The 114,398-nt window shown below is 67.8% G+C and carries 103 protein-coding genes, 1 tRNA gene and 1 other RNA gene (2 of these 105 cut by a window edge); 35 read left to right on the top strand and 70 right to left on the bottom strand.

The window, feature by feature from the left end:
• Nucleotides 1-440, top strand: the 3' portion of a protein-coding gene (locus tag D3226_RS04550) for an inositol monophosphatase family protein (protein WP_202381172.1). Its footprint begins 385 nt before the window's first position; only the last 440 of its 825 coding nucleotides appear in the window; its start codon lies off the left edge, out of view; the stop codon is at nt 438-440.
• Nucleotides 437-853 (top strand): DUF3054 domain-containing protein, encoded by a 417-nt coding sequence (locus D3226_RS04545; protein ID WP_337248895.1) that lies wholly within the window; start codon nt 437-439, stop codon nt 851-853. The genes D3226_RS04550 and D3226_RS04545 overlap by 4 nt, the downstream gene beginning before the upstream one ends.
• Before the next feature lie 43 nt (nt 854-896).
• Here the strand turns inward: D3226_RS04545 and gap are convergent, their stop codons facing one another.
• Both gap and D3226_RS04535 read right to left on the bottom strand, forming a co-directional pair.
• Entirely contained in the window at nt 897-1,901 is a 1,005-nt protein-coding gene (gap, locus tag D3226_RS04540) for a type I glyceraldehyde-3-phosphate dehydrogenase (RefSeq protein ID WP_202381171.1), read from the bottom strand.
• Between the two features lie 115 nt (nt 1,902-2,016).
• On the bottom strand, nt 2,017-2,964 hold the full coding sequence (locus tag D3226_RS04535) for a GlxA family transcriptional regulator (protein WP_202381170.1): 948 nt from the start codon (nt 2,962-2,964) through the stop codon (nt 2,017-2,019).
• 126 nt (nt 2,965-3,090) lie between these two features.
• Here D3226_RS04535 and aqpZ point away from each other — a divergent pair, with 126 nt between their 5' ends.
• On the top strand, nt 3,091-3,828 hold the full coding sequence (gene aqpZ / locus D3226_RS04530; protein WP_202381169.1) for an aquaporin Z: 738 nt from the start codon (nt 3,091-3,093) through the stop codon (nt 3,826-3,828).
• An 82-nt stretch (nt 3,829-3,910) separates the two neighbouring features.
• Here aqpZ and D3226_RS04525 read toward each other — a convergent pair whose 3' ends face one another.
• Nucleotides 3,911-5,203, bottom strand: a complete 1,293-nt coding sequence (locus D3226_RS04525; RefSeq protein ID WP_202381168.1) for an MFS transporter — start codon at nt 5,201-5,203, stop codon at nt 3,911-3,913.
• Nucleotides 5,204-5,288: 85 nt separating this feature from the next.
• On the opposite strand from D3226_RS04525, the gene D3226_RS04520 reads away from it, so the two are divergent.
• The 3 genes from D3226_RS04520 (at nt 5,289) to hutI (ending at nt 8,950) form a co-directional block, all read left to right on the top strand.
• Nucleotides 5,289-5,885, top strand: a complete 597-nt coding sequence (locus tag D3226_RS04520) for a TetR/AcrR family transcriptional regulator (RefSeq protein ID WP_202381167.1) — start codon at nt 5,289-5,291, stop codon at nt 5,883-5,885.
• A 121-nt stretch (nt 5,886-6,006) separates the two neighbouring features.
• Nucleotides 6,007-7,704 (top strand): urocanate hydratase, encoded by a 1,698-nt coding sequence (hutU, locus tag D3226_RS04515; protein WP_202381166.1) that lies wholly within the window; start codon nt 6,007-6,009, stop codon nt 7,702-7,704.
• A 22-nt stretch (nt 7,705-7,726) separates the two neighbouring features.
• Nucleotides 7,727-8,950: an imidazolonepropionase gene (gene hutI / locus D3226_RS04510; protein WP_202381165.1), complete on the top strand. Its 1,224-nt coding sequence runs from the start codon at nt 7,727-7,729 to the stop codon at nt 8,948-8,950.
• Here hutI and D3226_RS04505 read toward each other — a convergent pair.
• The 8 genes from D3226_RS04505 to hutH all read right to left on the bottom strand — a co-directional run bounded on the left by D3226_RS04505 (nt 8,947) and on the right by hutH (nt 17,330).
• Complete coding sequence (locus D3226_RS04505) at nt 8,947-9,732, bottom strand: ABC transporter ATP-binding protein (RefSeq protein WP_202381164.1); 786 nt, start codon at nt 9,730-9,732, stop codon at nt 8,947-8,949. The two genes, hutI and D3226_RS04505, sit on opposite strands and share 4 nt — an antisense overlap.
• On the bottom strand, nt 9,729-10,583 hold the full coding sequence (locus tag D3226_RS04500) for an ATP-binding cassette domain-containing protein (RefSeq protein ID WP_202381163.1): 855 nt from the start codon (nt 10,581-10,583) through the stop codon (nt 9,729-9,731). The genes D3226_RS04505 and D3226_RS04500 overlap by 4 nt, the downstream gene beginning before the upstream one ends.
• On the bottom strand, nt 10,580-11,437 hold the full coding sequence (locus D3226_RS04495; RefSeq protein WP_202381162.1) for an ABC transporter permease: 858 nt from the start codon (nt 11,435-11,437) through the stop codon (nt 10,580-10,582). The genes D3226_RS04500 and D3226_RS04495 overlap by 4 nt, the downstream gene beginning before the upstream one ends.
• On the bottom strand, nt 11,434-12,396 hold the full coding sequence (locus D3226_RS04490) for an ABC transporter permease (RefSeq protein WP_202381161.1): 963 nt from the start codon (nt 12,394-12,396) through the stop codon (nt 11,434-11,436). Before D3226_RS04490 ends, D3226_RS04495 begins: the two co-directional genes overlap by 4 nt.
• Before the next feature lie 101 nt (nt 12,397-12,497).
• Nucleotides 12,498-14,009, bottom strand: a complete 1,512-nt coding sequence (locus D3226_RS04485; protein WP_202381160.1) for an ABC transporter substrate-binding protein — start codon at nt 14,007-14,009, stop codon at nt 12,498-12,500.
• A gap of 51 nt (nt 14,010-14,060) precedes the next feature.
• Nucleotides 14,061-14,819, bottom strand: coding sequence for a DUF1684 domain-containing protein (locus D3226_RS04480; RefSeq protein WP_202381540.1), 759 nt, complete (start codon nt 14,817-14,819; stop codon nt 14,061-14,063).
• A 78-nt stretch (nt 14,820-14,897) separates the two neighbouring features.
• On the bottom strand, nt 14,898-15,680 hold the full coding sequence (locus tag D3226_RS04475; RefSeq protein WP_202381159.1) for an IclR family transcriptional regulator: 783 nt from the start codon (nt 15,678-15,680) through the stop codon (nt 14,898-14,900).
• A gap of 48 nt (nt 15,681-15,728) precedes the next feature.
• The gene (gene hutH, locus D3226_RS04470; RefSeq protein WP_202381158.1) at nt 15,729-17,330 is read right to left on the bottom strand and encodes a histidine ammonia-lyase; all 1,602 of its coding nucleotides are present in this window, start codon (nt 17,328-17,330) and stop codon (nt 15,729-15,731) included.
• Between the two features lie 124 nt (nt 17,331-17,454).
• On the opposite strand from hutH, the gene D3226_RS04465 reads away from it, so the two are divergent.
• Nucleotides 17,455-18,408, top strand: coding sequence for an arginase family protein (locus D3226_RS04465; RefSeq protein WP_202381157.1), 954 nt, complete (start codon nt 17,455-17,457; stop codon nt 18,406-18,408).
• A gap of 99 nt (nt 18,409-18,507) precedes the next feature.
• On the top strand, nt 18,508-19,986 hold the full coding sequence (locus D3226_RS04460; protein ID WP_202381156.1) for an amino acid permease: 1,479 nt from the start codon (nt 18,508-18,510) through the stop codon (nt 19,984-19,986).
• A gap of 40 nt (nt 19,987-20,026) precedes the next feature.
• Here D3226_RS04460 and hemL read toward each other — a convergent pair whose 3' ends face one another.
• The 6 genes from hemL to hemE form a co-directional block, all read right to left on the bottom strand.
• Complete coding sequence (gene hemL, locus D3226_RS04455) at nt 20,027-21,364, bottom strand: glutamate-1-semialdehyde 2,1-aminomutase (protein WP_202381155.1); 1,338 nt, start codon at nt 21,362-21,364, stop codon at nt 20,027-20,029.
• Nucleotides 21,361-22,338, bottom strand: coding sequence for a porphobilinogen synthase (gene hemB, locus D3226_RS04450; RefSeq protein WP_202381154.1), 978 nt, complete (start codon nt 22,336-22,338; stop codon nt 21,361-21,363). The genes hemL and hemB overlap by 4 nt, the downstream gene beginning before the upstream one ends.
• A complete protein-coding gene (locus D3226_RS04445; protein WP_202381153.1) occupies nt 22,335-23,225 on the bottom strand; it encodes a uroporphyrinogen-III synthase in 891 nt (296 codons plus the stop codon). The genes hemB and D3226_RS04445 overlap by 4 nt, the downstream gene beginning before the upstream one ends.
• Nucleotides 23,222-24,193, bottom strand: coding sequence for a hydroxymethylbilane synthase (hemC, locus tag D3226_RS04440; protein WP_202381539.1), 972 nt, complete (start codon nt 24,191-24,193; stop codon nt 23,222-23,224). The genes D3226_RS04445 and hemC overlap by 4 nt, the downstream gene beginning before the upstream one ends.
• Before the next feature lie 68 nt (nt 24,194-24,261).
• A complete protein-coding gene (locus D3226_RS04435) occupies nt 24,262-25,776 on the bottom strand; it encodes a protoporphyrinogen/coproporphyrinogen oxidase (protein ID WP_202381152.1) in 1,515 nt (504 codons plus the stop codon).
• Complete coding sequence (gene hemE / locus D3226_RS04430; protein ID WP_202381151.1) at nt 25,766-26,926, bottom strand: uroporphyrinogen decarboxylase; 1,161 nt, start codon at nt 26,924-26,926, stop codon at nt 25,766-25,768. The genes D3226_RS04435 and hemE overlap by 11 nt, the downstream gene beginning before the upstream one ends.
• Nucleotides 26,927-27,030: 104 nt before the next feature.
• On the opposite strand from hemE, the gene D3226_RS04425 reads away from it, so the two are divergent.
• Nucleotides 27,031-28,290, top strand: coding sequence for a glutamyl-tRNA reductase (locus D3226_RS04425; RefSeq protein WP_202381150.1), 1,260 nt, complete (start codon nt 27,031-27,033; stop codon nt 28,288-28,290).
• Nucleotides 28,291-28,318: 28 nt separating this feature from the next.
• Here D3226_RS04425 and D3226_RS04420 read toward each other — a convergent pair whose 3' ends face one another.
• From D3226_RS04420 to D3226_RS04410, 3 genes are all read right to left on the bottom strand, one after another.
• The gene (locus D3226_RS04420; protein ID WP_202381149.1) at nt 28,319-29,983 is read right to left on the bottom strand and encodes an amidohydrolase; all 1,665 of its coding nucleotides are present in this window, start codon (nt 29,981-29,983) and stop codon (nt 28,319-28,321) included.
• Nucleotides 29,980-31,323: an MFS transporter gene (locus tag D3226_RS04415; RefSeq protein ID WP_202381148.1), complete on the bottom strand. Its 1,344-nt coding sequence runs from the start codon at nt 31,321-31,323 to the stop codon at nt 29,980-29,982. The genes D3226_RS04420 and D3226_RS04415 overlap by 4 nt, the downstream gene beginning before the upstream one ends.
• Nucleotides 31,324-31,395: 72 nt before the next feature.
• Nucleotides 31,396-32,016: a TetR/AcrR family transcriptional regulator gene (locus tag D3226_RS04410; RefSeq protein WP_202381147.1), complete on the bottom strand. Its 621-nt coding sequence runs from the start codon at nt 32,014-32,016 to the stop codon at nt 31,396-31,398.
• 277 nt (nt 32,017-32,293) lie between these two features.
• On the opposite strand from D3226_RS04410, the gene D3226_RS04405 reads away from it, so the two are divergent.
• Nucleotides 32,294-32,746: an SRPBCC family protein gene (locus tag D3226_RS04405; protein WP_202381146.1), complete on the top strand. Its 453-nt coding sequence runs from the start codon at nt 32,294-32,296 to the stop codon at nt 32,744-32,746.
• 113 nt (nt 32,747-32,859) lie between these two features.
• Here D3226_RS04405 and ssrA read toward each other — a convergent pair.
• From ssrA to yczR, 7 genes are all read right to left on the bottom strand, one after another.
• Nucleotides 32,860-33,231: a transfer-messenger RNA gene (gene ssrA / locus D3226_RS04400) on the bottom strand.
• A gap of 152 nt (nt 33,232-33,383) precedes the next feature.
• The gene (locus D3226_RS04395) at nt 33,384-34,031 is read right to left on the bottom strand and encodes a TetR-type transcription factor C-terminal domain-containing protein (protein ID WP_337248894.1); all 648 of its coding nucleotides are present in this window, start codon (nt 34,029-34,031) and stop codon (nt 33,384-33,386) included.
• A 16-nt stretch (nt 34,032-34,047) separates the two neighbouring features.
• A complete protein-coding gene (gene smpB, locus D3226_RS04390) occupies nt 34,048-34,524 on the bottom strand; it encodes an SsrA-binding protein SmpB (protein ID WP_125099511.1) in 477 nt (158 codons plus the stop codon).
• Between the two features lie 120 nt (nt 34,525-34,644).
• On the bottom strand, nt 34,645-35,559 hold the full coding sequence (ftsX, locus tag D3226_RS04385) for a permease-like cell division protein FtsX (protein WP_202381145.1): 915 nt from the start codon (nt 35,557-35,559) through the stop codon (nt 34,645-34,647).
• Nucleotides 35,556-36,884, bottom strand: coding sequence for a cell division ATP-binding protein FtsE (gene ftsE, locus D3226_RS04380; RefSeq protein ID WP_202381144.1), 1,329 nt, complete (start codon nt 36,882-36,884; stop codon nt 35,556-35,558). The genes ftsX and ftsE overlap by 4 nt, the downstream gene beginning before the upstream one ends.
• 127 nt (nt 36,885-37,011) lie before the next feature.
• Nucleotides 37,012-38,118, bottom strand: a complete 1,107-nt coding sequence (gene prfB / locus D3226_RS04375) for a peptide chain release factor 2 (protein ID WP_202381143.1) — start codon at nt 38,116-38,118, stop codon at nt 37,012-37,014.
• A gap of 96 nt (nt 38,119-38,214) precedes the next feature.
• Nucleotides 38,215-39,654: a MocR-like transcription factor YczR gene (gene yczR / locus D3226_RS04370; RefSeq protein WP_202381142.1), complete on the bottom strand. Its 1,440-nt coding sequence runs from the start codon at nt 39,652-39,654 to the stop codon at nt 38,215-38,217.
• Between the two features lie 62 nt (nt 39,655-39,716).
• On the opposite strand from yczR, the gene yczE reads away from it, so the two are divergent.
• Nucleotides 39,717-40,376: a membrane protein YczE gene (yczE, locus tag D3226_RS04365; RefSeq protein ID WP_202381141.1), complete on the top strand. Its 660-nt coding sequence runs from the start codon at nt 39,717-39,719 to the stop codon at nt 40,374-40,376.
• Nucleotides 40,377-40,446: 70 nt separating this feature from the next.
• Here the strand turns inward: yczE and D3226_RS04360 are convergent, their stop codons facing one another.
• From D3226_RS04360 to D3226_RS04340, 5 genes are all read right to left on the bottom strand, one after another.
• Entirely contained in the window at nt 40,447-41,868 is a 1,422-nt protein-coding gene (locus D3226_RS04360; RefSeq protein ID WP_202381140.1) for an APC family permease, read from the bottom strand.
• A gap of 183 nt (nt 41,869-42,051) precedes the next feature.
• Entirely contained in the window at nt 42,052-42,852 is an 801-nt protein-coding gene (locus D3226_RS04355) for an ABC transporter permease (RefSeq protein ID WP_125099505.1), read from the bottom strand.
• Entirely contained in the window at nt 42,849-43,709 is an 861-nt protein-coding gene (locus tag D3226_RS04350) for an ABC transporter permease (protein WP_202381139.1), read from the bottom strand. Before D3226_RS04350 ends, D3226_RS04355 begins: the two co-directional genes overlap by 4 nt.
• A gap of 16 nt (nt 43,710-43,725) precedes the next feature.
• The gene (locus D3226_RS04345; RefSeq protein WP_202381138.1) at nt 43,726-44,904 is read right to left on the bottom strand and encodes an ABC transporter ATP-binding protein; all 1,179 of its coding nucleotides are present in this window, start codon (nt 44,902-44,904) and stop codon (nt 43,726-43,728) included.
• Between the two features lie 2 nt (nt 44,905-44,906).
• Nucleotides 44,907-46,118 carry an ABC transporter substrate-binding protein gene (locus tag D3226_RS04340; protein WP_202381137.1) on the bottom strand — a complete coding sequence of 404 codons (1,212 nt, stop codon included), beginning with the start codon at nt 46,116-46,118 and terminating at the stop codon, nt 44,907-44,909.
• Nucleotides 46,119-46,544: 426 nt separating this feature from the next.
• Between D3226_RS04340 and D3226_RS04335 the strand changes: the two genes are divergently transcribed.
• Together D3226_RS04335 and D3226_RS04330 are read left to right on the top strand one after the other, a co-directional pair.
• Entirely contained in the window at nt 46,545-47,012 is a 468-nt protein-coding gene (locus D3226_RS04335; protein WP_202381136.1) for an AsnC family transcriptional regulator, read from the top strand.
• A gap of 2 nt (nt 47,013-47,014) precedes the next feature.
• Nucleotides 47,015-48,409 carry an aspartate aminotransferase family protein gene (locus D3226_RS04330; protein WP_202381135.1) on the top strand — a complete coding sequence of 465 codons (1,395 nt, stop codon included), beginning with the start codon at nt 47,015-47,017 and terminating at the stop codon, nt 48,407-48,409.
• A gap of 560 nt (nt 48,410-48,969) precedes the next feature.
• Here the strand turns inward: D3226_RS04330 and rpsO are convergent.
• On the bottom strand, nt 48,970-49,239 hold the full coding sequence (rpsO, locus tag D3226_RS04325) for a 30S ribosomal protein S15 (protein WP_202381134.1): 270 nt from the start codon (nt 49,237-49,239) through the stop codon (nt 48,970-48,972).
• A 235-nt stretch (nt 49,240-49,474) separates the two neighbouring features.
• On the opposite strand from rpsO, the gene D3226_RS04320 reads away from it, so the two are divergent.
• The 3 genes from D3226_RS04320 to D3226_RS04310 all read left to right on the top strand — a co-directional run bounded on the left by D3226_RS04320 (nt 49,475) and on the right by D3226_RS04310 (nt 52,896).
• Nucleotides 49,475-50,716 carry an ammonium transporter gene (locus D3226_RS04320; protein WP_202381133.1) on the top strand — a complete coding sequence of 414 codons (1,242 nt, stop codon included), beginning with the start codon at nt 49,475-49,477 and terminating at the stop codon, nt 50,714-50,716.
• Nucleotides 50,717-50,725: 9 nt separating this feature from the next.
• Entirely contained in the window at nt 50,726-51,562 is an 837-nt protein-coding gene (locus D3226_RS04315; RefSeq protein ID WP_202381132.1) for an inositol monophosphatase family protein, read from the top strand.
• A gap of 134 nt (nt 51,563-51,696) precedes the next feature.
• On the top strand, nt 51,697-52,896 hold the full coding sequence (locus D3226_RS04310) for an ABC transporter substrate-binding protein (RefSeq protein ID WP_202381131.1): 1,200 nt from the start codon (nt 51,697-51,699) through the stop codon (nt 52,894-52,896).
• Between the two features lie 72 nt (nt 52,897-52,968).
• Here D3226_RS04310 and D3226_RS04305 read toward each other — a convergent pair whose 3' ends face one another.
• Nucleotides 52,969-54,456, bottom strand: a complete 1,488-nt coding sequence (locus D3226_RS04305) for an NCS2 family permease (protein WP_202381130.1) — start codon at nt 54,454-54,456, stop codon at nt 52,969-52,971.
• A gap of 151 nt (nt 54,457-54,607) precedes the next feature.
• The gene (locus tag D3226_RS04300; RefSeq protein ID WP_202381129.1) at nt 54,608-54,979 is read right to left on the bottom strand and encodes an FKBP-type peptidyl-prolyl cis-trans isomerase; all 372 of its coding nucleotides are present in this window, start codon (nt 54,977-54,979) and stop codon (nt 54,608-54,610) included.
• Nucleotides 54,980-55,099: 120 nt separating this feature from the next.
• Here D3226_RS04300 and D3226_RS04295 point away from each other — a divergent pair, with 120 nt between their 5' ends.
• Nucleotides 55,100-55,966 (top strand): fumarylacetoacetate hydrolase family protein, encoded by an 867-nt coding sequence (locus D3226_RS04295; protein WP_202381128.1) that lies wholly within the window; start codon nt 55,100-55,102, stop codon nt 55,964-55,966.
• 100 nt (nt 55,967-56,066) lie between these two features.
• Here the strand turns inward: D3226_RS04295 and D3226_RS04290 are convergent, their stop codons facing one another.
• The 7 genes from D3226_RS04290 to D3226_RS04260 form a co-directional block, all read right to left on the bottom strand.
• Nucleotides 56,067-57,542, bottom strand: a complete 1,476-nt coding sequence (locus tag D3226_RS04290; RefSeq protein WP_202381127.1) for an aspartate ammonia-lyase — start codon at nt 57,540-57,542, stop codon at nt 56,067-56,069.
• Between the two features lie 123 nt (nt 57,543-57,665).
• Nucleotides 57,666-59,141: an MFS transporter gene (locus tag D3226_RS04285; protein WP_202381126.1), complete on the bottom strand. Its 1,476-nt coding sequence runs from the start codon at nt 59,139-59,141 to the stop codon at nt 57,666-57,668.
• 96 nt (nt 59,142-59,237) lie between these two features.
• Nucleotides 59,238-60,110 (bottom strand): M48 family metalloprotease, encoded by an 873-nt coding sequence (locus D3226_RS04280; RefSeq protein ID WP_202381125.1) that lies wholly within the window; start codon nt 60,108-60,110, stop codon nt 59,238-59,240.
• A 12-nt stretch (nt 60,111-60,122) separates the two neighbouring features.
• Nucleotides 60,123-60,692: a LemA family protein gene (locus D3226_RS04275; protein ID WP_025134166.1), complete on the bottom strand. Its 570-nt coding sequence runs from the start codon at nt 60,690-60,692 to the stop codon at nt 60,123-60,125.
• A 53-nt stretch (nt 60,693-60,745) separates the two neighbouring features.
• Nucleotides 60,746-62,062: a D-arabinono-1,4-lactone oxidase gene (locus D3226_RS04270; protein WP_202381124.1), complete on the bottom strand. Its 1,317-nt coding sequence runs from the start codon at nt 62,060-62,062 to the stop codon at nt 60,746-60,748.
• The gene (locus D3226_RS04265; protein ID WP_202381123.1) at nt 62,059-63,309 is read right to left on the bottom strand and encodes an alanine racemase; all 1,251 of its coding nucleotides are present in this window, start codon (nt 63,307-63,309) and stop codon (nt 62,059-62,061) included. The genes D3226_RS04270 and D3226_RS04265 overlap by 4 nt, the downstream gene beginning before the upstream one ends.
• 42 nt (nt 63,310-63,351) lie before the next feature.
• Nucleotides 63,352-63,501, bottom strand: a complete 150-nt coding sequence (locus D3226_RS04260; protein WP_202381122.1) for a hypothetical protein — start codon at nt 63,499-63,501, stop codon at nt 63,352-63,354.
• A gap of 69 nt (nt 63,502-63,570) precedes the next feature.
• Here D3226_RS04260 and D3226_RS04255 point away from each other — a divergent pair.
• Both D3226_RS04255 and D3226_RS04250 read left to right on the top strand, forming a co-directional pair.
• Nucleotides 63,571-63,647 (top strand) — tRNA-Leu (locus D3226_RS04255).
• Between the two features lie 89 nt (nt 63,648-63,736).
• Nucleotides 63,737-63,994 carry a hypothetical protein gene (locus D3226_RS04250; RefSeq protein ID WP_202381121.1) on the top strand — a complete coding sequence of 86 codons (258 nt, stop codon included), beginning with the start codon at nt 63,737-63,739 and terminating at the stop codon, nt 63,992-63,994.
• Nucleotides 63,995-64,106: 112 nt separating this feature from the next.
• Here the strand turns inward: D3226_RS04250 and D3226_RS04245 are convergent, their stop codons facing one another.
• Together D3226_RS04245 and D3226_RS04240 are read right to left on the bottom strand one after the other, a co-directional pair.
• Nucleotides 64,107-64,418 (bottom strand): hypothetical protein, encoded by a 312-nt coding sequence (locus D3226_RS04245; protein ID WP_202381120.1) that lies wholly within the window; start codon nt 64,416-64,418, stop codon nt 64,107-64,109.
• A 207-nt stretch (nt 64,419-64,625) separates the two neighbouring features.
• Nucleotides 64,626-66,473, bottom strand: coding sequence for a phosphoenolpyruvate carboxykinase (GTP) (locus tag D3226_RS04240; protein ID WP_202381119.1), 1,848 nt, complete (start codon nt 66,471-66,473; stop codon nt 64,626-64,628).
• Nucleotides 66,474-66,600: 127 nt separating this feature from the next.
• Here D3226_RS04240 and D3226_RS04235 point away from each other — a divergent pair, with 127 nt between their 5' ends.
• Nucleotides 66,601-68,070, top strand: coding sequence for a helix-turn-helix domain-containing protein (locus D3226_RS04235; RefSeq protein WP_202381118.1), 1,470 nt, complete (start codon nt 66,601-66,603; stop codon nt 68,068-68,070).
• A gap of 225 nt (nt 68,071-68,295) precedes the next feature.
• Here the strand turns inward: D3226_RS04235 and D3226_RS04230 are convergent, their stop codons facing one another.
• The 6 genes from D3226_RS04230 to hisS form a co-directional block, all read right to left on the bottom strand.
• Nucleotides 68,296-69,636, bottom strand: a complete 1,341-nt coding sequence (locus D3226_RS04230; protein ID WP_202381117.1) for an FAD-dependent oxidoreductase — start codon at nt 69,634-69,636, stop codon at nt 68,296-68,298.
• A gap of 197 nt (nt 69,637-69,833) precedes the next feature.
• Nucleotides 69,834-70,316 (bottom strand): DUF501 domain-containing protein, encoded by a 483-nt coding sequence (locus tag D3226_RS04225; RefSeq protein ID WP_202381116.1) that lies wholly within the window; start codon nt 70,314-70,316, stop codon nt 69,834-69,836.
• 148 nt (nt 70,317-70,464) lie between these two features.
• Nucleotides 70,465-70,959 (bottom strand): septum formation initiator family protein, encoded by a 495-nt coding sequence (locus tag D3226_RS04220; protein ID WP_202381115.1) that lies wholly within the window; start codon nt 70,957-70,959, stop codon nt 70,465-70,467.
• A gap of 25 nt (nt 70,960-70,984) precedes the next feature.
• Nucleotides 70,985-72,265: a phosphopyruvate hydratase gene (eno, locus tag D3226_RS04215; protein WP_202381114.1), complete on the bottom strand. Its 1,281-nt coding sequence runs from the start codon at nt 72,263-72,265 to the stop codon at nt 70,985-70,987.
• Between the two features lie 145 nt (nt 72,266-72,410).
• Nucleotides 72,411-72,845: a VOC family protein gene (locus D3226_RS04210; protein WP_202381113.1), complete on the bottom strand. Its 435-nt coding sequence runs from the start codon at nt 72,843-72,845 to the stop codon at nt 72,411-72,413.
• A gap of 109 nt (nt 72,846-72,954) precedes the next feature.
• Complete coding sequence (hisS, locus tag D3226_RS04205; RefSeq protein ID WP_202381112.1) at nt 72,955-74,253, bottom strand: histidine--tRNA ligase; 1,299 nt, start codon at nt 74,251-74,253, stop codon at nt 72,955-72,957.
• A gap of 99 nt (nt 74,254-74,352) precedes the next feature.
• On the opposite strand from hisS, the gene D3226_RS04200 reads away from it, so the two are divergent.
• Nucleotides 74,353-75,195 carry a LuxR C-terminal-related transcriptional regulator gene (locus tag D3226_RS04200; RefSeq protein WP_237462226.1) on the top strand — a complete coding sequence of 281 codons (843 nt, stop codon included), beginning with the start codon at nt 74,353-74,355 and terminating at the stop codon, nt 75,193-75,195.
• On the opposite strand, the gene D3226_RS04195 is transcribed toward D3226_RS04200, so the two are convergent.
• Nucleotides 75,192-75,998, bottom strand: a complete 807-nt coding sequence (locus D3226_RS04195; protein ID WP_202381110.1) for a MazG nucleotide pyrophosphohydrolase domain-containing protein — start codon at nt 75,996-75,998, stop codon at nt 75,192-75,194. The two genes, D3226_RS04200 and D3226_RS04195, sit on opposite strands and share 4 nt — an antisense overlap.
• A 164-nt stretch (nt 75,999-76,162) precedes the next feature.
• On the opposite strand from D3226_RS04195, the gene D3226_RS04190 reads away from it, so the two are divergent.
• A complete protein-coding gene (locus tag D3226_RS04190) occupies nt 76,163-76,714 on the top strand; it encodes a hypothetical protein (RefSeq protein ID WP_202381109.1) in 552 nt (183 codons plus the stop codon).
• A 64-nt stretch (nt 76,715-76,778) separates the two neighbouring features.
• On the opposite strand, the gene mfd is transcribed toward D3226_RS04190, so the two are convergent.
• The 5 genes from mfd to D3226_RS04165 all read right to left on the bottom strand — a co-directional run bounded on the left by mfd (nt 76,779) and on the right by D3226_RS04165 (nt 83,644).
• Nucleotides 76,779-80,567 carry a transcription-repair coupling factor gene (gene mfd / locus D3226_RS04185; protein ID WP_202381108.1) on the bottom strand — a complete coding sequence of 1,263 codons (3,789 nt, stop codon included), beginning with the start codon at nt 80,565-80,567 and terminating at the stop codon, nt 76,779-76,781.
• Entirely contained in the window at nt 80,564-81,151 is a 588-nt protein-coding gene (gene pth, locus D3226_RS04180; RefSeq protein ID WP_202381107.1) for an aminoacyl-tRNA hydrolase, read from the bottom strand. The genes mfd and pth overlap by 4 nt, the downstream gene beginning before the upstream one ends.
• Before the next feature lie 183 nt (nt 81,152-81,334).
• Complete coding sequence (locus D3226_RS04175) at nt 81,335-81,919, bottom strand: 50S ribosomal protein L25/general stress protein Ctc (RefSeq protein ID WP_202381106.1); 585 nt, start codon at nt 81,917-81,919, stop codon at nt 81,335-81,337.
• A gap of 183 nt (nt 81,920-82,102) precedes the next feature.
• Nucleotides 82,103-82,864, bottom strand: coding sequence for a uracil-DNA glycosylase (locus tag D3226_RS04170; protein WP_202381105.1), 762 nt, complete (start codon nt 82,862-82,864; stop codon nt 82,103-82,105).
• 9 nt (nt 82,865-82,873) lie between these two features.
• Nucleotides 82,874-83,644 carry an SDR family oxidoreductase gene (locus tag D3226_RS04165; protein ID WP_202381104.1) on the bottom strand — a complete coding sequence of 257 codons (771 nt, stop codon included), beginning with the start codon at nt 83,642-83,644 and terminating at the stop codon, nt 82,874-82,876.
• Between the two features lie 259 nt (nt 83,645-83,903).
• Here D3226_RS04165 and D3226_RS04160 point away from each other — a divergent pair, with 259 nt between their 5' ends.
• Both D3226_RS04160 and metX read left to right on the top strand, forming a co-directional pair.
• Nucleotides 83,904-85,226, top strand: coding sequence for a bifunctional o-acetylhomoserine/o-acetylserine sulfhydrylase (locus D3226_RS04160; protein WP_202381103.1), 1,323 nt, complete (start codon nt 83,904-83,906; stop codon nt 85,224-85,226).
• Nucleotides 85,227-85,352: 126 nt separating this feature from the next.
• A complete protein-coding gene (metX, locus tag D3226_RS04155) occupies nt 85,353-86,567 on the top strand; it encodes a homoserine O-acetyltransferase MetX (protein ID WP_202381102.1) in 1,215 nt (404 codons plus the stop codon).
• A 24-nt stretch (nt 86,568-86,591) separates the two neighbouring features.
• Here metX and D3226_RS04150 read toward each other — a convergent pair whose 3' ends face one another.
• From D3226_RS04150 to D3226_RS04140, 3 genes are read right to left on the bottom strand one after another with little or no spacing between them, the layout of a single operon-like run.
• Nucleotides 86,592-87,269 carry a response regulator transcription factor gene (locus tag D3226_RS04150; RefSeq protein WP_337248892.1) on the bottom strand — a complete coding sequence of 226 codons (678 nt, stop codon included), beginning with the start codon at nt 87,267-87,269 and terminating at the stop codon, nt 86,592-86,594.
• A complete protein-coding gene (locus D3226_RS04145) occupies nt 87,266-87,559 on the bottom strand; it encodes a hypothetical protein (RefSeq protein ID WP_202381101.1) in 294 nt (97 codons plus the stop codon). Before D3226_RS04145 ends, D3226_RS04150 begins: the two co-directional genes overlap by 4 nt.
• On the bottom strand, nt 87,556-88,881 hold the full coding sequence (locus D3226_RS04140) for a sensor histidine kinase (RefSeq protein ID WP_202381100.1): 1,326 nt from the start codon (nt 88,879-88,881) through the stop codon (nt 87,556-87,558). The genes D3226_RS04145 and D3226_RS04140 overlap by 4 nt, the downstream gene beginning before the upstream one ends.
• 260 nt (nt 88,882-89,141) lie before the next feature.
• On the opposite strand from D3226_RS04140, the gene D3226_RS04135 reads away from it, so the two are divergent.
• From D3226_RS04135 to D3226_RS04115, 5 genes are all read left to right on the top strand, one after another.
• Entirely contained in the window at nt 89,142-90,167 is a 1,026-nt protein-coding gene (locus D3226_RS04135; RefSeq protein WP_202381099.1) for a hypothetical protein, read from the top strand.
• A 5-nt stretch (nt 90,168-90,172) separates the two neighbouring features.
• Nucleotides 90,173-91,714, top strand: a complete 1,542-nt coding sequence (locus D3226_RS04130) for an efflux RND transporter periplasmic adaptor subunit (RefSeq protein ID WP_202381098.1) — start codon at nt 90,173-90,175, stop codon at nt 91,712-91,714.
• Nucleotides 91,711-92,568 carry an ATP-binding cassette domain-containing protein gene (locus D3226_RS04125; RefSeq protein WP_202381097.1) on the top strand — a complete coding sequence of 286 codons (858 nt, stop codon included), beginning with the start codon at nt 91,711-91,713 and terminating at the stop codon, nt 92,566-92,568. Before D3226_RS04130 ends, D3226_RS04125 begins: the two co-directional genes overlap by 4 nt.
• A complete protein-coding gene (locus D3226_RS04120; protein ID WP_202381096.1) occupies nt 92,565-93,779 on the top strand; it encodes an ABC transporter permease in 1,215 nt (404 codons plus the stop codon). Before D3226_RS04125 ends, D3226_RS04120 begins: the two co-directional genes overlap by 4 nt.
• Before the next feature lie 87 nt (nt 93,780-93,866).
• Nucleotides 93,867-94,451 carry a hypothetical protein gene (locus tag D3226_RS04115; protein ID WP_202381095.1) on the top strand — a complete coding sequence of 195 codons (585 nt, stop codon included), beginning with the start codon at nt 93,867-93,869 and terminating at the stop codon, nt 94,449-94,451.
• A gap of 43 nt (nt 94,452-94,494) precedes the next feature.
• Here D3226_RS04115 and D3226_RS04110 read toward each other — a convergent pair whose 3' ends face one another.
• Together D3226_RS04110 and D3226_RS04105 are read right to left on the bottom strand one after the other, a co-directional pair.
• Nucleotides 94,495-95,547 carry a hemolysin family protein gene (locus D3226_RS04110; RefSeq protein WP_202381094.1) on the bottom strand — a complete coding sequence of 351 codons (1,053 nt, stop codon included), beginning with the start codon at nt 95,545-95,547 and terminating at the stop codon, nt 94,495-94,497.
• Nucleotides 95,544-96,890 carry a CNNM domain-containing protein gene (locus tag D3226_RS04105; protein ID WP_202381093.1) on the bottom strand — a complete coding sequence of 449 codons (1,347 nt, stop codon included), beginning with the start codon at nt 96,888-96,890 and terminating at the stop codon, nt 95,544-95,546. The genes D3226_RS04110 and D3226_RS04105 overlap by 4 nt, the downstream gene beginning before the upstream one ends.
• A 243-nt stretch (nt 96,891-97,133) precedes the next feature.
• On the opposite strand from D3226_RS04105, the gene D3226_RS04100 reads away from it, so the two are divergent.
• Genes D3226_RS04100 through D3226_RS04090 form a run of 3 tightly spaced genes read left to right on the top strand, consistent with a single transcriptional unit; the run spans nt 97,134 to nt 102,390 of the window.
• Nucleotides 97,134-100,868, top strand: a complete 3,735-nt coding sequence (locus D3226_RS04100) for a multifunctional oxoglutarate decarboxylase/oxoglutarate dehydrogenase thiamine pyrophosphate-binding subunit/dihydrolipoyllysine-residue succinyltransferase subunit (RefSeq protein ID WP_237462225.1) — start codon at nt 97,134-97,136, stop codon at nt 100,866-100,868.
• Between the two features lie 23 nt (nt 100,869-100,891).
• The gene (locus tag D3226_RS04095) at nt 100,892-101,632 is read left to right on the top strand and encodes a FadR/GntR family transcriptional regulator (RefSeq protein WP_237462224.1); all 741 of its coding nucleotides are present in this window, start codon (nt 100,892-100,894) and stop codon (nt 101,630-101,632) included.
• The gene (locus tag D3226_RS04090; RefSeq protein ID WP_237462222.1) at nt 101,629-102,390 is read left to right on the top strand and encodes a PDC sensor domain-containing protein; all 762 of its coding nucleotides are present in this window, start codon (nt 101,629-101,631) and stop codon (nt 102,388-102,390) included. The genes D3226_RS04095 and D3226_RS04090 overlap by 4 nt, the downstream gene beginning before the upstream one ends.
• Here the strand turns inward: D3226_RS04090 and D3226_RS04085 are convergent.
• From D3226_RS04085 to D3226_RS04065, 5 genes are all read right to left on the bottom strand, one after another.
• Nucleotides 102,387-103,157, bottom strand: a complete 771-nt coding sequence (locus D3226_RS04085) for a type 1 glutamine amidotransferase (RefSeq protein WP_237462221.1) — start codon at nt 103,155-103,157, stop codon at nt 102,387-102,389. The genes D3226_RS04090 and D3226_RS04085 overlap by 4 nt on opposite strands.
• Nucleotides 103,157-103,873 carry a gamma-glutamyl-gamma-aminobutyrate hydrolase family protein gene (locus D3226_RS04080; RefSeq protein WP_337248891.1) on the bottom strand — a complete coding sequence of 239 codons (717 nt, stop codon included), beginning with the start codon at nt 103,871-103,873 and terminating at the stop codon, nt 103,157-103,159. The genes D3226_RS04085 and D3226_RS04080 overlap by 1 nt, the downstream gene beginning before the upstream one ends.
• Nucleotides 103,874-103,875: 2 nt before the next feature.
• Complete coding sequence (locus tag D3226_RS04075; RefSeq protein WP_337248890.1) at nt 103,876-104,592, bottom strand: substrate-binding periplasmic protein; 717 nt, start codon at nt 104,590-104,592, stop codon at nt 103,876-103,878.
• Nucleotides 104,589-106,010: a glutamine synthetase family protein gene (locus D3226_RS04070; protein ID WP_202381091.1), complete on the bottom strand. Its 1,422-nt coding sequence runs from the start codon at nt 106,008-106,010 to the stop codon at nt 104,589-104,591. Before D3226_RS04070 ends, D3226_RS04075 begins: the two co-directional genes overlap by 4 nt.
• 106 nt (nt 106,011-106,116) lie before the next feature.
• A complete protein-coding gene (locus tag D3226_RS04065; protein ID WP_202381090.1) occupies nt 106,117-107,337 on the bottom strand; it encodes a cytochrome P450 in 1,221 nt (406 codons plus the stop codon).
• 226 nt (nt 107,338-107,563) lie between these two features.
• Here D3226_RS04065 and D3226_RS04060 point away from each other — a divergent pair, with 226 nt between their 5' ends.
• On the top strand, nt 107,564-108,901 hold the full coding sequence (locus D3226_RS04060; protein WP_202381089.1) for an FAD-dependent oxidoreductase: 1,338 nt from the start codon (nt 107,564-107,566) through the stop codon (nt 108,899-108,901).
• 14 nt (nt 108,902-108,915) lie between these two features.
• A complete protein-coding gene (locus tag D3226_RS04055; protein ID WP_202381088.1) occupies nt 108,916-109,374 on the top strand; it encodes a flavodoxin domain-containing protein in 459 nt (152 codons plus the stop codon).
• A 134-nt stretch (nt 109,375-109,508) separates the two neighbouring features.
• On the opposite strand, the gene D3226_RS04050 is transcribed toward D3226_RS04055, so the two are convergent.
• From D3226_RS04050 to D3226_RS04035, 4 genes are all read right to left on the bottom strand, one after another.
• Nucleotides 109,509-110,303 carry a gamma-glutamyl-gamma-aminobutyrate hydrolase family protein gene (locus tag D3226_RS04050; protein ID WP_202381087.1) on the bottom strand — a complete coding sequence of 265 codons (795 nt, stop codon included), beginning with the start codon at nt 110,301-110,303 and terminating at the stop codon, nt 109,509-109,511.
• 80 nt (nt 110,304-110,383) lie between these two features.
• Nucleotides 110,384-111,880: an APC family permease gene (locus D3226_RS04045; RefSeq protein ID WP_202381086.1), complete on the bottom strand. Its 1,497-nt coding sequence runs from the start codon at nt 111,878-111,880 to the stop codon at nt 110,384-110,386.
• Nucleotides 111,881-112,069: 189 nt separating this feature from the next.
• Entirely contained in the window at nt 112,070-112,426 is a 357-nt protein-coding gene (locus tag D3226_RS04040) for a cupin domain-containing protein (protein WP_202381085.1), read from the bottom strand.
• Nucleotides 112,427-112,492: 66 nt separating this feature from the next.
• A complete protein-coding gene (locus D3226_RS04035; protein ID WP_202381084.1) occupies nt 112,493-113,386 on the bottom strand; it encodes a DMT family transporter in 894 nt (297 codons plus the stop codon).
• A gap of 102 nt (nt 113,387-113,488) precedes the next feature.
• On the opposite strand from D3226_RS04035, the gene D3226_RS04030 reads away from it, so the two are divergent.
• A protein-coding gene (locus D3226_RS04030) for a proline racemase family protein (RefSeq protein ID WP_237462220.1) crosses the window boundary here: on the top strand, nt 113,489-114,398 show its 5' portion. Its footprint extends 179 nt past the window's final position; only the first 910 of its 1,089 coding nucleotides appear in the window; it begins with the start codon at nt 113,489-113,491; the stop codon falls past the right edge of the window.

The following is a 114,398-nucleotide window of genomic DNA, read 5'->3' as shown; positions in this document are numbered from 1 at the left end:
GGTGGGCGGAAACGGGAACGGGTGCGTGGGGCCAGCAGCCGAACGAGGCACCGCGGCAGCTCCGAGTTTCGGGCGTGCGCGATCTCGAGCACGCTTCGCTCAGCTTCCAGAGCATTGAGCAGTGGGACCTCGCGGGCTATCTGCAGCCGCTCATCACGCTGAGCCGCACGGTGTGGCGCGATCGCGCCTACGGCGACATGTGGTCGTACATGCTGCTCGCCGAGGGGCTCGTCGACATTGTTGCCGAGTTCGACGTGAAGCCGTACGACCTTGCCGCGCTCGTGCCGATCGTACGCGAGGCCGGTGGTCGCTTCACCGACATTGACGGGGCCGAGAGCGCGTGGAACGGCAGCTCGCTCGCCACGAACGGCGCACTGCACAACGCGGTGGTCGATCTCGTATCGCGAACGCGCACACCTGAGACGGGGGACGCCCGGTGACAGGCAACGCGCCCACCCAGCCGCGGCGTTCCGCCGCGCAGATCGCGCTGCGCGCGCTCCCGGCGCTCGTGCTCGACGTCGCGCTCGTACTGCTCTTCGCCGGGCTGGGTCGTGGCAGCCACGCCCGCGAGGCCACCCTCATCGGCCTCCTCGAGACGGCCTGGCCGTTCCTTGCGGCACTCGCACTGAGCTGGATCCTCTGCGGCGCAGCCCGCCGACCGATCGCGCTGCTGCGCACGGGACTCCCCGTGTGGCTCGGCACCGTGGCCGTTGGCATGCTCGTTCGGTGGCTCTCGGGCGGCGGGGTCGCGCTCGCCTTCGTGCTCGTCACGCTCGGCACGCTCGGTGTGTTCCTACTCGGATGGCGCCTCATCGCGATGTTGATCGTGCGTCTGCGCCGCCGGAGCGCGTAGGCAGCACTCCCCGGCGGCGCAGAACGTTCAGCGCGGCAGGGCGCTAGCTCGCCGCGAGCATCTCGAGCGCGGCAACCGCGCGGTTCGAGAAGCCCATCTCGTTGTCATACCACGCGACCACGCTCACGTGGCGGCCGTGCACTCGCGTGAGCGCCGAATCGAAGATCGACGGGTGCGGGTTCCCCACAATGTCGGTCGACACGAGGGGCTCCTCCGAATACTCGAGCACGCCGTGCAGAGGTCCCGCGGCCGCCGCATCGCGGTAGGCCTGGAGCACTTCCTCCTCGGTGACCTCGCGCGCGAGCGTGGCGTGGAGCTCGACGATCGACCCCACCGGCACCGGCACGCGGATCGCACTCCCCGTGAGCTTGCCGTCAAGTTGCGGCAGGACGAGGCCGATCGCCTTCGCTGCTCCCGTCGAGGTGGGGATGATGTTCAGTGCGGCCGCCCGCGCACGGCGCAGATCACTGTGCGGCGCGTCGGCGAGACGCTGATCCTGGGTGTAGGCGTGCACGGTGGTCATCGCGCCGTACTCGATCGGTGCGAGCGCGTCGAGCACCTGCGCGAGCGGCGCGAGCGCGTTCGTGGTGCACGACGCATTCGACACGATCACATGCTGCGTGGGATCGTACTGCTCATCGTTCACCCCAACCACGATCGTGAGATCCGCGCCGTTCGAGGGCGCGCTGACGAGCACACGCCGCGCCCCCGCGTCCAGGTGCTGGCGCGCGGCGTCCGCGTCCGTGAAGATGCCCGTTGATTCGAGCACTACGTCGATGCCGAGCTCACCCCAGGGCAGGTCTGCAGGCGAGCGCTCGGCCAGGATCCTGATCCGGCGTTCTCCAATGACCAGCTCGTTCCCCTCCACTGTCACGGGCCAGGGCAGGGCACCGTAGACGCTGTCGCGGGCAAGAAGATGGGCGAGGGTTGTGATGTCGCCGAGATCGTTGATCGCCACGACCTCAAGTTCGCTCCCCTGCTCGAGCGTCGCGCGCAGCACGCCCCGCCCGATCCGTCCGAAGCCGTTGATTGCCACCCGACCGGTCATGTTCCCATCCTTCGTGTCCGTCTGACGTCAGCCCGCGCACTGCAGCGCGTCTGTTCTCAGCTTGGCCTGGTGCGGTCGCGCAGACGAGTGGCACGCTTGCCACAGTACGTGCGGATCATGCCAACTCTCCCTGCGCAAAGGTCTTGCGATAGTCGCTCGGCGTCGTTTCAAGCACGCGGCGAAAGTAACGTCGCAGATTTGATGCTGAACCGAGCCCCACCGCCACCCCGATCTCGTCGACCCCGAGGTCCGTTTCCTCAAGCAGCTCGCGGGCGCGATCGAGCCGGGCGCGCATGATCCACTGCATCGGCGCGTACCCCGTTTCGTCTCGAAACCGGCGAGAGAAGGTGCGCCCCGAGACACGCGCGTGGGCGGCGAGGTGCGCAATGGTGAGGGGATCTCCCAGCCGCTCGAGCGCCCACTCCCGCGTCTTGCTGAAGCGCTCGCCGTGCGACTCGGGCACGCTGTGTGGCACGAATTGCACCTGTCCGCCACTGCGATACGGGGCCGCGACGAGGCGCCGCGCCGCGTGATTTGCCACCGCCATGCCCGCGTCGCGTCGCAGAAGGTGCAAACAGAGATCGATCCCCGAGGCAGCCCCAGCAGAGGTGAGCACGGACCCCTCGTCAACAAACAGCACACGCTCGTCAACACGCACCTCGGGATAGCGCTCAGCGAGCGCCGCGGAATAGTGCCAGTGCGTCGTGGCCCGCTTCCCGTCGAGCAACCCGGTTTCCGCGAGCGCGAACGCGCCCGTCGAGATTGCCGCCAGCGTCGCGCCACGGGCGTGCGCGCTCTGAAGCGCTGCCGTGAGCGCCGCCGGCGGTCGCTCGCGGTCCGGGAAACGGTAGCCGGGCACGAATACGATATCGGCGGCATCGAGCGCTTCGAGGCCGTGCTCCACGAAGTAGGAAAGTCCATCGCCGCCAGCGATGAGTCCGGGGTGCACTCCGCACACATCCACCGTGTACGGCATGCTGGCCCGCTGCGTAAACACTTGCGCGGGGATGCCAACGTCCAGGGGCTTTGCCCCCTCGAGCACCACGACTGCGACACGCTTCATGCCTCCAGCGTACGACGCGCAGGGCGTTCGTCACAGAGCATCACAGTGGTGCGGATATCGCGAATGCACAGTACATTCAAAAGTGCCCGAACCCGGGCACCATCCGTTCCACAAGGGGGACCCCACATGTCCGACTCCACCCAGACGCCCACCACGGGCGCGCGCCTCGCGTCCGAGTTCGCCGGGACGTTTATTCTCGTCTTCGGCTCGATCGGTACCGCACTCTTCGCCGCGGGTTTCCCCGGCGACCCTGGCTCCCCCGTGAACGTCGGATTCCTCGGCGTCGCGCTGGCCTTCGGCCTCTCGGTGCTCGTGAGCGCGTACGCGTTCGGGCCGATCTCGGGCGGGCACTTCAACCCCGCGGTCACGCTCGGACTTGCCGCCGCTGGCCGCTTCGCGTGGCGTGACGTGGCGGGCTACATCATTACGCAGGTCGTCGCCGGCGCGATCGCCACGAGCTTGCTCTACGTCATCGCAACGGGTCGCGAGGGCGCCGACCTCGGCAACTTCGCGTCCAACGGCTACGGCGAGCACTCGCCGGGCGGCTACGGGCTCCTGCCCGTGATCCTGATCGAGACGATCCTCACCGCGGTGTTCCTCACCGTGATCATCGGCGTCACCTCGAAGCGCGCAGCCGCCGGGTTCGCGCCGCTCGCTATCGGCCTCACGCTGACGCTCATTCACCTCGCGTCGATCCCCGTGTCGAACACCTCCGTGAACCCGGCGCGCTCGATCGCCACGGCGCTCTACGGGGGCGGGGACGCACTTGCGCAGCTCTGGGTGTTCATCGTGTTCCCCATCGTGGGTGGCCTGATCGCGGGCGCCGCGTTCAAGTTCCTCTTCGACGGCACCAAGCGCGCATAGGCACACGGTCGGGGGTGGGGCGCGGGTGCCCCACCCCCGATCCGCAGCCAGCGCGATGCTGCGGCACCCCTGCGCACCTGCGCTACGGTGCGGCGGTCGGCGCGGCCGCGCCGCTGCGCTGCGCGAGGCTCGTGAAGCGCGTGCGCGACACCACCACGATTGCGGTAATGAGCAGGAGGAGCCCCAGCCAGTACGGGGCCGCGTGCGAGACCGAAACGTAGAGCAGGCCCGCAATGAGCGGGGCCACCACGTTCACTCCCGTACTGAGCGACTGCATCACCCCAGCGATCCACCCCTGCTCACTCTCCCCCACCTGCTGCGAGAGCACGCCATCAAGGGCCGCGCTCGCCGGGCCCTGGCCGCCGCCGAGGAGGAGGGTCCCAAGGATCAGCACCCACGGTTCCGCGAACACCGATCCGACGAGCGCGAGAGCGGCGAAGCCGAACGCCTGCGCAATGAGGCCCGCGACAATGATGCCGCGCTCGCCCATGCGCGGCAGCAGCGCCTGCATGAGCACGCCCTGCAGCACGATGTCGAGGATTCCGATCGCAGCGGTGAGGAGCCCGATCGACGTTGCCGTCCAGCTCAGCTGGTCGAGCGCGAGCACGCCGAAGTTGTTCACGAACATGCCGAATGGCAGGCCGATCAGCACGAGCGCGATCAGAAGACCGCGCAGTTCCGTCCGAGCGAAGGCGCCGCGGAACACCGCGACGGGGTGCAACGCGCCCCATCGCAGCCGTGGCGCGCGCTTCGCCGCGGGAAGGCTCTCAGGCAGCGCGAAAAACGCGACGGTCGCCACGACGAGCGCGATGCCCGCGGTCACAAACACCGGGAGATCAACGTGCACTGCGGCGAGGAGGCCGCCAATCGCTGGCCCAATCATGAAGCCGATGCCGTTGAGCGCGCCCAGGAGGCCGAAGCGGGCCGCGCGCTGCGCCGGCGGAGTGATGTCGGCGGCGTAGGCGAACAGCGCCGGCATGTCGCCCGCAGTGATGCCCTGGATGATGCGCCCCGCAAGGAGCACCCACACCGAACCGCCGATCCCAAACGTCGCGAAGCCGACCGCGGCTCCGAGGGTCGCGATGATGATCACCGGGCGCCGCCCGAAGCGGTCCGAGAGCGCGCCAAAGAGTGGCGCGACAAGGAACGCGCAGAGCGCGTTGACCGATTCGAGCACGCCCACCCAAATTGCGAGGTGCCCCGGATCGGCCACGGTGCGCTGCACCACGAATGGGAGCACGGGGAGCACGACGGTCATACCGACCACGTTGAGCATCGTGATGGCAATCAGGGTGGCCCACGCGCGCCGGCGGCCCGCTGGCGGGGCAACGGACGGTGCCGGTGCCGACGGCTCAGCAGAGGAAGAAGAATTCATGCCGAAAGTGTATCAATACCAGTTTCGGTGTCAATACAGTTTTGAAGTCGCTCCACTGACTCAGGAATCTCGCTAGACTGCAGCCATGACCGAGCCAGCACTCCCCGGCCGCCGCGAGCGCAAGAAGGCGGCAACCCGCAAGCTGATCTCAGATACCGCAACCGCGCTGTTCTTCGAACGCGGCTTTGACAACGTCAGCATCCGTGAGATCGCGGACCAGGCCGATGTCTCCCCCACCACCGTGTTCGCGCATTTCCCGCAGAAGGAAGCGCTCGTGTTCGACGAAGACGAGGAACAGCGGGAGCGACTCGTCGCGGCGGTCCGCGACCGCGCAGCTGGGACCACGATCACCGATGCCATCCACGCCTACTACCTCGCGGGCATCCTCGAGAGCCGCGAGGAGCACAGCGACGGCGGGCGCAAGTTCATGGAGTTTCTCGACCGCACACCAGCGCTCGCCGACTACGCAGCGCGCATGTGGACCCGGCACGAGCACGCGCTCGGCGAGGCGATCGCCGCCGACTTCGGGCTCGACGCTCCCTCCCCAGAGATCCGCGCCTACGCGCGCTTCGTACTGCAGATCCAGCTGCTCGCCATCACTGACGATGACCCGGAGACCGTGCTCGAGGCCGCGTTCCGCGTGCTCACCGCGGGGTGGGCGAGCTACGCCGACGGCCGCTAACACGGCGGGTCTGGGATCCCGGACACGACCGCCCGGAGGCGCGTTGTTCGGGCACCGGGGAGCCGGTGAGATGGAGGCAGAGCGCTGCACCGCCGCAGCGTCGCTCCTGAAAGGATCCAGCATGTCACTCCCTGGCGCCCGCCCCGTCCATGCACCGCGCGGCACCGAGCTCACCGCGAAGAGCTGGCAGACCGAGGCTCCCCTGCGGATGCTCATGAACAACCTCGATCCCGAGGTCGCCGAGCACCCCGACGACCTCGTTGTGTACGGCGGCACCGGCCGCGCGGCCCGCAGCTGGGAGGCGTTCGACGCGATCGTCGCCACCCTGCGCGACCTCGAGGACGACGAGACGCTGCTCGTGCAGTCCGGGAAGCCGGTCGGAGTGTTCCGAACGAACGTCTGGGCGCCGCGCGTACTCCTCGCAAACTCGAACCTTGTGGGCGACTGGGCGAACTGGCCCGAGTTTCGCAGACTCGAGGCCGAGGGCCTCACAATGTACGGCCAGATGACTGCCGGCTCGTGGATCTACATCGGCACCCAGGGCATTCTGCAGGGCACCTTCGAGACCTTCGCAGCGGTGGCACGCAAGCGCTTTGGCGGCTCACTCGCGGGCACGATCACGCTCACGGGCGGCTGCGGCGGGATGGGCGGCGCACAGCCGCTCGCGGTGACCCTCAACGACGGAGCGTGCCTCATCGTTGACGTCGACGAAACCCGACTGCGCCGCCGCGTAGGCAAGCGCTACCTCGACGAGGTCGTCACGAGTCTCGACGACGCGCTCGCGAACGTGCAGCGCGCGAAGGCGGAGCGCCGTGGCTGGTCGGTGGGACTCGTGGGGAACGCGGCCGAGGTGTTCCCGGAGATCCTGCGTCGCCAGCACGCGGGCGAGATCAGCATCGACATCGTCACCGATCAAACGAGCGCGCACGACCCGCTGTCGTACCTGCCCATCGGCTACGCGGTGGAGGATCGGCTGGCGCGCGCCGAGGCCGATCCCGAGCAGTTCACACGCGATGCGCAGGCAGCGATGGCCGCGCACGTCGAGGCGATGGTGGGGTTCCAGGACGCGGGCGCGGAGGTGTTCGACTACGGCAACTCGATCCGCGACGAGGCCCGCCACGGTGGCTTCGAGCGCGCGTTCGCGTTCCCCGGCTTCGTCCCCGCCTACATTCGACCACTGTTCTGCGAAGGGCTTGGCCCGTTCCGCTGGGCCGCGCTCTCCGGCGACCCCGAGGACATTCGAGTGACTGACGAGGCGCTCCTCGAACTGTTCCCGGAGAACACGCACCTCCGCACGTGGATCCGCGCGGCGCAGGAACGCGTCGACTTCGAGGGCCTCCCCGCGCGAATCTGCTGGCTCGGCTACGGTGAGCGCGCCCGCGCCGCCGTGCGCTTCAACGAACTCGTGGCGGAGGGAAAGCTCAGCGCTCCCATCGTGATTGGCCGCGACCACCTCGACTCGGGATCCGTGGCCTCCCCGTACCGGGAGACCGAGGCAATGGCCGACGGTTCGGACGCGATCGCCGACTGGCCGCTGCTGAACGCGCTCACCGCCGCGTCATCGGGCGCGACCTGGGTGTCGCTGCACCACGGCGGCGGTGTGGGCATCGGTCGCTCCATCCATGCGGGGCAGGTGTCGGTCGCCGACGGAACGGCGCTCGCCGCAGCAAAGCTTGAGCGGCTCCTTACGAACGACCCAGGCATGGGAGTCATTCGCCACGTGGATGCTGGCTACCAGCGCGCCGTCAACGTCGCGGCTGAGCGGGGCGTGCGTGTGCCCATGGCTCCCACCGTTCGCAACACCGACGAGCCCTGGTAGTCGGGGCGGAAGGAACACGGCCATGACCGCATCGATCGTGATCGACAACATCGGCGAACTCACCACCCACGATCCCGAACTGGGTGCCGGGATCGGGTCGCGCATGCGCGATGCCGCGGTGGTGGTCGAGGGCGAACGCATCGCGTGGGTGGGAGCGTCCGCCGCTGCCCCCGCCGCGGACACGCGCGTCGATGCCGCGGGACGGGCGCTCCTGCCCGGCTGGGTGGATTCGCACACGCACCTCGTGTTCGCCGGCGATCGCACCGCGGAGTTCGAGGCACGCATGGCGGGCGAGGCCTATGCGGCCGGGGGAATCAATGTCACGGTGGAGGCGACCCGAGCTGCCTCCGACGCGGAGCTCGAGGCGAACCTGACGCGCCTCGTGGCCGAGGCCCGACGCGGTGGCACGACCACCCTGGAGACCAAGACCGGCTACGGCCTCACCACCCCAGACGAGGTACGCGCGGCCCACATCGCAGGCCGCCACGCCGACGCGGTGACGTTCCTCGGTGCCCACGTGGTGCCCGCCGGATCGGATCCGGACGCGTATCTCGACCTCGTGACGGGGCCGATGCTCGACGAAATCGCCCCGTTCGTGAGCGCCGTGGACGTGTTCTGCGAGGAGGGAGCGTTCGACGGCGAGGCGACTGCGCGCGTACTTGCGGCTGCGCGAGCGCACGGACTCAGCACGCGCGTACACGGCAACCAGTTGGGCCACGGCCCCGGAGTGCAGCTCGCCGTCGAGAGCGGTGCGCTGAGCGTCGATCACGTGGGATTCCTGGACGACGCCGATATCGCCGCGCTGGCGGGGTCCTGGCGGGGCGAGGCGCGAGGCACGGTCGCGACCGTGCTTCCCGCGTGCGATCTGTCCACGCGGATGCCGCTCGCGCCCGCGCGCCAGCTGCTCGGCGCGGGAGCGGTAGTGGCCATCGCCTCGAACGCGAACCCCGGCACCTCCTACACGAGCTCGATGGCGTTCTGCGTCGCGACCGCGGTGTTGCAGATGGGCCTCAGTGTGGAGGAAGCGGTGCACGCGGCCACCCGCGGCGGCGCGATTGCGCTCGGCATGGCCGAGGACGGGTGGTACGACCCGCGCGGCGTCGCGCATCCGCGCATCGGCGTCATCTCACCGGGCGCGCGTGCAGACCTGCACCTGCTCGACGCCCCCTCGGTCACGCACCTCGCCTACCGCCCGGGGATGCCCCTCACGGCAGCAGTGTGGCGGGCAGGCGGGCGGGTCGTCTAAGCGACTGTGCTCTGGGGCTCAGCGCCGCGCCGCCGCAACCTCGGCACCGCAGCCACGAGTTCCCGGGCGTACTCCGTTGTGGGGTTCGTGAGGATCTCTCGCGTGGGGCCTTGTTCGACGACGCGTCCAGCGCGCAGCACAACGGTGCGCTCGCATACCGCCGCGACGGCGCTCAGATCGTGCGACACCATCACCAGCGCCAACCCACGCTCCGCACGCAACTCGGAGAGGAGGTCGATGACTTGGGTGCGCGTCGTGACATCGAGCGCGCTCACCGGCTCGTCCGCAAGCAGCACGCGGGGATTCGACACCGTCGCCCGCGCGATCGCGATCCGCTGCCGCTGGCCGCCCGAGAACTCGTGCGGATAGCGCTCAGCGGTATCCTCGGGCAGGCCGACGGCGGCGAGGGCCGCCGCCACACGGCGCCGGGCATCATCCCCCGTGGCAAGCCCGAGCGATCGCAGCGGCTCCGCGACAATACGGTCGATCCGCTGCCGCGGGTCGAGCGAGGAGTACGGGTCTTGAAACACCGTCTGCACGCTCGCGCGGAAACGCCGCATCTGCGCACGATCCCGCAGCAGGAGCGGCGCGCCATCGAAGCGGACCTCGCCACTCTGCGGCGCGCGCAGGCCAAGCAGCAGCGACAGGATCGTGGATTTGCCGGATCCAGACTCCCCCACGAGCCCGACGGTCTCACCGGCCGCGACGCTCAGGGACACGTCGTGTACCACGGTGCGTTTTCCGTAGGCGAAGCTCGCCTCGTGCAGTTCGAGCAGGCTCATCGGCTCTCCTCCGAGAAAGACGCGGGCGCAGCCCCGGGTGCGACGTCAAGCGCCGCGTCGAGCGCCCGGGCGCTGGCAACGAGCCGCTGCGTGTACTCGTGTTCGGGGGCCCACAGCACCCGCTCAGTCGCGCCGGTTTCCACCGCGCGGCCCCGCTGCATCACGGTAATCCGATCCACGATCTGTGACACCACGGCGAGGTCGTGGCTAATAAATAGCAATGCCATGCCGCGCTCGCGGACAAGTCGGTCGAGCAGGGTGAGCACTTCCTGCTGCACCGTCACATCGAGCGCCGTGGTCGGTTCGTCCGCGATGAGGAGTCGCGGTTCCGCTCCCAGGGCGATCGCGATGGCAATGCGCTGACGCTGGCCGCCCGAGAGTTCATGCGGGTAGGCGCGCGCAATGCGTGGTTCGGTGAGGGCGACCTCGGCGAGTGCGTCGCGCACCGCTGCATCGAGCGCGGCCCCGGTGAGTCCCCGGTGCCGCCTGATCGGCTCGGCCACCTGCTTGCCCACGCGCATGAGCGGGTCGAGTGCGGTCAGCGGTTCCTGGAACACGATCGAGGCCACTGGCCCGCGCAGGGGCCGGAGCGCGTCATCCGTCGCCCCCACCGTCTGCGTCCCCGCGAGGAGCACGGAGCCGTTCGCCGTGAGCCCTGGAGCGAGCAGGCCGGTCAGGGCCAGTGAGGTCACTGACTTGCCGGATCCGGACTCGCCGATCAGCCCGAAGCGCTCCCCCGCGGCGATCTCGAACGAGACGTGTGACACGAGCGGGGTGCCGTCAGCTGTCGTGACGGTGAGATCGCGCACGGTGAGCAGAGGTACAGCGTTCGCAGCGGGTGCGCCGGTCATCGGGCCCTCCGGATCGTGGGGTCAGTGAACGCGCGCAGGCCGTCCGCGATGAAGTTCACGCCGAGCACGAGCACGACGAGCGCGAGACCCGGCACGATCGCCCCGAGCGGTGCGGTGAGGACGGTGCCCTGCGCTTCCTGGAGCAAACGCCCCCAGGAGGCATTCGGCGGTGGGGCACCGAGGCCGAGGTAGCTCAGGCTGGCTTCCGCGAGCACCGCGATCCCGAACTGCAGGGCGAGCGCTGAGGCGAGCATGGTGGCGATATTGGGCAGCACGTGGCCGAACACGATCCCGAGCCAGCGAGTGCCGCTCGTGCGCGCCGCCGTGATGTACTGCTCCTGGAGCACGCGCTTCGCGAGGACCCGCGTGAGGCGCGCAATCACCGCGGACATGCCGAGCCCGATCGCGAGGATCACGGATCCCAGCGAGGCTCCCTGCACCGCAACGATGAGCATGGCGAGCAGCAGCACGGGGAACGCGATCATCACGTCCAACCAGGCGGAAAGCGTGTCATCGAGCCAGGGGCGCGCAAACGCCGCGACAAGCCCGAGCGTGATGCCGAGCACGGCGGCGATCGCGACGGATCCGGCCCCCACGCTGAGGGCGATCCACGCCCCGATCATGAGCTGACTGAAGAGGTCTCGACCCAGCTTGTCCGTGCCGATCCAGTGTGCGGCACTCGCACCCTCGAGCCGGCCACCGCTCGTGTCCCCCTGCGCATACGGGAGCCACACGAGCGACACGAGTGCGAGCACCACGACCATGCCAGTGAGCGCGAGGCCGAGGATGAGGGTCGCACGGCTGGAAATGCCGCGGGAGCTGCGACGACGCGGAACGAGAATTTCTTGACTCATCGGTTCCCCGAAACGCTCTGGCGCAATCGCGGGTCAACGATGCGCTGCACCACGTCGGCGGCAAAGCCCACGAGCAGGACAAACAGGGTGCTGACCACGAGGACCCCCTGGATAGTGACGTAGTCGTGTTGGGTGATCCCGCCGAGCAGCAGGCTGCCCAGCCCGGGCAGGCTGAACACGCTCTCGACCACGACCGCGCCAATCAGTGCCGTGGACAGCTCGATACCGAGGATTGCAATGACCGGCACCGAGCCGTTGCGCAGGCCGTGCCGGATCAGCGCCTCACCGAAGCCGGCCCCGTGCGCCCGCGCGGTGCGCAGGTAGTCACTCCCGAGTACGTCGAGCGTTGCGGTGCGGACGTAGCGGGCAAGTGAGGCGCTCATGACGATCGCGATGGTCAGCACTGGGAGGATCAGCGAGGTGAGCGCCTCAGCCGGATTCGCCCAGTCACCGCGGGGAAAACCGCCTGAGGGCAACCACCCCAGGCCGAGGGCGAATAGCCAGACCAGCAAGATGCCGACCCAGAACGCGGGCACCGCGATGCCCAGCTGCGAAAAACCGGAGAGCAGCGTGCCGACCCAGTGATCCGCCTTCACGGCGGCGGCAATGCCGATGACGAGTGCGAGCACGACCGCCAGCAGGAAGGCGAGCACCGTCAGCGGCAGGGTGACGACCAGCCGGGCCGCGATCTCTGGGCCTACGGGAAGCTGGCTGATCAGCGAGGTGCCGAAGTCGAAGCGCAGGATCTGCCCAGCCCACAGCGTGAACTGGTTCCACAGCGGCAGGTTCGAGCCAACCTGCTCCTGTGCGGCCGCAATCTGCTCCGGTGTGGCGTTCACCGAGAGCAGCGCGTTCGCCGGATCCCCCGGCAGGAGCCGGAGCAGCACGAAGATCACGATCATGGCGACCGCGAAGGACCCGAGCAGAAACCCGAGCCGGCGTGCGAGGTACCGAGTCATATCTGTCATTCTCTCGCGGGGCTGTTCCCCACGCGCGGACCCGCCCGGAGCGTGTTCCTTCGGGGAACGCGTGCCGGGCGGATCAGGGTGTGCGGTGCGGTCTAGCCCTTGACGATGTCGTACGCGAAGAACTGCGAGTTCAGGCCGTTCACTGGGTAGCCGGTGACATCGCTCGCGGACACGACGATCTGCGGGAACAGGTACAACCAGGCGCTCGCCGCGTCTTCTGCGATCTGCCGGTTGACCTCCTTGAGGAGTTCGGTCTGCGCGGCTTCGTCCGGAGCCTGCTCGGCCTCGGTCACCCAGCGCTGCACGTCGGCGTTGTTGTAGCCCCAGTAGAAGTCCGGGTTGCCGTACCAGACGACGTCGCGGTCGTTCACGTGTTCCTGCAGCGTCGCCTCGAAGTCGCGCTCCTTGAACACCTTCGAGTACCACTCGTCTGCGCTGATCGTGTTGATCGTGACGGTGATCCCCACCTTGGCGAGCTCCGACTGCACGAACTCGGCGACGACCGGGTGCGGGTCGTAGCTCGGGGTGTCGAGCGTGAAGGCGAAGCCGTCGGCGTAGCCCGCCTCTGCGAGTTGGCGCTTCGCGAGCTCTGGGTCGTACGGGTTCACCTCAGTGAGGTCCTCGTACCAGGGGTCGGTCGGCGGCACCATCGAGCCGATCAGGGTGCCGTAGTCACCCCAGATCGCGGAGAGCAGCTTTTCACGGTCGATCGCCGAGGTGATCGCCTTGCGAACGAGCGGATCGGAGAACGGCTCGACCCGGTCGTTGAAGGCCAGTACCTCCTTGGTCGTGGAGTTGCCCGCGCTAATCGTGTAGTCAGCGTTTCCCTCGAACTGCTCCAGCAGGTCCGGGCTCTGCACGCTCGTGATGAGGTCGAGCTTGCCGGTCTGGAGTGCGTTGTTCTGGGCCGTTGCGTCGGTGAAGTAGTTGAACTCGACGCCAGCGTTGGTAGCGGGCTCGCCCCAGTAGTCGTCCCATCGGGTGAGCGAGAGGCTGCTGCCGCGCTTCCACTCGTCGAGCGTGTAGGGACCGGTGCCGTCCTCGGAGCTCATGAGATCCGTCGCATCGCTGTTCACGATCCAGACGTAGCTGAGGTTGTACACGAAGGAGATCGAGCGGTCATTCAGGTGGAACACCACCGTCTGCTCGTCCGGCGTTTCGATCGAGTCGACCACGGAGAAGCTCGACTTGCGTGCGGACTGCGAGTCCTCGGCGGTGACCGCCTCGACGCTCGCCTGCACATCGGCCGACGTCAACGCCTTGCCGGAGTGGAAGGTGACCCCCTCGCGCAGCGTCACGGTTACCGTCAGGCCGTCGGTGCTCGTTTCGACGTCCTCAGCAAGGAGGTTCTCGACCTCGCCCTCGTCCGTGAGCTTGAACAGCCCCTCGTAGACGTTGCCGGTGAGCGCCTCCGTGACGCCCTGGCCGCCGCCCGCGGTGTTCGAGAGGTTGATCGGCTCGTAGAGCGAGCCGACGGAGATCACGGCGTCGGGACCAGCGGCACCGGTGCCGCCGCCCGCGCAACCGGTGAGGAACAGAGCGGCGGCCGCGACAGCCGCGATCGCTGAGGTGGTGCGCTGCGCGCGACCGAAGGGATACTTCACGAGGGGTCTCCTGGGGAGGTAAGGATCAGGTATGGATCAAGTGAGGGCGCGTCAGAGCGCGTAGATGTCAAAGTCGCCGGTGAACAGCACTTGCTTCTCACCGGCCTGGACGGGCTCGGGGAAACGATTCTGCGCCGGCGGCATCGGGCAGTTGTACTGCACGGAGAACCCGCAGGGCGGCACGAAAGCGCGGTTGAAATCGAGGAGTACGGTGCCCGGATCACCAAACGAGGCACCGTCGGCGCGCTGCACAAACAGGAAACGGCCGGCCCCGTACGTGGCGTCCTCCCCCTGCGCGGTGTTGCTCGGGTCGCCGAACACGAGCAGCAGCGTGCCGCCGTCGTCGAACGCGGCGAAGCGGTACTCGACTCCGTTGCGGGTGAAGGTGATGTCGCCGGGAACGACGAGGTCCCGGCTGCCACCGTTGTCGCGAATGTGCTCAAACGGGACGGTGCGATCCGCCGCGACGGGCGTGAACTGCGCGGTGATCACCCATTCCGGGGCGAAATCAAAGGCCGTGATGCGGTCGAAGGCGCGAATCGCGGGCGAGGCGGCGTCCCAGACACGAACGCCGTGCTCTGTCTCCCCCGTGTCGATGTTCGTGCGGGCAAGCGCGGTCACGGTGATGCCCTCACCCGCGGCGGCCTGCTCAGCCTCCGTATCGGGAATTTCACCGGCGGGCAACCACCGGGTCTCGACCAGCGAAAGATTTCCAGTGGGGCCGGTCACCGCGGCAGCGCGATCCTCACGCCAGGCGTCGTAGGTGTCTTGGGAAGCGGCAATAGCCTCGGTCAGCACAGCATCACTCATAATGATCACTATTCAATAATATAACGCGAGCGAATGCCAAACTGTGACGGAAGATGACGGGGCCACAGCATCGCCGACTCAGCTGGCGCGCCCGTGGATCCGGGCAGAGAGCAGTTCGGCGGTGTCGCGGAGCTCGGCCGCGAGACCACCGAACTGCTCCTCGGGAAGGTCCGCGTCGCGAAACGTCAGCGCAATCGCAGCAACGGGCCAGCTGCGGTGGTCGAGCACGGGCACTGCGATCGAGGAGATCCCGGGGGTCACCGCCCCTCGCTCGACGGCGTACCCGCGGGTCACCGTCGCGTCGAGCACGGAACGGAGTCGCGAGTACCGATCAATCGCGGGCTCGGCCGCGTCATCGTGCCGCTGCACGAATGCTCCCTGATCCGGATACAACGCTCGCACCTGCGCTTTAGGGAGCGCCGCAAGGATTGCGCGCCCGCTCGCGGTGAGGTGCATGGGCAGCCGAACGTCGACGTCGGACACAAGGGTCGCACCACCGCGCACACGCTCCTCGATCACGTACAGCACGTCCCTGCCGTGCGGCACCGCGAGGTGACCACTCGTGCGCACCCGGTCGACAAGACCCGACATCAGCGGGCGTCCGATCCGCGCCAGCGGCTCCTGGCGCGCATACGCCGAGCCGAGCTCGAGCGCGGCGATCCCGAGCCCGTAGCGCTGCTCCTCAGGGAGGTGCATGACAAAGCCGTGCTCCTGCAGCGTCGCGAGCAGGTGGTACACCGTCGAGCGAGGCAGCCCCAGCTGCGTGGCGATCATCGACGCGGGCAGCGGGCCGCGCGCCGTGCTCAGGTGGCGGAGAATGCGCAGCGTGTGGTCGGCCGCCGGCACCTTCGCATCGCTCATACTCGGAACTCTAGCGCGCCGTCGCGCGGCGGTCGCGGAGCACCCGGCTCAGGAGAGCTCGCCTGGGATCGCAGCCGCAACCGTGTCGAGCACGGCGCCCGTGTGCACGAGCTCGTACGCCGCAGCAATGTCTGGCGACAGGAACGCGTCGACATCGGGGGCGGCGATCCGCGTGCGGAACAGCTCGTGCACCGCCGCGGTGGCGGGGCCCGGCTCTCCCGCGGCGGCGGCCACGCGGAAGTCGAGCGCGCGGGTGGAAGTGAGCAGTTCGATCCCGAGCACGCGGGTGAGTCCGTCGAGCGCGCGACGCAGCTTGCTCCCGGCGTGCCAGCCCATGGACACGTGGTCCTCCTGCATCGCGGAGGACGGGATCGAGTCGACGCTCGCGGGCGCCGCGAGGCGCTTGAGCTCCGACACGATGCCCGCAGCCGTGTACTGCGCGATCATGAGGCCCGAATCGAGGCCGGCATCCGCCGCGAGGAACGGCGGGAGACCGTGGTTCCGCGAGACGTCAAGGAAGCGGTCCGTGCGGCGCTCGGACATGCTCGCGACGTCGGCGACCGCGATCGCGAGGAAGTCGAGTACGTAGCCCACGGGTGCGCCGTGGAAGTTCCCGTTCGACTCGACGCGACCGTCGGGCAGCACCACCGGGTTGTCCACCGCGGCGCGGAGCTCGGCGCCCGCGACGCGCGCTGCGTGATCGGCGGTATCGCGCGCAGCACCGTGTACCTGCGGGGCGCACCGCAGCGAGTACGCGTCTTGCACGCGGGTGAATTCGCCCTCCGCGGGGCGCTGCACGAGGCCGGAGCCCGCGAGCACGGCACGCATGTTGGCGGCCGCCGCGGCCTGGCCGGGGTGCGGCCGAAGGTCCTGTAGTTCAGCAGCGAAGACCGCATCGGTGCCCGTCAGCGCCTCAACGCTCGCGGCCGCCGCGACATCGGCCACTCGCAGGAGCGCACCGAGGTCGTGCAGTGCGAGGCACAGCATGCCGAGCATGCCGTCCGTCCCGTTGATGAGGGCGAGGCCCTCCTTCTCCGCCAACACGAGCGGTTCGATGCCCGCTGCGGCGAGCGCTTCGGCCGCGGGCACGGGCGCGGCGTTGGGGTCGCTCGACACACGCACGTGCCCCTCCCCCATGAGCGTCAGCGCACAGTGCGCGAGGGGGCTGAGGTCGCCCGAGCACCCGAGTGAGCCGTACTCGTGCACCACGGGGGCGATGTCGGCGTTCAGAATCGCCGCGTAGGTCCCGACCACGACGGGGCGCACGCCGGTGCGGCCGGACGCGAGGGTGTTGAGGCGGAGCAGCATAAGCGCGCGCACCACCTCGCGCTCCACTTCTGGCCCCGTGCCCGCCGCGTGCGAGCGGATGAGGCTGCGCTGCAGCTGCTGGCGCTTCTCGGCGGGGATCTGCACCTTGGCGAGCGCGCCGAAGCCGGTGGAGACGCCGTAGTGTGGCCGGCTGTCGGTGGCGAGCTCATCGATCATGGCGCGGCTCGCGGCAACCGCGGCGAGGGCTTCGGGGGCGATTGTGACTCGGGCGCCTGCGCGCGCCACCGCAACGACGTCGGCGATAGTGAGTGGCTCGGCGCCGAGCGTGATGGTGGCGGAGGCGAGCACGTCGGTGACGCGCGAAGGAGAGCGAGTGTCCATGTGTCGATCTCAGCGCATCGGGCGAGTTCCCGGTCGTCGCTTCTGCGTTCTCCTGTCTGGGATCCCAGACAGCTCACCGAAATCTCTGCGCTGCGTCAGCTGCGCCCTTGCTACCGTCGCTGACATGAGCACCGCTGCCCTCGCACACGATCCGGCCTGGCCCCGAACCGGCGGGTGGCCCCCGCTCCCCGCAGATGCGCGTGCCCCCGTCGATCTTGCACTCGTGGGGGTGCCGACCTTCGCGACCTCACTCTCCCCGACCCGCGCCCACGAGACCCCCGCGGCGATCCGCGCGGCACTCCAACGCTACTCGAGCCACGTCGCCTGGCCGGGCTCGGACCACGCGCGGGGCGCTGAGCGCGAGCTCGTGCTCGACGAGGCGCTCACCATCGCCGACGCGGGCGACCTCGCGGAGCCAGACTCAGCGCACGGAGAGCGTGCCGCCACCGCACGCATCGCGGAGCTCGCAGCGCGTGCGCGCCTCGTGGTGGCGCTCGGGGGCGACAACGCGCTCACGGTTCCGGCGGCGCTCGGCGTTGCCGGGAATCGGCTCGCCGACGCGGGCCTCATCACGGTCGACGCCCACCACGACCTCCGAGACGGCCGCAGCAATGGCTCTCCGGTGCGCAGGCTTATCGAGGCCGGGCTTCACCCGCATCGCATCGTGCAGATTGGGATCGCGGACTTCGCGAACTCGCGCGTCTACCGCGAGCGTGCGCGCTCACTCGGCATCACAGTGATTCACCGCGACGAACTCCACGACCGGCGGCTCGCAGACGTCGCCGCCGAGGCTCTCGAGATCGCGGGAGCGGCCGGCGGGCCGATCCATGTCGACCTCGACGTCGACGTGTGCGACCGCAGTGTTGCGCCGGGCTGCCCCGCATCGATTCCGGGCGGGATCCAGGCTCACGAACTCCGCCAGATGGCGCGCCTCTTCGCCGCGGACCCGCGCGTGCGCGGGATCGACATCGCGGAGGTGGACGCCACGGCAGACACGCCAGATGGACGCACGGTGCGGCTCGCCGCGCTCCTCGTGTTGGAGGCCGCGACGGGGCTCGCCCTGCGTCTGCAAAAATAGGGGTGGGCGGTGTCGCCGCTGGCACCCGCCCGCTCCCTCATGCGTGGTTCCTGCGGTGCTCCGTCCGCAGCCCGATCCTCCCCGTGAATGGACCCCCGCATGGAACCCTCGGAACCGGGCGGCACTCCTGTCGCCGCCGATCAGCACGCCCCCGCGGCCGCTCGTCCACCGCGCGCCACGCTCAAGCGGGGTCTCACGGCGCGACATATCCGGTTCATGGCGCTCGGCTCGGCAATTGGCACCGGGCTCTTCTACGGTTCCGCCGGGGCGATCCAGGCGGCGGGGCCGGCGGTGCTCCTCGCGTACATGATCGGCGGCGCGGCCGTGTTCATGGTGATGCGCGCACTGGGTGAGATGGCCGTGCGGCACCCCGTTGCTGGTTCCTTCGGACAATACGCCTCCCGCTACCTGGGCCCGTTCGCCGGGTTCCTCACGGGCTGGACGTACACCTTTGAGATGTTTGTGGTGGCGCTCGCAGATGTCACCGCGTTCGGGGTGTACATGGGGTTCTGGTTCCCCGACGTCGATCGCTGGGTCTGGATCCTCGCGCTCGTCCTCTTCATCGGGGCGATCAACCTCATCAGCGTCAGGGTATTTGGTGAGCTCGAGTTCTGGCTCGCACTCATCAAGATCACGGCGATCGTGCTGATGATCGTCGGCGGCATTGCGATCATCGTGTTCGGGATCGGAAACCAGAGCGCCGGCGCGGCGGGACTCGACAACCTCTTGGCCCACGACGGCTTCTTCCCCACCGGCGTCGCCGGATTCCTCGCCTGCTTCACCGTGGTCATGTTTGCGTTCGGCGGAATCGAGGTGATCGGCATCACGGCGGGCGAGGCGCAGCACCCCAAGCAGGTGATCCCCCGCGCCATCAACTCGGTTCCCGTGCGCATCCTGCTGTTCTACGTGCTGGCGCTCGCCGTCATCATGTCGATTCAGCCGTGGAACACCATCGATGGCTCGGCGAGCCCGTTCGTGACGATCTTCGACTCGCTCGGGCTCACGGGCGCCGCGCACGCGCTCAACGCGGTGGTGATTACCGCGGCCGTCTCCGCGATCAACGCGGACATCTTCGGTGCCGGCCGCATGCTGCACGGGCTCGCCGAGCAGGGGCACGCGCCCCGGGCGTTCATGAAGCTCACGCGCACAGGGGTGCCGTGGCTGACCGTCGTCACGATGGTGGGGGCACTGCTCGTCGGAGTGCTGCTCAACGTGTGGTTCCAGGAGCAGATCTTCTTCCTCATCGCCGCACTCGCGACCTTTGCCACCGTCGTGGTGTGGCTGATGATCGCGCTCTCGCACATCCGCATGAAGCACGAGATCGCGCGCGACGGGAAGTTGCCGAGCGAGTTTCCCGTTCCGCTCTGGCCCGCGGCGTCCTACGCCACGGTGGCATTCATCGTCTTCATCGTGGTGATGATCGGCGTAGTGGAGAACACTCGCCCGGCCCTCATCGTCGGGCTGCTCTGGGTTGGACTCCTCGCGCTCGCTTACCGACTCTGGGTGCGTGGCGCTGGCCGCGAGCGGTACCCCCTCGTTGACGAGACGAGCCCGATCACGAAGCCGCTGCGGAAGTAGTGATGGGCGGGTGCGACCGCTCGCACCCGCCCCGATCCCGCTAGGCGGTCGCGCGGGCGGCCGCCGCGGCAGCAGCCGGAAGCGCCGCGGCGATCCGCTCAAGCGCCGCAGCGTCGTGGGCTGCCGTCACAAACCACGCCTCGAACGCGCTCGGCGGCAGATTCACCCCGCCATCGAGCATCGCGTGGAAGAACGCACGATGCTGGTCCGTGTTCTGTCGCTGCACGCCAGCGTAGTCGCGCGGTGCCTCCGCGTACTCACCAAACACCACGCTGAAGAGCGTGCCGGCCCGCGAAATGCTGTGCGGCACGGATGCGGCGGTGAGCGCGTCGCCCACGGCGCCGGCCACTGCATCGGCGGCGTTTGCGAGGCGATCATAGGCCGCCGCGTCGGCGAGACGGAGCGTGGTCAACCCCGCGGTGACCGCGAGCGGGTTCCCGGAGAGCGTGCCCGCCTGGTAGACGGGCCCGAGCGGGGCCAGCTGCTCCATGATCTCCGCGCGGCCACCGAGGGCGGCAAGCGGCAGCCCGCCGCCCACCACCTTGCCAAAGGTGAAGAGATCGGGCGCGATCCCCTCGGGCATGTTCTCCGATTCGATCCCCCAGTAGCCTGCGGGGCCGGCGCGGAAACCGGTGAGCACCTCGTCGAGGATCACGAGCGCGCCATGTCGGTGTGCAAGCTCGATCATGGCCTCCGTGAAGCCGGGCGCGGGCGGCACGATCCCCATGTTCGCGGCGGAGGCCTCCGCGATGACGCCGGCGATACGGTCCCCGTGCGCGGCGAAGGCTGCCTCGAGCGCAGGCAGGTCGTTGTACGGGATCACGAGCGTTTGCCCCGCGGTCTCAGGCGTCACACCGGCCGAACCGGGCAGGGCGAGCGTCGCCAGCCCAGAGCCTGCAGCGGCGAGCAGCCCGTCGGAGTGACCGTGGTAGTGCCCGGCAAACTTGACGATCAGCGGGCGTCCGGTCGCACCGCGCGCCAGCCGAATCGCAGTCATGGTCGCCTCGGTGCCCGTCGACACGAGGCGCACGCGCTCCACGACTGGCACCCGGCGGGTGATCTCCTCAGCGAGTTCGGCTTCCTCGGGCACGGAAGCGCCGAAGCCCAGGCCGCGGGCCGCCGCCTCCTGCACCGCTGCCACCACCTCGGGGTGCGCGTGGCCGAGCAGCGCGGGGCCCCACGACGCAACCAGGTCAACGTACTCGTTCCCGTCGGCGTCCGTCACGTACGGCCCTGATCCCGAAACAAGGAAGCGTGGCGTGCCGCCGACCGAGCCGAACGCGCGCACCGGCGAGTTCACCCCGCCGGGAATGACGCGGGCCGCGCGCTCCTGCAGCTGCGCACTGCGCACCGTGCGCTGCTCCTGTGCCCCGCTCATCGCTGCCACCCCGCAGCCTCGATTGCGAAGTAGCTCAGGATCGCATCGGCCCCCGCGCGCTTGATGCAGGTGAGCGATTCCGCGATTGCCGCCTCGCGGTCGATCCACCCGTTGGCGGCGGCCGCTTCGATCATCGCGGCCTCACCCGACACCTGATAGGCCCACACGGGCACCGGGCTCACCGCGGCGACATCGGCGAGCACGTCAAGCGAGGTCATGGCCGGCTTCACCATGACGATGTCGGCGCCCTCGGCGATATCGAGCTCAGCCTCGCGGAGCCCCTCGCGGCGGTTCGCAGGGTCCTGCTGGTACCCCTTCCGGTTGCCCGTGAGCTGCGAGTCGACGGCCTCGCGGAACGGCCCGTAGAACGCGGACGCGTACTTCGCGGAGTAGGCGAGAAGCGCTGTCTGCTCGTGTCCTGCAAGGTCGAGTGCCTCACGCACCGCCGCCACCTGGCCGTCCATCATGCCCGAGAGTCCGAGCAGCGCGGAGCCCGCCTCGGCCTGGGCGATCGCCATCGCGGTGTAGCGCTCGAGCGTCGCATCGTTGTCGACCTCACCGCTCGCGTCGAGCACACCGCAGTGGCCGTGGGAGGTGAACTCGTCCAGACACAGATCCGTCTGCACCACGAGCGCATCGCCCGCTTCTTCGACCACGGCGCGGGTGGCGAGATTCAAGATCCCTGCGGGATCGTCCGCCGCGCTCCCCCGCGCGTCGCGCTCGGCGGGCACGCCGAACAGCATGATGCCCCCCACCCCAGCACTCGCTGCGGCCTCTGCCACGGCACGAACCGAGTCGAGCGAGTGCTGCTGCACGCCGGGCATCGCCGAAATCGGCTGCGGTTCGCTGAGCCCCTCGCGCACGAACACCGGCAGGATGAGCTCGGCGGGGTGGACGCGGGTCTCCGCGACCAGGCGCCGCAGCGCCGGAGTGCGGCGCAGTCGGCGCGGTCGGATGCTGGGAACAAGGGTCATGCGTGTGCTCCTGAGGAATCGGGTGCGGTGGAGTGTGGAGGTGTGTGGACGGTGGGGGTCGCAGCGGAGGCGTCGACCGCCGCGGCGAGGGCGTTGAGCATGCCCGGCACTGTGTGCGACGTGGCAACGAGGTGCGGCCGGATGCCAAGCTCCGCGAGGGCCCGGGCGGTCGGCGGCCCAATCGCCACAATGCGTGCCGCTGGCGGCAGCGGCTGACACCGTACCGCGAGCTCGCGGGCCACGGAGCCGCTCGTCACGAGAATCGCGTCGATGCCTGAGTCAAGCGCAGCGCGCTCGGCCCCAGCGTGCCGCTCGGTGGGAACGGTGCGGTACGCGGTCACGCGGTCGGCGCGTTCTCCCGCTGCGGCGAGCGCGCGCTCGAAGTCGTGACCGGCGCCCGCCGCGACGGGAAGCAGCACGCGCGGCGGTTCCGCGGTGGTGCCGGAGCGGGAGTCAGTGGACTGGGGGGCGCCCGTGCTGGGGTCGGCGGAGAGCGTGGCGCTGAGCGCTTCGCCGAGCCCGCGGCCCGTGTACTCGTGCGGGGGGATGAGATCTGGCGTGAGGCCGGCCTCCACGAGCGCCTGCGCGGTCGCGGGACCCACCGCGGCAATCCGCGAGCCCGCGACGGGGCGTACCCGGGCCGCACGCAGCGCGGCGGCGCCCGCCGCGCTCGTCACCGCGAGCCAGGCGTACGCTCCACGATGCCAGCGTTCGATCGCGGCGGTGAGCGGCGCGGTGTCCGCGGGCGGCGCGGACGTGATGAGCGGGAGCACCACGGGGACACCGCCCCGGCGCCGCACCTCACGCGCGGTGACGTGCGCGCTCTCGGCGCTGCGCGGAATGAGGATGCGCAGCCCCGTGAGCGGCGGCAGAACGGGGCTGCTCATCGGGCCGGGCCGAGCGGCGCGAGTTCCGCGGCGCCGCGCGCAAGCAGGTCCGCGGCAGCGGCACGCCCCAGCCGCTCGGCGACGTCGGCGTCTGCGGCGTCCCACGGCTCGCTTGTGCGCGCGGTGAGTTCAGCGCTGCCGTCGAGCCGGTAGACGGTGGCGGTGAGGCTCAGCCGCCCCGCGCGCACGGCTGCGGTCGCGCCGATCGGTGCGGCGCACCCCGCCTCGAGCGTGCCGAGCAGCACGCGCTCGGCGGTAGCGCAGGCGCGCGCTTCGGCATCGTCGAGCGCGGCGAGCGCCGCGTCCAGGTGGGCGACCCCGCGGTCGCTCGCACGCGATTCAATTGCCAGCGCTCCCTGGCCGGGCGCGGTCGGCACGGTCGCGAGCGGGAAGCGCTCGGTAATTGCGTCGGCAAGACCCGAGCGGTCAAGCCCGGCAGCGGCGAGCACCACAGCGTCGAGGTCGACCCCCACCCGCCCCAGTCGGGTGTCGACGTTGCCCCGCAGATCGTGCACCGCAAGGTCGGGGCGCGCGGCGAGGAGCTGCGCGGCCCGGCGCGGTGAGCCCGTGCCAACGTGCGCACCGGCTGGCAGATCGGCCAGCGCGAGACCGTCGCGGGCGCACAGCGCGTCGCGTGCATCGGCGCGCACGGGGATCGCCCCGAGCGTGATGCCCGCACACGGGCCCGTGGGCAGGTCCTTCAGCGAGTGCACCGCCAGGTCGCACTCCCCCGCGAGCAGGGCCTCGCGCAGCGCGCTCACAAACACGCCCGTGCCCCCGAGCTGCGAGAGCGACTCACGAGACACATCGCCGTGCGTGGTGATGGTCACGAGCGCCACGTCGCAGCCCGTGGCAGCCGCAATGGCCTCGGACACGGTGGTCGTCTGCGCAATCGCGAGTCGGCTACCGCGCGTGCCCACTCGGATCAGCCCGGGGCGCGCAGCCTCGGCGCCGGGCGCGCGGTACACGCGGCCGCGCGGCACCGCGCGCTGCGTTTCAGCGAGGGTGGAGTCGTGCGGGGTGTGGGGCTGGGTGTTCACGCGGGGTGCCTTTCCGAGGATGGGTCGAGGGGTGTCGCCGCGCTTTCTGGCGCGGCGGAAGCGGTGTGCGCGCACACGCCGTGCGCGGTGAGCAGCTCGCGCGCAGTGCGCTGAGCGGCGGGAATCACGGCAGCAAAACCTGCACCGGATCGCCAATCGCCCGCGAGCAGCACGCCCGCCGGCGGGGTTACGGGGGTCCGCTCACCGCGGGCCGGCATCTGCCAGGTCCGACGAGCGAGGCCCTGCACCGCTTCCCGCGGCAGCGGAGCGCCGAGAATCGCGGCGGCGTCGCGGAGCGCGAGCGCGAGCGCTGCGTCGTCGTCGAGTTCAATCGTGGCGGGGGCTGCGCCGTCTCGGCCGTAGGAGAGCCGCACAAGCTCCGTGTCCTGGTGCGTGGCGTGTGGCCACTTCCGTGAGATGTGCGTCAGGGCTTTCGCGACGATCTGGGGTGAGGTCGCGTTTCCCTCCGCACCGGCAGGCCCGGCGGCGGGGCCGGTTCCAGTCGCCGCAGCGCTCACGAGCGCGCCCGTGCCGCGCGGGGCACGCACGAGTGAGGCGACCGTGGGGTGGGTCCGGTCGAGCGCCAACACCAGCACCTCGACCGTGCTCTCGGTGGCGCACTCGGCGGGGCTGCCGAGAATTGCGCGTGCCACCGATTCGGGCACGGCGAGCACCACGGCGTCGACGCGGGCGTGCACCTCGCCAGCATCGCCAAGCAGCGCGATCCCCGACTCCGTGCGGTCGAGCGCCGCAACGGGTACGCCCGTGCGAATCTCGGCCCCCGCTTCGCGCACCGCGCGCTCGAGCGCGGTCACCAGCTCAGTCATTCCACCGCGCAGGGTCGCTACGGCCCCGCCCGCGGCGCTCGTGCGGCCGCGCAGGGCACGCGCCCCGCGGGTCAGCGAGCCCGTCCGCTGCACCTCGGCTTCGAGCCCCGGCAGCACGCTGAGCGGCAGCCGCTCAGGCGGCGCGGAGTACACCCCCAGCGCGACGGGGCGCACCAGCCGATCAAGCACCGCGGCGCCCGAGCGGGCCCGGACCAGTTCGGCAATCGTCGTGCTGCCGCGGCCCACGCGTGCGGGCAGGAGCGGCTCAACCGCGGCACGGAGCGCACCGCGCAGTCCGAGCACTCGGCGGGTGGCCGAGCTCAGCGGCGCCGCCGGAATGCCCAGCGTGCCCGCGGGCGGCAGCGGCGCAGCGGCGCCATCCACTGCGGAGACGAGCCACGAGCCGAGTGGCGCAGGGGTGGCTGCACGCTCCGCGATCCCAAGCTCCCGAAGCAGTTCCGCGACGTGCCCACCGCGCGTTGCGAACGCTTCGGCCCCGATGTCTACGCGGCGGCCGGCGAGCTCAGCACTCTCGACACGCCCACCCAGCCGCTCGGCGGCCTCGCACACGAGCACCTCGGCCCCGGCGAGGGAGAGCTCGCGCGCCGCAACGAGGCCGGAAACGCCGCCGCCCACCACACCGACGCGCAGCGCCGGGCGTGCGGTGAGCGCGTCAGCTGGCATGTGCGAGCTCGACGATTCTGGTGAGCACGGCGGGGTCCGCCTCCGGCGGCACACCGTGGCCGAGGTTCAGCACGTGGCCGGGCGCGCGCTCGCCGCGCCGCAACACATCGGCAAGCTCCGCGCGCAGCACGGCCTCCGGAGCTCCGAGGAACGCGGGATCGAGGTTGCCCTGCAGCGGGAGGCGATCACCGAGACGCGCGGAGGCTTCATCGAGCGGGGTGCGCCAGTCGACGCCGAGAGCCGAGGTGCCGAGCTCTGCCATGGCCTCGAGCAGGTGACCCGAACCGACCGCGAAGTGGATCGATGGCAGCGGCCGCCCATCGGAGTCGTGCAGCTCCCGTACCGCCGAGAGCGCCGCCGCCGAGGCAGGTGCGACGTGAGCACGGTAGTCGGCAACGCCGAGCGATCCCGCCCACGAGTCGAACAGCTGCACCGCGCTCGCCCCCGCGGCGACCTGTGCCGCGAGGAACTCGCCGCTCAGCTCAGCCGTCCAGGCGAGCAGCTCGCGCCACGTCTCGGGGTCCGCATGCATAAGCGTGCGGGCACGGAGGTGATCGCGCGACGGACCACCCTCGACCAAGTACGCCGCGAGCGTGAACGGGGCACCGGCGAAGCCGATGAGCGGGGTCTCGCCGAGTTCGGCGACCGTCCGCTGCACCGCTTCCGTGATCGGGCCGAGCGCGGCGCGCAGGCGCTCAGGGGTGAACTCGGCTCGGCAGCGGGCCACATCGGCCGCCGTGCGCACGGGCTGCGCGAACACCGGGCCGCGGCCCGCGACAAGATCGACGTCCACCCCGGCGAGGAGCAGCGGCACGACGATGTCACTAAAGAACACGGCGCCGTCAACGCCGTGGCGACGCACCGGCTGCAGCGTGATCTCGCTCGCGAGCTCGGGATCGAGGCAGGCGTCGAGCATCCGCGTCGTTGCGCGAATCTCGCGATACTCCGGCAGCGAGCGGCCAGCCTGGCGCATAAACCAGACGGGGGTGCGCTCGGGTCGATCGCCGCGCAGCGCCCGCACGAGCGGGGCTGCGGCCGTTCGACCGGTGACGAGCGGGTGCTCGGCGGGGAGGGGGGACCCACCGGGCGCACGGGGCACCGATGCGTCTGATCGGTTGGTGGGCTCGGAGGAGGCTGGCTGCGCGTTCATCAGACGTGATGGTACCCCACACATCTGATGTGAAAGATCAGATGTGTCAGCTACGATGCTTTCCGGCCCCACCGGACCACTGTACTTCGATCAGGAAGCCGCCCATGCTGCTCGCCCTTTCTCTGGACCACCGAGGCTCCGCGCTCCCCCTCCGCGAGGCGGTTGCGCGACGCGAAGCGGAGATCACCTCCGAGTTTGCTGAGTTCTGCGCGGGCTCCGTTGTGCTCGCCACTTGCAATCGCTTCGAGCTGTACCTCGACGCGGGGCGCGACACCCCAGAGTTCCCCGCGGCGGCGCTCGCCCGACTGGCGCAGATCGCGGAGCTGCCCGAGGACGAGCTCACCGCGGCCGCCCGCGTTGCCAGCGATGTGGCGGCGGCCGAGCATCTCTTCGCGGTGGCGAGCGGGCTCGAGTCCGCAGCACTCGGCGAGGAGGAGATCGCGGGTCAGGTGCGCCGCGCGCACACCGCAGCGCGCTCGGCGCAGACCGTGACCGACCGCCTCGAGCGGGTGTTCCAAACGGCGACCCGCACGTCCCGCGCGGTGCGCGAGCGCACGGGGGTGCGCGAGGCCGGCCAGTCGCTCGTGCGCCTGGCGCTCGTTCTCGCGGAGCGCCGCATCGCCGCGTGGGAGGACGCGGAAGTTGTCCTCGTTGGCACCGGCGCGTACGCCGGCGCGACCGTCGCCGCCCTGCGCGATCGCGGCGCCCGGCGCATCAGCGTGCACTCACCGTCCGGCCGCGCCGAAGCGTTCGCCGAGTCGCACGGGCTCACCGCCGTCGCGCCGCACGGAGTCGGGCAGGCGCTCGCCGCCGCCGATCTGGTGGTGGCGTGCAGCGCGGCGCAGGATCCCCTGCTGGGGGCGGCGGACTTCGCGCACCCGACCGCGCAGGAGCGCCTGCTTCTCGACCTCGGGATGCCGCGCAACATCGCCCCCGACGTTGGCGCGCTGCCCGGCATCGAACTGCTCGACCTCGATACGGTCGCGCGCCACATCCCGATCCCCGAGCTGAGCGCGGAGGCCGAGGCGCGGTCGCTCGTGCGGGCCGCCGCTGCAGAGTTCGCGACCGATCAGGCCGAGCGCGCCATCGCCCCCACCGTGAGCACGCTGCGCGGGCACGTGCTCGGCCTGCTCGAGGACGAGCTGTGCCGCGCGCGCAAGGGCTCCCCCGCTGGCGAGGCGCCCGACGCTGACGGCAACACGGACGCTGTTGCCGCGGAGGTGGAGGCCGCGCTCCGGCGTTTCACGGGCAGGCTGCTCCACGAACCCACGACCCGCTTGCGCGCGCTCGCGCGGGCCGGGCGTGCTGATGAGGCGCAGGCCGCAGCCCACGCGCTCTTCGGCATCGAGCATCCCCGCCCCTAACCCCTTCAATCGGGGCAGGGGCGGCGGGTCAGGAGTCGCGGCGGTCAGCGACCACGCGTCCGCGGCGCAGCGTCAGCACGTTGCGGGTACGCCAGATCTCACTCTCGGGCGCCGCGAAGGGATCCCGATCTGCGAGTGCGAGATCCGCGAACGCGCCGACCTCAAACCGACCCGCACCCGGGGTGCCGAGCAGCTCGTGCGAGCCCCGCGTGTACCCGTCGAGCGCCACGGCGAGCGGAAGCGCCTCCGCGGGAAGCAACGGCTCACTGTCTGCCTCTCCCGGTGCGCGCCGGTTCACCGCAACGTGAAGCGCCTGCCACGGATCGGGGGTCGACACCGACCAGTCCGAACCGAACGCGAGCTCGGCGCCACTGCGCAGCAGCGAGCCGAAGGGATACTGCCAGCCGGCACGCTCCTCGCCGAGAATCGGGAGGGTGAGTTCCACCATCTGCTCCTCAAGCACGGCCCACAGCGCCTGACAGTTCGCGGTGACGCCGAGCTCCGCGAAGCGCGGAATATCCACCGGGTCGACGACCTGCAGGTGCGCGATGTGGTTGCGCACACCCGCTCGATCCCGTTCAGGCACCGCAGCGACGGCGTCGAGTGCGTAGCGAGCGGCCCGATCCCCAATCGCGTGGAAGTGGGCGTGAAAACCCCGCGCATTCAGCTTCGGCACGAGCGCCTGCAGGTCCTCGGCGCTGAAGTACGCGAGCCCACGATCCACCGTGCCGCCGGCGCAGTCGCAGCCGCCCACATACGGCTCGTTCATCGCCGCGGTGAGGTTCTCGGCGACACCGTCGACCATGATCTTCGCGGTGTCGGCGCGGAAGCCGTGCGCGGCGGCAGCGGCCCGGCGGCGCTCAAAATCGGCGACGACTGCATCGGCGTCGATGGGCGAATCGGGATCTGAGAGGGAGCGCGTCACCCACAGCGCCCCCGAGACATCAGCGTCGATTCCGGCCGCCATCTCAGCGGTGTAGGCCGCCGTGACGTCGGGGTATCCCGCGTACTCCCCTAGGATCGCCTCCTGCCACGCCGTCACACCGTACCCGTGCAGCACCGCTTGACCGCGGAGGAGGCCGGCGCGGCACTCGTCGATTGTGGTGGGCGGCAGCACATGGGAGAAGAGCTCCTGCGCCCCCTCGTGCATCGTGCCACTCGGCGTCCCATCTGCGTGGCGCTCGAAGCGCCCATCTGCCGGGTCCGGCGTATTCGCGTCGATCCCGGCGATCTCAAACGCGCGCGAGTTCGCCCAGGCCCCGTGATGATCGGCGTTGATGAGAAACACCGGGAGGTCAGGGCATGCCGCGTCGAGCGCCTCACGCGTGGGTGCGCCGCCCGGGAAGTGCGCCATGCTCCAGCCGCCGCCGAGCACCCAGTCACCGTCGTGCGCTGCAGCGTACTCGGCGATGCGCGTGAGCGTTTCCTCGCCGCTCGCGCTGTCGCTGAGCTCCAGCCTGCCGAGTTCCACTCCCCCGAACACGGTGTGCACGTGCGCGTCGGCGAAGCTCGCGTGGAGCAGCCCACCCGCAGCGTCGATGCCCGTGGCATCGGCGGCTTCGGGCAGCGCCGCAATTGCCGTGCTCTCCCCAATTGCAGCAATCACGCCGTCGGAAATGAGCACGCCGCGGCCCGAAACCGGGGCGCCACCGAGGAAGGCGGTCGCGTTCGTGATGAGGATGCGCTCGGTCATGCGCCTGCTCCAATCGAGTCGGCCGCGGGAGCGGCGGGGGTGGTCCGTGCTGCGTCGGCAGCGGGGGTCTGGCTCTCGCGCGGCTCGTCCGGATTACCCCGACGCCCGCGTTCAGCAAAGCTCGACGCGTAGACGATCAGCGCGCCGGTCGCGGCGGCAAGGATCGTCATCACGGTGGCGAGCACGCCGGTGCCGAAGCGGTCGAAGAGCTGGGTCGCGACGAGAGGGCCGAGTGCCACACCCACCACGTACACCCCGTTCACGAGCACGCTGACGCCGCCATCACGCGAGAGCGACGCGGCAAGGCCGAACACGAGCGGCAGCATCGCCCCAAACACGAAGCCCCACACCGCGCTCGAGGTCGCATACATCACCGGGGTGGCCAGCACGATCAGCCCGAGCTTCGCGAGCGCGCTCACCGAGAGCAGGCCGGCGAGGGTCGCGGTGCGACCGAACCAGCGGTGCAGGAACGGCGCGATGAGCGCACCGCCCAGACCGCAGAACACGGACAGCGAGAAAATCATGGGAACGAAGCTGTCGGAGACCTGCATTTCGCTCTCGCCGACGATCACGCCGACGAGGCCATACACCCCGTCGTCGGTGATCGACCAGGCACCAAAGCCGAGCGCCAGCAGCCACCCGATGCGACGGGTGCGCTGCTCGGCCGGCGTGATTGCGGCCTTTGCCGCGCGTACAGCGGCGGGGGCGGGCGGTGCCGCGTCGCCGGCGGACGCCGCTGAGGCGACCGTTCCCACGACCGACACCACCGCGGTCTCCTCCGGCAGGCGGGGCAGCCACTGCGCACCGATGAAGCCGAGGATGCCGGGGATCGCGAGAATTAGGAAGAGCTCGCGCACGCCGCCGCCCACGAGCGGGATCGTGAGGAAGGCCACTGCGACAACGAAGCGGTTCACGGTCATCACAATGGTGGTCGCTCGATCGGGATCCGGCGTTGCCGACACCGCCGCCGTCGCGGCCGAGATCACGAGTCCCGACCCCACGCCGCCAGCGATGAGCGCGGCCATGCTGACACCAGCAACGGGCCAGATGGCGCCTGAGGCAAAGGCGAGAATCATGATTGCCAGGCCAACTCGCGCGATGATCACGCGGTTGCCGCGCTGCACGGCACGGCGGGAAGAGAGCACTGCGACCGCATTCGCCAGGGTCATCCCGGTCGCCACCGCTCCCGCGGTCGTCACGGAGACGTCGAGCTGGTAGACAAGCTTCTCGACGATCGAGGGCACGAGGTTTGCGGGCAGGAGCGCAAACACCCAGGTGGTGATGAGCGCACCCATCGCGGGTGCGCCGGCGCGCGCCACGCTGGTGTGGGTTCGGGACATGAGGGGCCTTCCTCTTCGTTGGGGTGGAGCCGTGGGGTGTAGGTATGTGAGGCGCAACGGTGCGCGGGCTACTCAGAGCGTGGGATCGGACGTCGGCGGCGCATCTCTGAGCAGCCCCGCGAGCAGGTCGTCGAGCGTGGAGAGCAGGTGGGCGCGCCGGTCGACGTCTTCGGGCAGCGTGGCGAGCGCGGCACTCAGTCGAGGGTGCGCCGTCGCCGAAACTTCGCCCGCCTGGAAGGGCGGGGCGAGGAGGTCAAACGCCGCCCCGATGACGATCGCGTCGATCGTGCCGATGAGCGGCAACACCCGGTCGTCCGGGATGCCGAGGCTGTGCAGCGTGGCCGCGAGATCCTCGTAGAGCCAGGTGAGCTCATCGTCCTGGAAGGGCTCGGTGATCAGGTAGGGCACGAGCGCCGGGATTTCGGCAGCAAAGACCGCGTACGAGCGCACGATGAGCGAAAGCCGTTCGCGCCCCAAGCTGTCGCCGAGTTCTTCGCGCAAGCGCTGAATCCAGTCGCGGCGCAGCAGGTGCACAATCGCACCCTTTGAGGGCACGTGGTGGTAGATCGAGGAGACGCGCACGTCGAGCTCGCGGGCGAGCTGAGCGAGCGTGAAGTCGCCGTCAGCACTCAGGCGACGCACCGCGTCAAGAATGCGGGCTTCGCTGAGCAGCGGGGTGTGCGGTCGCGCCATTGCGGGTCCAATCGTCGGGGTATCCCCACCATAATCGAACGCCGCTCGGTTGAGCAAACCGAACGTCGCTCGATTTACTCCTCCCCACCCCGTCCGCTCCCCACCCCACCGATTCGGGGTCACTTCGGCAGGGTGTCGCGAGTCCCGCACACCCGACACCCTGCCGAAGTGACCCCGATTCGAGGGACAGGGGAACAGAGAGGCGGGGGACGTCGGTGGCCCGCGCTATGCTCACATCACCGGGCTCTCGCCCTCACCCCGACGATCGGAGCACCCCATGACCGGAGTCACCGCCGCAGGCATCGAGATCGACCGCACCACCACCGCGCAGCCGGAGGCCGTGTTCGCGGCGTTCAGCGAGGCCGCTGCCTTTGCGCGTTGGTTTGGTGGCCCGGATGTCGAGGTACCGGCCGACCGCCTGGACTTTGACGCCATCGAGGGCGGCACGTGGACCGCCACGATGATCCTGCCCGATGGCAACACCATCGACTGGGCCGGCAGCTTCGTCGAGGTCGCCCCGCCGCACCGTTTCACCTTCACACTCACCGACCAGCCGGGGCCCGACGCGCTCCAGGTTCCGGTTGCGGTCGGCATCATGCCCGCGGATGGCGGCGCGTCCATCCACCTGACGCAAGAGACCCCCGACTTTCCGCATGAGCAGAAGGCCGCAACGCTGGAGGGGTGGCAGCTGTTCATCGACGAGGTGCTGCGGATCGCTGAGGCGGCGTAACGCGCCGCGCACACAACACCACGCGGAGAGCACAGCGTTGCCCGCAAACAGCACAACGCCCCCGGATCTGCGATCCGGGGGCGTTGTGTAATTCCAAGGTGTGATGTGAGCACTGGTGGAGCCGCGGGGAATTGAACCCCGGTCCACTTCGATGATTCCATGCCTTCTACGGGTGTAGTTCGTGCAAGCGTTCTACTCGGCCTCGCCCTTTGTCACGAACACCTAGTGCGACAGGCCCAGCCTCAGAAAAAGTCCCCACACGCCCTGAGACGCAGCGTGCGAGCAAGCCCTCTAGATGACGCCAGGAAACCGGGGCGAAGGCGTACCCGGCCTGACGGACTCGGTCTCGTGCTTAGGCAGCGAGAGCGAAGTCGGTGCGCTTAGAAGTTGCACCTATTGATTGCGAAGGGCGTTAACGAGATAACTTCGCGTCCTCGACCCGCTTCTCACAGTCTCAAATCGACGTGTCGAAACCGATCGGCCCCCTGTGACACCGAACCCGGTGCACATTTGGGGTGTTCACATCACACTCTGGAATTATCACCCGACGCGTGCGCCGGAACACTCATTCTAGCACCGCGCACCCAAGAACGCTCACTGCCCACGTCCGCTCTCCGCGAAGCTCGCAGCTCACAATTCACAGTGGCGAACGGAGCCCCAGCGTCCAGCCGCACACATCGGCGACAAACCCGCCGTACGCGGGCTCCTCAAGCACCGCAGGGCTGTTCGCGTACGCCCCCAAACCGTCGACGGCCATCCAGATCCGAATACACGCGGCCCGCGGATCCGCAGCGGCGAACTCGCCCGCCGCGTTTCCAGCCTCAATGAGCGCGGTCAGCCGATCCTCGTCGAGGCCCTCCTGCTGGGCAATGGCTTCCGCGAGCGCGGGCTGGAATCGTGCGAGGTGGCGCGCATTCAGCCACAGCCTGCCGAGCGCGCGAGCCTCGACACTCTCCACGCGCGCCACGAATTCAGCAAGACGCGCGCGCGGCGCCCCTGAGGCAACGAACAGCCGATCCCGCTCGCGCGAGACCGCACGAGCGAATGCCTCACCCACGAGCTCCCCGACCACCGGGAAGTAGTGGCCGATCAGCCCCGGGCGCACGCCAAGCCCCGCCGCAACCTCGCGCAGGGTGATGCGCTCAAGCCCCTCTGCGAGCGCGATGCGCGACGCCTCCTCGAGGATCTCTTCGCGCCGCTCCCCCGGAGCCTTGCGCACGCGCGTGGCAGGCTCAGCCGCCGCGCCGGGCTCGGGCCGCGTCATCCGCTGACCCGGGTTTGCCACAGCGCGCCGCACGACGCTAGTCACCCATCTGGTTGCGCTGGCGCATGGCGCGCTCAGCCTCGCGAGTGTCCTGGCGCTCGCGGAGCGTCTGTCGCTTGTCGTATTCCTTCTTGCCCTTTGCGAGCGCGATCTCAACCTTTGCGCGGCCATCCAGGAAATATAGGCGCAGCGGCACGATCGTCATGCCGCCCTCCCGGGTCTTCTGGTACAGCTTGTCGATCTGCTGCCGGTGCAGCAGCAGCTTCCGCTTGCGGCGCGGCGCGTGATTCGTCCACGAACCGTTCAGGTACTCGGGAATGTACGCGGCGTCGAGCCACGCCTCGCCCCGCTCGATGAACACGTAACCATCGACGAGCGACGCGCGCCCCATGCGCAGCGACTTCACCTCGCTGCCGGTGAGCACCATCCCCGCCTCGTAGGTGTCGAGAATGTGGTACTCGTGCCGGGCCTTCTTGTTGGAAGCAATCAGCTTCTCGCCGGTCTCCTTGGGCACGGTCACATCCTCTCTCGGGTGGTGCGCGCCGGGCGCGCGCAAGGATCCAGCCTAGCGGAGCGCGGGATGCAGCGCACCCCACGCCCCGCGCGGCTGTTCGCGCTGGTGCTTCGCCCCGCGCTAGACGCGGAGGTAGCGCGTGATCGCGATCTTCGCGGCGATCGCAGAGAGCACCACGCCCACCAGGATCAAGATCGGCGGCACGATGAGCGACTGCTCAACCGTGATGTAGCTCGTAAACGGCACTTCCTTCACGAGGAAGCCCTGCACGAAGAACTTCACGATCGCCACGGACGCGGCGCTCGCGAGCACCGCACCAATCAATGCCGCAATGATGCCTTCAAGGATGAACGGGGTTTGAATGAAGCGGTTCGACGCGCCAACGAGACGCATGATCCCAATCTCCCGACGCCGCGAGTATGCGGACAAGCGGATCGTGGTCGAGATCAGCAGCATCGCCGCGACGAGCATCAGTCCAGCAATCGCGATGGCGGTGTAGCTCGCCACCCCGAGGAAGAGGAAGATCCGATCGAGCAAGCTGCGCTGATCGGACACGCTCTGCACCCCGGGAATCCCGGTGAAGGTCTCGGTGATGATGTCGGAGCGCGAGGGATCAGTGAGCTTCACCCAGAAGGTCTGGTTCAGCTGCTCGGGCTTCGTAATGTCGACGATCGGGTTGCCCTCGAACTGCTTCTTGAACTCCTCGAACGCCTGCTCGTGCGTCACGAAGAAGTAGTCGTCAACATAGGGCGCGAGCGTGTCAGACTTCAGCGCGGCTTCGACCGCGGCGATCTCCTCCTCGCCCGCGTCCGCGCCTGAGCAGGTAGCGCTCTGATCAGCGTCCGTGCAGAGGTAGACGGCCACCTGCGCACGGTCGTACCAGAACGTCTTCATCTGCTGCACCTGCAGCTGCATGATGATCGCGGCGCCCACGAAGGTGAGCGACACAAACGTCACGAGGATCACCGAGATGACCACGGACATGTTGCGGCGCAGGCCATTCCAGACCTCGCCGAGCACGAGCCCCACTCTCATCGAACCGGCCCCACATCTGTCTGATCGTCATCGTTACGGTCGAGCCCGAGGTGCGCGGCGAGGTTGCCGGTCTCGGACATTTCAATGGGGTCGAGCGGACGCCCCGGATCCAGGAACGCGGGAATCCGCTTCGCCTGCGGGCCACCATCGGCGCGCACTGTCTGGTCGAAGTCGGTGCCGTCGATCTCATCGTCTTCCGGCCCGAACGGCTGCGGCTCCTCGAACACCGAGGCTTCGGGGCCACGCGGTTCGGGTGCCTGCGGCGCCTGCGGCTCCGCAATGACGGGAACCGCGGGAAGCGTCTCGGGGTCAACCGGCTCGGCAGGCTCGGCCGCAACGGTCTCTCGATCGGGATCGCGAAGCGCCGAGTCAGCAGCCTCTGCTGCACGCGCAGACTCGTCGGGAACAGGAGCGGCCTCGGGGGTGGCCTCAGGCGCGGAGACTGCGTTCGAGGGTGAGCCCTGATCCGAAGCTGCGGGTTCCGTACCAGCTCCCCCGTGGGCGAGCGCCGCTGCGCCCGCGGTGGCGACAGCGGCAGCGCGCGCGATCTCCTCGGGTGCGAGCGCCGCGCGCACCACAGCCTCGGTGGTGCGCAGCACCTGCACGCCGGCCGCAGAAAGGTCAGCGACCGGGATCGATGCGGTCTCGCCGTAACCGCCGCCCACCTCGTCGCGCACAATAACACCCTGCGAGAGCTCGACCACGCGCTGCTGCATGATGTCCACGAACGTGGCCTCGTGCGTCGCCATGACGACGGTGGTGCCCGCTGCGTTGATCGCGCGGAGCAGCTGCATGATGCCGAGACTCGTCGCCGGGTCGAGGTTGCCCGTCGGCTCATCGGCGAGGAGGATCGCCGGCTTGTTCACGATGGCGCGCGCGATCGCGACACGCTGCTGCTCACCGCCCGAGAGCTCGTGCGGGTAGCGCTTCGCCTTATTCGCGAGACCGACCATCTCGAGTGTGTCGGGGACGGCCTCCTGGATGAAGCCGCGCGACTTGCCGATCACCTGCAGCGAGAACGCCACATTGTCGTACACGGTCTTGTTCGTGAGCAGGCGGAAGTCCTGGAACACCGTGCCCAGGTTGCGCCGGAAATACGGCACCTTTCGCGAGGAGATCTTGCTGAGGTCCTGCCCCAGCACGTGGATCTTGCCCGCGCTGGGCTGGTCCTCGCGCAGGATGAGGCGCAGGCAGCTTGACTTGCCGGAACCGGACGCGCCCACGATAAACACGAACTCGCCACGGTCGACCTGCAGGTCGATACCGTCGAGCGCTGGTTTCGCGGTGCCCCGGTACTTCTTGGTGACGTTCTCAAAGAGGATCATGACGATTCGACCCTACGCCCCCAGCGCGCGCGCCCGCTGCAGGCGCGCTGGGATACGCGGGGACCTCTCGGTTTCGCGGCGCCCAACCAGCACAGCGCAGCCGAGCGCGGGTTGATCCGCGGAGCAGCTAGTCCTTCTTGAGCGAGCGCCAGCGGATACCGGCCGCGATGAACCCGTCGAGATCCCCGTCGAACACGGCGTCGGGCTGCGACGACTCGTGGCCCGTGCGGAGGTCCTTGACGAGCTGCTGACCGTACAGGAAGTAGGAGCGGATCTGGTCACCCCAGCTGGCGGTGACGCTGCCGGCGAGCTCCTTCTTCTTGGCGGCCTCCTGCTCGCGCTGCAGGAGGAGCAGGCGGGTCTGGAGCACGCGCATCGCGGCGGCACGGTTCTGGATCTGCGACTTCTCGTTCTGCATCGACACGACGATGCCGGTCGGGATGTGCGTCAGGCGCACCGCCGAGTCCGTCGTGTTCACCGACTGTCCGCCGGGGCCCGAGGAGCGGTACACGTCCACGCGAATCTCGTTCTCGGGGATCTCGACCTGCGTCGCCTCCTCGAGCAGCGGGATCACCTCGACGCCGGCGAAGCTCGTCTGGCGCTTGTCGGCCGAGCCGAACGGGCTGATGCGCGCGAGGCGGTGTGTGCCGGCCTCGACCGAGAGCGTACCGAAGGCGTACGGGGCATCCACCTCGAAGGTGGCCGACTTGATTCCTGCGCCCTCCGCATAGGAGGTGTCGAGCATCTTCGTCTTGTATCCGCGGTGCTCCGCCCAGCGCAGGTACATGCGCAGCAGCATCTCTGCAAAGTCGGTGGCGTCGTCGCCGCCGGCGCCCGAACGAATCGTGACGACCGCAGACCGCTCGTCGTACTCCCCCGAGAGCATGGTCTGCACCTCGAGGTTCTGAATGACCGTCTCGAGCGCTGCGAGTTCCGCGGTTGCCTCGGCGCCCGACTCCTCGTCCTCCATTTCGAGGGCGAGCTCGACGAGCACCTCGAGGTCGTCGAGGCGGGATTCGACGGCGCGCAGTCGCTTCACCGTTGCCTGGCGGTGCGACAGTCCGCTCGTCACCTGCTGCGCAGCGGCGGGGTCGTCCCACAGATCCGGCGCCGCGGCCTGCTCCTCGAGCTCCACGATCTCGCGATCCAGCTTTTCGAGGTCGAGCACGGCGGCGATGTCTGCGTAGGTTGCGCGCAGCGAACGGATGCGGGCGCTGAAATCAAGTTCGAGCATGATCCTCGAGTCTACCGCCCTGCGCCCCTGCTCCGACGTCGCTTTCTCACGCTGGCGCCGCGGACACATGCCGCGGCGGGCCCACGCGGCGCGGGATCAGATCACTGCGTCGCTCTCGTGCAGCACGGGCGCCGCAGCTGGCGCCGCCCCGCGGGCGGCGGCCAGCACCTTGACGGCGGTGACGAGATCCGCTTCTGGCGCGGTGAACGGGAGCCGCACGAAGCGCTCGAAGACGCCCGGGCTCCCAAAGCGCGGTCCGGGCGTGAGCCGCACGCCGCGGCGTGCGGCCTCGCGGCTAAGCGCCGTGCTGCGCTGCTCACCGATATCCACCCAAGTGCACACGCCTCCCGCCGCGGGGCTTGCCGCCCACCCCGGCAGGCGGGCCGCGATCTGTTCGGAGAGCACCCGGTGCTTGGCGGTGAGCTCGCGGCTGCGGTCGGCGAGGATCTCGTCGTAGCGTTCGAGCGCGAGGGCCGCCGTTGCCTGCTCCCACGCGCCCGTGCCGAGGTCACTCACGCGCCGGGCGGCCTCGAGCCGCGCAATCAACTCGGGCGTCGCCCGGATCCACCCGACCCGCAATCCGCCCCACACCGTCTTCCCCAGGGACCCAATCGTGATGATGGCGTCTCGCTGGTGCGGCAGCTCGGCGGCCGCGGCGAAGGGTTCGACCAGGCGCGACTCCCCGAGCACGAGCTCTGCCGTGGTCTCGTCAGCGATCACGTGCGTGCCGGCGGCGCTGAGCGCATGGATCAGGTGGCTGCGCAGCTCGCGCGGCATGCTGAGCCCCGTCGGGTTGTGATGATCCGGGATCAGGTACGCGAGGCGCGGCGCCACCCGCGCGGCGATGTCGAGCATTGCGGCCGCATCGTAGTCGAGACGACCAACGGGCAGTTCGGCCACAAGCGCACCCGTTGCGGCGAGCGCCTCGCGCGCGTGCGGGTAGCTCGGCGATTCGATGAGCGCGCGGTCACCACGGGCAAGCAGCGTGCGCGCGACGAGGAAGATCGCGTGCTGCGCGCCGAGCGTCACCATGATCTGCTCGGGCGAGGTGGCGAGCCCGCGCCGGGTGAAGCGCTCGGCGATCGCTTGCCGCAGCTCGGGCAGCCCGACGGTGTCGTAGCCCGGCTGCGCAAATAGCCCGGGGAACTCGGTGGTGGCGCGCGCTCCCAGCGCTGGGAGCCCCTCCCACCCGGCGGGGCAGGCGGTCGAGAGATCGACGTGCAGCTCTCCCCCGGGCTCCTGCAGCGAGGGCCCACCCTCAGGGCGCGGGGCTCGCACGACCGTGCCGGATCCGCGGCGCGACAGAGCGGTGCCGCCCTCGCGTAGACGACGGTAGCCCGCGGCAACCGTCGTGCGGCTCACCCCCAGCGCCTCGGCGAGCGGCCGCTCGGCGGGAAGCGCGGTGCCCGCGGGGATCGCGCCGTCGCGCACGAGCAACCCGATGCTGTCGCTCAGCTCCTCGTACCCGTGGCCCGCGCCACGCCACTCCCCAAGCAGCTGGGAGAGCCGACGTGCGGAGAGTCGCTGCGCAATCATGGGGCCACTATACGCAGATTGGCATCTTGAGCACCAGGCCAAAATGAAGTGGACTGATCCACATGCTTGCACGACTCTCACGACTCATCCCCGGACTCCTCCTTTACGGCATCGCCGACGCGTTCATGATTCGCGCGGCCGTCGGAGTCGACTCGTGGACGGTCTTTGGGCAGGGCGTCGCGCTGCACACCGGACTGAGCATCGGCCTCCTCACGAACATCATCGGGCTCTGCGTGCTCCTCCTCTGGATCCCTCTCCGCCAGCGCCCCGGCCTCGGCACCATCCTGAACATCCTGCTCGTCGGGCCGGGAATCGACCTGGGCCTCTGGCTGCTCCCTGCTCCCGAGGCCTTGTGGGCGCGCATCGCGTTCTTCGCGATCGGCCTGCTCCTTCTCGCGGTCGCGAGCGGCATCTACATTGGCGCACACCTCGGCCCCGGCCCGCGCGACGGTCTCATGACCGGCATCCACGCTCGCTTTGGCACCCCGCTCTGGATCGGCCGGACGGGCGTCGAGCTCACCGTGCTGCTGATCGGCTGGCTGCTCGGCGGCAACGTCGGCCTCGGGACAGTCGCGTTCGCGCTGCTCATCGGACCGCTGTGCGGGATCACGCTGCCGCTCTTCGATCCCGAGCGACGACGCGCGGACCGCCTCGCTCGCGCGGCCGCGGCCGACCCGGCGCGTTCTGCCACCCCTACCGGCGAGATCCCGCTCCCCGCGTAGCGCGTGCACGGCAAAACGGCGGCGGCCCCCGCAGATCTCTCTGCGGGGGCCGCCGCCGTTCGCACGCGAACTAGTCGAGCTCGTCGACCGGCACCTTGTTGTAGCCGGTGACGGGCTGGCTCTCGTCGAAGCCGGCGACCTTCCGCTTGAAGCCCTTCGTGAGGAACACGAGGTATGCCAGTCCGATGAGGGTCCAGATCACACCGCCGATGAGCGCGTCAGCGTGGAGGTTCGCCCACAGCACGCCGGTGAGCGCCGTGCCGATGCCGGGCATCACAATGAACTTGAAGATGTCACCCGGGGTCTTGCGGCGACCCTGGCGAATCGCGAACCAGGCGATCACCGAGAGGTTCACGAATGTGAATGCGATGAGCGCGCCGTAGTTGATGAACGCGGCGATCATCTCGAGCGTGAACGCGATGGCGAGCAGGCACACGAGGCCGGTCAGCACGATGTTGAAGGTCGGGGTGTGCGTCTTCGGGTTGATGTAGCCGAAGAACTTCTTCGGGAGCACGTTGTTGCGGCCCATCACGAGCAGCATGCGCGACACCGAGGCGTGCGAGGCGAGACCCGACGCGAGGGTCGCGGCGAAGCCGGCCGCCGTGAGCACGGCCTGCAGCACCGGGCCACCAACGAAGTTGCCGATGAGCGGCAAGGTCGAGTCCTCGACATACTGCATGTCGCCGCCCGGCGCGAAGACCTCCCAGTCAGGGAAGCGCAGCTGGGTGAAGTAGCCCGCGATGAGGAAGATCGCACCGCCGAGCACCACGGTGAGCAGGATGGCCCGGGGCACAATCTTCGGGCTCTTCGCCTCCTCGACGTACATGGTCACCGCGTCGAAGCCGATGAAGGAGAAGCAGACAATCGTGGCGCCCATGAGCACGGCACCCATCGTGACCCCGTCATGAATGAACGGCTGCATCGACGCGACCGAGCCGACGCCCTCGCCACCCGCGAGCTGCGCCCACACCATCACCACGAACACCGTCATGACGATGATCGAGAAGACGAGCAGAATCATGTTGACGTTCGAGGTGCCGCGCATCGTGAGGTAGATGACCCCCGTGACGAGGATGCAGTAGAGCACCACCCAGATCCAACCGGGGATCCCGGGGAACACGGCCTCAAGGTAGCTGCGGATGATGAGGCAGTTCACCATGGGCAGCAGCATGTAGTCGATGAGCGACGTCCAGCCGACGATAAAGCCGACGTTCGGGTGCATCGACTCCTTGACGTAGGTGTACGCGGAGCCTGCGCTCGGGATCGCTCCCGCCATCTTGCCGTAGCTGACCGCGGTGAACACCATCACGATGAGTGCCACGAGGTATGCGAGCGGCACAACATTGTTCGTGTCGCGAGCCACCATGCCGAAGGTGTCAAACACCACGGTCGGCGTCATGTAGCCGAGGCCGAGGCCGACGATTGCCCACAGGCCGAGGTTCCGTTTGAGCGACCCGCCGCGCTTGGCAGCAGGCATCAACGTCTTCGTCATGTGCTCTCCTCAAAAAAGAAGGGTCGCACCGGGGCCTCTGCGCCTCGCTGCGACATGGGGTGGAGTGGGATCGTGTCCCGCCGGCACTTATCCTCCACCCGCGAGCCTCCTGACGCAAAAGGACACCCGGGGGGCCGAAGATTCTTCGGCCCCCCGGGTGCAGCGTTATCGCAGATCACAGCGCTACTGGCGCTGCAACCGCTTTTGCTTGTTGATGTTCACCATCTGCACAATGATCACCAGCGCAAGCGCGCCGAAGAACACGATGGATGCGAGCACGTTCGCCTGCGCGGGCACGCCCTTCAGCGCGGACACGTAGATGAACTTCGGGAAGGTGGTCGCCGTGCCCGAGTTGAAGTTCGTGATGATGAAGTCATCGAACGACAGCGCGAAGCTGAGCAGCGCAGCACCGATGATGCCCGGCATGAGCATTGGAAGTGTGATGCGCCAGAACACCTGGCCGGGTGACGCGTAGAGATCTCGCCCTGCTTCTTCGATCGCCGGGTTCAGGCTCGCAACGCGCGCCTTCACCGCCACCACCACGTACGAGATGCAGAACATCGTGTGCGCGAGGATGATCGTGCCGAGGCCCTTCTCCACACCGGCGAGCAGGAACTGCGCGGCGAGACCGGCTCCGAGCACCACCTCAGGGGTTGCCATCGGGGTGAACAGGAGCAGGCTGATCGTCGAGCGGAACTTGAAGCGGTACCGCACGAGGGCGAGCGCGATCATCGTGCCGAGCACCGTTGCGATCACGGTAGCGACGACGCCGACGAGGATCGAGTTGCCGAACGCTGTACACACCTGCGGAGCGCCACACGGGTTCTGCCAATTGTCGAGCGTGAAGCCACGCCACAGGATGTTGTTGCGCCCCGCATCGTTGAACGAGAACACGATCACATGGACGATCGGGATCAGCAAGTAGATGAGCGCGATCGAGGCAACGACGGGTACGAACGCCTTGCCGAGAGTAAAGCCCTTCACAGCAAATCCTCCGCCCCGCTCTTGCGCACGTAGCTCGCAACAATCACGAGAATCACCACCATCAGGATGATCGACAGCGTTGCCGCCATCGGATAGTTCTGTGTTTGCAGGAAGTTCGACTCGATCACGTTGCCGATCATGGTCGTCGACGTGCCACCGAGGAACTCTCGGGATGCGTTCACGTAGTCACCGGACATCGGGATGAAGCTGAGCAGCGTTCCCGATACGACGCCCGGCATCGACAGCGGCAGGGTGACCCGCCGGAACGTCGTCACCGGTGAGGCGTACAGATCCGATCCCGCTTCGAGGAGCCGCAGGTCGAGCGCCTGCAGCGAGGAGAACATCGGCAGCACCATGAACGGAATGAAGTTGTAGACCAAACCGAAGATCACGGAGAAGTGCGTGCCGACGAGCTCACTCGGCAGGATCGACTTCCACGCGAGGGTGCGCAGCAGGAAGCTGATGAAGAACGGAGCGACCACCAGGATCAGCAGGATTCCCTGCAGCATGGGCCGCGAACGCACCTTCACCCCGATGAGGTACGCCACCGGGTAGCTGATGCAGAGCCCAATGATCGTCGCCACGATCGCATAGATAAAGGAGCGCAGCAGGTGCGGCCAGTACTCCTGGAGCGCGGCCCAGTAGTTCGAGAACTGCAGCGCAGCCACGTACTGGCCGATGCCTCCGCTGTCAGCGGGCGCCTGCAGCGACGTGATCGCCAGCTGCACGAACGGCGCCACAAAGAACAACAGCATGTAGGCAATGCCGGGGGCAAGCAGCAGGAGCGCAACCCAGCCCCGCTTGCGCGGAGCCTGTTCGACAGCCTGCGTGTTGCCCGAAAAGGCGGTAAAAGCCATAGCCTCTCCCCCTTCGCTACCCGAGCGCCGCCTGGGCGGCAATCGCCCGGGTGGAATCCTCGGTGGTGAGCGCGCCCGTGTCGAGCCGGTCATCGGCAAGCCCGAAGGTGTGCTCCGTGAGCCAGCTCAGCCACACCTCGTCGCCGAGGCGCGCAGCGGGGCCGGCTTGCAGGTTCTGCGCAAACACCTGGAGCGGGCCGGCACCCGGCACCTCGACGGTGTACTGCGTGCTCACACCGATGAACGACACATCGGTGATGCGGCCGGGGCCGACCACGTTGCGCGATGCGTCTGGCTCCGGCGGCGTCATGGTGAGCGACAGCTTCTCGGGTCGCACCCCGATGGTGATCGAGCCCGAGTCGCGCTGCGTGCGTGCTTTCGGCACGGACAGGCGGGTGCCGTCCATATCCGTGTGCACGACCTGGTCCGTGCCGCCGACCACATCGACGTGGAACAGGTTCGACTGGCCAAGGAAATTCGCAACGAACACCGTGCGCGGCAGCTCGTACAGTTCCTCGGGCGCACCCATCTGCTCGATCCGCCCCTTGTTCATCACGGCCACGGTGTCAGCCATGGTCATGGCCTCCTCCTGATCGTGCGTGACGTGGAGGAAGGTGAGCCCCACCTCCTGCTGAATCTGCTTCAGCTCCTGCTGCATCTGGCGACGCAACTTGAGGTCGAGCGCGCCGAGCGGCTCGTCGAGGAGCAGGAGTGCGGGGCGGTTCACAACTGCGCGGGCGAGTGCCACGCGCTGCTGCTGACCGCCCGAGAGCTGCGCGGGCTTGCGGTCCGCAATGTGGTCGAGCTCCACGAGACGGAGCGCCTCGTGGGCCTTCGCGGTCGCGTCGCCGATCTTGCGGCGGCGCAGCCCGAACGCGACATTCTCCAGGATCGTCATGTGCGGGAACAGCGCATACGACTGGAACACCGTGTTGACCGGACGCTTGTGCGGCTTTAGCGCACTCACGTCTGTGCCGCCGATCAGGATCCGACCCTCAGTCGGGTCTTCGAGCCCCGCGACGAGTCGCAGGGTGGTCGTCTTGCCGCAGCCGGACGGGCCGAGCAGGGCAAAGAACGATCCCGCGGGGATGGTGAGGTCGAGGTGCTCGATCGCGGTGAACCCCGGGAACCGCTTCTGGATGCCGACCAGTTCGAGGTCGGCGCCGGACTCTGCAAATGAACCGTGTGCTGCCATGATCACAGCCCCAGCACGTTCTGGAACGCGGTGGAGTACTTCTTGTCTTCCTCTGCCGTCAGTGTGCGGAATGTGTGGAGGTGCTTCCAGTCCTCTTCGCTCGGGAAGATCAGCGGGTTGTCGGCGTTCTCCGGGTTCACCTTCTGCATGGCCTCCTGCGTGCCCTTCACTGGGGGCACGAATGTCACGTAGTCCGCGACCTCCGCCATCACTTCCGGGTCGTAGTAGTAGTTGATCATCTCCTCGACCTTGGCTTTCGCCTCGGGGGTCGTGCCGTTCGGCACCGTGAACGAGTCGGCCGCGATCATGCCGCCCGACTCGGGGATCTCGAGCGTCCACTGATTGTCGTTCTCGGTGTTCAGCATGATGACGTCACCCGTCCATGCCATGGCCGCGAGCGCGTCACCCCGAATGAGGTCCTGCGTGTAGCTGTTGCCCTTCACGTTGCCGATCTGGCCGCTCTGCAGCGCATCGTCGAGCCACGCAAGGGCCGCGTCGAACTCCTTGTCGCCCCACGCACCATTGGGATCGGTGCCGAGGCCAGCCATGACCATGCCCATGGTGTCGCGCATTTCGCTGAGCACGACCACCTTCCCCTTGAGTTCCGGGCGCAGGAAGTCGTCGAGCGTCTTGATGCCCTTCGGCACTTCCTTCGTGTTCCACACCCAGCCCGACGCGGGCAGCTGCCACGGGATCGTGAACTTTCGGCCCGGATCCACATCGAGCGCGTCCCACTGGGCGTCGACGAGGTTCGCCTTCACGTTCGGCAGGTTTGCGTAGTCAAACTCTTGGACCTGCTCGTCCTGGATCAGGCGCGCGTTCATCCAGTCGGTGAACGTGATCGTGTCGTAGCCCGTGAACTGACCGAGCTTCAGCTGATCCTTGATCTTGCCGTAGAACGTGTTGTTGTCATCGATGTCCTCGATGTAGTCAACCGTGAAGCCGGCCTGCTCCATGAATGCGTCGAGTGACGGGTATGACTGGGTCTGCTCATCAAAATCGAGGTAGTAGGTCCAGTTGCCCCACGCGATACCCTCGCCGCCTTCACCTCCTCCTCCACCGCCGGAATTCGGGGCGCAGGCGGCGAGACCGAGTGCGCTAGCTCCTGCGGCGCCGGCCGCAGCGCCGCGCAGCAGCTGGCGACGGTTGAGCTGTGCGCCGCGAAGCATCTGCACAATATTCCGAACGATCGGGTCTTCAGGCTGACGGACCATGAGAGATCTCCCTTGGTTTCTCATAGGCGAACCGACAGTCGCACAAACGGCGACACTGCCGGGTGGTGACACTGAGACTGTCACAGACAGTGACTCGATGCAAAGAAGATAACCTCTGGAACCGGAATTCTTCATGAAACGGTTACATTTTGTGCGAAATGAAGAGCACGAATCGCTGGCCCGGGTACGCCCGCAATTGGCGTGGTTCGGCTGCGGAGCAGAGCTGCAAGTTCACCGAACGGACCAGGGAAAAAGGTGGAAGCGCGCGGGGCCCAGGGTTATGCTCGGCAGTGCGGCGATCCCGCGCCGTTGTGCACCCATCGCGCGCGCCCGCTCCTCGTCTAAAAGGGCGAAATCAACAGAAATCGTCTCCGTTATCTTCGGATTCCTTTGCTTTTTCAGGTTCTCACTGCAAGAATCAGTAACGTGAGCAGCAAACGCACGTCGCAGGCTCTCGACCCAACGTCGAAGGCGATCATCGAGCAACTTCAGCGCGATGGCCGCCGCTCGTACGCGGAGATCGGGAAAGCGGTCGGCCTCAGTGAGGCCGCCGTGCGTCAGCGCGTGCAAAAACTCACGGATACCGGGGTCATGCAGATCGTTGCAGTGACCGATCCCATGCGCCTTGGCTTTACCCGCCAGGCAATGCTCGGTATCCGGGTCTCCGGCGACACCCGTGTCGTCGCTGATCAGCTCTCCGCCATCCCCGAGATCAGCTACGTCGTGCTCAGCGCAGGCTCCTTCGACATCATCGTCGAGGTGGTGTGTGAGGATGACGACGGACTCATCGAGCTTCTCAACGAGAAGATTCGTGCGGTCGAAGGCGTCGCGGCGACGGAGACGTTTGTATACCTCCAACTCACCAAACAGAAATACGATTGGGGAACAAGATAACCATGTCATTCGATCCCACTGCGGCGGTTGACACCGCGGCGCTCCAGGCTTCGGCCAAGCGCCACATGTGGCCGCACTTCACGAACCGCAAGGTGCTGAACGACGGCATCCCCGTCATCACGCGCGCCGAGGGCCACCACATCTACGATGCTGCTGGCAAGGAGTACATCGACGGCCTTGCAGGTCTCTTCGTTGTGAACGCTGGCCACGGCCGCGATCGCATCGTTCAGGCAGCAGCCAAGCAGATGAAGCAGCTTGACTTCATGCCGATCTGGTCCTACGGCCACCCGGCAGCCATCGAGCTCTCGGAGCGTCTCGCTTCGTACGCTCCCGGCGAGATGAACAAGGTCTTCTTCACCACCGGTGGTGGCGAGGCTGTGGAGTCGGCATTCAAGCTGGCGAAGCACTTCTGGAAGATCAAGGGCCAGCCGATGAAGCACAAGGTCATCTCGCGTTCGGTTGCCTACCACGGCACCCCGCAGGGCGCCCTGGCGATCACCGGTATCCCCGACATGAAGAAGTTCTACGAGCCGCTGACCCCCGGTGGTCACCGCGTGCCCAACACGAACTTCTACCGTGCTGAGGAGATGGGCGCTCCGTCCAACGACCTCGAGGCATTCGGCCAGTGGGCAGCAAACCGCATCGAGGAGGCGATCCTCTTCGAGGGTCCCGAGACCGTTGCTGCTGTCTTCCTTGAGCCCGTGCAGAACTCCGGTGGCTGCTTCCCGCCGCCCCCCGGATACTTCAAGCGCGTGCGCGAGATCTGCGACCAGTACGACGTGCTGCTCGTTTCGGACGAGGTCATCTGTGCCTACGGCCGCGTGGGCGACTTCTTCGCCTCGAAGGCGCTCGGCTACGAGCCCGACATCATCACCTCGGCAAAGGGCATCACCTCGGGCTACGTCCCCCTCGGTGCCATGATCGTCTCGGACAAGGTGTCGGAGCCCTTCAACTCGGAGGACAACACCTTCTACCACGGCTTCACCTTCGCTGGTCACCCGGCGGCAGCTGCTGCGGCCCTCGAGAACCTCGACATCTTCGAGGAAGAGGACCTCAACGGCCGCGTGCGCGAGAACAGCCCGCTGTTCCGCGCCGAGCTCGAGAAGCTGCTCGACATCGACATCGTCGGTGACGTGCGTGGCGAGGGATACTTCTTCGGCATCGAGCTTGTCAAGGACAAGGCGACCAAGGAGACCTTCAACGAGGAGGAGTCGAACCGACTGCTCCGCGATTACCTCTCCCCCGCGCTGTGGGACGCCGGCCTGTACTGCCGCGCCGACGACCGTGGAGACCCCGTCATCCAGCTCGCTCCGCCGCTGACCATTGGTCCGGCTGAGTTCGCAGAGATCGGCGGCATCCTGCGCAGCGTCCTGAAGGACGCGTCCTCGAAGATCTAAGTTCTTCACGGACTGCCAGAACGGCCCCCTCGCTTCGGCGAGGGGGCCGTTCCCGTTGTGGCCCGCCCGCGTCGCACGCGCAGGTAGCTGCCGGGTGCAGTCCGAAGGCCGCGAGCCTCTCGCCGAGCGCTCGCGCCCTTCCTGGTCCGGGTGGCAGCCACTCAAGGTGCTGCAGCACCTCGGTTCGCCAAACCTTTGTCTCGGTCGCCCTGCCAAACTTGTTGTTCAGCCGCGACCCCGCGTCCAGCACCACCGCGGCTTGCTCGTCACTCGCGGTCCGTCCGACATCGATGAGTGTTCGGAGCAGGCCGGTGCACTTCACGCCTGCCACGGTGACGATGTCCGCCTCAGCGAGCTCCAGCCGGTGGCGCTGTACCGCGGCACAGCTCGGCGTCTCTGATCCCGATCGATCCGGCTGGGCGCCGCTGGGGACAGAGCGCGCCGCAGCTCAGCTCAGCTCAGCTCAGCACCCCCGCACCGAGCCCCGGGAACGCGGAAGCGCCCGCCACCACAGGGGTGACGGGCGCTTCGCAGAAAGTCAGCTGACGATCAGCCGCAAACTATCGGCGCAGGCCGAGACGCTCGATGAGCGAACGGTAGCGCGTGATGTCCACGTTCTGGAGGTAGCTCAGCAGGCGACGGCGCTGACCAACGAGCAGCAGGAGGCCACGACGCGAGTGGTGGTCGTGCTTGTGCTCCTTGAGGTGCTCGGTCAGGTCCTTGATACGCTGCGTGAGCATAGCAACCTGCACCTCGGGGGAACCGGTGTCGCCGGGCTTGGTTGCGTACTCGTCGATGATCGCCTTCTTGACGTCTGCTTCCAGTGCCATAGGGATCCCCTTCCTGTTGCTGCGCGGCGCCGTCAGCGGGATGCTGGGGCTCTCTTTATCCGCGGCCGTTAAACGGCAACCTGTACATCTTAGCACCCCGCGCTCCCCCACGAAACACGACCGTGACGCACTCGACCCCGAACTGAGATCGCGCGGGAACCCTCGCGAAACGGCGCGCCCGCACACTGGTGCCACAACAGATTCCCGGGCCCGCCCCGGGGGAAGGTGGTGCCGCATGGAACAGCTCACTCCGCACGACGTCTGGGTGCTTGCCAGCTCAGCCCTCGTGCTCGTCATGACCCCCGGCCTCGCGCTGTTCTACGGGGGCCTCGTGCGGGTCCGCTCGGTGGTCAACATGATGCTCTTCAGCATCAGCGCGATGGGAGTCGTCGGCGTGCTCTGGATCCTCGTTGGCTACGGGATGAGCAGCTTTGCCGCGGGCGAGGGCGGCTGGGCTGGAAACCCCGCGGCTGACCTCGGGCTGCTTCACACCGATCCGGCCGAGTTCATCGGCCTCGGCTTCGGATCCACGTTTGCAATGATCGCCACGGCCCTCATCTCGGGGGCGATCGCTGATCGGGTCGGCCTCGGCTCCTGGGTGATCTTCGCTGGCCTGTGGGCAACACTCGTGTACTTCCCCGTCGCGGCGTGGGTGTGGGGCGGGGGCTGGATCCAGAACCTCGGTACCGCGCTTGGCACCCCGGAGGTCATCGACTGGGCGGGCGGCACCGCGGTGCACATCAACGCGGGGGCCGCAGCGCTCGCCCTCGCGCTCGTCGCCGGCAAGCGCACCGGCTTCGCCCCGGGCTCGCACCGCCCGCACAGCCTGCCGCTCGTAACGATCGGCGCGGCGCTCCTCTGGTTCGGCTGGATTGGCTTCAACGCGGGCGCCGCAGACACGCCGGGCACGGCCGGCCTCATCCTCGTGAACACGATTGGGGCGCCGGCGGCGGCGATCCTGGGCTGGCTTGCAACGGACCGACTGCGCGGCAAGAAGCCCTCGGTTGTCGGTGCCACCTCGGGCGCCGTGGCGGGCCTCGTCGCGATTACCCCAGCCTGCGCCGATCTCGCGCCGCTCTGGGCGCTGCTGCTCGGGCTCCTCGCCGGGGCAATCTGCGCGCTCGCAATCGACTGGAAGTACCGACTGGGCTTCGATGACTCGCTCGATGTCGTGGGCCTCCACCTCGTTGCGGGAGTGCTCGGCACGCTCTACCTCGGGTTCTTCGCGAGTGAAGGGCGCGGCCTCCTCGTGGGTGGCGACGCCGGCCTCCTTCTCGTGCAGACCATCTCGGTGCTCGGCGTCATGCTCTACTCCTTCGTCGTGTCCCTCGCGATCGCGGGCGCGGTCCGGGCGCTGACTGGACTGCGGGTGCCACCTCGCATGGAACAGCTTGGGATCGATGCCACCGCCCACGGAGAAGACGCCTACGCGCTCGACGTCGCGCCGAGCCTCCCCGCCGCCACGGCACGGCGGTAGGCTCAAGGCATGACTGATGCGCAGGCCCCCACTGTTTCCGCCGCAGAGCTCAGCGCGATCGCAGCGCGCATCGCCGTGGACACGGGCCGGCGCATCCAGGAACTGCGTGCGGCGGGCGTGGACGTCGCGGCAAGCAAGTCGAGCATCACCGACGTCGTCACCGCCGCGGACCGCGAGGCCGAGGAGCTGGTCGTCCGGGCGCTGCGCGCTGCGCGCCCGGACGACGGAATCTTGGGCGAGGAGGGCGCTGGTGTGGAGGGCACGTCGGGCATCACCTGGGTTGTCGACCCCATCGATGGCACCGTGAACTACCTCTACGATCTGCCCGTGTACGCGGTGAGCATTGCGGCGACGGTCGCGGACCCCACGGCGATGGCAGATGGCCGTCGCGGTATTGCCGGGGCCGTGTACGCGCCGCGGCTCGACGAGCTGTTCGAGGCCCACGAGGGCGGCGGCGCGCGCCTCAATGGGAAGGAAATCTCGATTTCCGGCAACACTGAACTCGCCACCTCGCTCGTGGGCACGGGATTCGGCTACACCGTTGAGCGCCGCATCGAGCAGGCCGCGATGGTGTCCCGGCTCCTCCCCCGAGCACGCGACATTCGCCGCCTCGGCTCCGCAGCCTACGATCTGTGCTCCTTCGCGGCGGGGAGGCTCGACGCATTCTTCGAGCGCGGCCTGCAGCCCTGGGACTATGCAGCCGCCGCGCTTATCGCGCGCGAAGCCGGCGCATCGCTGATCGGCCGCGATGACGCGACGCCGCCCGGAGAGCCGCTGCTCTTCGCGGCCGCGCCCGAACTCGTCCACGAGCTGCGCGACGTGGTGCTCGGCGCGGCCGAAGCGTAGGCCACTCGACGCCGGGGTGGCGCGTCGACACTCCGTTCGTCAACGATCCTGACACGAGCATTTACGTTCCCGCACCAGATGTGTGAGGATGGGGCCAGCACACCTTTCCGCTGCCTGTTTCCAAAGGAGGAAACATGTCCCACTCGACGTCCGATCCCGTCGTCCAGGAACTTGTCCGCCGCGCACGCGCCGCTCAGCTCAGCCGGAGGCAGCTGCTGCGCGGTTCCGCATTCGGCGCGGCCATGATTGGGGCGGGGTCCCTCGCCGCATGCTCGGGTCAGAGCGGCCCGGGCGACGGTTCCGGCGGCACGCTGCGCTGGGCCAACTGGACCTACTACCTCGACTACGACGAGAACACGGGCGATTGGCCGTCCCTGAACGAGTTCATGGAGCGCACGAACATCAACGTCGAGTACTACGAGGACATCGACGACAACAAGACCTTCATCGCGAAGATCAAGGACCAACTGAAGCTCGAGCAGGATACGGGGTACGACCTCATCGTGCCGTCGGACACGACCACCGTGCGCCTGGTCGAGCAGGATCAACTTCTCGAGTTCGATCGCTCGCTCATGCCGAACGTCGACGCCAACATGATCGACATGGTGAAGCACGCAAGTTTCGATCCCGATCGAGTCTGGTCGGTTCCCTACCAGGCGGGCATGACCGGCCTCGTCTACAACACCCAGCTCTACCCCAAGGGCGTGCGGGAGGTCTCCGATCTGTGGGCCTCCGAACTCAAGGGCAAGGTCAACCTCCTCACCGAACAGGATGACACGCTCGCCCTCATCATGCTCGAGCAGGGTGTAGACATCGAGGGCAATTGGGGTGACCCCGAGTTCGAGGCCGCACTTGCGGTCGCGAAGAAGCACATCGACAGTGGCCAGGTGTCGACGGTGAAAGGAAACTCATACACGCAGGATCTGGAACAGGGCAATGTGTGGGCTGGCATGTGCTGGTCCGGTGACATCGCCATCCTCAACGAGGAAGCCGGCGAGGAGATCTGGAAGTTCGTCGTGCCCGAGTCGGGCGCGTCCGTCTTCATCGACTCCTTCTCGATGCCGAAGGCCACGCAGGCGTTCGAGCAGGCCCACGAGCTCGTCGACTACTACTACGAGCCCGAGGTCGCAGCTCAGGTTGCCGAATATGTGCAGTACGTCTGCCCAGTGGCCGGCGCGCAGGAGGAGATGGCGAAACTGAACCCGGAGCTCGCTGAGAACCCGCTCATCTTCCCCGACGAGGAGATGTCCAAGCGAATCTTTGACATGCGCTCACTCACCGCGGAGGAAGACAACCGCTACACCCAGGCGTTCCAGAAGGTACTCGGCAACTAGCGCGCAGAGACGCCAAAGCACAGAAGGGCCCCGGGGATCACCCCGGGGCCCTTCTGCATTGTGCGCGCCGTACTACGCGACGCCGAGCAGCGCCTCGATGGGGCCACGAGCAAAGAAGATCACGAAGCCTGCGGACACGATCCACAGCAGCCAGTGCACCTGCTTGGCCTTGCCCGTGAGTGCGTGCACGAGCACCCACGACACGAAGCCCGCGCCGATACCGTTTGCGATCGAGTAGCTGAGCGGCATGACGGCTGCCGTCAGGAAGACGGGCAGCAGCACGCGGAAGTCACTCAGATCGATGTTCGAGATCTGCGACATCATCATCGCGCCGACGATGACGAGGGCGGCAGCCGCAACCTCGGTCGGCACGATCTCCGTGAGCGGCGTGAAGAACATCGCCAGCAGGAAGACCAGGCCGGTCACGACGTTTGCGAGGCCGGTGCGTGCACCCTCACCGATGCCCGCGCCCGACTCGATGAACACCGTGGTGGAGGACGAGGAGGTGCCGCCGCCCACGACCGCGCCGATGCCCTCGACAACGAGCGCCGACTTGATGCGGGGGAAGTTGCCCTTCTCGTCCGCGAGGCCAGCCTCGCGGGACAGACCCGTCATGGTGCCCATCGCATCGAAGAAGTTCGTGAAGAGCAGCGTGAAAACGAGCATCACGACGGTCACGAAACCAACCTTGCCGAAGTCGAAGCTGACAGCTCCGACGAGGCTCAGATCGGGAACCGCGAACGGGTTTGCACCGAGGACGGGCTCGGTGAGGCTCCAGCCGCCGGGGTTGACGCTGCCGTCGGCGCCAAACTTCGGACCAATCTTCCAGATCGCCTCGACGATCACGGCGATGACCGTGCCGCTCACGAGACCGATGAGGATGCCGCCCTTGACCTTCTTTGCAACGAGCACGCCCGTGAGCACGAGGGTGATCACGAAGATCAGGGTGGGAATGGTGGCGATGAAGCCAACGCCCGACGGGCCAAGGCCCACGGGAGGCGAAGACTGGCCGGTCGCATCAACGAAGCCGGAGTTCACGAAACCGATGAACGCGATGAAGAAGCCGATGCCCACGGTGATCGCGAGCTTCAGCTGCACGGGAACCGCGTCGAAGATCATGCGGCGCAGGCCGGTGGCGGCGAGCAGCACGATGAGCACACCGTTGATGACCACGATGGCCATGGCCTCAGGCCAGGTGACCTCCTGCACCACGGAGAACGCGAGGAACGCGTTGATCCCGAGCCCCGCTGCGAACGCGAAGGGGAGGCGAGAGACGAGACCGAAGAGGATCGTCATGATGCCGGCCGCGAGCGCGGTGACGGCGCTCACCTGCCCGAAATCAAGGACGTTCCCCGCGATGTCTTCCTTCCCCGAAAGGATGATCGGGTTGAGGATCACGATGTACGCCATCGTCACGAAGGTCACGAGACCGCCGCGGATTTCCGTACCGATCGTGGATCCGCGCTCCGTGATGTGGAAGAAGCGGTCGAGTCCGCCCTTCGGCTCCACGGTGCTCCGCTGACTCGTTTCCTGCTGGGCCTCTGCCACAGGCTGCTCCATTCCCTCAAGCTGGGCGTTTCCTGAACATAAGAACGCTACCACTTGCGGCGCGGCGGAGTACACGCCTCACAACGCGCACAGGCCCACCCGGAAACCGGGTGGGCCTGTGGCTCACGCGGGAACACCTCCCGCGTGTGAGTAAGAGGAGCGCTTAGCTCACGCCGAGGAGGTCGATCACGAAGATGAGGGTCTTGCCCGCGAGCGGGTGACCACCAGCGGTGCCGTAGGCCTGGGCCGGGGGCACGATGAGCTTGCGACGGCCGCCGACCTTCATGCCGGGGATGCCGACCTGCCAGCCCTGGATGAGGGCGCGCAGCGGGAAGTTGATGGATTCGCCGCGACCCCACGACGAGTCGAACTCCTCGCCCGAATCGAACTCGACACCCAAGTAGTGCACGTCAACGGTGGAGCTTGCGAGCGCCTCGTCGCCGCTGCCCTCCACCAGGTCTACGATCTGCAGCTCCGTGGGGGCGGGCCCCTCGGGGAACTCGATCTCCGGCTTCGTCATCGGTGTTTCAGTCATGCACTCATTCTCCCCGATCCGGAAGGGGTCGCGCCTCCGAGTTCGCTCAGAGGGAACCCCAACCGCGCTCCGGGCGCGGAGCGCGCCCACCGCGTGCCCCGGTTCAGATACCCTAGAGAGGTGAGATTCGCGCACCTAGTCTTGGCCCCCGCTTCCACTCCCGAACTCGTTGTCGTGCAGGAGGAGCGCTTCGCTCCCGTGCGCGCGCTCGGCGGCGACTACGCCTCCCTGCAGCAGCTCATCGAAGCCGGGCCTGAGCGAGTGGACGAGATCCGCGCCGCCGCCGCGCAGCTCCCCGCGACCGAGTGGCGTGAGATCAGCGAGGCGCAGTACGCGCCCGCCATCATCACTCCCCCGATCGTGCTTGCCGTCGGCCTGAACTACGACGAGCACGCGAGCGAGCTCAGCCTCGACAATGATTCCGGCCCCGTGCTGTTCTCACTGTTCCCGAATTCCTTGGGCGCTCACCTCGGCGAGGTGCCAATCCCGGTCGAGATCAGTGAAGAGGTCGACTACGAGGGCGAGCTTGGCGTCGTCATCGGTCGTGCCGCCAAGAACGTGACGCCCGAGGAAGCACTCGACTACGTCTTCGGCTACACAACGATCAACGACATCACCGCGCGCAACATCCAGTTCCAGGAGCCGCAGTGGTCACGCTGCAAGTCCTTCGACGGGTTCACCCCGGTGGGCCCGGTGGTGGTCACCGCTGACGAGATCCCGGATCCGCAGGCGCTCGCGATCACCACCGATGTGGACGGGCTGCGCGTGCAGGACTCCACGACTGAGTTCATGGTGCGCACGGTCGCACAGCTCATCTCGTCGATTTCGGAGTCGCTGACGCTGCTCCCGGGCACCGTCATCTCTACTGGCTCCCCCGGCGGCGCGGGCCGCTCGCGGAAGCCGCCGCTGTACTTGAAGCCGGGCACCGAGGTCACCGTGACCATCGAGAACGTGGGCACGCTGACCTCGCACTGCGTCCGCGCGTAGCAGCCGCGCGTGCGCGGTTCCTGCGTTTCGGCGCAGGCACCGCGCATACAAAAGGGGCGGTGGGTTTTTCTCCCACCGCCCCTTTTGTGTGCGCTCGACGCTACTCTGCGGCGTCGTCCTCGAGCTTCTGCGGAGCGCCCGGGATAATGTCGATCGCGTCGGTCTCGGGGGCGAGGCCGGCGAGCTTCTGCGGCTGCAGAATGTCGTCGAGCTCATCCTGGTCGAGCAGCCCACGGGACACGACGAGCTCGGAGACCTTCGCGTTCGTCGCGAGCGCCTCCTTCGCAAGCTTCGCGGCCTCAGCGTAGCCGATCACCGGCGCAAGCGCGGTGATGACGGTCACGGAACGTGCCACCATGTCCTCGAGGCGATCCTCGTTCGCGGTGATGCCGTCCACGCAGTTGACGCGCAGGGTCTGGCACGCGCGCTCGAGCCACGTGATCGACTGGAACAGCGAGTGCGCGATGATCGGCTCGAAGGCGTTCAGCTGCAGCTGGCCCGCCTCGACCGCCATCGACACTGTCACGTCAGCGCCGGCAACCGAGTACGCGACCTGCGACACGGCCTCGGGGATCACAGGGTTCACCTTGCCGGGCATGATGGACGAGCCAGCCTGGCGCGCGGGGAGGTTGATCTCGCCGAGACCCGCCTGCGGGCCCGAGGAGAGCAGGCGGAGATCGTTCGAGATCTTCGAGAGCTTCAGTGCCGAACGCTTCAGCGCACCCGAGAAGGTGACGAACACGCCGGTGTCACTCGTGGACTCGACGAGGTCACCCGCGGTCACCAGGTTGAGCTCGGTGATCTCGCGCAGGTGGCGGATCACGGACTCCTTGTAGCCCTTCGGCGCGTTGATGCCCGTGCCGATGGCCGTGGCGCCCATGTTGACCTCGCCGAGCAGCGAGACGGCCTCCTGGAGGCGCTCAATGTCCTCGCGCAGGGTCACGGCGAACGCGTTGAACTCCTGGCCCAGCGTCATCGGAACGGCGTCCTGCAGCTGCGTGCGGCCGACCTTGATGATGTGCGAGAACTCGCGGCCCTTTGCAGCGAAAGACTCCGACAGCAGGCGCAGCTCCTCGAGCAGGCTGCCGAGCGAGAACGCGAGCGCGATCTTGATTGCGGTCGGGTAGGTGTCGTTCGTCGACTGGCTGTGGTTCGTGTGGTCGTTGGGGTTGATGTACGAGTAATCACCCTTGGCGTGACCTGCGAGCTCGAGCGCGCGGTTCGTGATGACCTCGTTCGCGTTCATGTTGCTCGAGGTGCCTGCGCCGCCCTGCACGACACCAACGACGAACTGGTCGTGGAGCATGCCGGTCTTGATCTCTTCGCAGGCGCGATCGATCAGCGTGGCGCGCTGCTCATCGAGCGCACCGATCTCGAGGTTGGCGCGCGCCGCGGCCTGCTTCACGCACGCGAACGCACGGATGAAGTCGGGGTAGACCGAGATGGGGCGACGTGCGATCGGGAAGTTCTCGTGGGCACGAGCCGTGTGCACCCCCCAGTATGCGGACGCCGGGATCTCAACGCTACCGAGAGAGTCCGTTTCGGTACGAGTCTGGGCGGAGAGGAAGTCACTCACCGGGTATCTAGCTCCTGTGTCGGAAAGGGTGCGGACAGGCCGCCGGGAACTCGTCCAGCCTACCCCTCAAAGCATGCCGGGGCTACCTGTGAGCGCTGGCACTCGGTTGGCCCGCGCGGCGAGTCAGCTGCGGGCCGGGAACGGCCCGGTGTGCGGGCCTGTTTCGTCGCCAGACGCCTCCGATTCCTCGGGCGGTTCGGGGCGCTCCGACTTGGGGATCTGGTCGATGGGGATCGCCCCCGTCGCGCCCTCCTGCGGCGCCGACTCCCCCAGCGGCTCCGGGTCGCGCCGCAGCACGGAGATGGGCGCGGTGAGCGTCTCCAACTGCCGTGCCGGATCGTCGTCGAGACCGGGGCGCCCAACGTGTGTGACGCGCCAGTTCCACCCATCGCGGTGGAAACGGAGTTCTCGGGCAGTGAGGAGCCACGCCATGCCAATGCCGAACGCGACAAACGCCGCGACCGCGCTAATCACCAGGGTGGATCGGGGGCCCAGGGCATCGGCCGCTGCGCCCACGAGCGGTGCACCGATGGGCGTGCCACCCATGAGGATCGCCATGTAGAGCGCAAGCACGCGTCCGCGCACCGCGGGATCGGCGGTCGTTTGCACGAAGCCGTTCGCCGTGGTGAGCATCGTGGAGATCGCAAAGCCGAGGAACACGAGCGTCAGCGCGAACGTCCAGAACGAGGGCATCAACGCTGCGACGAGGCTCACGAGGCCAATGCCGCCCACCGAGATAATCACCACGCGCATGCGAGCCTCGGGCCGCCGCGCGGACAGGAGCGCCCCGGAGAGCGAGCCAATCGCGAGGATCGACGACAGGAGCCCGTAGTCGCCGGCGCCGCGGCCGAACTCCACTGCCATGGTGGAGGACATCACCGGGAAGTTCATGCTGAAGGCGCCCACGAGGAACACGATCAGGAAGATGATGAGCAGGTCCTGTCGTTGCCGAACGTAGCGGAACCCCGCGGAGAGTTGTCGAAGCTGTGATTCGCGCGGTCCGGTGTTCTTCGGGGCCGCCCGCCGCGTCGTGATCATGAGCAGCGCGCCGAGCACCGCCACGAACGAGACACCGTTGATGATGAACACCCACCCGGAGCCGACCGCGGCGATGAGCACGCCAGCAACAGCGGGGCCCACAAGCCGTGCGGAGTTGAACGAGGCCGAGTTGAGCGCGACGGCGTTAGAGAGCTGGTCTGACTCAACAAGATCGGAGACGAAGGCCTGCCGCGATGTGGTGTCGAATGCGTTGACGATACCGAGCGCGAGCGCGAAGCCGTACAGGTGCCAGATGGACGCCGCATCGAGCACGAGCATCGTGCCGAGGCCAAACGCGAGCAGCATGAGGAGTGACTGCGTGACGAGCAGCACCTTGCGCCGGTCGAAGCGGTCCGCCACGGCACCGCTGAATGGCACGAGCAGCAGCTGCGGGCCAAACTGCAGCGCCATTGTCGTGCCGACCGCCGCGGCATTCGTGTCGGTGAGCTCGGTCAGCACGACCCAGTTCTGCGTCGTGGCCTGCATCCAGGCACCAATGTTCGATACGAACGCGCCCCCGAACCAGATGCGATAGTTACGCACGGAGAGCGATCGGAACATGCTTGACACGGTGCGGGGAACCTCCTTCGGCTCCCTCTACCCTATCCCCGCCGGGCGACATCGTCCGCGGGGCGCACGGTCTCTTGCGCGGGGCTGCTAGAACTTATCACCCATGTCGAGCAGGCGGCGAATCCGGTCCGGGATCGGGGGGTGCGTCGCAAACAGGCGCTGCATCATGCCGGGCTTCAGCGGGTCGGCGATCCACAGATGCGCCATGCTCGACTGCTGCTTCTGCAGCGGTCGACCGTATTCGGAGAGCTTGTGCAGCGCACTCGCGAGCGCCTCTGGGTGGCGCGTGGTGAGCGCGCCGGTGGCGTCGGCGAGGTACTCGCGCTGACGCGAGACCGCGAGCTGCACGAGGCTCGCGACAAGCGGGGCAACCAGCATGGCAACGAGCCCGAACACCATGACGATCGGGTTGCCGTTGTTGTTGTTTCGCCCAAAGAACGCCATGCGCATGAGCATGTCGGCAATCATGCCCACGGCGACGACGAGGCCGTAGACAATCATCGACACACGAATGTCGTAGTTGCGGACGTGGCCGAGCTCGTGCGCCATCACGCCCTCAAGCTCCGCATCCGTCATGATGTCGAGGAGTCCGGTGGTGGCGGCGACCATCGCATGCTCGGGATCGCGGCCCGTAGCAAACGCATTCGGGGCGGGATCCTGCACGATATATACCTCGGGCATCGGCGTGCCCGTGGTGATCGCGAGGTTCTCGACGATGCGGTAGAGCCGGGGGTTGTCAGCCTCGGTGATCTGCTGGGCACCGCTCATCGAGATGGCCTGTCGACCGGCCATGAAGTACTGGAAGAGGGCGTACCCGATCGAGATCGCCACAACCGTAATGACCATGCCGGGCGAATTATAGATCCACCCTGCGAGCCAGCCGAGCCCACCAACAATCCCGACGAAGAGCAGAACGATCAGAAAGCTGTTGACCTTGTTGCGGCGTACTGCGCGGTACACGGCGCTCCCCGGTTAGAACTGGATGCGGGGCGGCTCGGAGATCGCGGCGACGTCGGTCACCTCGAAGAACTCCCGCTCCGTGAAGCCCATGCCCCGGGCGAAGATGGTGTTCGGGAACACCTGGATCTTGGTGTTGTACTCGCGCACGCCCCCATTGAAGAACCGGCGCGAGGCCTGAATCTTGTTCTCCGTGTCCACGAGTTCGCTCTGCAGCTGCAGGAAGTTCTGGCTCGCCTGGAGCTGCGGGTAGGCCTCGGCGACCGCGAAGATGCTCTTCAGCGCCGACTGCATGTGGTTCTCTGCCTGGGATGCTTCGGCGGGCCCCTGGGCCGAGATCGTCTCCGCGCGGGCGCGCGTCACCGAGTCGAACACACTCTTCTCGTGGGCGGCGTAGCCCTTCACCGTCTCGATGAGTGAGGGGATGAGATCAGCTCGGCGCTTCAGCTGCACCGTGATGTCGCTCCACGCCTCGTCGACGCGCACGCGCAGCGTCACGAGCGAGTTGTACGTCGCCCAGACATACACACCAAGAATTACGAGGACGCCGACGACAATCAGCGTGGCAATCAATCCACCAGACATGTGTGCATCCTATCCAGCATTCCCCGGAAACTGCTGTGGAACATCCACCTCCGTCAGACTCCAAGCACGCGGGTGAGATACGGGTTCGCGAACACTCGATCGGGATCGAGGCGGTCGCGCACGCCGCGGAAGCGCGCGAACTCGGGGTACACCGAGCTCAGCTCCTCGGCGCCCCGGGTATGCATCTTCCCCCAGTGGGGGCGGCCCGAGTGTGCGGCGAGGATTTCCTCTGCATCGCGGAAATAGCCGAGGTCGCGATCCCGATGGAAGCGATGCACCGCGATGTAGCCAGATTCCCTGCCCTGCGCAGTGGAGAGCAGCAGATTGTCGGCCGCGGCTGAGCGCACTTCGATCGGAAACGACACGGTGTAGCGCTTCCGCTCGATCATCGCCCGCAGCTCGCGGATCGCCTCAGGGACCGCATCGAGCGGCACCGAGTACTCCATCTCGCGGAAACGAATGCGGCGGTTCGTGATGAACACGCGATGCGACTCGTCGACGTAGCGGCGCCTGCTCGACACGGTCTCAACGAAGCGGTTGATGCTCGGCGTCGCCCGCGGCGCGAACGCACCGACCCCGCAGCAAGCTCCGAACGCAAGGTTGTTCGCGAGTTCCTCGTCGACGAAACGGGACACCCGGCCGAGCGGCTCTGTGCCGCGCGCGAGCGGCAGCCGCGTGTTCGTCTTCGTCCGCACCGAGGTCGTGTGCGGGAACCAGAAGAACTCGAAGTGGTCGGCGGCGCGCGAGCGCGCGACGAACGTGTCCAGCACCTCGTCGAGTTGCGCGGGAGCCTCCTCGGCCTCGAGCAGGAAGCGCGGCACGCACTGCAGGGTGACCTCGGTGACGACGCCGAGAGCGCCGAGCCCGAGCGCGGCCGCCGGGAGCAGCTCCGGGTTGCTCGTCTCATCGATCATGAGCACCTCTCCGGTGCCGGTGACCAGCCGCAGACCCACGATCCCGGTCGAGATGCCTCCGAGCGCAAGGCCTGTGCCGTGCGTTCCCGTCTGCGTTGCGCCGGTAATCGACTGCCGGTCGATGTCGCCCATGTTGGGGAGCGCGAGGCCGAGCGGGCCCAGAATCGCCGGGAGTTCCCACAGTCGCGTGCCACCCCGAAGCGTGACATGACCGCGCTCAAGGTCCGCTGACACGAGGCCGCGCATCCGGTCCATATCGATCCGGATCCCGTCGGTTGCCCCGATCGCAGTGAAGCTGTGTGAGGCGCCAATGGGCTTTACCGCGTGCCCGGTCTCGCGGGCGCGCTCGACAACGCGGACGACCTGTTCCGCAGTGCGCGGCGCTACGGTCAACGCGGGGAGTGAACTCTCCGTGCGCGCCCAGTTGCGCCAGATCTGCTGAGTGGGCTGACTCATAGGAAACACTTTCCCTCTCCGCGGTAGCTCGCAAGCGGCTCCCCCGCGCGTCCGTCATCTGTGACCGGCACGAGCTCAGTCGCGTGTTCCAGCGGCTCGCCGGCTTTTGCGTGCCGCAGCCACACGCGGTCGCCCGCGCGGAGCCCCGCCGCGGCGGCACCTCGCACCGGAGTCTGCACCTCGCCGGCGCCCTCGCGTGGCTCGTAGCTGAGACCCGCCGGCCACACGGGCAGCGGGAGGCGGTCTGGCGCCGCGGGCCCGGAGGCGATCCATCCCCCGCCCAGCAGCGTCGCGCGATCCGGTGTCGGCTTCCGTACGACGTCGAGCGCGAAGCCGAGCGCAGGCGCAACCGTGAACGCCGAGTAGTGGTCGAAGAGGTGGGGCCCGTAGAGGCCACTCCCCGCGGCAAGTTCGGTCACCGCGGGTTCCGCGGCGGTGCGCTCGAGTGAGCCGGTGCCTCCCCCGTTCACGAACTCGAGCGGCGCGATCTCGCGCACCGCGGCGACGGCGGCTGCGCGCCGCTCGGCCAGCTCAGCCGCGCTCGCCCGCTGCACTGTGCGCAGCAGCGCGGCCTCCGCACGGCCGCCCGGCCGGTCGGCGACGCCCGCGATCTGCGCTTCGTAGGCCATCACCCCAACGAGGGCGAAACCCGCGCGCCCAACCACAGTCTCAGCAAGCGCACGCAGCTGATCCGGCTCTCGCACGGGCGAGCGTCGCACGCCAATGTGGCCGAGCGCGCGAGTGCGCCAGGAGGCATCGAAGTCGAGGCAGACGCGAACCTCGGCACGCCCAGCGGGCGGGGCGACCGCGTCAATGAGGTCGAGCTGCTCGGCGCTGTCGATCATGAGGGTGACGCGCTCGGCAAGCTGCGGGGACGCGGCGAGCCGCGCGATGGCTGCCCGATCCACGCTCGGGTATCCGACCACGACATCGTCGATCGTCTCAGCAAGCCAGAGCGCTTCAGGGAGCGTGTACGCAAGCACCCCGTGAAAGCCGGGCAACGCAAGCACCGCATCCAACACGGCGCGGGACCGCACCGACTTGCTCGCAACGCGAACGGGGAGGCCGCCGGCCCGCCGCCGCAGTTCGTCAGCGTTCCAGCGCAGAGCCGCGGGCGATAGCGCAACGAGCGGCGCGGGCAAATCTACAGTGGCTGCGTGCAGTGCGCCCCAGTAGCGAGCCGGATCCCGCCACGGCTGCTTCGCCGCTGCGTTCACGGTCTCGGCCGAGGTGAGGTCGAGAGTCATACCCGAAGTGTATGCCCTTCACGCTGCGCGCCTGTGTGGGTCCTAGCTGTCCCGGATCGCGCGATCCACGTCCGCCTGCCACTTGGCGCGAGCCTCGGCGCGGCGGGCACGCCACACGCGCACGCGCATCAGCAGCGCGACGGCGGCTGCGCCGAGCAGCAGGACGACGAGCAGAATCTTTGCAAAGACCACGTGGCAAGCCTACTCGCCGAGCTGTGGAGCCGAACGCGTGCCGCGCGACCTGTGGGAACATAGGTGCGGCCCCCCATAGCCCAACCGGCAGAGGCAGCCGACTTAAAATCGGCACAGTCTGGGTTCGAATCCCAGTGGGGGGACCACCGCCCGTGCGCGTTCCGCAGCGCGGTGTCGCATCAGAGAAGCTGACCACATACACGGTGAGGGAGCCGCACGCGTGAACGAGAGTGTGATGAATCGTCCGATTACCGCGCGCGGCGGGATCCGCATCGTTGCGTATCTCGGTGCCCTCGCACTCATTGCCGGTGGCGCCGCGGTGTTCAGCGGCCAGATCAACGCGATCCGCGATGCCGGTGGCTCCACCCTCGACATGTACCCGGCAGAACTCCTGCTCGGCGCACTCGGTCTCCTGCTGATTGGCTGCGGTATCACCCTCACCAGCGCGGCCATCATCGCCGAACTCGTGCTTCTCCGTCGCAGCGACCGCTAGGCGCAGCCTGACACCCATGCGCTGACATCACAGGGAGCGCGAACAACCCAGCTGCACCCCTGTAGTGCATTTCATCGATGAACGTGAGCGATCATGCCCGCTGGGTCGGCGCTTACTCGGCGTTTTGACTGCCACCTTTGCGGCGGAGCCGCCAGTTGTGCACGCCGAGTACGGTGACCAAGCACAAGAGCGCGATGAGGTACATCGCGGCGGGCACATACCGCTGCGCATCCGTGAGAAACAGGCCGCTGAAGATCACAGCACCGCTGCCAAAGGTGAGCGACTGTGTCGCACGCTCGGGCACTGTCTCAGCGCGCCGCCAGAGCGATATCCGTGTGCCGGGGTTTGCCCGCACCAGCGTCACCGCGTAGGCGACCACCAGCACGCTCCCGGCGGTCGCAAGAACCCAACCAAGAATGCTCATGTGTTCCACTCCAACAGAGCTCACCACTCGAGTCAACGGACTCTGGATCGGCGTCACGATTCCGAGCCCGAACCCATTCCAACAAGGTAGGGCGACGCTAGGAGCTGAGTAGTGACCGGCGGAATGCACGGGGAAAAAGAGTAAGCCCCGTCGTTGGGCAGAACGACGGGGCCTACGGACTGTGAGGCGCCTGAGTGGCGCCGAGCGCTACGCGCTGAGGCGTGCGCGGAGACCTGCGAGCTGCTCGCGCAGCGCGGCAGGCACGCGGTCACCGAACTGAGCGAAGAACTCTTCGGTGAGGTCGGACTCTGCGAGCCACGACGCGGGATCGATCGCGAACAGCTCAGCGAAGTCTGCCTCGGGCACCTCGATGCCGTCGAGGTTCAGCTCACCGGCGGCGGGCACGGTGCCGACCGCGGTCTCGCGGCCCGTCACGTCGCCCTCAACCCGGCGAATCACCCAGTCGATCACGCGCGAGTTGTCACCGAAGCCCGGCCACAGGAAGCGGCCATCGGCACCCTTACGGAACCAATTGACCTGGAAGATCTTGGGAGCCTTGTCGCCGAGCTGCTCGCCCATCTCGAGCCAGTGGCCCCAGTAGTCGGCCATGTTGTAGCCGCAGAAGGGAAGCATGGCGAAGGGGTCGCGGCGCAGCTCGCCGACGGTGCCCTCCTGCGCGGCGGTCTTCTCCGAGGAGATCGTCGCGCCGACGAAGACGCCATGATCCCACGAGAGCGACTGAGCAACGAGCGGCACGTTGGTGGCGCGACGGCCACCGAACAGGATTGCGTCGAGCGGAACGCCGTTCTGCTCGTACCAGTCCTGCGCGAGGGTGGGGGTCTGCTGAATCGGCACGGTGAAGCGCGAGTTCGGGTGCGCCGCAACGCGGCCGGACTCGGGGGTCCAGTCGTTGCCCTGCCAGTCGATCAGGTGCGCGGGGACCTCATCGGTCTTGCCCTCCCACCACACATCGCCGTCATCGGTCAGCGCGACGTTCGTGTAGATGGTGTTGCCCCAGAGGGTCTCCATCGCAACCGGGTTGGTGGACTCACCGGTGCCGGGAGCAACACCGAAGAAACCAGCCTCGGGGTTGATCGCGTAGAGGCGGCCGTCGGTGCCGGGACGCAGCCAAGCGATGTCGTCACCGATCGTCTCGACCTTCCAGCCGGGAATCGTCGGCTGCAGCATGGCGAGGTTCGTCTTGCCACAGGCCGAGGGGAACGCCGCCGAGAGGTGGTAGGCCTTGCCGGTCGCGGTGTTCGTGAGCTTCAGGAGCAGCATGTGCTCAGCGAGCCAGCCCTCCTTCTTGCCCATGACGCTTGCGATGCGAAGCGCGAAGCACTTCTTCGACAGGAGCGCGTTCCCGCCGTAGCCCGAGCCGTACGACCAGACCTCGAGGGTCTCGGGGAAGTGCGTGATGTACTTCGTGTCGTTGCAGGGCCAAGCAACATCTTCTTCGCCGGCGATTAGCGGAGCACCGACCGAGTGCACGGTGCGCACCCACTCGCCACCGGGCAGAATGCCGTCGAGCGCCGACTGCCCCATGCGGGTCATGATGCGCATGTTGAGCACGGCGTAGGGTGAGTCAGTGATCTCGATGCCGAGCTGCGTGATGGCGCCGCCAACCGGGCCCATCGAGAAGGGCACAACGTACATGGTGCGGCCGCGCATGGAGCCCTCGAAGAGGGGCATGAGCTCGGCCTTCATGGCTTCGGGGGCCACCCAGTTGTTCGTGGGGCCTGCGTCTGCCTCGTTCTCGGAGCAGATGAAGGTGCGATCCTCCACGCGCGCCACATCGGCGGGGTGCGAGCGTGCGAGGAAGCTGCCCGGGCGCAGGTCCTTATTGAGCGGGATCAGGGTGCCCGCCTCGACCATCTCGGAAGTGATGCGGTTCCACTCATCCTGGGAGCCCGTGCACCAGACCACGGAGTCGGGCTGCGTCAGCTCGGCGACCTCGGTCACCCACTGCAGCACCTCTGCGTTGTTCGTGGTCGCTTCTGCGGCGACGAGGTCCGCGAACGAAATCTCGTTCTCGACGATCTGGCTGGTACCCATGTCTATGTCGTGCTCCTCAAGATCACACCGCGAAGAATCGGTGACATCTCCATTCTGATGAACGCATTCACGCCCCGTTTACCAAATCAGGCGTAAACTTTTCAGCTTTTTGCCGTATGGTCAAGTTATGGCACCAAACAGTGTTTCCCCAGCGACCGAGGCTGAGCTCGATCGACTGGTGCTCGGCAAGCGACTTCGTTTCTTCCGCACACAGGCGGGTCTCACCCTCGAACAGCTCGGTGAACGGGTCGGCGTGGTGGCGAGCCAGCTTTCCCTGATCGAGAATGGGCGGCGCGAACCCAAGCTCAGTCTGCTCCAGGCGCTCGGCCGCGAACTGAGCGTCGATCCCGCCGCGTTTTTGACCGGCGAGGCTCCGGATCGGCGCAGCGAGCTCGAGGTGGAGCTCGAGCGCGCGCAGGCCACGCAGGGCTACCAACGGCTGGGACTCCCCCACGTGCGTGCACCGCGCACGCTCGGCGACGAGACGCTCGAGGCGCTGGTCGGCCTGCATCGCGAGCTCGCGCACCGCTCCCGCGCGGCTGCAACGACGTCCGAGGAGGCGCGGCGCGCGAACACGGAGATTCGTCTCAAGATGCGCGAGCAAGACAACTACGTGCAGGACATTGAGCTGATCGCGTCCGACCTCATGCGTCGCATCGGTCACACCACGGGAGCCGTCACGCACCGGCAGGTGGCCATGCTTGCCGAGATGCTGGGCTTCACACTGATCTTCGTTGACGACCTCCCCTCCAACACGCGAAGCATCACGGACCTCGAAAACGGGCGCATCTACCTCCCGCCCGCCTCGATCCCGGGCGGGCACGGCCTCCGCTCGCTCGCACTGCAGGCGATGGCGCACCGCGTGCTCGGTCATTCCGAACCGAAAAGTTATGCGGAATTTCTCGAGCAGCGGCTCCAGATCAACTACTTCGCCGCTGCCTGCCTCATGCCGGAGGCACGGGCCGTTGATTTCTTGCAGCAGGCCAAGCGCAATCGCAACCTCGCGATCGAGGATTTTCGTGACGCGTTCGGCGTGACACACGAGGCGGCGGCCCATCGCTTCACGAACATCGCGACGCAGCACCTCGGGCTGAGGGTGCACCACTACCGCGCAGACGGTGCGGGAACGCTCGTGCGCGGCTACGAGAACGACGGCCTCCCCTTCCCGAGCGACGAGGAGGGCTCAATCGAGGGCGAGTCTCTGTGCCACAAGTGGGGCGGCCGCACGGCATTCAACCGCACGAACCGCACGAGCGAGTTCTACCAGTACACAGACACACCGAACGGAACCTACTGGACCAGCGTGCAGACGGGTGACGCTGAGCTCGGTCCCTTCGCGATCGCTTGTGGTGTGGCCTTCGACGACGCGAAGTGGTTCCGCGGACGCGACACCGATGTGCGAAAGTCCTCCACCTGTCCAGATCCGGCCTGCTGCCGCACCCCGGAGCCGGGACTGCTCTCGCGGTGGGAGGGGAAGGCCTGGCCGAGCGCGCGCATGCACGCTCACGTGTTGTCGCCGCTTCCCGCGGGCACGTTCCCGGGCGTTGACGATACCGAGATGTACCAGTTCCTCAGCAAGCACGCCCCGGACGCGTAGCCCCTCCCCTTCCACTCCCACCGCCCCTGCCACCTGCCCCTGCCCCTGCCCCCCCCTGAATCGGGGTCACTTCGGCAGGGTGTCGCCTGGGCGACCACGACGACACCCTGCCGAAGTGACCCCGATTCGCTGGGGAGGCGGCGGCTGGGCGCGGGGTGAGTGGAAAACGCAGCGCGCCCCCGGCGACCGTGTGGTCTCCGGGGGCGCGCTGCGTTCAGCGAGTGGTTACTCTGCTGCGGGCTTCGGCCGCGATGCGAACTCCTCGAAGATCGCACGGGGCTCCTGCGTCGCCTCAATGTTGACGATGTCGCGGCCCAGGAAGAAGTGGCTGACCCAGCCACCGAACACGCGCCACTTGCGCTCCCACGTGGGGATCGCGAGGCCGTGGTAGAAGCGGTGCGCGAGCCACGCGATGTAGCCTTTGAGCGTGAAGTTGCCCGAGCGGAACACGCCGGTGTTCATGCCGAGGCCAGCAACCGCGCCAGCGTTCTTGTGGTTGTACTCAGCGATGCCCTCGCCGCGCAGCGACGCAACGATGTTCTTCGCGAGCAGCTTGCCCTGGCGCACTGCGTGCTGTGCGTTGGGAACGCAGAAGCCGCCGGGGCCAGGGGTCGACGAGATGTCGGGAACCTGTGAGGTGTCACCAGCGGTCCATGCGCCCTCGATGATCTCGCCGTCCTCGGTCGCAACGCGGAGCGACGGGGTGCCCACGACGTGGCCGCGCGCGCCGATCGGCAGGTCGGTGCCGCGGAGGAACGGACGGGGCATCACGCCAGCGGTCCAGACGATGAGATCGGACTCGTAGTTCTCGCCGGTGGAGAGCTCAATCTTGCCGTCCACAGCCGAGGAGAGCTGCGTGTTGAGGTGGATGTTTACACCACGACGGGTCTGGTCCTTGACCACCCAGTCAGCGAGACCCTCGGTAACCTCGGGCATGATGCGGCCCATGGCCTCGACGAGGTGGAACTTCGTCTCGTCGAAGGTGATCTCGGGGTAGCGGCGCAGCAGGCTCGTCGCGAACGAGCGGAGCTCGGACACCGACTCGATACCGGCGAAGCCACCGCCAACGACGGTCACGGTGAGGAGACGCGCGCGCTCAGCCGAGTCCTTCGGCAGCGAGGCGGCGCGCTCGAAGTTGCCGACCATGCGATCGCGGATCGCAACGGCTTCCTCGATCGTCTTCATGCCGATCGCGTTGTCGGCGATGCCGGCGATCGGGAAGGTGCGGGACACGGAGCCCGTGGTGACCACGATCTGGTCGTACTCGAAGTCGTACGCCTCGCCAACGTTGGGAGTGATCGTTGCCGTCTTCGTGGCGTGCGAGATGCCCGTCACCTTGCCCGCGATGTTCGCGGTGCTCTTGAGGTGGCGGCGACGCGCGACGACCGCGTGACGCGGCTCGATCGAGCCTGCAGCGACCTCGGGGAGGAACGGCAGGTACGCCATGTAGGGCAGCGGGTCGACGATCGTGACCTCGGCCTCACCGGCGCGGAGGAGCTTCTCCAGCTTCCATGCGGTGTAGAAGCCGGCGTAGCCACCGCCAACGATCAGAATCTTCTTCGCCACGGGGCGGTCTCCTTGATGCTCTGTGCGGGAACTGTCCGAGTGCGGACACAGCGGAACGGGCAGACTGCTGCCCTACGGCTCAGTCTACCGTGCATTTCCTGTCTGCTCAGCCGCTTCCGCGGGAATCTGAGCGAAAGCAGTCGAAAATTCGGGCGAAACCCCCGGTCGACGAAAGTTCCGCGTTTCCGACGCCTGATTCAGGGGCGCCAGCCGCAGCGCTCAAGCGCGAGGTCACCGATCGGGTTTACGCCCGGCCCGGCCGCGAGTGCGTGGCCGATCAGCGCGTGCAGGCACTTCACGCGCGTGGGCATTCCGCCAGCGGAGACTCCCGCGAGTTCCGGCACCTCACCGATCTGCTCGCGATCGGCGATGTACTGCTCGTGCGCGGCCTGGTACTGCGCACGCAGCTCCTCGTCCTCGGCCAGCATCTCGTTGAACTCGACCATCATCCCGCCGGCCTCGAGGCGCGACGCTGCGGCGACCGCCTCGGGGTGCGACAGGTAGTAGAAGGTGGGGAACGGCGAACCGTCGGGCAGCCGCGGCGCCGTGGCGACGACGGTGGGCGCACCATCTGCCGTGCGTGCGGCGATGCCGATGACGCCGCGCGCTTCGCGCTCGAGCTGCTCGCTCACAGCGGCGATGTCAGCCTCGGTCGGTGCGGGGAAGGGCGGACGGCTCATGGTGGGTCTCCTCGGGCGTCAGGATCGGGCAGTGCGAGCCAGCCGGTGCGGGCGGCCTCGCAGAGTGGAAACCCGCAGCGCAGCGTGCGCTCGGGTGGTCGTGGGGCAGCGAGTGCATGGACTCACCGCGTGGGGCCTGCGCGGAATCTTACCCCGCAGCGCTGGCATCTTTCGGGGCTGCGGGATCCGGATCGGTTGCTGGATCTTCATTCTGCGCGGGATCCGGCGTAGCCGTCCCGGCGCTGAGGAATGAGCCGACGAGCCCCTCGGCCCAATTCGTCTCGATGCGCGAAAGCTCGGCGCTCGTTTCCTCATCGGACTCGATCGGCATGGTCACGTCGTCGATGACGTTGAGCTGCGTCTCGCCGGGCAGCACATAGAAGAGGCGGTCTCGGGCCTGCGCGCGAACGTAGACCGGGTCCTTCCACTTCGCGCGCTCGGCGTCGATCTCGGTGACGGCTTCCTGGTGCAGACGCACGCTCTCACGCAGCTCCGAGATTTCGCGCCGCTGCTGCACAAACGTGGAGAGGCTGGGGCTGACGATGACGGCGCCCGCCAGCACCAGCCCCACGATCAGCACGGTGAAGACGCTGAAACGCAGGCTCGAGGCCCAAGCCCCCAGCTCCCCCGTTCCGCGCTTCACCGTGCTGCTCTCGTTCCGTGTCGAACTACGCCGTGAAGCGCGGGAAGGCGCTGCGGCCGGCGTACTTCGCGGCGAGGCCGAGCTCTTCCTCGATGCGGAGGAGCTGGTTGTACTTCGCGACGCGGTCCGAACGCGCGGGTGCGCCCGTCTTGATCTGGCCGCAGTCGGTCGCGACGGCGAGATCAGCAATGGTCACGTCCTCGGTCTCACCCGAGCGGTGCGACATCACTGCCGTGTAGCCGGCGCGCTGTGCCATCTGCACCGCGTCGAAGGTTTCCGTGAGCGTGCCGATCTGGTTGACCTTCACGAGGATCGAGTTCGCGGTGCCGCGGGCGATGCCGTCAGCGAGGCGCTCGGGGTTCGTGACGAACAGGTCGTCGCCGACGAGCTGCACGCGATCACCGATCTCGTCGGTGAGGATCTTCCACCCCTCCCAGTCGTCCTCGGCGAGGGGATCCTCGATCGAGACGAGCGGGTACTTGTCCATGAGGTCGGCGTAGTACGCGCTCATCTCGGCTGCGGTGCGCTCCTTGCCCTCGAAGGTGTACACACCGTTCTCGAAGAACTCGGTCGACGCAACGTCGAGCGCGAGCGCGACATCCCGGCCGGGCTCGAGGCCCGCGCGCTTGATCGCCTCGACGATGAGATCGAGCGCTGCCGCGTTGGTCGGCAGGTCGGGGGCGAAGCCGCCCTCGTCGCCGAGTGCCGTGGTGAGGCCCTGCTCCTTGAGCAGTGCCTTCAGTGCGTGGTACACCTCAACGCCCCAGCGGAGCCCCTCGGAGAAGCTCTCGGCGCCGAGCGGCACCGCCATGAACTCCTGGATGTCGACGCCGGTGTCAGCGTGCGCGCCACCGTTGATGATGTTCATGAGCGGCACGGGGAGCGTGCTCGCGTTCGGCCCACCGAGGTAGCGGTAGAGGGGCAGCTCGGCCGACGCAGCGGCGGCGTGTGCGACCGCGAGGCTGACGCCCAGGATCGAGTTTGCGCCAACGCGCGACTTGTTGTCGGTGCCGTCGACCTCGCGCAGCACGGTGTCAATGATGCGCTGATCATCGGCGGCGAAGCCCTCGATCGCGGGGGCGAGCTCGTCGAAGACCGCGTCGACGGCCTTCGTGACGCCCTTGCCGAGGTAGCGATCCTTGTCGCCGTCGCGCAGCTCATACGCTTCGAAGGCACCCGTGGATGCTCCGGACGGAACCGCAGCGCGGCCCACCGAGTCGTCGGTCAGGCCGACCTCGACCTCAACGGTCGGGTTTCCGCGCGAATCAAGAATCTCGCGGGCGATCACTGCGTCGATAAATGCCACCATGCGCTCCTCAGGTGTCCAGGGTGATTGAGCAAATCTGCGCCAGCGGTATCGCCGGGCGACACCAGTCTAGCGGCCAGGCACCGCGGCCTCCCCTGTGCGCGGGATCGGCGCTGCGTGTGCGGGGACCCGGCCGCGGGGCCGCCTATGCGTCGGCAGCGAGGAACGCTTCCGGCCCCTGCTCGGCGGCCGCCGGATCCATGTACATGAACTCGAGAATGGTGCCATCGGGATCCTCGAGGTCACGCGAGTACATGAAGCCGTAGTCTTGTGCGTCGCGCGGCTCCGTTCCCCCGGCTGCGAGCCCCGCAGCAAGTACCGCGTCGACGTCTTCGCGCGACTCGCGCGACAGCGCGATCAGCACCTGCGCGCTGCCACTCGCGTCGACCACCTGCTTATCCGTGAAGGTCGCAAAGTACTCGCGCGTGAGCACCATGAAGTAGACCTGCTCGTCCCACACGACGCACGCGGCATTCTCGTCGGTGAAGAGCGGGTTGATCTCGCAGCCGAGAGCCGTGTAGAACGCTTTCGAACGCTCGAGGTCGCTGGTTGCGATGTTGACGAAGATTTGCGTGGACATGGTGCTCCCCATCCGGTCGCGCGGTGCGACCCTTCGCGGAAAGAGTCGCACCGCGCGCGGCCCCCGTCAAGGGGGTTCTCAGGTGTCTCCGAGCACTGCCAGCTGTGTATCAGGCATCGAGCGCGCGCAGCTCCAGCTCATCCGCGGTCGTCATCCCCGCGCGCACGTTGGCCACGCTCGTGAAGCCTTCCTCCGCGACGCGGGCGAGCAGCGTCTTCATGTTCTTCTGTCGCTTCTCCAGGCGCACACGGTGGCCGCGCGCCACGAGCTCACGTTTCAGGGCGACAAGCTGTGCGAACTCAACGTCCGCGTCCGCGATGAGCGCGACGGCCTCCGGCCCGCTCGCCTCGGGAAGCGTGATCAGATCGACCACGCGCTCGAAACCAATCGAGAAGCCGACCGCGGGCACGTCCTGCCCGAGGAAGCGCCCCACCATGCCGTCGTAGCGGCCGCCGCCGCCGACCGAGCTGCCGGAGCCCGGGTGCGCGACCTCGAAGATCGTGCCGGTGTAGTACCCCATCCCGCGCACGAGCGTTGGATCGAAGCGCAGCTCGACCCCCGCGGGCAGCGAGCCCGCAAGGGCAGCGCCGAGCTCGGTGAGGTTCGCGATGCCGTCGGCCGCGGCACCCGCCGGGAGCACTGCAGCGATGCGCTCTCCCGTGAGCGGGATCCCGTCGCCCGCGATGGCCGGCTCGACCTCGGCGAGGACCGCGCCGAGCCGCTCGGCGGCCGCCGCATCGATCTCGCGGAGTTCGTCAACGACGCCAGCCGCGCCGATCTTGTCGAGCTTGTCGATCGTGATGAGCGCGCGATCGTGCACCTCGGCGGCGAAACCGCAGTGCTCGAGCAGACCGAACAGGATGCGGCGATCGTTCACACGAATCACGCACCCGGCGAGCCCGAGTTCGGACAGCGCCTGCGATGTGGCGGTGATGAGTTCGATCTCCGCGAGGAGGCCCGGCTCGCCGATGATGTCGATGTCGGCCTGTACAAACTGGCGGTAACGTCCCTTCTGCGGGCGCTCCGCGCGCCACACGGGCGCGATCTGGATCGAGCGGAACACAGGCGGCAGCTCTGCGCGGTGCGACGCGTAGAACCGGGTGAGCGGCACCGTGAGGTCAAAGCGCAGGCCGAGATCGGCGAGCTGTTCAACATCGCCGGCCTCCGCCGCTGCAGCGAGCGCCTCTGGCGTGATTCCACGCTTCAGGATCGAGAACGACAGCTTCTCGTTGTCACCGCCGAGCCCAGCGTGCAGCCGTGACCAGTCCTCGACCACGGGCGTCTCGATCTCGTCGAAGCCGTGGGCGCGGTACACCCCCTTGATGATGCCGAGCGCGTGCTCGCGACGCGCCTTGTCTGAGGGCAGGAAGTCGCGCATGCCGCGCGGAGGATTCACGGGGGTGGCCATTCCCCCATTCTTCCATCTCCGCGCGGCCCGAGTGGACGACGTCCACGCACACGTGGAAAAACCAGTTAGCATCGAGTACTCCGAACGATGGGAGCGACGATGACCCACCTTTCACACACGCTGCTGCGTGAAACGCTCGATGCTGCCGTGCAGGAGTTCGCACGAGAGACCAGGTTTCCCGTGGCATTCGGCGGATTCAATGCGGATGGCACCACTCGAGTGACTGCTTTTGCGGGTGTCCGGACCCGGAGCCTCACCGGGCTCACGGTCCGTGCCGACCGCGGGCTTGGCGGAAAAGCCATGACTGAGCATCGTGCACGCCTTGCGCAGGACTACGCACGCTCAGCGCTCATTACCCACGACTACGATGAGCAGATCGGCGGCGAAGGCATCGTCACGCTACTCGCGATGCCGGTCATCGTTGACGGCGACGTGCGCGCCGTGCTCTATGGCGGAAGCCGTGATCGGCACTGCGCTGAGGTGCCAAGGCTCGGCGCAGGTGCCTCGGTCGCTCGGGCGCTTGCGCGCGAAATCGGCGTTCAAGATCAGGTCTCGGCTGCACGCTCTCGGGCAGTGAGAACCGATGTGCTCGATATCGAGGGAGAGCCGCTCGAGCAGTTGCGCGGGGAGCACGCGGAATTGCGCAGTATCGCAGCAGCCGTCGCCGACCCCGACGTGCGCGAGCGCATCATCGCACTCGCTGATCGGCTCGCACGCCTCGGCTCCCCCGACCCGACAGCGGAGGCCGTGCATCTCTCCCCGCGCGAGGTCGACGTGCTCGCCCACACCGCCCTCGGGGCGACGAACGCGGACATCGGGCGCGCGCTCCAGCTCGCCGAGAGCACGGTAAAAAGCTACCTGCGCACGGCGATGTCGAAGCTCGACGTGAACACACGGCACGCCGCGGTGGCGGCTGCGCGGCGGTTGGGGATCCTGCCCTAGCTGTCGCCGTTGTGCATCACGCGCGCGGCGAGCCGGTCAACCGCCTGGCGGAGTGCCCGATCCGGATCAATGCTCGCAGCGTTTGCCCGCATGACGAGCGCGAGCATGGCATCGCCGATACCCACTTCGGCGAGGCGCTGCTCGTCGGGACCGATCGCCGCTGCGAGCGGGTCTTCCGGGCTCCCCTCGCCCGCGTTTGGCTGCACGAGCCCGGCACGCTTCAACCGTTCGACCACCTTCGCCGCACGTGCCAGTGTGGGCATCCCCGCGGGGATACCGTCGAGCGCGCCGCGGGAGCCTCGTTCCTCGCCGGCCGCGTCCTCCTTGAGTCGTTCCCACTCCGCGTGGAGCTCTTCCACGCTCATGTAGCCACGGTCGCCGAACACGTGCGGGTGGCGCGCGATCAACTTGTCCGACAGCCTCGCCGCGACGCTCGCAAGGTCGTAGCCCTCGCCGTCGCGCTCCGCGATCGCCGCGTGGAACAGCACCTGGTACAGCACGTCGCCGAGCTCTGAGCTCTGCTCGGCGGGCGGGAGCTCACGCTCCACCGCGTCGACGAACTCCGCGGTCTCCTCAATGAGGAAGGGGGTCAGCGAGGCGTGGGTTTGCGCGGCATGCCACGCGCAGCCGCCCTCCTCAACCATGGTGCGCACGGTCTGTGCGGCGCGAGCAACCGCTTCAGCCGCGCGAGACGTGTCGCTGTGCGGCGGGTCTTCGGGGGCAGGGGCGATCGGAACCGCCTCGGGACTGTCCGCCTCCGATGAGTGGCTGCCGGCCGTGGCTCCTGCGCTCGCGCTGTCCATGCCCCCAGCCTACCCACGCTTCTGGAGTCTGGCTGGGTGCGGGCTCACGCTGAGCTGGGCGCCGCGGCGTGCGGCTCAGCCGATCCTGAGCCGCCCAGGCTACCGTTGACCGTGGATCCGCTGCGCGATCCGCCCCACGAGAGCCGCAGCTCGAAAGGACCCCCATGCTTCGTTTCTCCACCGCACGGCACACCCGCACCGCCGCAGGCGTGGCCACACTCGCGCTCGTTGCGATCCCACTCTCCGGGTGCGCGATCCCGAGCATTGGCAGCGGCGGGAGCAGCGCCGGGTCTGCTGGCGGCACGAGCGGTGGCACGCAGTCGACGTGCCAGGTGGCGAGCGAGGCGATTCAGCGAGTCACCGATGAGGCGGGCAAGGAAATCTCCCAGCTCGTCGCCGACGGCATCGCGGGGAACCCGGTGGATGCCGGCGCACTGGTCGACCCCGCGATCGAGGCGCTCGACGCCGCGACGGCATCGATCACCGATCCCGCGGTGCTCACCGCGATCGACGCGGCTCGGGTCGAGTGGAGCGGCTTCGCGGGTGACCTCGGTTCGCTCGCGCTGCCAGATCTCAGTGGTCTCGGTGAGGGCGACCTGTCGGCCATCGGCGAGCTGCAGTCCTACGGTTCCGAGGTGTCCGCGCTCTTCACGAAGCGCCTCCCGGCCTTGCAGCAGACCGGACAGGAGCTGCAGGAGGCCTGCACAGCGCAGTAGCGCGTGCGCACGTGTCGGAGCGAACCGCGGCGCGGAAGCCGATCCCGCGCCGCGCCGGAACGCTTTACACCGCTGGCGGATCCTCCTCGAGCAGCGTTGCGAGGACGCGCCCCGTCCAGGCCACGATGTCGCCCTCGTCGCCCGTGTGCCGCTGCCCCACGCCTGCGAGCGGGCTGCGTGACAAGGCGGTGCCGCCCGGCAGCGGAATCTGCAGCGAGTGCGTGGCTTCCGTGTAGCGGGACCCGGGATACATGCGGTTCATGCGCATGCGGCGCGAATCGAGCAGTTTCACCGGTTCGAGGCGCAGCGACGGCCCGGCCGCGACCACCTTCGCGAGGCCGAGGCGTGAAGCGCGGCGACGCAGCGCAGATACCGCGGCGAGCCGTTCCACCTCCTCGGGAGGTGCGCCGTAGCGGTCGGTGAGCTCTTCAAGCACGAGTCCGACGTGTTCCTCGGGTGCCTGCGGGTGGGAGGCCGCGGAGAACTTTTGGTACGCCTCGAGGCGCAGCCGCTCGCTCTCGACGTACTCTTCGGGAATGTGCGCGTCAACGGGCAACTCGAGCACCAGCTCGACCGTGCCGGCAACCTCCTCGCCCTTGAACGTACTCACCGCTTCGCCGATCATGCGGAGGTAGAGATCGAAACCGACCCCTGCGATGTGCCCGGACTGCTCGCCGCCCAGGAGGTTGCCCGCGCCGCGCAGCTCGAGGTCCTTGAGCGCCACCTGCATGCCCGAGCCGAGCTCGTTGTTCGCGGCGAGCGTCTCGAGTCGCTCGTTCGCGTGCTCGGTGAGGGGCTTCTCGGGGTCGTACAGGAAGTACGCGTACGCGCGCTCGCGACTGCGCCCCACGCGTCCGCGCAGCTGGTGCAGCTGACTTAGCCCGTACTTGTCGGCCTGGTCGATGATGATCGTGTTCGCGTTGGCGATATCGAGGCCGGTCTCCACGATCGTGGTGGAGACGAGCACGTCGAACTTGCGCTCCCAGAAGTCCTGCACCACCTGCTCGAGCTGGTGCTCGCTCAGTTTGCCGTGCGCCACCGCAACGCGGGCTTCGGGAACCAGCTCGGCGATCTGGGCGGCGACCCGGCTGATCGACGAGACGCGGTTGTGCACGAAGAACACCTGCCCCTCGCGCAGCAGCTCGCGCCGGATCGCCGCGGTGATCTGCTTGTCGCTGCGTGGGCCCACAAAGGTGAGGATGGGGTGACGATCCTCCGGCGGCGTCGCGAGCGTGGACATCTCGCGGATGCCCGTGACCGCCATCTCGAGCGTGCGCGGGATCGGCGTCGCGCTCATCGCGAGAATGTCGACGCCAGTCTTGAGCTTCTTCAGCGCGTCCTTATGCTCCACACCGAAGCGCTGCTCCTCGTCGATGATGAGGAGACCCAGATCCTTGTAAATGATGTTGTTCGACAGCAGGCGGTGCGTGCCAATCACCACGTCGACGGTTCCAGCGGCGAGACCCTCGAGCGTCTCCTTCGCTTCCTTGTCCGTCTGGAAACGGCTGAGCGCACGCAATTGCACGGGGAAGCCGGCGAAGCGGTTCTGGAAGGTCTCGAAGTGCTGGTTTGCGAGCAGCGTGGTGGGCACGAGCATGGCAACCTGCTTCCCATCCTGCACAGCCTTGAACGCCGCACGGATGGCAACCTCGGTCTTGCCGAAGCCCACGTCGCCCGCGAGGAGCCTGTCCATGGGCACGGGCCGCTCCATGTCACGCTTCACCTCGTCGATGGTGGTGAGCTGGTCGATCGTTTCCGCGTACGGGAACGCCTCCTCGAGCTCGCGCTGCCACGGGGTGTCCTGCGAGAACGCGAAGCCCGGTGACGCCATGCGCGCTGAGTAGAGCTTCACGAGCTCCACCGCGATGTCGCGAACGGCCTTGCGGGCCTTCTTCTTCGCGTTCGACCAGTCGCTCCCGCCCATCTTGGACAGCGCGGGTGCCTCACCGCCGACGTAGCGGGACAGCTGGTCGAGCTGGTCCGTTGGCACGTACAGCTTGTCCTTCGGCATGCCGCGCTTGGTCGAGGCGTACTCGATGACCAGGTACTCGCGCAGCGCCTTCGTCGCGTCGCGCCCGATACCGGTGGGCACCATGCGCTGGGTCAGCTCGACGAACTGGCCGATGCCGTGCGTCTCGTGCACCACGAAGTCGCCAGCGACCAGCTTGAGCGGGTCGACCACGTTCTTGCCGCGGCGGCGCGCGAGCTTCTGCCCGCTCGCTGCCTGCGCCGACACCGTGCGACCAAAGAATTCGGCCTCGGTCTCGAGCAGCAGCTGGGCTTCGTCGTTTTCAAAACCCTGCCAGGCGGTCCCCGTGACGAGGTAGATCACGCCGGTGTCGAGCTCGTCCGGCAGCGCGTCGACGATGCGCGCGGCGGCGCCGGCTTCGGCGAGGAGATCGCGTGCGCGCTCCACGAGGCCGATGCCCTGTGCGGTGACGACCGCGCGCCATCCTTCCCCGAGCCGACGACTCAGGTGTTGGATCGCAGCCGCTGTGGGCTCGGCCCCGGGGGCCCGCGTCACGGAACCGCCGCGCACGGTGTAGATCGCGTCGTCGACGCCGTCGATGACGGTGAGGCCGCGGGGCTCGGGCATCGCCGCCTCGGCGCCGGTCGTCTCAGACCCGGCAGCGCGGGATCCCTCAGCGGCGTCCGTCTCGGCGCCGTCCGCGGGCTGCGCCGCTGCGAGCTCGGCCGTGTCGTCTGCAGCGTCGCGCACAAAGCCGGTCGTGCTCCACCACGGGCGCCCTGCTGACGCGGAGCGGAGCTCCGTCACGGAGAGCAGGCCGGCGTCGTCTGTGGGGACGGGAGCATCGGCTCCCGCGGTGGCGGCGTGCCAGGCCGCCTCGAGGAACTCGCGGTTCGTCTCGGCAAGGCTGACCGCACGCCCGGCAACCCGCTCGGGTGCCACAACGAGCACGGCGCCGCCCGCGGGCAGCAACTTCGTGATCGGTGCGAGACCTGGCACGAGCTGCGGCAGGAGGCTCTCCATGCCCTCGACCGCGATCCCCGCGCTCATCTTCTCGAGCATGGGCGCGAGCGCGGGGAAACGCGGCAGCAGCTCGGCGGCACGCTCACGCACCGCATCGGTGAGCAGCAGCTCACGCGCCGGCCACAGTTCGAGCTCGGGCACCGGGTCTCCGGCGGAACGCTGGTCAGACACCGCGAAGCGGCGGATCTGATCCACCTCGTCGCCGAAAAAGTCCACGCGCATGGCCTGCTCGGCCGTGGGCGGGAACACGTCAAGGATTCCACCGCGCACGGCGAACTCACCGCGCCTGGTCACCATGTCAACGCGCGTGTATGCGTAGTCGACGAGGCGGCGCGACAGCGCCTCGAGCCCGCCTCCGCCGGCGCCGCCCTCGGGGGTGTCTGCGAGCACGAGATCGTGCCCCGCCCGCAGCACCACCGGCTCGGCCTGCGACGCGTGCGGCGAGACCGGCTGCAGAGCAGCGCGCACGGAGGCGACGAGCACGAGCGGCGGCGCGGCCGGGTCTGCGACGTCATGCTCGCGCAGCAGGCGCAGTGCGTGCGCGCGGCGCCCCACGGTCTCGGCGCTCGGGCTCAGCCGCTCGTGTGGCAGCGTCTCCCACGCGGGAAACTCCGCGGTCACCGCGTCGGGGATCAGCGAGGCGAGCGACTGCCGAATCGCATCGGCCTCACGGCTCGTCGCCGCGATCACAAGGAGCGCGCCGCGGTCGCCCGCGGCCCGACGCCGGCGCAGAAGCCCGGCGATCAGCGGCGCACGCAGACCGTCTGCGACGGAGAACTCCGCGTCCGTCGCGGCGGCGTCAAGTGCACGCGCGAACGACTCGGAGCGTTCGAGCAGCAGATCAAGCCCGGCGAGGCTCACTTGCCCGCTCCGTGGAATCGCTGCTGCGCGGCGAGCAGCCCATCGTCGATGAGTGCCTCGGCCGCGTCCGCGGACTCCTCGAGCAGCACGGGCAGGTTGGCGCGCTCGGCCGATGCGAACGGCTTCAGCACGAAGTCGGCGGGATCCTGCTGCCCGGGGGGCCGCCCGATCCCAATCCGCACACGCAGATAATCCGGAGTGCCGAGCGCCTTCGCGATGTCGCGCAGGCCGTTGTGGCCACCGTGGCCACCGCCCTGCTTGAGCTTCAGCGTGTCAAACGGCAGGTCGAGTTCGTCGTGCAGCACAATGACGCGGTCGGCGGGCACGCCGAAGTACTTCGCGAGCGCGCTCACCGGCCCGCCCGACGTGTTCATGTAGCCGTTCGACTTCGCAAGGATCAGCTTTGCGCCGCCCGGGCGAATGCGCCCCTCGGCGATGCGCGAACCCGTCTTGTGAGGCGAGAACTTGCCACCGATGCGGTCGGCGAGCACGTCGAGCGCCATCTGGCCGACGTTGTGCCGGGTCGCCTCGTACTTTGCGCCCGGGTTGCCAAGCCCAACAATCAGCCAGCTGTCTTCAGCCACGTGCTTCTCCACTTTCCCCTGCAGTTTTCGCCAGAACACTCGCACCTCCGCGCACACTATCCTCGCAGACCCCTCTGACACTGGCCGCGTCGGCCGCACACCACCCGGGCGCTCGGCAGAGAGACAAACGGCCCGCCGGCCCGGCGCGAACGCCGGACCGACGGGCCCGAAAGACTTGGCTGCTTACTCGGCAGCGGCCTCTTCGCCCTCAGCCTCGTCAGCCGAAGCCGCACGAGGTGCCACGATGTTGACGGCGAGTGCGTCAGCAGCGTCGAGGAGCGATGCGCCCTTGGGGAGCTCGATCGCGCCGGCGAGGATCTGCGTGCCGTCCTCGAGGCCCTCGACGTCAACGGTCACGTTCTCGGGGATCGAGGTTGCGGGAGCGCTCAGGCGGATGGTGTTGAGCTCCTGCAGCGCGTTTGCGCCGTTGAAGGGCTCGCCCGTCACGTGCAGGGGAACCTCGACCTCAACGGTCTCGCCCTTCTTGACGATCACGAGGTCGACGTGCTCGATGATCTGGCGTACCGGATCCTTCTGCACGTCCTTGACGAGCACGAGCTGCTTCTTGCCCTCGATGTCGAGCTCGATGAGCGCGTTCGCCTGGCGGATGATGAGGCTCAGCGGGTGCGTCTCAACCGAGATGTGCACGGGATCGGTGCCGTGGCCGTAGATGACCGCGGGGGTCTGGCCGATAGCGCGGAGCTTGCGGGCGACGCCCTTGCCGAAGCTCTCGCGAGCGGAAGCGACGAGCTGGTTGGTGTCCGTCATGATGTTCTCCTTGCGGGCCGCAGCCCGGTCAGGGCGGCCGGGCCGCCAGATCTGGTGTCTCGCACTTGCGTTGCAACGCAGCAAGATGGCCCGCAGAGGCGTTCCGTCCCGCGTCGATAACGGGCGCCGAAGCGCCCCTCGCCGAAGTACAGCTGCCAAGTCTACACGATGCGCAGCGACCACTCAGTCCCAGAGTGTCGGCTGCGCCGGAGCCGCGCCCGCAATCTGCCAGTCGATGGGCTGCGCGCCCTGCGCGACGAGTGCCTCGTTTGCGCGACTGAACGGCCGGGATCCGAAGAAACCGCGTGACGCGGACAGCGGCGACGGGTGCGCGCTCTCGATCACGGGCGTCTCGCCGAGCAGCGGGGCGAGCGCTCGCGCATCGTTGCCCCACAGGATCGCGACGAGCGGGCCCCCGCGCGCGGCCAGCGCGCGGATCGCGCACTCGGTGATGGCTTCCCACCCTCGGCCGCGGTGCGACCCCGCCTCGCCCGCGCGCACGGTCAGCACGCGGTTGAGCAGCAGCACACCCTGGTCCGCCCACGCGCGCAGGTCACCGTTCGGCAGCGGCGTGGCGCCGACATCGCTCTCCAACTCGCGTGAAATGTTCTGCAGGCTGCGCGGCAGCGGGCGCACGGCCAGGTCCGTCGCAAACGACAGTCCAATGGGGTGGCCCGGGGTGGGGTACGGATCCTGCCCCACGATCAGTACACGAACATCCGCGAGCGGTCGCGCAAAGGCAGCGAACACCAGCTCGGGATCCGGCAGCACCGCATGTGCCTCTCGCTCTGCCGCAAGCCACTCGGTGACGGCGTCAAACTGCGGCGCCTCTGCGGCGAGCGCGCTCCCCCAGTCGGCCGCGATTCGACCGGCGGCGACGAGCCCGTCGAGAGTGCCAGCCGCGGGCGCGGAGTCGCCGTGCTCGGAAAGTGTCGTGGAAACCATGCGCTGCCCTCAGACCCGCGGCGTGAGCGGGCCGCGGTGTGTGTGGAAGACACTCGACTGGGCGACCGGGCGCAGCACGATCAAATCCTGGTTCACGTGCGGGGGCTGCTCAAACGCACCGACGAGCACCTCGGCAACCTCACTCGCCTGCAGCGGCAGAACGTCAGCATAGGGTTTCGCCGCGGCGGCCGCGTCGCCACGCAGGCGGTTGAGCGTGAACTCCTCCGTGTGCACGAGGCCGGGCGCGAGTTCCATCACGCGAATCGGTTCCCCCGCAAGCTCCAACCGCAGGACCCCGGTGACCGCGTGCGCCGCGAACTTGGCGGCGTTGTAGCCCGCACCGCCCGGGTACACGCTGTGTCCGGCGGTCGAGGTGACGTTCAGGAGGGAAGCCCAGCCGCTCTCGGCGGCCCCCGCCCGGAGAATCGGGAGCAGCGCGGCGGTGACCGAGCGCAGTCCGAGCACGTTCACTTCAAACATGCGTCGCCAGTCGTCGTTCGACGACGCTTCGACGGACTCGGTGCCGAGCGCGCCACCGGCATTGTTGACGAGGCCCGTCGCGCCACCGCTCGCCGCGACCTCCGCAGCGAGCGCGGCAACCGCGGCCTCGTCGGTCACGTCGCACACGATGGGGTGCGCACCCGTTTCCGCAGCGAGCGCCGCCAGGCGGTCGGCCCGGCGCGCCACAGCGACCGTCTGCCAGCCCCGCTCGGCGAACCGCCGCACCGTCGCCGCGCCGATTCCCGAGCTTGCTCCGGTCACCACTACTCGCTGTGTCATGCGACGCTCCATTCCTGTCCTTGCACGTCATTCCGGCGTCGGCGCACCGCACCGCTGCCGGGTACTGCCCCGGTACTGCCCGGTACTGCCCGGTGTTGCTGCCAGCGTAGCGTCCACGCACGCGCCGGTTTCATTACGCGCAGTGTCGCCCCGCGTTGCCTCGGGTGCGCGGAACCTCGTACGCTCGTTCCCAGCAGCACCTCCCTCACCCGTCACAGACTTTTCCCGCCGCCAGGCGCACACGCATCAAGGAGCAACCATGACTGATCAGAACGTTTGGGGCTTTGAGACCAAGCAGATCCACGCCGGCCAGGAGCCCGACCCGACGACGGGTTCGCGCGCACTGCCGATCCACCAGACCACGGCGTTCGTGTTCGAGGACTCGGCGCAGGCCGCGAACCGCTTCGCGCTCGCCGAGCTCGGCCCCATCTACACCCGCATCACGAACCCGACCCAGGAAGTCGCCGAGCAGCGCATCGCCGCGCTTGAGGGCGGCACGGGAGCGCTCCTCCTCGCGAGCGGCCAGGCTGCGTCGACGTTCGCCGTGCTGAACATCGCCAACGCCGGCGACCACATCGTCTCCTCCAGCTCCATCTACGGCGGCACGTACAACCTGTTCAAGTACTCGCTTGCCAAGCTCGGCATCGAGGTCACCTTCGTTGAGGATCAGGACGACCCCGCCGCGTGGCAGCGCGCCGTGCGCCCGAACACGAAGCTCTTCTTCGCCGAGTCGATCGCGAACCCGCGCTCGAACGTGCTGGACATCCGCGCGGTCGCGGACGTGGCGCACGAGAACCACCTCCCCCTGATCGTCGACAACACCGTCGCAAGCCCGTACCTCGTGCGCCCGTTCGAGCACGGTGCCGACATCGTGCTGCACTCGGCAACCAAGTTCCTGGGGGGCCACGGCACGACCCTCGGCGGCGTGATCGTCGATGGCGGCACCTTCCCCTGGTCGCAGCACGCGGACAAGTTCCCGGGGCTCACCGAGCCGGATCCCTCCTACAACGGCGTCAGCTACACGGGCGCGGTGGGCGATCCGATCGCGTACATTATCAAGGCCCGCGTGCAGCTGCTGCGCGACCTCGGTTCCGCCATCGCGCCACTGAGCGCCTGGCTGCTGCTCCAGGGCATCGAAACCCTGTCGCTGCGCATTGAGCGTCACGTGCAGAACGCGCAGGCGATCGCCGAGTGGCTCGACTCGCACGACGATGTCGCAACGGTCTACTACTCCGGCCTCCCCACGAGCCCCTGGTACGCCGCGGCGAACCAGTACGCGCCGAAGGGCGTAGGCGCCGTGCTCTCGTTCGAGCTGAAGGGCGGGGTCGACGCCGGCCGCGCGGTCGTCGAGAACGTCGAGCTGTTCAGCCACGTCGCGAACATCGGCGACGTCCGCTCGCTGATCATCCACCCCGCGTCGACCACGCACTCGCAGCTCACGCCCGAGCAGCAGCTCACGGCTGGTGTGACGCCCGGCCTCGTGCGCCTCTCGGTGGGTCTCGAGCACATCGACGACATCAAGGCGGACCTGGAGAAGGGCTTCGCTGCCGCACGCGCGGTCGTTGCGGCGGCACGCGCGTAACACGGGCACGGCGCGCGCCCACCAGGGCACAGTTTCCACGCGGGGGTGGGGTGTTTTCAACAGCACCCCACCCCCGCGTCGTAATATTCACCCGCCCGCCCCGCAGGACGGGCACAATGAGGAGCTATGGACTGGCAGACCCCTGAGGATTCGTTTCCCACCGACTTCATCACCGACGCGCAGCTGCGCGCACTCATGGGTCGCCCCCCGATCTCTGGTGCGTGGCGTGATGGCGACCCGGTCGGGGCGCGGCAGTTCGTATCGATCGGCGCCTTCGCCACCGAGTTCGGCGGGGAGCTCCCCGCGGTGCGGATCGCCTACGAGACCTTCGGTGAACTGAACGAAGCGCGCGACAACGCGATCCTCGTGTTCCACGCGCTCACGGGCGACAGCCACCTGGTCGGCTCGGCCGGGCCGGGGCATCCCACCGATGGCTGGTGGACCGAGATCGTGGGGCCCGGGCGCCCGCTCGACACCGATCGGTTCTGTATCATCGCGCCGAACGTGCTAGGCGGCTGCCAGGGCAGCACGGGCCCCGCTTCGCTCTCCCCCGAGGGGCAGGAGTGGGGCGGCCGCTTCCCGTACCTGACCGTGCGCGACCAGGTCGCAGCAACCGCCCGCTTCGCCGACGAGCTCGGCATTGACCGATTCCACACCGTCATCGGCGGCTCGATGGGCGGCATGCACGCGCTGGAGTGGGGCATCACTCACCGTGATCGCGTCGACCGGCTCGCGGTCATCGCCGCGCCACCCGTCACGACGGCGGATCAGATCGGCCTGAATCTCGTGCAGCTCGAGGCGATCCGCTCCGATCCCAGCTTCCGCGAGGGGAACTACTACGACGCCCCCGATGGGATCGGCCCGCATCACGGCCTCGCCACCGCGCGCCGCCTCGCGCTCCTGAACTACCGCAGCAACACGGAGCTCGACGAGCGCTTCGGCCGGTCCTGGCAGTCGGCGGTGAGCCCGCTCGGCGGCGGCGGCCGCTTCGCGGTGGAGTCGTACCTCGACTTCCACGGAAACAAGTTCACGCGCCGCTTCGACGCAGGCAGCTACGTCACGCTCGTGCAAGCCATGAACTCCCACGATGTCGGGCGCGGTCGTGGCGGTGTGCGCGCGGCGCTCTCAACCCTCGATCTGCCGACGCTCATCATCGGCATCCCGAGCGATCGGCTCTTCACGATCGAGGGACAAGACGAGATCGCGCGGCACACTCCGGGCAGTCTCGATGGGGATCAGGCCACCCGCATCGATTCCCCGTTCGGGCACGACGCGTTTCTCATCGAGTTCGAGCGCGTGGGCGCTCAGCTCACTCGCTTGATCGAGACGGCCGCGCGCTAGCTCGGCTCGCGTGGTGCCGCGCGCTCAGCCGCCAATAAAGCGGAACTGAAGCGCGCGCACCACGAGTTGCGCGAGGTTCTCGGCGGCGAGCTTCTCGCGGAGCCGCTTCACGTGCGACTTCGCGGTCCACACCGTAATGCCCTGCGACTCGGCGATCTCCTCATAGCTGCGGCCCTCGCACACCAGCAAGAGGATTGCGTACTCCGACGGGGTGAGCACCGGAGCAACGATCGGCGCGTCCGGGAGCGTATCCCCCGCGATCGAGATGTCGCTCGCGAGTCGCTTCAGCAGGGTGGGCGCCCCGCCCTCAGCCGCAAGCTTCACGGCAGCGCACAGGGTGTCCGGCGGCGCGGTCTTCTGCAGCGCGCAGATCGCTCCGGCCTCGAGCGCACGCGCCACCCCGGGCCCGGGCGACACGGTCGTGAGCACCACGACGCACGCGTCGGGGTTCACCCGCCGGATGAGCGCGGTCGCCTCGACCCCACTCATTCCGGGGGGCATGCTGAGGTCCATGAGCACCACATCCGGCCGGTGCTCCTCGTAGGCCGCAACCGCCGCCTCTCCGCTGTGTACGGGGACGAGCGGGCTGAGGCCCGGATCCCCTGCGAGTGCGTGCACAACCGCGCGCGTGGTCCACGGATCATCGTCGACGACGAGCACGCGAAGCGGAGCGGGTGCAGCAGCGGGGGCGGGGAAACTCACAGGCAGTACTTTCGGTACAGGGGCTTGTTGTGGATGAACCAGAACTTGCACTCGGCAAGCGTGGCGCGCGCATCTTCCTGGCCAGCATACGGATCGCCAGGAATGATCTCGTCTCCCATGAGATTGATGCCGCCGTCGCTTGCCTCGTCGGCACCCACGCCGGTCGCGCCGAGCACCTCGGCCGAGACCATCGTCACCGCCTCCGTATTCGCGGTCGCTGAGGCGGGCTGAGCGACCGCTCCGAGCAGCAGCAGGACAGTGGCGGCAAGAGTAGCAAAGAGGGCTTTCACACCCTCATTTCATCGACCTTCCCAGAATCCAGCATCCCCCGCTCGGGGGACGATTCCGAAGCCAAACCGTGTGTGGAAATCTGCGCGCCGCTGAGCGGCAGGAGCACGCGCACACCGTAGCGATCCTGCACGGTCTCTGCCTCGCACACGCCACCGCGCTGGGTGACGCGAGCCGAGAGGCTCCAGGGCACCTGGGTGACGGGGCTCGCCACCGGATTCTCCGACGCAAGCAGCAGCCACGTGCCCCGGGCATCAGTGATCGTGCGCACGCGAAGCGCACGCTCCCCCTCACCAGAGGCGTGCTTGATGATGTTGGTGACCAATTCGCGGAGCACAAACACTGCGTCATCGAGCGTGTCTGCGCGAATCGCCTCGGGCAACTCACCATATGTGGTGACGATGCGGGATCCGCCCGCCGCAGCGGCCTCACTGAGCCGCGCCACGGCGCTTCTCAGCTCGGCGGCCCCCACCGGCACCGCCGGCGCGCCAGCACCGTTTCCCCCGTGCAGCCCGGTAAGCAGCGCGCGGAGCTCGTCCTGCGCACTCTCCGTGCGCACCGCGAGTTCGCCCAGCATGCGCGCGGACTCATCGCGGTCCTGCTCAACCGAGAGCAAGCGCACGATGGCGAGCTGAGTGGCGAGACCGTGCGACACCGTGTCGTGCACGTCCGTCGCGACGCCCAAGCGCATCCGTTGGAGTTCCCGCTCGTGATCACGTGCGTTCTGCTCACGTTGCGCGATCTCGCGGCGGATGCGGGCCTCGACCAGGTACGCCGCAGCACCGAGCAGCGCGATGTACGCCCACGAGTAGAGCTGCATCCCGAGCGGCATCGCGGTCTCCGGGGTGAGTGTGCGAGCCAACCAGCCAGCTCCCACCAGCACACCGAGCATCACGAGCGACCAGCGCCACGCAAACCGCACGAGCAGCAGCCCCGAAGCGAACTCGAGCGCCGTATAGAACGGGTTGAGGTATTCGGGGAAGACGAAGAGGAACACCACGAAGAGCGCGGCGGCAACCGTGCCGCTCGCGAGCGGGATAAACGCACTCGCGATGACGAGCAGGCCCGATGCGTAGTGAAACAGGAGGTAGAGCGGTTCCGAACTCTCCGCAGCGGAAGGAAGCAGCCCGGACAGGCCGAGGAGCAACGCGAAGCCGCGAATGGGCGGATCGACGAAGCGCGTGCCGAGTGCCCAGCGCGCAATCTTCGCCCGGACTGGCGAACGCTCAACCCATGCGGGGAGCGACCAGGCGGGCGTGCGGGTCTCAGCCGAGCTGGACATGCGCGCGGCACGAGCGAGAGCGAGGCGCGGAAGCGGCGCCAAACTGCGGAGTGTGCATGCGCCCCAGTATAAACGCCCAGCGCAGACCCCTCAGCTGAGGGATGTGGCGCACGGTTTCGTGCGCATAGTCTGCGCGGAGGGCTCGCCGGGCACACAGGCGTGCGCAGTTTTCACATTCGACCGTAGTACCCGGGTACCGACCTTGTGGAAAACGACGCTCGCGCCGCCGTCGCTGTGCTAGCTTGACGAACTACTCATGTGTTGCGGGGTCTCTGCAACGAACTACTCACAATCGAGGTGGCATGTCTTCACGCACACGTTCCGCACGCATTTGGCTTCCCGCGTCTCTGGCGATCGCTGCGCTCGCGCTCAGCGGCTGCAGCTCCGCGAAGGGCGGGTCGAACGCCGAGGTTGAGGAGGGGCCGCTCGACAAGTACCTCTCCGTGCTCTGGGACGGCGAGGAGTACACGCAGGAGAAGCTCGACAAGGATCAGCTGAAGATCGAAGAGCTCGTCGCCGAGTGCATGACGAAGGAGGGCTTCGAGTACAAGCCCAACACGCAGTCAGGCGGCGTGGTCATCTCCTCGGAAGACGAACAGGACGGCCCGGCGTGGGGCAGTGAAGAGTTCGTCAAGGAGTACGGCTACGGCATCGTCAACTGGCCGGGCATGAACGACCAGCCCGAAGAGCCCGGCGAGGAGCAGGTTGATCCGAACCAGAAGTACGTTGAGTCGCTCAGCGACTCCGAGCAGCAGGCCTTCTACGAGACCCTCCACGGCACCGGCCCCACCGAAGAGCAGATGGCCGAGATGGAGGAGAGCGGCAGCTACCAGAGCGACTGGACGCAGGAGGGCTGCTACGGCGCCGCACAGCACGAGGTGAACGGCGACATGGCCGGGGCCTACGAGGACCCCGAGTTCGCTGATCTCTTCGCCGCGATGAACGAGATGTACAACGGCATGTGGGACGAGGAGAACCTGAGCCCCGAGATTGAGAAGCTGAACACGAAGTGGTCAGACTGCATGGCTGATGCGGGCTACCCTGACCTCACGTCCCCCATGACCGCTCAGAACTCCATGAACGAGGAGTACTACAGCCTGGGTGAGTCCACGGACGAGGAGTACAAGGAGCCGAGCAAGAAGCAGAAGGACGAGTTCCAGAAGCGCGAGATCGAGATGGCCACCGCAGACTTCAGCTGCAAGAAGAAGGTCGACTTCGAAAAGACCGAGCAGAAGATCATGTTCGACGCGCAGCAGAAGTTTGTTGACGAGCACAAGTCCGAGCTCGAGGCACTGACCTCGAAGTACAGCACGAAGAAGAAGGACTAACTCCGGTGAAGTTCCCCCAGCGCCCGAAGCGCAAGCGTGCCCGGGCGGCGCAGCAGCCTGCCGATTCGACGGTCACCTCGGCCGACCTCACCGAGGCTGGCGAGCCGTCGAGCGACGGCACAGACGCCGCACCGGGGCGTGCGCGTCGCGGGTTGCGGGGGAACTGGTCGGGGACCCGACTCGTTGGGCTCATCGCCGCGGTCGCGGTCGTCTCGCTGCTGATCGGCGTTGCCGTGATGCAGTTCATCGTCTCCCCTGCGGAGCTCGCCGCACGCACTGCGCCGCCGAAGGCTGGACCGGTCACGGCGCCCATCGAGGAGCGCGAGCTCGAGAACACCGTGGTGACCCGCGGCGAGGTAACGTACGCGGACGCCGTGAGCGTCACGCTCGACGCCGCGGGCTCGGAAGACCGCCCCGTTGTCACGGGCCACGTGCCCGAGGTCGGCACGGTGCTCAACGCAGCGAACATCGCGCTTGAGGTGGCCGGGCGACCAGTCATCGTGCTCCCCGGCGCACTCCCCGCCTACCGCACGCTGAGCATCGGGATGCGCGGCCCGGATGTGACGCAGCTGAAGCAGGCACTCGACGGGATGGGTTTCTGGGCGGGCGACACCGCTTCCGACGTGTTCGAGTACGACACGGCAACCGCGCTCGGCGCGCTCTACGAGCAGATCGGGTACTCGGCACCAGCGGGCGGAAGCCAGGCGCAGGAAACGCTCCAGACCGCCGAACGCGCGGCACGAGACGCGGGCGTGCAGCTCGCGCAGGCGCAGGCCGCACTTCAGGAGGCGACGTCGGGCGGCGCGAAGAATCTCCTCTCTGAGCAGGCTGCCGTGACCTCGGCAAACGATGCGCTCGTCGACGCACAGGACGCGCTCGCGACCGCGCAGCAGGGCGTACTGCCCACGCTCCCCTCGAGCGAGGCACTGTTCCTCGGGGGGCTCCCCCGCCGCGTGGACGAGGTGTCGGTTGCGCGCGGCGACATCCTCTCCGGTTCGCCGATGACGGTGTCGGGCGCCACCCTCACCATCGAGGGCAGCATCTCAAAGCAGGACGCTGAGCTGCTGAGCGAGGGCCTCATCGCAACGTATCCGGGGCCCGACGGAACCGATCTCACCGCGAAGGTGGCGCAGATCGTCGCACCGAAGAGCAAGAAGGCCGCGGGCGAAGGGGAGTCCGGCGGCGAGGGCGGCAACGCCGGTGGCGGCGGTGGTTCCGCGGGCGGCGACTCGAGCCGCTACACGGTACGTCTCACGCCCGTGGACCTGAAGCCCGAACAGATCGACGCGCTCCGCGGCACCAACGTGCGCGTTCGGGTGCCCGTCGCGGCAACCGACGGCGAGGTGCTCGCGGTGCCCATCGCGGCGCTGTCCGCAGGTTCGAGCGGCGAGGATCGCGTCGAGCTACTCGTCTCGGAAGACCAGGGCGCTGACGCGAAGACTGAGATCGTCAAGGTCAAGACCGGCCTTGCGGCTGACGGCTACGTTGAGATCACCTCCGATGACTCGCGGATCACCGCGGGTGCCCGCGTCGTGGTTGGTCGATGAGCTCGGTCGAGGCGCTCTTCGCCGAGTCGGAGCCGGCTGGCGCGGAACCCACGCCGGACGAGTCCGCGAAGCCTGAGCGAGACCGCGATGTGGTGCGCCGCGCGCGCAAGCGCGCCCGCGCGAACGCGCGCGAGGCGCAGAGCGACGGTGGCGCACTTGCAGCGGGCAACCCTGACTTTGCCGGCCCGATCGTCCAGCTGGAGGATGTCACGCGGTTCTTCCCTGGCCCGCCGCCGGTGAACGCGCTGCGCGGCGTGAACCTCACCGTGGAGCGAGGAGACTACCTCGCGATTGTCGGCCCGTCTGGCTCGGGAAAGTCGACGATGCTGAACACGCTCGGCCTGCTCGACCGCCCAAGCACCGGCCGCTTTCTCTTCGAGGGGATCGACGTCTCCGAGCTGAGCGACGACCAGCGATCCGCACTCCGCGGCCGGGCAGTCGGGTTCGTCTTCCAATCGTTTCACCTCATGCCCACACGGACCGTGCTCGAGAACGTCATGCTTGCCGGCACCTACGCGGGCCTCACCCGAGAGGAGCGCGAACCGCTTGCCCGCACTGCGCTCGAGCGCGTGGGTCTCAGCCACCGCGTCGACTTCTCGCCGAACACGCTCTCGGGCGGCGAGCGTCAGCGCGTGGCCATCGCCCGCGCCGTATGCACCTCTCCGCGACTCCTCCTCGCCGATGAGCCGACGGGCAACCTCGACCGTGAGAACTCCGCGTCCATCATGCGGCTCTTCGACGAGCTCGGCGCCGACGGCCTCACCATCGTCATGATCACCCACGACGCCAAGGTGGCTGACGCGGCCCGTCGCCGGGTCCGCATCAGCGACGGCGAACTTCAGGAGCTGTCATGAGCGGCCGCATCTCATTCCGGGCGCTGATCCACGAGGCGTTTGAGGGCATCGGTTCACGCCCTTCGCGGCTCGTCATCACGCTCATCGGCACCGTGCTCGGCATCGCCTCGCTCGTCGCGACCATCGGTTTTGCGCAGACCGCAGCGGGTCAGATCTCGCAACAGTTCGACGCGCTCGCCGCGACGCGCGTCACGGTTGAACCAGGGTCGACCAAGGCCGCAGGCGGAAAGGAGCGCGCCACCGCAAAGCTGCCCTGGGACTCCGTCGACCGGGTCACGCCGCTTGCGGGCGTGGAGAGCGCCGCACTCATCGGGAAGCTGCCCGCCTCGCTCGAGGTTGAGGCAGTGCAGATCACCGACCCCTCCGAATCGCAGAAGGCGTCGCCGCCCGTGCTCGGGGCCTCCCCCGAGCTGCTCGACGTGGTGCAGGGCAAGATCCGGGCGGGGCGCTTCTTTGACGCAGGTCACGATGCACGCCACGACCGCGTCGCGGTGCTCGGCGCCGAAGCGGCGAAGCGGCTCGGCGTGAACCGTATCACCGGCCAGCCGGCCGTGTTCGTCGACGGCAGGGCCTACACCGTGATCGGGATCCTCGGGAAGGTCGGCACGCGCGCCACACTCCTCGACTCCGTCATCGTGCCGCTCGAGACCGCACGCTCAGAGCTGGGGCTCGGCACGGCGCAGAACCTCGACATCCGCATCGATGTCGGCGCGGGGTCCGTGGTGGCCAAGCAGGCTCCCATCGCGCTCAATCCGAACTCCCCCGATGCGTTCAAGGTGGGCGCGCCCACAAACACCAGCTCGCTTCAGGCCAACGTCGAGTCAGACATCAATGTGCTGTTCCTCGCAATCGGCATCGTCGCTCTCATCGGCGGCGGCATTGGTATCGCCAACGTCACCCTGCTCTCGGTCTCCGAGCGCCGCGGCGAGATCGGCCTGCGCCGCGCGCTGGGCGCTCGCACCCGTGACATTGCGCAGCAGTTCATGCTTGAGTCGGTGACGATCGGCATCCTGGGCGGGCTCATCGGTGTGGTGGTGGGGCTCTTTGCGCTCATCGCGGTCTGCCTCGTGCAGAACTGGACACCGGTGCTCGCGCTCTGGGCCGCGCCCGTCGGCGTGGTCGTCGGCGCGCTCGTGGGTCTCCTCGCGGGCGGGTACCCGGCTATCAAGGCCGCCAGGGTGGAACCGGTCGACGCGCTGCGCGACTCCTGATCGCTTCACACCGGGCTATCGGCGCGCTCCCACCTTCCCCGCGTAAGCTCTCCACCGGTTGTCCCGGACAGAGCGCAGGAGGTGGTGGTGGCTTCGACCGTCAATCGTTCGGTACGCACGCTGGGCTTTGCCGCTGCGGTGACCGCATCGATCCCGCTCTGCCTCACCGGTTGCGCTCCCGCACCAAAGGCAGCAGCGCCGCAGGCGACCGAACTGCGTGCGTCCGCGGAGTCAGGCTTTCTGGCCCGACCCGCCGAACGCCAGTACGAAATCGCTGAGACCACGCTCACTGAGCCGATCGCGCTTCCCCTCGGCGGCACCGTTGATGGCGAGCTCGAATCGCACGGTTTCCTAGTGCTCACCGACGGTGTGATCACCCAGGCACAGTTTGGCCTCGCGCTCGCCGGTTTCCCCGAGGCCACTTTTGTCCTCACCGAGCCAACGGTGCTTCGCCCCGAGGGCAGTCCCGACGGCACGGTCACGGCCGTCGGCACGCTGTCGGTGGGCGGCGCCGAGCGACCCGGGATCCGCCTGAAGCTCACCCCCACCGTATTGGGCTCCGACTCGGTTGAGTTCGACCTCAACCTCGCGGTCCCCGACAACCCCTTCTACGCGGGCGAAGACCCGAGCATCGACGAGGTCGCTGCGCACGTGGTACTCACTGCGCGCTAGCGTGCCGGGGTGACCGCGGAACCCGCGATCACCCCGATACGTTCTAGTGTTCGATGTGGCGCTGTCGACGCGTCGCGTCATGCACCTCGCCGACGAGCTCCTCAATGACGTCCTCCAAGAAGACAACGCCGAGCTCAGTCCCGGCCGCATCGTGGATGCGCGCGAGGTGGATGCCCCGCGCCTGCATGCGCGCGAGCACATCCTCCAGCTCAGTCTCTGCGTGCAGCGAGACCATCTCGCGGATGCGCTTCGCGGGGATCGGCTCGGTGATCCGTTCCTCCCCCAGCCGCACCAGGTCCTTGATGTGCACGTAGCCCGCGAGACCGCCGTTCTCACCGGCGATCGGGTAGCGCGAGAAGCCGTGCTTCGCCACTGCCGCGTCGACGTCCTCCGGGGTTGCGCCCCACGGCAGCACGATGAGTCGCTCCTCAGGGACGAGAAGGTCAACCGCACGCTTCGTGGTGAACTCGAACGCCGCGGTCAGTGCGCCGCTGCGGTCCTCCAACACGCCCTCGCGTGTGGAGTGATTCACGATACTCGCGACTTCCTCGAGCGTGAAGGTGCTGTTCGTTTCCGATTTCGGCTCCACCTTGAAGAGGCGCAGCACGCCGTTCGCGATCGCATTGAGTGCGGCGATGACATGCTTGAACACCCGCGACACCGCGACCAGCGGCGGCGCGAGCAGCAGCACGGCCTGATCCGGAATCGAGAACGCAGCGTTCTTCGGGATCATCTCGCCGAACACGACGTGCAGGTAGGTGACGATGAGCAGCGTCAGCACGAACGCGGTGATGCTGACCACCTCTGCCGACAGCCCCGTCCACGATAGCGGCCCCTCGAGCAGGTGGTGGATCGCGGGTTCCGAGACGTTCAGGATGAGCAGCGAACACACCGTGATGCCGAGCTGACTCGTGGCCAGCATCAGCGTCGCGTGTTCCATCGCGTAGAGCGCGGTCTTCGCGCGCTTTGATCCGGCCTCGGCGCGCGGTTCGATCTGCGAGCGCCGCGCGGAGATCACCGCAAACTCCGCACCGACAAAGAAGGCGTTCGCGATCAGCAAGATCACGAGCCAGACGAGTCCCATCCAGTCGCTCATCGTTCGCCTCCGTTCTCGGGCTCGGCGTGCTCTTCGGCGTCCGCCGGAATCAGCGCACCGGTGTAGCGCAGTCGCGCGATCCGGCGCCCGTCCATGCGCTCAACGCGCAGGGTACCGCCGTCGGCCAGCTCGACGGTCTCACCCACCTCGGGGATTCGGCCAAGCTCGCGAAGCACAAAGCCCGCGACCGTGTCGTAGTCATCGTCCTCGGGGATCTCCACCCCCGTCTGCTCGCGCACCTCGTCAGGGCGCAGGTCTGCGGGGAACGTCATCTCCTCGGCCGTGCCAACGACGCCAGCCGCCGCACGGTCGTGCTCATCCGCGACTTCGCCGACGATTTCCTCGACGAGGTCCTCGAGCGTCACGATGCCGGCGGTGCCGCCGTACTCGTCCACAACGATGGCGAGCTGGAAGCCGCTCGAGCGGAGCGCGCCGAGCAGCTGGTCGAGCCGCATCGTGTCGGGCACGCGCACCACGTCTTCAACGAGCGCCGCAACCGGCACCTCGCCGCGCTTTGCGCGCGGCACGGCGACCGCGTGCTTCACGTGCACCACGCCCACGATGTCATCCCGGTCTTCATCGATCACCGGGAATCGCGAGTACCCCGACCGGCCGGAGAGCTCGAGCACAGCCTGGGCCGGCTCGAGCCGCTGCACGCTCTCGATCTTCAGCCGCGGCGTCATCACGTCGGCGGCGGTCAGCTCGGAGAAACGGAGCGTGCGGTCGAGCAGGGTCGCCGTGTCGGCCTCCAGCAGGCCGGCGCTCGCGGAGTGCCGCACGAGCGAGGACAGCTCCTCGGCCGAGCGCGCACCGGACAGCTCTTCCTTCGGCTCGATGCCGATGGCGCGGAGCATGCCGTTCGCGCTGCCGTTCAGCACCAGAACTGCGGGCTTGAAGGTGGCCGTAAACGCTGCCTGCGCGGGCATCACGAGCTTCGCGGTCGCGAGGGGACGAGCCAGCGCAAAATTCTTGGGCACAAGCTCACCCACGATCATCGAGAACACCGTCGCAAGCGCGATGGCCACCGGGGCGCTGATCGCGCGACGCAACTCCTCGGGCACGCCGAGCGCGCCGAGCGGACCGTTCAAGAAGCTACTGATCGAGGGTTCGAGCGTGTAGCCGGCAAGCAGCGTGGTGAGCGTGATGCCGAGCTGCGCACTGGAGAGGTGCGTCGAGGTGATCGAGAGCCCGCGAATGACACGGTCGAGGCCACGCTCGCCGCTCTCTCGGCGCCGCTCGAGATCCTGTCGATCAAGGGCGACCAAGGAAAACTCGGCGGCGACAAAAATGCCGGTGCCGACAGTCAGAATGAGGCCGATCAGCAGAAGGAGCCAGTCGTTCACCTGCGACTCCCCAGACGTTCAGGTTGCCGCGCCAGCGCGCGGCAACTACTCGGAGGGTCGGAGGGTCTTCGAGAATCAGCATCCATGGTCAGACGATTTTATCAGCACCCACTGGGAAACGTGCGAGGGAGTGTTGCCGAAAGTTCCCCGGGAAAGGCGTAGGCTGGTGTGTGGTACGGCTACGGTGCTGCACCCCGATCCAGGAAACTTGCCACACAAATGGCACGACCGAGAGGAATCGCTTTGGCAGAGCGCACGGAGACCCCCGACCAGGCGGGTCCCGCAGAAGATTTTGGCGCAAATGCTTGGCTCGTCGATGAATTGTGGAAACAGTTCCAGGTCGACAAGAACTCGGTCGACCAATCGTGGTGGCCGGTGCTGGAGCGATACGGCGCAACCGTAGCCTCCGGAGAGAGCACGCAGCAGGGCAGTGCGGCCCCGGCAGCTCCGGCAGCGACGACGCCGCCCCCCGCAGCACCACCCGCCACTGCGCCGGTGACTACCCCCGCGCAGCCTGCGCGCACCACGAATACTGCGCCGCGCCAAACGCCGATTCCCGCTGACGCGCCCCGCGCACCGCGCGCCGCACGCACTCCGGTTGAGCCCGAGGCTCCCGAGACGCACGAGGATGTGGTCACCCCGCTCAAAGGCATGGCGCGCACACTCTCGAAAAACATGGATCAGTCGCTCACCGTTCCCACGGCAACGAGTGTGCGCACGATCCCGGCGAAGCTGCTCATCGACAACCGCATCGTCATCAACAACCACCTGCGTCGCAGCCGCGGCGGCAAGGTCTCCTTCACGCACCTGATCGGCTGGGCGCTGATCCAGACGCTGAAGGAGTTCCCGAGCCAGAACGTCGCGTACACCGAGGTCGACGGCAAGCCCTCGCTCCTCGTGCCCGCGCACGTCGGTATTGGCATCGCCATCGATCTCCCGAAGCCCGACGGCACGCGCTCACTCATGGTTCCGGTCGTGAAGCGCGCGGAAACCCTCGACTTCAACGAGTACCTCGCCGCGTACGAGGATCTCGTGAAGCGCGCCCGCGGCGGCAAGCTCACCGCGAGCGATTTCCAGGGCGGCACCGTTTCACTGACGAACCCCGGCGGCATCGGCACCGTGCACTCGGTTCCGCGCCTCATGCAGGGCCAGGGCTGCATCATCGGCGCGGGCGCGCTCGAGTACCCGGCCGAGTTCCAGGGCGCATCGGAGGAAGTGCTCACCCAGCTCGGCATCTCGAAGACGATCACGCTGACGAGCACGTACGACCACCGCGTCATTCAGGGTGCGGGATCGGGCGAGTTCCTGAAGCTCGTGCATGAGCGCCTCACCGGCGGCCACCGCTTCTACGAGGAGATCTTCGCCGCGCTGCGTATCCCCTACAAGCCGGTGCAGTGGGCGTCCGATATTCACGTCGACATCTCCGGCGCGGTCGACAAGTCGGCGCGCGTGCAGGAGCTCATCAACTCCTTCCGCGTGCGCGGCCACCTCATGGCCGACACCGACCCGCTCGAGTACGTGCAGCGCACGCACCCCGACCTCGAAATCGAGTCGCACGGCCTCACCTTCTGGGACCTCGACCGTGAGTTCGTCACCGGCGGCATCGGCGGGCAGCGGAGCATGAAGCTGCGCGATATCCTCGGCGTGCTGCGCGATTCCTACTGCCGCAAGATCGGCATCGAGTACATGCACATCCAGGATCCCGCGCAGCGGCTCTGGCTGCGCGAGCAGCTCGAGGTGAACTACGCGAAGCCGAGCCGCGATGAGCAGATGCGCATTCTCGAGAAGCTCAACGAGGCCGAGGCCTTCGAGACCTTCCTGCAGACGAAGTACGTCGGCCAGAAGCGCTTCAGCTTGGAGGGCGGCGAATCCGTCATTCCGCTGCTCGATGCCATGCTCATCGACGCGGCTGAGGACGGCGTCGATTCGGTCGACGTCGGCATGGCCCACCGCGGCCGCCTCAACGTGCTCTCCAACATCGCGGGGAAGACCTACGGGCAGATCTTCCGCGAGTTCGAGGGCGCGCAGTCCGCGAAGGCCGGCTCGGGCGACGTGAAGTACCACCTCGGCACTTCCGGCGTGTTCACTGCGCCGAACGGTACGCAGGTGCCGATCCACCTCGCCGCTAACCCCTCGCACCTGGAGACCGTGAACGGCGTGCTCGAGGGCATCGTGCGCGCGAAGCAGGACCTGAAGCCCATCGGCTCGTTCACCACCCTGCCGATCCTCGTGCACGGTGACGCGGCGATGGCCGGTCAGGGCGTTGTCTACGAGACGCTGCAGATGTCGCAGCTGCGCGGCTACCGCACGGGCGGCACGATCCACATCATCATCAACAACCAGGTGGGCTTCACCACGCTGCCGATGGACTCGCGCTCCGCCGTGTACTCCTCGGACGTCGGCAAGGTCGTCCAGTCGCCTATCTTCCACGTGAACGGCGACGACCCCGAGTCGGTCGTGCGCGTCGCGAAGCTCGCTTACGAGTTCCGCCAGCGCTTCCACATCGACGTCATCATCGACCTCATCTGCTACCGCCGCCGCGGCCACAACGAGGGCGACGATCCCTCGATGACGCAGCCGCTCATGACGGATCTGATCGAGGCGAAGCGCTCGACCCGACGCCTCTACACGAGCGCGCTCGTCGGCCGCGGTGATATCACCGAGGAGGAGTACGAGAAGGCGAAGCAGGACTTCCAGGATCGCCTGGAGCTTGCATTCCAGGAGACGCACGCGGCGCAGACGGGTTCGATCCCGATCATCGATCAGAGTGGGATCGGACAGGTCGCCGAAATTGGTGGCCCCGGCCCCGCACCGCTCGAGACGGCAGTCGACCGCAGCGTGATCGAGCGCATCGGTGACGCGCACGCGAACAAGCCCGCGGGCTTCACCGTGCACCAGAAGCTGCAGCAGCTGCTCAACAAGCGCGCGGAGATGAGCCGCGAGGGCGGCATCGACTGGGGCTTCGGCGAGCTGCTGGCCCTCGGCTCGCTGCTCATGGAGGGCACCGCGGTGCGCTTCGCTGGTCAAGATGCCCGCCGTGGCACCTTCGCCCAGCGGCACGCCGTGTTCCACGACCGCGCGAACGGCCAGGAGTGGATCCCGCTGCTCAACCTCTCTGAGGAGCAGGCACGCTTCTGGATCTACGACTCGCTGCTCTCCGAGTACGCCGCGCTCGCGTACGAGTACGGCTACTCGCTGCAGCGCGAGGATGCTCTCGTGCTGTGGGAAGCACAGTTCGGCGACTTCGCGAACACCGCGCAGGCGGTCGTCGACGAGTACATCGCCGCAGCCGAGCAGAAGTGGGGCCAGCGCTCCTCCGTCGTGATGCTGCTGCCGCACGGTTACGAGGGCCAGGGCCCGGATCACTCGTCCGCGCGCATCGAGCGCTACCTCCAGCTGTGCGCCGAGGACAACATGATTGTCGCGCGCCCGTCGACGCCGGCGAACTACTTCCACCTGCTGCGCCGTCAGGCGTACGCACGCCCGCGCAAGCCGCTCGTGGTGTTCACCCCGAAGTCGATGCTGCGCCTGCGCGGCGCAACTTCGAGCGTTGAGGACTTCACGACCGGGCACTTCCAGCCGGTGCTCGATGACCCGAAGGTCGACGACAAGTCGGCCGTGCAGCGCGTGCTGCTCGTCTCGGGCAAGATCTACTACGATCTGCGCGTTGCGCTCGACAAGAACCCGGATCCGCGGATTGCGATCGTGCGCGTCGAGCAGTACTACCCGATGCCGATCGTCGAGGTCGGTCGCGTCCTCACGCAGTACAGCGGCGCCGATCTCGTCTGGGTACAGGATGAGCCGGAGAACCAGGGCGCTTGGCCCTTCATCTCGCTCGAGCTCTCGAAGCACCTCGCAAACGATCGCATTGACGTCATCTCGCGTACCGCATCCGCAGCGCCGTCCACCGGCTCCGCCAAGGTGCACGCGGTGGAGCAGGAGGCGCTGATCGCGCGCGCGCTGCGCTTCGAGGACTGACGATCCACGTGCAGCATCCGCTCTTGAGTGACCCGTCCCCTCGCGGCACCGACTCCGTGTCGCTGCCGCAGGGGGACGGGATCGCCCAGCGGATCGCAACCGCCATCTCGCTCGGCATGCTGAGCGTGGGCGAGCGTCTCCCCCCGGAGGCCGAACTGGCGAGCCAGTTCGGCGTCGCCGTTGCCACGCTGCGCAAGGCGCTCGCCGCGCTGCGGGAGCAGGGTGTCGTCGAGACTCGGCGGGGCAGAAACGGTGGCACCTTCGTGGTGCAGGCGCCGTTCCCCTCCCCTGAAACGCTGATCGCCGCGCTGCGTCAGATCAGCACGGTCGCGCTGCGCGACTTCTTCGACGAGCACGCCGCCGTGTCAGGAATGGCCGCGCGGCTGGCCGCGGAGCGCGCGGTGCCCGGCATGCGGACGCGTCTCGCAGAGTTCGCGTTCGAGGCGCGTGAGGCTCCGGCCGGTCACGCACGGGCGCTCGCGGACAGTCGGTTCCACTTCGAGGTGGCGGTGCAAAGCCACTCACAGCGACTCCTTGCAGCGGAGCAGCGCTTGCAGTCTGAGCTCTCGCCGTTTCTGTGGTGCGAGGAGATCTGCAGCGCGTCCACGCAGCTCGCGTTCTCCGAACACCTCGCGATCGTCATGGCGATCGAGCAGCGCCAGCCCGAGGAGGCGCAGCGCCTCGCGGTCGAGCACGTGCGCGAAAACATGCGGTTGATCATCGAGGGCAAGTTCACGCTTGGCCGGCGGGAGGGAACCGCATGAGCGCGGAACTGGGCACATCAGCCGATATCACGCTGAGCACGGGCCTCAGCGAGGAGATCGCCGCGATCACCGCGGAGATCTCGGCGTGGTTCTCCGCGCGCTTCGCGCACCTGGAGGTGCTCGCTGGTGAGATGATCGCGGCGCTGAAGCTCGACGAACACCGTCGGCTCGAGCTCACCGAGTCCACGCGCCGACGCATGAAAGCGGTTGCGGTTCGCGCGCTTGCCGACCACCCCGTGTTGGATGGCTGCGGTGTCATCTTCGCGCGCTCCGCGCTCGACACCGAGAACGGGCACCTGGAGTGGTGGGTGCGCGAGGACGAGGCGCGCTTCGCGCGGTACTCGTTCGGGGTCGTCCCCGGTGGGGACCGCTACTACGACTACGAACACCACGAGTGGTTCATTCGCGCGTTCCACCACGGCGTGCCCGCGCTGGTGGGCCCGTACGTTGACTACCTCGGGGTCGAGGCGTACGTCGTGACGCTCACAGTGCCTGCGCAGCACGGCGACGCTCGCCTGGGGGCAGTGGGAACGGACATCCAGGTCAGCGATCTCGAGCAGGAGTTGCTCCCGGTGCTCCTGCGGAGCGCGCGGTCACTCGCGCTCGTTGGGCGCCACGGCAACGTCATCCTGGGCAATAGCTCCCGCTTCTTGCCCGGCGAATTCGTTCCCGCGGAGGCGCCCGGCACCGAACGCGTCGCGCTCGGGCCGGACTCCGCCGGGGTGTCGCTGCTCATCGCAGCGCCGCTCGCGCGCTAGGCAGGACGCGCGCCCACGTTCTCTTCGGCGCGGGCGTGCTCGTTTCTCACGAGGGTAGCGAAGCGCTCGGCCACGCTTCCCCAGATGTCGCGCAGCTGGGGTTCCGCGGCGCGCACCGTCTGCACGACGGAGTCGCCGGTAAGCCCGAGCTCGGTGAGGCCGTCTCCCTCCTCAACCACCCAGTCCTCCGCGGTTCCGGTGAGCGCCTCCGGGTGAAACTGCACGCCCCACGCCATCGACCCCACTCGAAACGCCTGGTTCGCACAGGCCGCATTCGATGCGAGGAGCTGAGCGCCGGCAGGCAGCACGGCGGCTTCGAGCCAGTGCCACTGCACGGTTGGTGCGGCCCCGCCAGCGAGGTCGCCAAACACCGGATCGTCGGCCGCCTCGCCGAGGAACGACACGCTCGCGAGCCCGACCTCTGGGCCGCCGGCCATGAGCCGCACCTCGCCGCCGAGGGCGGTGGTGAGCAGTTGCGCACCCAGGCAGATCCCCAGCGTGGGCGTCTCACGTGCCACGCCCTCCGCGAGCAGCGCCCGCGCCGCGGGCAGCCACGGCGCGCGTTCGTCGTCGCCCGGCCCCATTGAGCCGCCCAGCACGATGAGCCCGGCCACGCCGTCAAGCGAGGCGGGGAGCCCTGCTCCGGTCGCGGGCCCCACGGTGCGCAGTGTGAGCCCCTGAGCCCTCAGCCGCTCCGCGAAGTGGCCGATGCCGGCATTGCCCTGATGCTCGACGACGAGCACCACCGGCGAAATGTTCTCGGCCATCAGACCACCACCCTTTCCTGTTCCGCGGCGGCACCCGCGCGCGCAACCAACCAGTCAAACAGTGCCTGCTGCGTGGAGTCCGTCGCAGCAGTGTCCTCGGGGTGCCACTGCACCGCGATCAGCTCCGCGTGCTCGTGTTCGAGCGCCTCGACTACTCCGTCTGGCGCGCGACACACGACGCGAAGCCCTGCCCCGATCGTATCGACCGCCTGGTGATGGTACGAGGACACGCTGAGCTCGGTGACGCCGAGCGCCGTGGCGAGCGCAGAGTCTGGCGCCACCTCGACCGGGTGCACGCTGTTGCGATGCACGCTGTCAGGCGCAAGATCCTGAATCATGGTGCCGCCACACTCGACGTTGAGTAGCTGAAACCCCCGGCAGATGGCGAGCACCGGGATCCCACGCTCGATTGCAGCGGCGAGGAGATCCGCCTCGAACTGATCCTGCGCCGCGAAGTCCGCCCGCACCGTCGTGGGCAGCGGTGCCTGTCCGTAACGCGCAGGGTCAAGATCGAATCCACCAGGGAGCAGCAGCCCGTCCATGCCACGCAGCCGCTCACTTGCGACGGTGGGCCCCTCCGCGAACAGCGTGAGGGGCTCACCACCGGCGCGCACCACAGACCGGAGCACGGCGGTTGCGACCGCGGTGCCGTCGAATCGGAGCCCGTGGATCTGTGTCGACCACATCCCGGCAACCGCGATGCGTGGCGCGCGCACAGTCACGCCCCCGGTGCCAGGGGGAATGGCAGCAGCGGCATCCAGCGCTGCCACACGCGCGCAAGCGAACCATCGGCGATGACTGCGGCGAGCGCGGCGTCGATCTCTGTGCGAAGCGCGTCGTTGCCAGGCGCGACGCCGATGCCCCAGCGGTTTCCGGTCAGCACGGTGAAGGCCTCGACAAAATCGGGATCCTCCTGTCCCAGCGGAATCATCACCACATCGTCATCAACAAAGCCGTCAATCTCGCCAGAGCGAGTGGCCTCAATCATGTCGCTGAACACGTCGTCGCTCGCGCCGAAGCTCACCAGTTCGACACCGGGGAAGGTCTCAGCGAGCTTCATGTTGGTGGAGTGCGCAATGGCGCCAATGCGGTATCCGGAGAGCGCGTCGACCGAGCGGGCGGGGTCATCAGCGCGCACAATCAGCGTCTCGTTGAACACGGCGTATGGCTGGGTGAAGTCAACGAGCGCAGCGCGCTCCTCGGTCATGCCCTGGCCACACCACACCGCGTCCGCGTCCCCGCGGCGCACCGCTGGGATCATGTCCTCCCAAGGCAGCATCACCCACTCGATGGTGGCGCCGAGTCGCTCGGCGACGAGCGCGGCAGCGGCGGGCTCGTAGCCATCGCGGGTGATCCCGTCGGGGCTCTTCGAGAAGAGCGGCAACGCCTCTGAATCAATGCACGCGAGTCGGAGCGTGCGAGTTGTGTTGGTCACGGAATTGCCTCCCAGTACTGATCGAATTCCCACTGTGAAATCTGGCCGCAGTAGCGCGCCCACTCGTCCCGCTTGAGCTGCAGGAAGATGCGTGTGAGCTCCTCGGGCATTGCGCCCATGAGGTAGCTGTCTGCCTCGAACGCCTCAATTGCGCTGCCAAGCGTGTTCGGCACGACGACCTCACCGAGTGCGGGGTTGAGGGAACCGGGCTCCCCCGGGTCGAGCTTCTGCTCGAGCCCGTGCTCGATGGCCGCAAGCAGGTAGAGGTGCGAGAGGTGCGGGTTCACGCTCGCGTCGGGCAGGCGGTATTCCATTCGCCCGTTGGCGGAAATGCGCACCGCGACCCCGCGGGTGTCGAGGCCCCAGTCGGCGCCGGAGGGCGCGAACTGGCCGGCATCCCAGTACCGCTTGTACGAGTTGACCGTCGATCCCATGACCAGCATGGAGCCCGGCGTGTGCATGAGCATGCCGGCGATCGCGTTCCGCGCGGGCTCCGTGACGTGCAGCTCCACCCGGCCGTCCTCAATGACGTTCTCGTCGCCGCGCCACAGGCTGAGGTTGTGATGGCACCCATTGCCCATCTTGCCGTTGTATGGCTTCGCCATGAAGCTCGCGTGGATCCCGAGTTCTCGCGCCACCTGCTTGCAGATCTGGCGGTAGGTGGTCATGCGCTCAGCGGTGAGCTCCGCACGGTCGAAGTCCCAGTTCAGCTCGAGCTGGCCGTCATCCTCGTAGTCGCCCTGGATCATCGCGAAGTCGAGTCCTTGTGCGTAGCTGATCACCTTTTTGAACACCGGCCGCATCTTCTCCAGGTTCTCCACCTGGTATGCGGGGCTCTGGTCATCCTTGCACTTCACGTCCATGCCGGGCCCGGTCCAGGTCATCTCCGGCTCCAGGCCGGATCGGAGCTCAAATCCGGTCCGCGCGGTGAACGAGCGGTGCGCGGCACGGAACAGCGCGCGGGTATCGAGCGGGATCAGGCCGCCCGAGCCCTCTCCGAGCTGGGGCGGATCGTAGGCCGTGCAGAAGATTCGTCCGACCTCCGGGTCCCACGGCAGCACCTGGAAGGTCTCCGGTTCGGGCAATCCCCAGAACTCGTGCGCGTCAACACCGCCGCCGATGAGTTCGCCCTCGCGGCTGGTTTGCAGATCGGTGAGCGCGGTGCGGTGGAACGCGATGCCCTTCCGCAGCATCCGTTCGTAGTGCTCCGCGGGAACCACCTTGGCGACCGTGCGACTGCCGAGGGTGGGGATCATGTAGTAGATGTACTTCACACCGGTTTCCCGGATGCGCTCGCCGAGTACCGCAACGGTCTCCGGCTGCATGTTGGCGTCCTGGTGCCGGGCGAAGGCGGTCGTGTCAGCGAGAATCTCGCGCAGCGCCGCGCCGAAGCTCCCGCCCGTAGTGGGGTCAGACATGGTGAAGTGTTCCTTTCATCGTTGGAAGGGGTCGTTTGGGCAGCACTGCCCAGGGTTCCCGCGGGAACCCGGTGCGGGTGCGACGCTCAGGCGTCGCTTGCCGCTGCTAGCGCACCGTGAAGGTAATGGGCAGCCGAATCGGGCCGTGGTTCCCCGAGTCGGGCAGCCACTCGTCGCCGCCGGGGCACGAGATGTCAGTCAGTCGCTCGGCGAGCATGGGGATCGCGATCCCCATGTCGGCGCGGGCGATGTAGTGCCCAAGGCAGTGGTGTACTCCCCCGCCAAATGTCTGGTGAGGCTTGCGGCCCTCGGCCTCGATATCGATCTCGGGGTCGGGGAACGCAGCCGGGTCCGTGCCACTCGACATCGTGAACAGGTGCACTGTGGTGCCCTTCGCGATCGAGAGGCCCTCGTACTCGAAGTCCTCGTTCGCCTCGCGCGTCACCCAACGCGTGGTCGGGTTGACTCGCAGGCCCTCCTCGAGCGCCGGCTTGGCGAGCTCCGCAGGCCGGGCAGCGAGCTTCTCCCACTGCTCGGGATTGCGCATGAACGTCTGCAGGATCAGCCCAATCTGGTTGCGCGTCGTGTCCATGCCGCCGAACAGCATGAGCACGAGCGCGTTCCTCAGCTCCGCATCGCTCAGCTTGTCGCCGTCTTCCGAGAACTGCACGAGGCGGGACACCACATCCTGCCCGGGCTCCGCGCGGCGCTCGGCAATCAGCTGCTCGACAAAGTCGTACAGCTCCTGCACGGCAACATCAACGCGCTCAATGTCCTCCTTGATCGAAACGGAGAGCGCATAGCCCACGGTGTTCGCCCGGTCGGCAATGAACGGCCAGTGCTCATGCGGCAGTCCTAGCATGGCGCAGAGTGCGCGGGTGGCAAACGGCTCGGCGAACGCCGCGACGAAGTCCACGCGATCGCCGCGCTGCTGCGCTGCAATCATCTCGTCAATGAGCTCGCGCGCAATCTCAGCAAACTCGGGCTCCAGCCGGCGCGCCACCGTGGGCGAGAATGCCGGGTTGAGCAGGCGCCGAATGCGGTGGTGCTCATCGCCTTCGAGCACCAGCAGATTCTTTGCCCACCATTCGTAGAACACCCCCGAGTGGACGCCGTGATGATCTGGCCACTGTGCGCTGCCCTGATTGAGGCTCGGGTGCTTGAGGAGCTCGGTGACTTCGCGGTAGCGGAGTACGCCGAAGCCATAGTTCGTGCGTGCGACCCAGCTCCGCGAGCGGGCGTCACGCACCGCTTCCGAGTTCATCGCAAACTCTGGGGCGGCGATGTCGAGGTAGGGCAGATCAGTCTCCACCAGTGTTCCGGGCATTCGTACTCCTTTGTCGAACGTGGTCTCGCGCTGTCGCTGCAAGAGCCGGTAGCAAATAAGTTATCGATGAATGATTTAATTTGCAAGACTTCCCAGCAATCACCAAAGCTCAATGAAATTGCTGTTCATAAATCATTCACAAGATCCATGTTTATGGGTACACTCGGGTGCAGCCGCCGTGCAACGCCGCACGCAACGGCAGCCCCTGTCACACAAAGGAGCTGTGATGCCCTCCCCCTCCACACCACACATTGCCATCGTCGGCAGTGGTCCAGCCGGGTGCTACCTGGCAAGCGCACTGCTGCGCGCGCTCCCCGACTGCGAGATCACCCTGTTCGACCGACTCGCGTCTCCGTACGGGCTCATCCGCTACGGCGTCGCCGCAGATCACCAGCACACCAAGGCGATCACTCGACAGTTCGAACGGCTGTTCGCGAACCCGGGAGTGCGCTTCGCGGGCGACATCACGATCGGCCGCGATGTCACCCTCGCCGAACTCGAGGGAAGCTTTGACGCCGTGGTGCTCGCCACCGGCCGCAGCGCAGATCGCCCACTCCCCGTGCCGGGCGGCGACCTCCCCGGGGTAATCGGATCCGGCGCGATCACCCGCGCGCTCAATTCCCACCCCGGCACAGCTCCGCTCCCACCACTCGGCAGCGATGTAGTGATCGTCGGCGCGGGCAACGTGGCCCTCGACCTCCTCCGCTTCCTCGTGAAGGATCGCTCAGGGTACGCCGCAAGCGACGTCGCCGACCCCGTGCTCGAGGCCTATCTCGCCGACCCCGTGCAGCGCATCACGGTGCTGAGCCGTTCGGACGCGGCGCGATCAAAAGGTGACCCCCAAATGATCAAGGAGTTGATCGCTCTCCCGCGCGGGCGCTACACGACGAGCGGCGCGATGTGCGCGCCCGAGCACGCACCGAGCAGCACCCCTGAGGCACGCACCCCTGAGTCCCGCACCGCAGAGGCCCGCACCGCAGAGGCTCGCACCGCCGCGTACACGGACCTCACCGCGCCGACGCGCATCCCCACTGCGGGGCCGGATGTGCAGCTCATTTTCGGTGCGACGCCCGAGCGGGTGCGGGGTGATGGCCACGTCACAGCGGTCGACGTGCAGACCGGCGCCGGCCTGACCTCCATCCCGGCGACCGCCGTACTTACCGCGATCGGCTTCGACTCCGATCCCGCGGACGAGCTTGCGCGGCTGTGCGCGGCGCCCTCCCCCGAGAGTGGGCGTCTGCGCCCCGGCCTCTACCGCACGGGCTGGGCGAAGCGTGGACCGAACGGCGCGATCCCCGAAAACCGGGCGTGCGCGAAAGCGGTCGCAGATGAGATCGTTTCGGATATCGCAGCCGGGATGCTCGTACCCAACGCGGCGAAGCGTGGATTCGCGGCGCTCCCCGCCCACGTGCGCGAGCAGGCCATCACGTTCGCCCAGTGGGGCGCCCTTGATGCGCACGAGCAGGCCTCCGCTCACCCCGATCGGGTGCGACAGAAACTCACCGACCACGCCGAGATGGCCGCGATTGCACGCGGCACGGCTGACACACGGACCCCAGCATGAAAGGAACCCCGCCCGTGAAATTCACTGTTTTGTACGGCACCGAATCCGGCAACTCCGAGCTGATCGCCGAGGACCTCGGCGCGAAGCTGCGCGAGGAGCACGATGAGGTCGAGGTGTTCGACCTTCAAAACTTCGATCCGGCGGACCTCACCCCCGAGCGATTTGTGCTCGTCGTGTGCTCCACGCACGGCGAGGGCGATCCGCCCAACACGGCGCTCCCCTTCATTGAGGCGTTCGACTCCGCACCACCCGAGCTCACTGGCGTGCGCTACGCCGTGTTCGGCCTCGGGGATACGTTCTACGAGGAGACCTACAGCCAGGGCAGCGAGCACATCGATCGCCGCTTCACCGCCCAGGGCGCGGAGCGCGTCGGCGAGTACGGCCGCCATGACGCTTCCTCCTGGGACCTCGGGAGCGATGTCGCGCTCGAGTGGCTGCCCGGTGTGCTCGACGCCGCGAGCGTCACAGCCTAATCGAACGGTCGCTGCACGACGCCGGCACGCCGGCGCTCGGAACGGAGAACTCGAAGGTAGAACTCGGCCGAGCCGGCGCCACAGGCCACGGGGCCCGAAGCACACACACTTCGGGCCCCGTGGCCTGTTCGGACCTACGCGGAGTGCGCCGCCCGATCCCGCGCTCGCGTGACGAGCTCTCCGAAAATCCGCGCCCGGTCCACCGGATCAGCGGCCGGCTCCTCCGGGTGCCACTGCATGCCCACCACCCAGGAGGCGGCGCGGTGCTCGGTGCCCTCAATGATTCCGTCGTGTGCCCGCGCACTCACGCGGAGCTCGGGCCCGATCGTCGCGACGGCCTGGTGGTGCCCGTTTCGCACGATCGCACGCGTGCGCCCCAGGATGCGCGCGATCTCGGATCCCGGCTCGAGCAGCACCTCCTCATCGATGAAGAGCGGCGAGCGCCCGCGGTGCAGCGACCAGTTCTCGATGTCGCCGATCAGGGTGCCGCCACAGGCCACGGCGAGGAGTTGCGATCCGCGACAGATTGCGAGCGTCGGCAGATCGCGCGCGACGCTCTCGCGGATCGCAGCGATACAGAACTCGTCCGCACGCCGATCAACGCCGTACTCATTCGCGGGCGGCGGACCGAAGTAGCCGTAGCACGCCCCGGCAACGTCCCCACCACCCAGGAACACGACCCCGCTGGCCTGCTCGAGCAGCTCCCGCTGGCCCTCCCGCCCGGGATCAGCAGAGTCGACCAAGCGCGGCCGACCTCCCGCAGCGCGCACCGCGTCGAATGCAATCCGAGTGAACGAGTCCTGCAGCTCGTGGGCGCCACGATCCATGCCGGGGAAGGTGAGTGACACGACGAGCGGAATCAGCGGCCCGGCCGGATCCTCCTCCGTGGTGTCAAGGAACGGGGTCGGGTCGACAACGAGATCTGTCATGCGGGGTCCTTTCATTCGATGTTCACGCGGGTGTGCCCCCGACTCCGAAAAGCCAGGGGCACACCCGCGCGCAGGAAGAGCTACGCGACCGTCTTGATCGGCCCACTCGCGTCTGCGGCGGGCGCGTCGCCGCGCTGATACGCCTTCGAAGCGAGCATGTAGATCCAGCCGACGGCGATCACACCGACGGTCGTCATGATGAGGAGGTAGTCCTCGGTCCACCCGCCGCCGGTGGGGCGCGGCCAGAGAATGTTCACGACCGCGGCGACGCCCCAGGCAAGCGCGATGATGTTCACCGGGTATGCCCACTTGCCCAGAGTGAACTTGCCCGCCGGCTTCCAGCCCATGATCCGCGCACGGAGCGCCGCGAGCACCACCATCTGGAAGCCCATGTAGATGCCCACCGTGCCGAAGCCGACCATTGCGGTCAGCGCGTTCTCGAGCAGCAGCGAGAACAGCACAACGGCGGCCGGGAAAAGCGCCGCCATGAGCAGTGCGTTGTGCGGCACGTGGCGTCGCTCGTTGAACTTCGCCAGGAATTGCGATGCGGGAAGGAAGCCGTCGCGGCCCATCGAGTAGATCAGCCGGCTTGCCGCGGCCTGCAGACTCGTAATGCAGGAGAGGAACGCGACAACGATGACGAACATCACGACAGGGAAGATCGGCCCGAACGCCTCGTGCAGCAGGCTGCCGATCGGGTCGACCGACTCTCCACTCGCGACCGCCTGGAAGTTCGGCACCGCCAGCACGAGCGAGAACACCAGCAGGTTCGCGGCAAAACCACCGATGTAGAGCGTCATACGCATGGCGCGCGGCACACGGCGACTCGGATCCTTAATCTCCTCTGCGACGTCCCCGTTCGCTTCAAAGCCGTAGTAGGCAAACATGCCGATCAGCGCCGCCGCGGCGAATGCCCCGAGATACCCGCCGGGTGCATCATTCCCGATACCCTGATTGTCGAAGAAGATTGAGAAGTCGTGCTTGCGGTGGAACAGCAACAGGTACACGCTGATCACCACGGCGCCAATCATCTCCGCGATGAGGCCGACGGTTGCCGCGAGGCTCAGCACCCGGGTACCTGAGAAGTTGAGGATCGTCGCAATCACGAGCGTGCCGAGCGCGACCAGCACGGTGCCACCGGCACTCAGCTCAGCCCCAATCACCGACGCAACGAACGGGGCGGCGCCGTACGACACCGCGGCGATCGTACCAACGAGCGCGACGACGTAGATCCAGCCGTTCATCCAGGCCCACTTGCGGCCCCAGAGCCGCCGCGACCAAGGGTAGACACCGCCGGCAACCGGGTAGTTCGACACCACTTCTCCGAAGATCAGGGCGACGAAGAACTGCCCCACCAGTGCGATGACGAGCGCCCAGGCCATGGGTGGGCCGGCCTGGCCGAGAGAGATCGCAAACATCGAGTAGATGCCGGCGATCGGGGACAGGTACGTGAAGCCGAGCGAGACGTTGCCCCAGAAACTCATTTCACGCTTGAACGTGGTGTCGTACGAGTAGCCGAGCGACGCCAGGTGAGCGGCGTCCTCATCGTGCTCGAGGACAGAATTATCGTGTGTCATGGTCGCGTGGTACTCCCTTGTACGTCGACGGTGAAGTGACTCCCGCGGGCGAGAGCTGGAATTAACCTACATGTGAATGTTTTAATGGGCAAGCATTCGGTCAATGACATCGAAAAGGAAACGACGCGCCCGGCGAACGCCGTGCGCTTGTGCACACGTCACCGCCGGGCGCGCGGGATCGAACTCGCCTCAGAGCATCACGTAGAACTTCTCGAGCGGCTCCATGATCTCCCACGTGCCGCGCCAGCCGCGCGGAAACGAGGCAACATCGCCGACACCGAGCTCCACTGGACTACCTCCGGATTCCGTGACAACGAGCCGCCCGGCGAGCACATGAATCACCTCTCCCATCTCGATAAAGTCCCATTCCGAGATGCCGGGATCGCAGCGCCAGAACCCGGTGTGGATGCCACGCTCCGCGTCCGAGGTGAACTCTTCGAGCCAGGTCTGCTGCACGCCAGAGACCGATACTCCCAGCGGCGGACCAAGCGGACCGGCCGCCGGAATTCGATCAAATACTTCCGAAACACGAACGTGCTGCGTCATTGCAACCTCCATCACTCCGGACTCACCCTGAGTCCGCGGAGGTTTATCTTACATATAGTAAATGTTTTATCGTCGCGGAAGCGTCAAACCCACCAGGCACACGAGGATCGCGGCGAGCCCGGCAAAGCCCAGCACTCCGAGCCGCTCCCCCAGGAGCCACCAGGCGAGCAGCGCAGCAACGGCGGGCTCCGCGAGCGTCAGTGAGGTGGCTGCGCGAGCCGTGACACTCCGCAGCCCCGCACCAAAGAAGAGGTATCCCAGGAACATTGGCACGAGCGCCATGTACGCCCCAACAGCGAGGTTCTGCGAGTCCTCAATGAAGGGTGCCCCCGTTACGACAAGCACGGGAACGAGCAGCAGCCCTCCAACGCCAAACAGGCCCCCCATCGCGGCCCGGCTGCCCACCCCCGCCGCCATGAGCCGCCGCGCCGCCCACGTATAGACCGCGTAGCTGAGACCCGCGAGCAGCGCGAGGAGGATCCCCAGCGGCGCATGATCTCGAGCGGAGCCGCCACCGTCCAGAGTCAGCAGCAGCATGCCCAGCGCCCCAAAGCCGGCGCTGACCAGCCACCGCGCATCAAGTCGCGCACCGTCATAGACACGCTCGAGCACCGCGGCGCAGACAGGCCCTGCCGCGAGCGCGACGACGGTTCCAACCGCCACCCCAGCGAAATGCATCCCCGCATAGAAAGCGAGGGGGTAGATCGCCACTGCAATTGCCCCCACCGCGAGAAGTGGGACACGAGACCGAAGGATCCCCGCAGATGCGCGCAACTGCGGCACCGCAACCGCCGCCTGCAGGAGCCCGCCGATCCCCATGGCGGCCGCGCCGATCGCAATCGGGCCGGCACTCGGAGCGAACGCGGCCGCCGTGCCCGTGGTCCCCCAGAGCACCGCCGCAAGAAGCACAAACAGCGCTCCGCCTGTCGGCGAGAGCGCCCGGGCGCGAGAGCTCTGCATATCCCTACTGTAGTCGACCACCCAGGGGTGTACCATGTCACACGACATATCGACTCGACGACCACGCGGTCGTTCCCCCCCTGCCCCGAGGAGCGCTCTGCAATGATGCCGACCACCCACACGACTCCCATCGCGACGACCGACTACCACACCGCGGGTGAGCCCTTCCGAATTGTGCACGAGAACGGTCCGGTTCCTCCCGGTGGCACCGTGGGCGAACGTCGCATGGCGGCGATGACGAACGCCGCGGGTGCGGACTCGATCCGGCGCCTGCTCTGTCAGGAGCCCCGCGGGCACGCGGATATGTACGGCGGGTTCATCACCCCACCCAACGACGACGGCGCACACTTCGGCGTCCTCTTCTGGCACAAGGATGGCTTCTCGACGGCGTGCGGGCACGGCACGATCGCGCTCGGAGTATGGGCCACTGACACCGGGCTCGTTCATTCAGACCCCGACGGGATCACCGAGGTGCGCATCGACGTACCGTCTGGACGGGTGGCGGCCCTCGTGGAGCGCGCTGGGGGCGCGCTCGTTCGCGCGACATTCCGCAACGTGCCCTCGCACGAGATCGCGCGCTCCATACCCGTGTCCACCGCGCGCGGCAACATCACCGCCGACCTCAGCTTTAGCGGCGCAATCTACGCGTCGGTCCGGGCGGCAGACCTCGGACTGTCGGTCGACCCCGCGCACTACACGGAGCTCATCGCGCTCGGCCGCGAGGTCAAGTGGGCACTCAATGACTCCCCCGAGGCGAAGCACGCCGCGGACCCGCGCCTCTCCGGCGTGTACGGCACAATCATCTGGGACGACCTGGGCAGAAGCGAGGCCGGGCCCCGGCAGCGAAACATCACGATCTTCGCTGACGGTGAGGTCGACCGATCTCCCTGTGGCTCGGGAACAGGCGCCCGTGTTGCGCTGCTCGCGGCCGACGGCACACTCGCCGCGAGCGAGACCCTCGAGCACCGCTCCATCGTGGACACAGAGTTCTCGGCACGCTGGACCCCGGCGG

The sequence above is a fragment of the Leucobacter chromiireducens subsp. chromiireducens genome (assembly GCF_016758255.1).
GTDB lineage: Bacteria > Actinomycetota > Actinomycetes > Actinomycetales > Microbacteriaceae > Leucobacter > Leucobacter chromiireducens.
Note: the sequence above shows the minus strand (reverse complement) of the source record. Positions and strands in the feature narration are given on the sequence as shown.

Excerpts from the sequence above, each read along its gene's own strand:
- D3226_RS04465 (WP_202381157.1), top strand. The coding sequence starts at position 17,455 with ATGAGCACCGCTGCCCTCGCACACGATCCGGCCTGGCCCCGAACCGGC.
- D3226_RS04210 (WP_202381113.1), bottom strand. The coding sequence starts at position 72,845 with ATGTCCACGCAAATCTTCGTCAACATCGCAACCAGCGACCTCGAGCGT.
- prfB (WP_202381143.1), bottom strand. The coding sequence starts at position 38,118 with ATGCTCGAACTTGATTTCAGCGCCCGCATCCGTTCGCTGCGCGCAACC.
- D3226_RS04120 (WP_202381096.1), top strand. The coding sequence starts at position 92,565 with ATGAGCGGCCGCATCTCATTCCGGGCGCTGATCCACGAGGCGTTTGAG.
- D3226_RS04050 (WP_202381087.1), bottom strand. The coding sequence starts at position 110,303 with ATGACAGATCTCGTTGTCGACCCGACCCCGTTCCTTGACACCACGGAG.
- rpsO (WP_202381134.1), bottom strand. The coding sequence starts at position 49,239 with ATGGCACTGGAAGCAGACGTCAAGAAGGCGATCATCGACGAGTACGCA.
- D3226_RS04175 (WP_202381106.1), bottom strand. The coding sequence starts at position 81,919 with ATGACGGACACCAACCAGCTCGTCGCTTCCGCTCGCGAGAGCTTCGGC.
- D3226_RS04460 (WP_202381156.1), top strand. The coding sequence starts at position 18,508 with ATGGAACCCTCGGAACCGGGCGGCACTCCTGTCGCCGCCGATCAGCAC.
- aqpZ (WP_202381169.1), top strand. The coding sequence starts at position 3,091 with ATGTCCGACTCCACCCAGACGCCCACCACGGGCGCGCGCCTCGCGTCC.
- D3226_RS04110 (WP_202381094.1), bottom strand. The coding sequence starts at position 95,547 with ATGAGCGACTGGATGGGACTCGTCTGGCTCGTGATCTTGCTGATCGCG.
- D3226_RS04520 (WP_202381167.1), top strand. The coding sequence starts at position 5,289 with ATGACCGAGCCAGCACTCCCCGGCCGCCGCGAGCGCAAGAAGGCGGCA.
- D3226_RS04190 (WP_202381109.1), top strand. The coding sequence starts at position 76,163 with ATGCTTCGTTTCTCCACCGCACGGCACACCCGCACCGCCGCAGGCGTG.
- D3226_RS04225 (WP_202381116.1), bottom strand. The coding sequence starts at position 70,316 with ATGAGCCGTCCGCCCTTCCCCGCACCGACCGAGGCTGACATCGCCGCT.
- D3226_RS04320 (WP_202381133.1), top strand. The coding sequence starts at position 49,475 with ATGGAACAGCTCACTCCGCACGACGTCTGGGTGCTTGCCAGCTCAGCC.
- ftsX (WP_202381145.1), bottom strand. The coding sequence starts at position 35,559 with ATGAGAGTGGGGCTCGTGCTCGGCGAGGTCTGGAATGGCCTGCGCCGC.
- D3226_RS04500 (WP_202381163.1), bottom strand. The coding sequence starts at position 10,583 with ATGACCGGCGCACCCGCTGCGAACGCTGTACCTCTGCTCACCGTGCGC.
- D3226_RS04170 (WP_202381105.1), bottom strand. The coding sequence starts at position 82,864 with ATGGTTTCCACGACACTTTCCGAGCACGGCGACTCCGCGCCCGCGGCT.
- yczR (WP_202381142.1), bottom strand. The coding sequence starts at position 39,654 with ATGATTGCGCAGCGACTCTCCGCACGTCGGCTCTCCCAGCTGCTTGGG.
- ftsE (WP_202381144.1), bottom strand. The coding sequence starts at position 36,884 with ATGATCCTCTTTGAGAACGTCACCAAGAAGTACCGGGGCACCGCGAAA.
- D3226_RS04240 (WP_202381119.1), bottom strand. The coding sequence starts at position 66,473 with ATGGGTACCAGCCAGATCGTCGAGAACGAGATTTCGTTCGCGGACCTC.
- D3226_RS04035 (WP_202381084.1), bottom strand. The coding sequence starts at position 113,386 with ATGCAGAGCTCTCGCGCCCGGGCGCTCTCGCCGACAGGCGGAGCGCTG.
- D3226_RS04315 (WP_202381132.1), top strand. The coding sequence starts at position 50,726 with ATGACTGATGCGCAGGCCCCCACTGTTTCCGCCGCAGAGCTCAGCGCG.
- D3226_RS04300 (WP_202381129.1), bottom strand. The coding sequence starts at position 54,979 with ATGACTGAAACACCGATGACGAAGCCGGAGATCGAGTTCCCCGAGGGG.
- hemE (WP_202381151.1), bottom strand. The coding sequence starts at position 26,926 with ATGAACGCGCAGCCAGCCTCCTCCGAGCCCACCAACCGATCAGACGCA.
- yczE (WP_202381141.1), top strand. The coding sequence starts at position 39,717 with ATGCTTGCACGACTCTCACGACTCATCCCCGGACTCCTCCTTTACGGC.
- hutH (WP_202381158.1), bottom strand. The coding sequence starts at position 17,330 with ATGGACACTCGCTCTCCTTCGCGCGTCACCGACGTGCTCGCCTCCGCC.
- D3226_RS04125 (WP_202381097.1), top strand. The coding sequence starts at position 91,711 with ATGAGCTCGGTCGAGGCGCTCTTCGCCGAGTCGGAGCCGGCTGGCGCG.
- D3226_RS04415 (WP_202381148.1), bottom strand. The coding sequence starts at position 31,323 with ATGTCCCGAACCCACACCAGCGTGGCGCGCGCCGGCGCACCCGCGATG.
- D3226_RS04045 (WP_202381086.1), bottom strand. The coding sequence starts at position 111,880 with ATGACACACGATAATTCTGTCCTCGAGCACGATGAGGACGCCGCTCAC.
- hemL (WP_202381155.1), bottom strand. The coding sequence starts at position 21,364 with ATGAGCGGGGCACAGGAGCAGCGCACGGTGCGCAGTGCGCAGCTGCAG.
- D3226_RS04160 (WP_202381103.1), top strand. The coding sequence starts at position 83,904 with ATGACTGATCAGAACGTTTGGGGCTTTGAGACCAAGCAGATCCACGCC.
- hutI (WP_202381165.1), top strand. The coding sequence starts at position 7,727 with ATGACCGCATCGATCGTGATCGACAACATCGGCGAACTCACCACCCAC.
- D3226_RS04135 (WP_202381099.1), top strand. The coding sequence starts at position 89,142 with ATGTCTTCACGCACACGTTCCGCACGCATTTGGCTTCCCGCGTCTCTG.
- hemB (WP_202381154.1), bottom strand. The coding sequence starts at position 22,338 with ATGACCCTTGTTCCCAGCATCCGACCGCGCCGACTGCGCCGCACTCCG.
- D3226_RS04265 (WP_202381123.1), bottom strand. The coding sequence starts at position 63,309 with ATGACTCTCGACCTCACCTCGGCCGAGACCGTGAACGCAGCGGCGAAG.
- D3226_RS04435 (WP_202381152.1), bottom strand. The coding sequence starts at position 25,776 with ATGCCAGCTGACGCGCTCACCGCACGCCCGGCGCTGCGCGTCGGTGTG.
- hisS (WP_202381112.1), bottom strand. The coding sequence starts at position 74,253 with ATGGCCACCCCCGTGAATCCTCCGCGCGGCATGCGCGACTTCCTGCCC.
- D3226_RS04065 (WP_202381090.1), bottom strand. The coding sequence starts at position 107,337 with ATGCCCGGAACACTGGTGGAGACTGATCTGCCCTACCTCGACATCGCC.
- gap (WP_202381171.1), bottom strand. The coding sequence starts at position 1,901 with ATGACCGGTCGGGTGGCAATCAACGGCTTCGGACGGATCGGGCGGGGC.
- D3226_RS04420 (WP_202381149.1), bottom strand. The coding sequence starts at position 29,983 with ATGACCGAGCGCATCCTCATCACGAACGCGACCGCCTTCCTCGGTGGC.
- D3226_RS04090 (WP_237462222.1), top strand. The coding sequence starts at position 101,629 with ATGAGCGCGGAACTGGGCACATCAGCCGATATCACGCTGAGCACGGGC.
- D3226_RS04275 (WP_025134166.1), bottom strand. The coding sequence starts at position 60,692 with ATGTCTGGTGGATTGATTGCCACGCTGATTGTCGTCGGCGTCCTCGTA.
- D3226_RS04270 (WP_202381124.1), bottom strand. The coding sequence starts at position 62,062 with ATGAGTCAGCCCACTCAGCAGATCTGGCGCAACTGGGCGCGCACGGAG.
- D3226_RS04535 (WP_202381170.1), bottom strand. The coding sequence starts at position 2,964 with ATGAAGCGTGTCGCAGTCGTGGTGCTCGAGGGGGCAAAGCCCCTGGAC.
- D3226_RS04040 (WP_202381085.1), bottom strand. The coding sequence starts at position 112,426 with ATGACGCAGCACGTTCGTGTTTCGGAAGTATTTGATCGAATTCCGGCG.
- D3226_RS04340 (WP_202381137.1), bottom strand. The coding sequence starts at position 46,118 with ATGGTCCGTCAGCCTGAAGACCCGATCGTTCGGAATATTGTGCAGATG.
- D3226_RS04425 (WP_202381150.1), top strand. The coding sequence starts at position 27,031 with ATGCTGCTCGCCCTTTCTCTGGACCACCGAGGCTCCGCGCTCCCCCTC.
- D3226_RS04250 (WP_202381121.1), top strand. The coding sequence starts at position 63,737 with ATGAATCGTCCGATTACCGCGCGCGGCGGGATCCGCATCGTTGCGTAT.
- metX (WP_202381102.1), top strand. The coding sequence starts at position 85,353 with ATGGACTGGCAGACCCCTGAGGATTCGTTTCCCACCGACTTCATCACC.
- D3226_RS04235 (WP_202381118.1), top strand. The coding sequence starts at position 66,601 with ATGGCACCAAACAGTGTTTCCCCAGCGACCGAGGCTGAGCTCGATCGA.
- D3226_RS04165 (WP_202381104.1), bottom strand. The coding sequence starts at position 83,644 with ATGACACAGCGAGTAGTGGTGACCGGAGCAAGCTCGGGAATCGGCGCG.
- D3226_RS04490 (WP_202381161.1), bottom strand. The coding sequence starts at position 12,396 with ATGACTCGGTACCTCGCACGCCGGCTCGGGTTTCTGCTCGGGTCCTTC.
- D3226_RS04410 (WP_202381147.1), bottom strand. The coding sequence starts at position 32,016 with ATGGCGCGACCGCACACCCCGCTGCTCAGCGAAGCCCGCATTCTTGAC.
- D3226_RS04360 (WP_202381140.1), bottom strand. The coding sequence starts at position 41,868 with ATGACGAAGACGTTGATGCCTGCTGCCAAGCGCGGCGGGTCGCTCAAA.
- D3226_RS04445 (WP_202381153.1), bottom strand. The coding sequence starts at position 23,225 with ATGAGCAGCCCCGTTCTGCCGCCGCTCACGGGGCTGCGCATCCTCATT.
- D3226_RS04350 (WP_202381139.1), bottom strand. The coding sequence starts at position 43,709 with ATGGCTTTTACCGCCTTTTCGGGCAACACGCAGGCTGTCGAACAGGCT.
- D3226_RS04200 (WP_237462226.1), top strand. The coding sequence starts at position 74,353 with ATGACCCACCTTTCACACACGCTGCTGCGTGAAACGCTCGATGCTGCC.
- D3226_RS04195 (WP_202381110.1), bottom strand. The coding sequence starts at position 75,998 with ATGGACAGCGCGAGCGCAGGAGCCACGGCCGGCAGCCACTCATCGGAG.
- D3226_RS04330 (WP_202381135.1), top strand. The coding sequence starts at position 47,015 with ATGTCATTCGATCCCACTGCGGCGGTTGACACCGCGGCGCTCCAGGCT.
- D3226_RS04305 (WP_202381130.1), bottom strand. The coding sequence starts at position 54,456 with ATGGAGCAGCCTGTGGCAGAGGCCCAGCAGGAAACGAGTCAGCGGAGC.
- D3226_RS04505 (WP_202381164.1), bottom strand. The coding sequence starts at position 9,732 with ATGAGCCTGCTCGAACTGCACGAGGCGAGCTTCGCCTACGGAAAACGC.
- D3226_RS04245 (WP_202381120.1), bottom strand. The coding sequence starts at position 64,418 with ATGAGCATTCTTGGTTGGGTTCTTGCGACCGCCGGGAGCGTGCTGGTG.
- D3226_RS04525 (WP_202381168.1), bottom strand. The coding sequence starts at position 5,203 with ATGAATTCTTCTTCCTCTGCTGAGCCGTCGGCACCGGCACCGTCCGTT.
- D3226_RS04310 (WP_202381131.1), top strand. The coding sequence starts at position 51,697 with ATGTCCCACTCGACGTCCGATCCCGTCGTCCAGGAACTTGTCCGCCGC.
- D3226_RS04285 (WP_202381126.1), bottom strand. The coding sequence starts at position 59,141 with ATGTTCCGATCGCTCTCCGTGCGTAACTATCGCATCTGGTTCGGGGGC.
- D3226_RS04070 (WP_202381091.1), bottom strand. The coding sequence starts at position 106,010 with ATGTCTGACCCCACTACGGGCGGGAGCTTCGGCGCGGCGCTGCGCGAG.
- D3226_RS04345 (WP_202381138.1), bottom strand. The coding sequence starts at position 44,904 with ATGGCAGCACACGGTTCATTTGCAGAGTCCGGCGCCGACCTCGAACTG.
- D3226_RS04060 (WP_202381089.1), top strand. The coding sequence starts at position 107,564 with ATGCCCTCCCCCTCCACACCACACATTGCCATCGTCGGCAGTGGTCCA.
- D3226_RS04085 (WP_237462221.1), bottom strand. The coding sequence starts at position 103,157 with ATGGCCGAGAACATTTCGCCGGTGGTGCTCGTCGTCGAGCATCAGGGC.
- D3226_RS04405 (WP_202381146.1), top strand. The coding sequence starts at position 32,294 with ATGACCGGAGTCACCGCCGCAGGCATCGAGATCGACCGCACCACCACC.
- D3226_RS04495 (WP_202381162.1), bottom strand. The coding sequence starts at position 11,437 with ATGAGTCAAGAAATTCTCGTTCCGCGTCGTCGCAGCTCCCGCGGCATT.
- D3226_RS04475 (WP_202381159.1), bottom strand. The coding sequence starts at position 15,680 with ATGAGCGATGCGAAGGTGCCGGCGGCCGACCACACGCTGCGCATTCTC.
- hutU (WP_202381166.1), top strand. The coding sequence starts at position 6,007 with ATGTCACTCCCTGGCGCCCGCCCCGTCCATGCACCGCGCGGCACCGAG.
- D3226_RS04480 (WP_202381540.1), bottom strand. The coding sequence starts at position 14,819 with ATGAGTGATGCTGTGCTGACCGAGGCTATTGCCGCTTCCCAAGACACC.